A 115343-nucleotide genomic window follows, 5' to 3' on the forward strand; every position below is an offset into this window, starting at 1 on the left:
TCACCACATCTTCTGTTCGACTTAAAAGGTTTCGGCAACAGATCGAGCGTAGCTAATCATTTGCTGTCGCTCGTCCTCCGACTGCGTCCACCTGGCAGGCTTGTCCGCTAGCGGTTGATCTGACTCCAGAGAAACTGGCGTGGATCGACCGCTGTTCAGGCGTCAGACCGAGAAGCGGGCAACCAGGGTGTTCAGGCTGGTGGCCAGTTTCGATAGCTCCTGGCTGGCTGCGCTGGTCTGGTTTGCGCCGTCAGAGGTCTGCACGGCCAGGTCGCGAATGTTGACCAGGTTGCGGTCGACCTCACGGGCGACTTGCGCTTGTTCCTCGGAGGCGCTGGCGATAACAAGGTTTCGTTCGCTGATCTGGTTAATGGCATCGGTGATGCGGTCCAGCGCTCCACCAGCGTCCTGAGCGATTTCCAGCGTCTGGCGAGCCCGCTGCGTGCTGGTTTGCATGGCATCCATGGCACCGGCCGAGCCTTTCTGAATAGTCCCTACCATCTGCTCGATTTCCTGCGTCGATGTTTGCGTGCGATGTGCCAATGCACGCACTTCATCGGCCACCACCGCAAAACCTCTGCCGGCCTCACCCGCTCGCGCCGCTTCGATTGCCGCGTTCAGCGCCAGCAGATTGGTTTGCTCGGCAATGGCGCGAATCACGTCGAGCACCTTGCTGATGTTCGTCACACCATCGCCGAGGTTTTTGACTTCCTCGGAGGTGCGGATGACGTCATCAGAAAGAAGGCGGATGGACTCCACAGTTTTCGAAACCTGTTGCTGGCCATGCTTGGCGGTCTGAGTCGACTCCTTGGACGCTTCAAAGGTAGCGACGGCGTTGCGCGCCACTTCATCCACTGCAGCCGTCATTTCGTTAACCGCTGCGGCGGCTTGCTCGATCTCATGGTTCTGTTGATGCAGCCCGCGGGTTGAGTCTTCCGTAACGGCATTCAACTCCTCGGCGGCAGAGGCCAGCTGGTTCGAGGAATCGGCAATGTTAAGAATGGTGCTCTTCAAGTTCTGTTGCATAGTTTGCAGAGCGTTGAGCAATTGGGCCGGTTCATCTACACCCGCAGCGTCGAACGACTCGGTGAGGTCCCCTTTGGCGATGACTTGCGCCACTCGTACCGCCTGCGTCAGTGGCCGCGTGATGCTCCTGGTAAACAGCAAGGCCATGAGCCCGGTCGACACTGCGGCCACGATGATGAATGCGAATACCCCGGTTATAGCTTCCGCATAGGCTTGATCGGCCTGCTGATCAGAGTCGGTCGCGCCGTCCTGGTTGATCTTGGTAAGCGCGGCCATTTGCACGCTTAACTCATCAGACGCCTTCTTATACTTGCCACCCAGCAACGCGAGCATATCGCCGGGTTTGTCTGCGTTGGAAAGCTGGACCAGTTCACCACTGACCGCGTTGTACTCGCCGACCAGTTTTTTGAAGCTCTGGTACTGCGCTCGCTCCACGTCATCGTCGATGAGCTTTTCGTAGCGCGTCATCGCTTCGACGAGCTGTCCGTTCAGTTCCGCGATGCGAGCCATTGTGACGCGCACCTTGGCGTCCTCACGGTCAACAAAAAGGCGATAAGCCGTGATGCGCAAACGCAGCATGGACTCGTTAATAGCATTGAGGGCCGAGAGGCTTGGAATACCCTTGTCGGAAAGGTCTTCACCCTGCGTACGCACGCTCTTGAGCTGATACATGGCGAACAGACCCAGCAGAATGACCAGCGCACCAATAATGGAGAAACTGATCAGGGCTCTTGGGGCGATTTTAAGCTGGCGCATGGGTTGTTCCCGGCGTTAGGGGCGTATGCAATGTATCGCCTGAAACGGGGTAATCATGAGGAGCAAACGGGGAAAGTTCACTTCCCTGCTTTAACGGTCTGAATTTGACCGGTTGGTCCGGTCGACCGCGATCGCCAGCAAGCTAGCTCCCACGCATTGCGGCGCGCCTTGGCCCGTGGGAGGGAGCTTGCTCGCGACTGCAGTCTGGCTGAACCTGCATTTCAACTGGATGACCGCAATCGCCAGCAAGCTGCCTCCCACAGAAGCCGCGTCCTGCCGGCTCTTTCGAATCCGGCGCAGTCGAAGTGGAACGACTTCAGCCGCAAAAAGGCTGCGGGAATCGACCCATAGTTGCCGGTGGCTAATCGTAGAAAACCGTCGTTCAGAGTCGGAGCAACCGTGAAACCCAGACGGGGTCGGGATATCCTGCTGGTCCCGAACCGGACTTGCATTCATGGAGGAAAAATGCGGATTTATATTACAGGCGCTTCGTGCGCGGGCGTAACCACTTTGGGTCGTAACCTCGCAACGTTGCTCGGTGTGCAACACGCCGATGTTGATGATTCTTTCTGGATGCCCACGAACCCACCTTTTACAACCAGACGACCCGTCGATGAGCGCGTGCTATTGATACAGCAGAAACTCGGTAAGAGTGATTGGGTGCTGACCGGCTCTTGTATGGAATGGGGCGACGCGCTGATCGCAGGTGCCGACCTGATAGTTTTCGTCGTTACGGCAGCAGCTGTTCGGCTTGAGCGGCTGACTGCACGTGAAGAAGCACGCTTCGGAGATCGAATAGCTCCGGGTGGCGACATGCATGGAACCCATGTGGCTTTTCGGGAGTGGGCGTCGCAGTACGACAATCCGAATTTTTCAGGACGTAACCGAGCATGGCACGAGGCGTGGCTATCAAGGCAAACGTCACCGGTCGTGCGCATTGACGGCACGAACAATCCAGAAAATATGGCTGCGCAAGTCATCCGCGCGTTGTCAGCAGCATTGCAGCAACCCAAAAATGGGACGGCTGAGATATACCCGACAACAGGCTAGTGATGTCACCTTAAATCAAGAGCTGCCGGTCGCCGCCAGCAGACTTTCATTCGCGGCCAAATACACATAGCGGAATCTATGGTAAATCTGCGCAGCCCGGGATGATCCGGCCTCGTTTGTCCAGGAGATGTGGAATGCTGGAATCAGCCGACGTTCTGGCCTTCGCCGCTATCGCACTGGGCATGGTGCTCACCCCCGGCCCTAACATGGTGTACTTGATCTCTCGGTCAATTTGCCAAGGGAGAGCAGCTGGATTGATCTCGCTTGGCGGGGTTGCGCTCGGCTTTATCTTCTACATGCTGTGCGCTGCGTTCGGCATCACTGCGCTGGTGCTTGCGGTGCCATTCGCCTATGACACTATCCGTTTCGCCGGAGCCGTCTACTTGTTGTGGCTGGCTTGGCAAGCCGTACGCCCGGGCGGGCGTTCGCCCTTTGAAGTGAGGAGCCTTCCGAAAGACAGTCCTCGCAAGCTTTTCCTCATGGATTTTCTAACGAATCTGCTAAATCCTAAGGCCGCTGTCCTGTACCTGTCGCTGCTACCCCAATTTATCGAACCGGCAAACGGCAGCGTGCTGGGCCAGGCACTTGCCCTGGGTACAATCCAGATCAGTATCAGCGTGTTGGTCAATGCGCTGATCGCCATGTCCGCTGCTTCGGTAGCACTGTTCTTCATTCGCCGTCCGGGTTTTGCGTTGGTTCAACGCTGGATAATGGGAACGGTGCTCGCCAGTCTCGCAATCAAAATGGCAGTCGAGGCGCGGCGGTGATGAGCTGCGCCATCCCCTGACTTGCATCGATTCCCAACGCAATCGATCCGAAGTTAATCCACAACAAGCAACTATGGCTGCACTTTCTTCAGCGCCTTCATCTGCAGATTCGCCCTTTTAACGGCAGCCATTTTTTCCGGTCGCTTCATGCGTTTCCACTTCCTGATGTCTTCTTTACTTCGCCCGCAGCTCACGCACAGGTCACCACTCAACTGGCAAACCGAGATACAGGGATTTTCAATTTCTTTAGCCATGTCAGTCTCTGCTTACCGTGTCCGGGCCAGGCGCTTTTGCCAATTACCACCATGGGCGCGGGCGCATTCTTCCTCGGAGTCGAAGTGGACCTGGCGGTCTGAAAGATTCAGATCGATGTCAGCCTCCCTCAATGCGATGGCGATCAGTTCGAAAATACGGGCTTTGGCGTTGACCAGGGCAAGTTCTTTATCAGCCACGGTTTCGAACACCCAGACTACCCTCAGGGTTTCAGCCAGCGCGGCGAGGTCCGCGGTGTGGGTGAGCCAGGTAAAGCCGCCGATCTCGGTTTTTGCTGTTTCGCAGGCCTCGGTAAGCGTGGCGATCAACCGACGTTCGATCCGTGCGAGTTCGCGTTTCCCTTGGGGCATTGGGGTTTCCTTTGAAAGCGGTGGGCATCGAGTCAGGCGAGGCGAAACTCGACCGTCAGATGGCTGACTTCGTGGACTGGCTTGAGGCGTTCACGAATGCTGTCGGCGCTCGTGGTCGGCTCGCCCAGAACGCTGACGATGGCTGCATGGGCTTGCGGTCCGACCCGCCAGACATGCAAGTCGGTGATGGTGGCATCCCCCGGCTTCTCCACAAGCTCGCGGATTTCCTCGGCCACGTGCGTATCTGTCTGGTCCAGCAGTACGCTTGCGGTGACACCCATCAAGGTCCATGCCCAGCGCGCAATGACGACTGCGCCGACAAGGCCGATGACCGGGTCCAGCCAGACCCAGCCGAGATAGCGGCCGGCGAGCAGTGCGGCAATTGCCAGGACGGAAGTCAGCGCGTCCGCGACGACGTGGGCATACGCCGATTTCAGATTGTTGTCGTCCCCATGGTGGGCATGGCCGTGATCGTGATGGTCGTGCTCATGAGTGTGCCCATGATGGTGTCCATGACCCAGCAGCAGAGCGCTGATGATGTTGACTATAAGACCGGCAATCGCAATAAGCGTGGCGGTGCCGAACTGAACGTCCGTCGGTTGCAACAGACGTATGACCGATTCAATCGCGATCCCCAGTGAGACCATTCCGAGGATCAACGCCGAGGCGAAACCGCCCAGGTCTCCGACTTTCCCGGTACCGAAACTGTAGCGTTGGCTGGAAGCGTGGCGTTTTGCGTATCCGTAGGCCGCCGCTGCGATGCCCAGTGCGCCGGCATGTGTCGCCATATGAAAGCCGTCGGCCAGTAGTGCCATCGAGCCTGTGATGTACCCGGCAGCGATCTCGCCAATCATCATCAGAACCGTCAGAGCCACGACCCATAGCGTACGCCTGCATTTTCGTCGTGCGACGCGCCAAGGAAAACGTGGTCATGCGTATAGCGTGTGTTGATATTGCTCATGATTACTCGTCCCGTTCGGTCACTTCGAGTAACGGCGAATGGCTTGCAGAAGCTCTTCAACGCCCTTGCTGCGCTCGTCTTCGCTGAGCGCCGGGTTGACGACATGTGCGTACGCGTGCTCCTCGATAATTTCGTCCATCAAGCCATTGATGGCTCCCCGAGTGGCGGCAACAAGATGCAGTGTTTTCGCGCAATCGAGATCCGATTCCAATGCGCGTTCAACCGCCTGGATCTGTCCGGCGATACGCCTGACGCGGTTGAGAAGATCTGCTTTGTTGGTTGCGATGTGGCCCATGGGATACCCCGTACTCATATGCTGCGCATGATAGGCATACCCCCTATACCTATACAACGCCTGATCGGCTTTGACCTTTGGCCGCAATGGATGCACCTGCCCAAGCCACCCGCAGCCGAACGTTCGGCTTTCCTGATAAACTGTTGCCCCTCCGCGCAGGCCCCATCCGGGCACCTGCGGGTAAAGGTGACCCGATGTTTGCCATGGCCCCTGACCGTTTGCTGAATCCTGGCAACGAGCGAGAGGGCAGGTGGAAGGGAGTAAACAATAGTTAATGAGTGATTTGTAAATGCACGCGGAACAAGCAGAAAACCTCGCTTCCCCAATGAAACCGGTAGATAGGAGGTTTTCTGTTGCGCCGATGATGGACTGGACCGATCGCCACTGTCGGTTCTTCATGCGCCTGCTGTCGAAGAACGCGCTGCTCTACACCGAGATGGTAACGACCGGCGCGCTGTTGCATGGCGACCGGGAGCGGTTTTTGCGGCATGACGAAGCGGAGCATCCGCTGGCGTTGCAATTGGGTGGTAGCAATCCTGCGGACCTCGCGGCCTGCGCGGTCATGGCGCAGGAAACCGGCTATGACGAGGTCAACCTGAACGTCGGTTGCCCAAGCGACCGGGTGCAGAACAACATGATCGGCGCGTGCCTGATGGCGCATCCGGAGCTGGTGGCCGATTGTGTGAAGGCCATGCGTGATGCGGTGAGCATTCCGGTCACGGTCAAGCACCGGATCGGCATCAATGGTCGCGACAGCTACGCCGAGCTATGTGACTTCGTCGGCAAGGTGCATGAAGCCGGTTGCCAGAGTTTCACGGTGCATGCCCGGATCGCGATTCTGGAAGGCCTGTCGCCCAAGGAAAACCGCGATATTCCTCCGCTGCGTTATGACGTGGTGGCAAAGCTCAAGGCGGACTTCCCGGCGCTGGAAATCGTGCTCAACGGCGGTATCAAGACCCTGGAGCAGTGCGAAGCACATCTGCAGACGTTTGACGGCGTGATGCTCGGCCGCGAGGCTTACCACAACCCCTGGCTGCTGGCCGAGGTGGACCGCCGTCTGTTCGGTGAGACCACGCCGGTGCTCGGTCGCGCCGAAGCGCTGGAAGCGCTGCGACCTTACATCGCCGCGCATATCGAGAGCGGCGGTACCATGCACCACATCACCCGCCATGTGCTGGGCCTGGGGCTGGGTTTCCCCGGCGCGCGGCGGTTCCGGCAGCTGCTGTCGGTCGACATCCACAAGGCCGAAAACCCGCTGCAGTTGCTTGATCAGGCGCAGGCATTTCTCGCGGGGCACTGAATATTCATCGCGGGTTTGCCCTGGATCAATCCACCCGCAGTTAGCGATGGCAGCAGGCACACTTGAAGACTATGTTGAACACACACCCTTCAAGGAGAGCTGACATGCACAAGGTTCTGGTTCCATTCGATGGTTCGGAGCACTCCAGACGCGCGCTGGATTACGTGATCGGCCTGGCTGGCAAACTTGTCCAGCCGCCTGAAGTGCATATCTTCAACGTCCAGGCCAGCCCGATCGTGTACAGCGACTATCTGGCGCCGGACATGATCGAAGGGGTGAAAGCCGGTCTGTATAACGAAGCCAATCGTGTGCTGGGCGAGGGGATCAAGCGTCTGACAGCGGCCGGCATCAACTTCGAGTCTCACGTGGACCTCGGCAACGTGGCCGAGCAGGTCAAGGCGGAGGTCACCCAGCTGGGGTGCGACACTGTCGTCATGGGCACTCGCGGCCTGGGCAGTTTTGGCGGGCTGTTGCTCGGCTCGGTTGCCAACCGGATAGTCCACGAAGTGTCAGTGCCGGTGATCCTGATCAAATAGCCCGTCGCGCGGGGCTATTCCATCAAGCTTCAGCCACAAAAAATCCGGGACTCAGGCCCGGATTTTTTTTGCTGTCGAAACCTCTCGGGCTCAGTCGCGAGCGCCGCTGCTCTTGCGGCAATGGATCAGCGCATCGCGAATCATGAAGTTGACCAGAGTAGGGGAGACGCCGAGTTCCTTGGCAATGTCCTTCTGCGGAACACCGTGCAGGCGATACATCTCGAACGCGTAGCGGGTTCGCGCCGGCAGCTCGCCCAGCGCGTCGGCGATCTTTTCCAGGCTGGCGAAATTGATGTGTGAAGTTTCCGGCGAAGCGCCCTGGATGACCACGTTCAAGCCTTCGGCTTCCGGGCCGGTGTACTTTTGCTCCAGCGCCTGCTTGCGGTAATGGTCGATGGCCAGGTTACGCACGATCTGAAACAGATAGCTGAGCTGCGCCTTGAACGACAGTGTTACCTGCGGCGCGGAACGCAGTCGGAAGAAGGCGTCCTGCACCACATCCTCTGCCCGCGACCGGCAACCCACGATCCGCGCGGCGATCTTGACCAGCAGCAGATAGTTGTCGACGAAAGCCTGCAACAGGGGCGAGTCGCATTTTTTTGTGAATGCTTGATCCGTCATTGAATTCACCTTGCTGCTGAACCATTTATGAAGCCAGGTCATGTAGAAAGCCAGGCCATGCAAGAAGCGCCACGCGGTCGGCAGTGCGCTCTGATGGGTCGACAAATTAGTATTAATGATAATTATTGTCAAATGCGAAATTGAATCAGTGCGCTGCAAGGGTGCACTACGCCAGTGGCTGCACTCAGGGCGTGCACCGGTGCAGATGCGACTAATTATTTCGAGACTCCATCCGTTTTCATGGGTGACACGCCAGCCCTCGGCTGCAGGCATCACTTCAGGAGAACACCATGGGTTTCGACCGCGCGTATCGCCGCTTTGACTTGGGCTTGAGCCACAAGCGGAGCCTTTCATGAACTCGCCGACCAGTCTGAAACTGTTCTGTCTGCCTTACTCCGGCGCCAGCGCCATGTTCTACAGCCCGTGGCGGCGCAAGCTGCCGGAATGGCTGATAGTTCGCCCACTGGAGCTGCCGGGCCGTGGCATGCGCATGGACGAGCCGTTGCAGACCGATATCGCAGCGCTGGCCGCTCATCTGGCCGACGAAATCGCCGACGAACTGGACACCCCTTACGCGCTGTTCGGCCACAGCCTGGGTGGTCTGCTGGCATTCGAACTGGTTCATGCGCTGCGGGCCAGAGGTCTGCCCGCGCCACTGGCGCTGTTCGTGTCAGCGACTGCCGGGCCGGCGCGGCGTGATGTCAGTGACTACGCCGTTGAAAAGTCTGACGCCCAATTGCTCGACCGCCTGCGCGAACTGCAAGGCACCAGCGAAAGCGTGCTGGCCAACACCGAACTCATGCAACTGATGCTGCCCATCCTGCGCGCCGATTTTCTGCTGTGCGGCAGCTTCGCCTACGGCGAACGCGCGCCGCTCGATACGCCCATCCATGTCTTCGGGGGCAAGCAGGACAGCGTCAGCGTCGAGGAGCTGCTCGACTGGCAGGAAGAGACCCTTACCGGTTTCTCTCTGGACATGTTCGAGGGGCATCACTTCTATCTGGTCGAGCAGCAGGCAGCGCTGCTGCGTCAACTGCGGCGATACGCCGAGCAGCACCTGGCGCGCTGGCGCAACGGTTCGGCGCCCCGGCCCGCTCGCGCCGCTGGCTGACCCCGGCTCGCGCCCGTCCCACAGGGCGACATAGAAATCCAGACCCTTTTGGCAAGCCGAACACAGCAGGAACTTCATCATGGAAGCGTTTGAACTCCCTCAGACCCTGGCTGACGCGTTGCAGCGTCGTGCCGCGCAGACACCGGACCGACTGGCGCTGCGTTTTCTCACCGACGAGAACGATCAGGGTCTGGTGCTGACCTACCGTGATCTGGACCTGCGCGCGCGGACCATCGCCGCCGCGCTGCAACGCGATGCACGACCGGGCGACCGGGCCATTCTGCTGTTCCATAGCGGCCCGGATTACGTCGCGGCGTTCTTCGCCTGCCTGTATGCCGGGGTCATCGCAGTGCCGGCCTATCCGCCGGAATCCAACCGCCGCCATCACCAGGAGCGACTGCTGTCGATCATCGCCGATGCCGAGCCGCGCCTGCTGCTGACCGGCTCGGGGCTGCGTGAAGCGCTGCTGGAGATGGACGAACTGGCCGCCGCCGACGCGCCGGGCTTGCTCTGCGTCGACACGCTGGACGCCGAACTTGCCCAAGGCTGGCAAGGTCCGGCTTTGCACAGCGACGACATCGCGTTTCTGCAATACACCTCCGGTTCGACAGCGTTGCCCAAGGGCGTGCAGGTCAGCCACGGCAATCTGGTCGCCAACGAGCTGCTGATCCGTCACGGTTTCGGGATTGATCTCAACCCGGATGACGTCATCGTCAGCTGGCTGCCGCTTTACCATGACATGGGCCTGATTGGCGGGCTGTTGCAGCCGATCTTCAGCGGCGTGCCGTGCGTGCTGATGGCGCCGGCGTACTTTCTGACCCGGCCGCTGCGCTGGCTGGAAGCGATCAGCCGCTATCGGGGCACGATCAGCGGCGGTCCGGACTTCGCCTATCAGCTGTGCAGCGCCCGCGTCAGTGATTCCGCGCTGGAGCGTCTCGACCTGAGCCACTGGCGCGTGGCCTATTCCGGTTCCGAGCCGATCCGCCAGGACAGCCTCGACAGTTTCGCCGAAAAATTCGCCAGCTGCGGCTTTACCCCGGACAGCTTCTTCGCCTCCTACGGTCTGGCTGAAGCGACGCTGTTTGTCGCGGGTGGTCAGCGCGGCAAGGGCATCCCATCGTTGCGTCTGGACCAGCAGGCGCTGGCGCGCAATGTCGCGGAGTTGGGCGAGGGCAGCCCGGTGATGAGTTGCGGCACCGCTCAGCCCGAGCATGCCGTACTGATTGCCGATCCGCACAGCCTCGAAGTGCTGGAGGAGAATCGAATTGGCGAAGTCTGGGCCAGTGGGCCGAGCATTGCCCATGGCTACTGGCGCAATGCCGATGCGACAGCCAGGACTTTTGTCCGGTACGGCGGGCAGACCTGGTTGCGTACCGGCGACCTGGGTTTCCAGCGTCACGGCGAGCTGTACATCACCGGGCGCTTGAAGGACATGCTGATCGTGCGCGGCCAGAATCTGTACCCGCAGGACATCGAGAAGGTGGTAGAGCGGGAAGTGGACAGCGTTCGCAAGGGTCGCGTCGCGGCCTTCGCGGTGCTTGAAAATGGCAGCGAAGGCATCGGTGTCGCCGCCGAGATCAGTCGCAGCGTGCAGAAACTCATGCCTGCCGCCGCGCTGATCAATGCGATTCGCCAGGCCGTGGCCGACGCCTTTCAAGAGGCGCCAGGCGTTGTGGTACTGCTTGAGCCCGGCGCGTTGCCGAAGACCTCCAGCGGCAAACTGCAGCGCTCCGCCTGCCGGACGCGTCTGGCCGACGGCAGCCTGGACAGCTACGCAGTATTTCCCGAGAGCGCCTCAGGCACGGTCGCTTCCGGTCCGGTCCTGGGCGCAGATCTGCAAGCGCGCGTGGCCAGGGTCTGGTGCGAACACCTGAACGTCGACCATGTGGCAGCGGACGATCATTTCTTCCTGTTGGGCGGCAACTCCATTGTCGCCACCCAAGTGGTGGCGAGTCTGCGAGAAACGCTGGGTATCGAACTCAATGTGCGTCAGCTGTTCGAGGCGCCGACTCTGACCGCATTTAGCGCTCAGCTTCAAGGTCTGGTCGAGCGCGGGACAAAGACCGACGCCATCGCGCGCTTGCCGGGCAACGACGCCCTGCCGCAGTCGTTGGCGCAGAACCGTCTGTGGTTCCTGTGGCAGATGGACCGCAACAGCAGCGCTTACAACATTCCTGGTGGCCTGCACCTGCGGGGAGAGCTGGATCAGGCCGCGTTGCGGGCCAGCTTTCAGCAGTTGATCGAACGTCATGAATCGTTACGCACCCGTTTCCACGAACGCGACGCCGTGGCCTTGCAGAGCATCGAAGCGCCAGGCGAATTCCGTCTGGACGTTCAGGACCTTTCGAGCCTGCCTGTCGAGCAGCGTCAGGCTCAAGCGCGGCAGATTCGCGAAGCGCAGGCGCGGCAGCCGTTCGATCTGCAAGCCGGCCCGTTACTGCGCGTCACACTGGTGCGGCTCGACGAAGAGGAACATCAACTGCTGGTGACCGTGCATCACATCATCGCCGACGGCTGGTCGCTGAACATCCTGATCGAAGAATTCTCGCGCCTGTATGCCGCAGCCGTGCATGGCCAGCCGTTGGCGCTGGAGCCACTGCCGGTGCGCTATGCCGACTACGGTCAGTGGCAACGCGAATGGCTGGCGCGCGGCGAAGCGGCCCGGCAGCTGGAATACTGGAAACGGCAACTGGGCGACGAACAGCCGGTGCTGACTCTGGCCACCGATCATCCGCGTTGGGCGCGCCGCCAGCACAGCGCATCGCGTTACAGCCTGCGTCTGAGCCCTGAACTGAGTGGCGCATTGCGTACCACCGCTCAAGCCTGGCAATCGACACCGTTCATGCTGTTGCTGGCCGGGTTCCAGGCGTTGCTGCACCGCTACAGCGGGCAACGCGACATCCGCGTCGGCGTTCCCGGTGCCAACCGGCCACGCCACGAAACTCGCGGGCTGATCGGGTTTTTCATCAACACGCTGGTGATGCGCGCCGGGCTGGACCCGCGTCAGACCTTTACCGAGTTGCTGTCGCAGACCCGTCAGACCGCGCTGGAGGCCCAGGCTAATCAGGACTTGCCGTTCGACCAGTTGCTCGAAGCCTTTCCGCAGGCCCGCGAGCATGGCTTGTTCCAGGTCATGTTCAACCATCAGCAACGTGACTCCAGCGCACTGCGCCGTTTGCCGGGGCTGCTGGCCGATGAGCTGGAATGGCACAGCCGCGAAGCCAAGTTCGATCTGCAACTGCATAGCGAAGAAGATCGCAATGGCCGACTGACTTTATCGTTCGATTACGCCGACGAACTCTTCGAGCGCGACACCATCCTGCGCATGGCGCAGCATTTCGTCGCCATGCTGACTCAGATCAGCGAGACGCCGGACGTGGCACTCGGCGACCTGCAGCTGCTGAGCGCCGGTGAGCGGGCCGAACAAGACACGTGGGGCGCGGCACCTTGCGTGTCGGCGCGGCAGTGGTTGCCGGAGCTGCTGGATCACCAGGCGAGGCAGACGCCAGAGCGCACTGCGCTGGTCTGGGAAGCTCACAGCCTGAGCTATGCCAGCCTTCACGCCCAGGCCAACCGGCTAGCGCATTACCTGCGCGACAAAGGCGTCGGTCCTGACGTGCCGGTGGCGATTGCGGCAGAGCGTTCGCCGCAGCTGTTGATCGGCCTGCTGGCGATTCTCAAGGCCGGTGGCGCTTACGTGCCGCTGGACCCGGATTACCCGGCAGAGCGGCTGGCTTATATGCTCGCCGACAGCGGCGTCTCGTTGCTGCTGACCCAGAGCCAGCTGCTTGCCGGTCTGCCGGACGGCGAAGGCGTCAGCGTGATCGCCATGGACGCGCTGAACCTGGAGAGCTGGCCGGGCAGCGCGCCCGATTTGCGTCTGCATGGGGAAAACCTCGCCTATGTGATCTACACCTCGGGCTCGACCGGGCAACCCAAGGGCGTCGGCATTAGCCACGCCGCCATGGCCGAACGTCTGCAATGGATGCAGACCACCTATGCACTCGAAGCAAGCGACGTGCTGATGCAAAAGGCACCGGTCAGTTTCGATGTGTCGGTGTGGGAATGCTTCTGGCCGTTGATGACCGGCTGCCGCTTGCTGCTGGCGGCACCGGGCGAGCACCGCGATCCGCGCCGCATCGCGCAGCTGGTTCAAAAACACGGCGTGACGACCTTGCACTTCGTGCCGCCGTTGCTGCAACTGTTCATCGACGAGCCGCTGACCAAGGGCTGCACCAGCCTGCGGCGGATTTTCTCGGGTGGCGAAGCGCTCTCGGCGCAGCTGCGCAACCGCGTGCTGGAGCAGTTGCCCGAAGCGCAGCTGCACAACCGCTATGGCCCGACCGAAACCGCAATCAACGTCACGCATTGGCACTGCACCCTGGCCGACGGAGCGCGTTCGCCCATTGGTCGTCCGCTGGGCAATGTGCTGTGCCGGGTGCTGGACGCAGACCTGAACCCGCTGCCGCGCGGCGTCGCAGGCGAGCTGTGCATCGGTGGAAGCGGCCTGGCGCGGGGCTATCTGGGTCGCCCAGGCTTGAGCGCCGAGCGTTTTGTCGCGGATCCGCTGGGTGAGCCGGGCGCGCGGTTGTACCGCACCGGCGACTCGGTGCGCTGGTCTGCCGATGGTTCGCTGGAATACCTCGGGCGTCTGGATCAGCAGGTCAAGCTGCGAGGTTTTCGCGTCGAGCCGCAGGAGATCGAAGCGCGATTGCTGGCCGAACGCGGCGTTTCTCAGGCGGCGGTGCTGATTCGCGACACCGCCGCCGGGCCGCAATTGATCGGTTATTACACCGCGGCGCTGGATCAGGAAACGGAAGCCGAGCAGATCGAGCGCATCAGAACCGCGCTGGCGCGTGAGCTGCCGGACTACATGGTGCCGTCGCAACTGGTGCGGCTCGATAGCATGCCTCTTGGCCCCAGCGGCAAGCTGGACCGCCGCGCCTTGCCCGAACCGCAATGGCAGACCCGCGAGCATGTTGAGCCGCGCAGCCCGACGCAGCAACAGATTGCCGAAATCTGGCGCGAGGTACTGGGCGTGTCGCGCGTCGGTCTGCGGGACGATTTTTTTGATCTGGGCGGTCACTCGCTGCTGGCGACCCGGATCATCTCTCGCGTGCGCCAGGTCTGCGACATCGACCTGCCGCTGCGTACACTGTTCGAGGCCAGCGAGCTCGGCGCATTCGCCGCGCAGGTCGAAGCGATTCAGGCGCTGGGCAACGGCAGCAGTCAGCAGCCGATTGCGCGGGTCGACCGCAGTCAGCCGGTGCCGCTGTCCTATTCCCAGCAGCGCATGTGGTTTCTCTGGCAGATGGAACCCGACAGCCCGGCGTACAACGTCGGCGGCATGGCGCGCCTCAGAGGCGAGCTGAATACCGAATGCTTCGAGGCGGCCTTGCAGGCGCTGATCCAGCGTCACGAAACCCTGCGCACCACCTTTCCAGCCGTCGATGGCGTGGCCTGTCAGAAGGTCGACGAGCAAAGCGAATTGCGCCTGGCGCGGCACGACTTTTCCGCGCTGCCAGCCGATCTGCGCCAGCAGCGGCTGCAGGCGCTGGCCGACAGCGAGGCGCACTACGCCTTCGATCTGGAAACCGGCCCGTTGCTGCGCGCATGTCTGGTGCGTGCCGCCGAGCATGAGCATTACTTTGTGCTGACTCTGCACCACATCGTCACCGAAGGCTGGGCGATGGACATCTTTGCCCGCGAGCTGGGTCTGCTCTATGAAGCGTTTCTCGAAGGCAGGCCGTCGCCCCTTGAACCGCTCGCCGTGCAGTATCTGGATTACAGCGTCTGGCAACGTCAATGGATGGAGGCGGGCGAACGCCAGCGTCAACTGGACTACTGGACCGCGCAACTGGGCCACGAACATCCGCTGCTGGAATTGCCGAGCGACCGACCGCGCCCGCCAGTGCAGAGCCACAAGGGCGGGCTGTATCGCTTTGACCTGAGCGACGAACTGGCGGCAAAGGTCCGGGCCTTCAACGCGCGCAACGGCCTGACGCTTTTCATGACCATGACCGCCACGCTGGCGGCCTTGCTCTACCGCTACAGCGGGCAGACCGACCTGCGCATTGGCGCGCCGGTAGCCAACCGGATTCGCCCGGAAAGCGAAGGCCTGATCGGCGCGTTTCTCAATACCCAGGTGCTGCGCGTGCAGCTCGATGGCCAGATGAGCGTCGAGCAGCTGCTGGAGCAGGTACGGCATACGGTAATTGAAGGTCAGTCGCATCAGGATCTGCCCTTCGATCACTTGGTGGAAGCGCTGCAACCGCCACGCAGCGCCGCGTATAACCCGCTGTTTCAGGTGATGTGCAATGTGCAGCGCTGGGAGTTCCAGCAAAGCCGCGAGCTGGCCGGCATGACGGTCGACTATCTGGTCAACGACGCAAGGGCGACCAAGTTCGATCTCAACCTTGAAGTCACCGAGCTGGATCATCGCCTTGGCTGCTGCCTGACTTACAGCCGCGACCTGTTCGACGAACCGCGCATTGCGCGCATGGCCGGGCACTGGCTGAACCTGCTGGACGCGTTACTGAGCGACCCGGTGCAGCGCCTGAGCGAACTGCCGTTGCTGCATGCCGCCGAACGTCAGCAATTGCTGGACAGTCTCGCCCCGGAGGCGGGCAAGCAGCGTCTGGACCAGACCATCCACGGGCTGTTCGCCGAACAGGTCAGGGCCCGCGGCGACGCCCCGGCGCTGACCTTCGCCGGGCAGACGCTGAGCTATGCGCAACTGGACCGCCGCGCAAATCAGCTCGCCTGGATGCTGCGCGAGCGAGGTGTCGGGCCACAAGTGCGGGTCGGCCTGGCGCTGGAGCGTTCGCTGGACATGGTGGTCGGTCTGCTGGCGATTCTCAAAGCCGGTGGTGCTTACGTACCGCTGGACCCTGAATACCCGCTGGAACGTCTGCACTACATGATCGAAGACAGCGGCGTTGGCTTGTTGCTCAGCCATGCCGCGCTGCTCGACGCACTGGGCGAGCTGCCGGCAGGCGTTGCGCGCTGGTGTCTGGAGCAGGATGCACCGGCGTTGCAGCATTATCCGGCGCACGAGTTGCCGCTCGTCACGCTGGCGCAGCATCAGGCTTATCTGATCTACACCTCGGGCTCGACCGGCAAACCCAAGGGCGTGGTGGTCTGCCATGGTGAAATCGCCATGCATTGCCAGGCGGTGATCCGTCGCTTCGACATGCGCCCGGACGACTGCGAGCTGCATTTCTACTCGATCAACTTCGACGCCGCGACCGAACGCCTGCTGGTGCCGCTGCTGAGCGGCGCACGGGTTGTGCTGCGTGCTCAAGGCCAGTGGGACGCCGAAGAAATCTGCCACCTGATTCGCGAGCAGCAGGTCAATATCCTTGGCTTCACGCCCAGCTACGGCAGCCAGCTGGCGCAGTGGCTGGCGGCCCATCGCCAGACCTTGCCGGTGCGCATGTGCATCACCGGCGGCGAAGCCCTGACCGGCGAGCATTTGCAGCGTATTCGTGAAGCGTTCCAGCCGGAGCTGTTTTTCAACGCCTACGGCCCGACCGAAACGGTGGTCATGCCGCTGGCGAGCCTGGCGCCGCAGCAGCTGGAGGAGGGCGATGCCAGCGTGCCGATCGGCAGCATCGTCGGTGCCCGCGCGGCTTATGTGCTGGATGCCGATCTGGCGCTGGTTCCGCAGGGCGCAGGCGGTGAACTGCACGTCGGCGGCGCCGGGCTGGCGCAGGGTTATCACCAGCGTCCGGGCTTGACCGCCGAGCGTTTCGTGCCGGATCCCTTCGGCGCCCAAGGCGGCCGTCTGTACCGAACCGGCGACCTGGTCCGCCAACGCGCCGATGGACGGGTGGAATACCTGGGCCGTATCGACCACCAGGTGAAGATTCGTGGCTTCCGCATCGAACTTGGCGAGATCGAAGCGCGTCTGCAAGATCATCCGGCGGTTGCCGAGTCGGTAGTGCTGGCGCTGGATGGTCAACTGATCGCATACGTAACCCGTGGGCCCGGATCGGGTGCGAGCGGTCCGCTCCCGCAGGAACTCAAAACCCACCTCAAGGCCAGTCTTCCGGACTACATGGTCCCAACCCATGTGGTCGTGCTGGACGCCATGCCGTTGACCACCAACGGCAAACTCGACCGTCGCGCCTTGCCCGCGCCGGACCTGGAGCTCAATCGGGAGCAATTCGTGGCGCCAGGCAATGCGCTGGAGCGAACTCTGGCCGATATCTGGGGCGCGGTGCTCAACGTCGAGCAGCCTGGCATCGACGATAACTTCTTCGAGCTGGGCGGCGATTCGATTCTGTCGATCCAGGTCGTCAGCCGCGCACGACAGGCGGGCATCCATTTCACACCGCGTGATCTGTTCCAGCATCAGACCGTGCGCACGCTTGCGGCGGTCGCCACGCTCAACGCGCCTGCCCGCATTGAACAGGCTCGGGCCGAGCAAGGCTTGCTGCAAGGCGAGTCGGGCCTGACGCCGATCCAGCACTGGTTTCTGCAAACCCCGGTGCCGCAGCGCCAACACTGGAATCAGGCCGTACTGCTGGAGCCCACCGAGGTGCTGGATTCGGCTGCGCTGGAACGCGCGCTGGGCATCATCCTTGAACATCACGACGCGCTACGCCTGAGCTTTCACGAGCAGCAAGGCGTGTGGCGCGCCGAACACCGGGTGGTCGGCGATCACGCCTTGCTCCAGCGCGCGACCGTTTCCGACATGGATGAGTGCCCGGCCTTGTATGCCGCCACCCAGCGCAGCCTCGATCTGCAGAACGGCCCGCTGCTGCGTGCCCTCTACGTCGACGGGCCGCAGGGCGAACAGCGTCTGCTGATCGTCATCCACCACCTGGTGGTCGATGGCGTGTCGTGGCGCGTGCTGCTCGAAGACCTGCAGAACGTCTACCGCCAGCTCACCAACGGCGAAACCGTGCACTTACCGGCAAAGACCAGCGCTCTGCGTGACTGGGCAGCACGCCTGCTGGCCTATGCCGGCAGCGAATCGTTACGTGAGGAACTGAGCGCCTGGCAACACCTGCTCAGCGGCCCGGCGCTGGTGCTGCCGGGCGCGGCGGAGGGTGGCCAGCAGCATCGGCATGCGCAAACCATCAGCGTGCGCCTCGATGCGACCCACACCCGGCAACTCCTGCAACAGGCTCCGAGCGCTTATCGCACCCAGGTCAACGACTTGCTGCTCACCGCGCTGGCGCAGGTGGTCTGCCGCTGGACCGGGCAGGACTCGACCCTGATCCAGCTTGAAGGTCATGGCCGCGAAACCCTGTTCGACGACATCGACCTGACCCGCAGCGTCGGCTGGTTCACCAGCGCCTACCCGCTGCGTCTGACGCCGATGCACGGGCAGACCGGTCCGGGTGAATCGATCAAAGCCATCAAGGAGCAACTCCGCCGGGTGCCGCACAAGGGACTGGGCTATGGCGTGCTGCGCTATCTGGCCGACGCCCCCACGCGTGCCGTTATGCAGGCGTTGCCTGTCGCGCCGATCACCTTCAATTACCTGGGCCAGTTCGACCAGAGTTTCGGTGACGATGCGCTGTTCCGGCCTTTGGAAGAGTCCGCAGGCGCGGCCCATGACCCGCTCGCGCCGTTGCCTAACGAATTGAGCATCGACAGTCAGGTCTACGGCGGCGAACTGGTGCTGCGCTGGGCCTTCAGCGCCGAGCGTCACCGGCCGCAGGCGATACGTGAGCTGGCACAGGCGTATCTGGACCAGTTGCAGACGCTGATCGCCCACTGCCTGACAGACGGCAGCGGCGGCCTGACGCCATCCGACTTTGCGCTGGCAAGCCTGGATCAGACGCAGCTGGATGCTTTGCCGGTTGCGCTGGCGAACATCGAGGACGTCTATCCGCTGACGCCGATGCAGGAGGGCATGCTGTTGCATACCCTGCTGGAGCCGGGCACCGGCCTGTATTACATGCAGGATCGCTACCGCATCGACAGCGCCCTTGATCCGCAGCGTTTCGCGCAGGCCTGGCAAGCGGTGATCGCTCGTCATGAAGCCCTGCGGGCGTCGTTCTGCTGGGACATCGGCGAAACCATGCTGCAGATCATCCACAAGCCGGGCACCACGCCATTCGACTATCTGGACTGGCGCGACGTAGCGGCGCATGAGCAGGAACCTCGTTTGCAGGCGTTGCTCAAGGCCGAACGTGAGGCCGGTTTCGATCTGCTTGCCCGACCTCCGTTTCACCTGCGCCTGATCCGCGTCGACGAAGCGCGCTACTGGTTCATGATGAGCAACCACCACATCCTGATTGATGCCTGGTGCCGCTCGTTGCTGATGAACGACTTCTTCGACATCTACTCCGCCCTCGGTGAAGGCCGCGATGCGCAACTGGCTGCCGCGCCGCGCTACCGCGATTACATTGCCTGGCTGCAACACCGTGGCCTGGCCCAGGCCCGTGACTGGTGGCGCCAGAACCTGCAGGGCTTCGAGCGCCCGACGCCGATCCCCAGCGATCGACCGTTTCTGCGCGAACACGCCGGTGAGAGCGGCGGGATGGTCGTCGGCGATTGCTATACCCGACTGGAGATCGCCGATGGTGCACGGCTGCGCGAGCTGGCGCAGCAGCATCAACTGACCGTCAACACCTTTGCCCAGGCGGCCTGGGCCTTGACCCTGCGTCGACTGAGCGGTGATCGCGACGTGGTCTTCGGTGTCACGGTGGCCGGACGGCCGGTGGAACTGCCGCAAATGCAGCGCACCGTCGGCCTGTTCATCAACACCATCGCCTTGCGCATCGGCATGCCTGGCGACGATCAGCGCTGCACGGTTCGCCAGTGGCTGAGCCGGTTGCTGGAAAGCAATATGGAGCTGCGTGAGTACGAATACCTGCCGCTGGTGAGTATTCAAGAGGTCAGCGAACTGCCCAAGGGCCAGCCTTTGTTCGACAGCCTGTTCGTGTTCGAGAACGCACCGGTCGAAGTCTCGGTGCTGGATCGCGCGCAAAGCCTCAACGCTACCTCGGACTCCGGCCGTACGCACACCAACTATCCGCTGACGGCGGTGTGCTACCCCGGTGATGACCTCGGTCTGCACCTGTCCTACGACCAGCGTTATTTCGATGAAGCCACGGTGCAAGGCATGCTTGGCGAGTTCAAGCGCCTGCTGCTGGCGCTGATGGACAGCTTCCACGGCGACATGGCCAGCCTGCCGCTGTTGAGCGAACCGGAACGCCGCTTCCTGATCGAAGACTGCAATCGCAGCGAGCGCGCTTACCCGCTGGAGCGCAGCTATGTCGAACTGTTCGAGGCGCAAGTTCAGGCGCATCCCCAGCGCGTGGCCGTGAGTTACCTGGACCGCCGCTGCGATTACGCCAGGCTCAATGCTGCCGCCAATCGTCTGGGCCATGCGCTGATCGCCTCCGGCGTCGGCTTCGATCAGCCGGTGGCGCTGCTGGCCGAGCGCGGGCCGGACCTGCTGGGTATGATCGTCGGCAGCTTCAAGGCAGGCGCGGGCTATCTGCCGCTTGATCCGGCACTGCCCGAATCGCGCCTGAGCGGCGTGATTATCCAGAGCCGCGCGCCGGTGCTGGTGTGCAGCGCCGAATGTCAGGTCCGCGCAAGCGAACTGCTGGAGGCGATTGCCGAAACCGAGCGCCCACGGCTGCTGGTCTGGGATCAGGTTCAGCGGGGCCAATACAGCGACCTCAACCCGCGCCGCTACAGCTCGCCGGACAACCTGGCGTACGTGATCTTCACCTCCGGCTCGACCGGCCAGCCCAAAGGCGTGATGGTCGAGCAACGCGGCATGCTCAACAACCAGTTGAGCAAGGTGCCGTATCTGGGCCTCGGCGAACGCGATGTGATCGCGCAGACCGCCTCGCAAAGCTTCGATATTTCGGTCTGGCAGTTCCTCGCCGCGCCACTGTTCGGCGCACGCGTCGACATCGTGCCCAATGACATCGCCCGCGACCCGCGCGCCTTGCTCGCACATGTGCGGGCGCAAGGCATCAGCGTGCTGGAAAGCGTACCGTCGCTGATTACCGGGTTACTGGCCGAGCAGGCGGCAAACCTCGAAGGCCTGCGCTGGATGCTGCCGACCGGTGAAGCCATGCCGCCGGAGCTGGCCAGCCAGTGGCTGCAACGCTATCCGCATGTCGGGCTGGTCAATGCATACGGTCCGGCGGAGTGCTCGGACGACGTGGCCTTCTTCCGGGTAGACGCCGCGTCCACGCGCGGCACCTATCTGCCGATCGGCACGCCAACCGATAACAACCGCCTTTACCTGCTCGACGATGCGCTGGAGCCGGTGCCGTTGGGTGCGGTGGGCGAATTGTGCGTGGCAGGGACCGGTGTCGGTCGCGGTTATGTCCGCGACCCGCGGCGCACGGTGCCGGTGTTCGTGCCCAATCCGTTTGGCGCAGCCGGTGAGCGCCTGTATCGCACCGGCGACCTGGCGCGGCGGCGCGCCGACGGAGTGCTGGAATACGTCGGTCGTGTCGACTTCCAGGTGAAGATTCGCGGCTACCGCATCGAACTCGGCGAGATCGAAGCGCGCCTGCAGGAGCATCCGGCGGTTGCCGAAACCGTGGTGGTGGCCCTCGATGGTCAGCTCGTCGCGTACATCTCCAGGAGCGCGCTCCTACAGGGAGATAGCGTCGACCCGCAGGACCTGCGTGATCAACTCAAAACGCACCTGAAACAGTCGCTCCCCGACTACATGGTCCCGACCCATCTGGTGGTACTGGACGCCATGCCGCTGACCCCCAACGGCAAGCTGGACCGCAAGGCCTTGCCCAGGCCGGACACCAGCCAGTCGCAGCACGCGTACGTCGCGCCGCAGACCGAACTGGAACACCAGCTGGCCTGCATCTGGGCCGAGGTGCTGAAGGTCGAGCGGGTCGGGATCACCGACAACTTCTTCGAACTGGGCGGGCATTCATTGCTGGCTACTCAGGTGGTTACCCGCGCGCAGCAGGTGCTGCAACGCAGCGTGCCGCTGCGGGTGATGTTCGAGTTCAACACCGTGCAAGGCCTGGCACAGCATCTGGAAAGTCTGGGTGGGAATAAGGTCGACGAGCAGAAAATCGACCGTCTTGAGGATCTCATGGCGGAACTGGAAGGGTTGTAAACCGGCCTGCGGTCAGCGCGCTGGCGGTGCGGATAAAAAGCCATCGGAAGGTGTAAATCCGCACCGCGCTGGCGCGTTTGCTTTTGAAGGACGAAAGGACACATGCCCGGCCCCGTGCGCGAAAGCGCATGCGGTCGGCCACATTCAACAGATCCGCTGATGCACAGCGTATTGAGGGTTGCACAGATGTCAGTCGCTACCAGGTTTAACGACGATCAACTGGCCCGGGTTGCGGCGGCGCCGGTCGAGACGCTGTATCAGTTCGAAGAATCACCATTGCTGGCGCGACAGAGCCGCCAGGAATCCAACGCGCGCAGTTACCCGCGTCGCATTCCACTGGCACTCAAGCGCGCTCGCGGGATTCATGTCGAAGACGTCGAAGGACGGCGCTTCATAGACTGCCTCGCCGGTGCCGGCACCCTGGCGCTCGGTCATAACCACCCGGTGGTGATTCAGGCGATCCAGCAGGTGATCAGCGACGAGCTACCGCTGCATACGCTGGACCTGACCACGCCGGTCAAGGACCAGTTCGTTCAGGACCTGTTCGGGCTGCTGCCTGAAACATTGGCCCGCGAAGCGAAGATCCAGTTCTGCGGGCCGACCGGCACCGACGCGGTGGAAGCTGCGCTCAAGCTGGTGCGCACGGCGACCGGACGCAGCACGGTGTTGTCCTTTCAGGGCGGCTACCACGGCATGAGCCAGGGCGCCTTGAGCCTGATGGGCAGTCTTGGGCCGAAAAAACCGCTGGGCGCGCTGCTCAGCGCCGGTGTGCAATTTCTGCCGTTTCCCTACGAATACCGCTGCCCGTTCGGGCTGGGCGGCGAGCAGGGCATCAAGGCCAACCTGCATTATCTGGAGAATCTGCTCAACGACCCTGAAGCCGGCGTGCAACTGCCAGCAGCGGTGATCGTTGAAGTGGTGCAAGGCGAGGGCGGCGTGATTCCGGCGGATCTGGATTGGCTGCGCGGTGTACGCCGTATTACCCAGGATGCCGGCGTCGCGCTGATCGTCGACGAGATCCAGAGCGGCTTCGCCCGTACCGGCAGGATGTTCGCCTTCGAGCATGCCGGGATTGTCCCTGACGTGGTGGTGTTGTCCAAGGCCATCGGCGGCAGCCTGCCACTGGCGGTTGTGGTCTATCGCGACTGGCTCGACACCTGGCAGCCCGGCGCCCACGCGGGCACCTTCCGTGGCAATCAGATGGCGATGGCCGCGGGTTCTGCCGTGATGCGTTATCTGACCGAACACGACATCTGCGCCCATGCATCGGCCATGGGCGCGCGGCTGACAACCCACCTGCGTCATCTGCAGCGGGATTTCCCGCAACTGGGCGACATTCGCGGGCGCGGCCTGATGCTCGGCGTCGAACTGGTCGACCCCAGCGGCGCGCCGGACGCGCAGGGCCACCCACCGGTTTTCGCCCGGCTAGCGCCGCTGGTACAGCGCGAATGCCTCAAGCGCGGACTAATCCTCGAACTGGGCGGGCGGCACGGCAGCGTGGTGCGTTTCCTGCCACCGCTGATCATCACCGCCGAACAGATCGACGAAGTGGCCGGCATCTTCGGCCGGGCGCTCAAAGCCGCTGTCGCCCAGGCTTAATTTTTCCGCCTGGCGATACGTTCAATCCCTATAGCCGCTGCGAATCGGCGCAGCGCACTGATCAACCACGGAGAGCAGCAATGACTTCAGTATTCGACCGGGACGACATCGTCTTCCAAGTTGTGGTCAACCACGAAGAACAGTACTCGATCTGGCCCGACTACAAAGCCATCCCCAACGGCTGGCGCGCCGTGGGCAAGAGCGGCTTCAAAAAGGACTGCCTGGCCTACATCGAAGAAGTCTGGACCGACATGCGCCCGCTGAGCCTGCGCCAGAAGATGCAAGCGCAGGCAGTCTGACACCCGGGACTTGCAGGAGCGGACTTGTCCGCGAGGTCAATATTGCAGGCTGTGCATCTGCTGCGGATGCACCGGCCTCTTCGCGGACAAGTCCGCTCCCACCCACCACACCCCCACAGTCACATCATGAACTAATCCTGTTGGCCTGCATTTTTCCTAAGCCGCTAGATTCACAACTGACTGAATCCAGAGGGCAAGGGAATGCCTGCACGTGCTGCTTCAAAACGTCTCCGCACAGGTCGCTACTCGGAAATCGGCCGGATCTATCTGGTGACTTCCGTGGCCGGAGGACGGGAGCCGGTCTTTACCGATTTGCGCATCGGACGGCTGCTGGTGCAGGAACTGATGCGGTGTGAGCGACAGGGTTTGACCCGGTCCCTGGCCTGGGTGGTCATGCCTGACCACTTTCATTGGCTTTTTGAGCTGCAGTCGATGAGCCTGAGCACAGTAATGAAGCAGGTTAAAGCCCGCAGCTCGATATCGGTGGGCCGGCTCAGTCCCAAGAACACGCCGCTGTGGCAGCCCGGCTACCACGACACGGCTGTGCGCAAGGAACAGGACCTGCTCGCCGTGGCCCGGTACGTCGTCGCCAACCCGCTACGTGCCGGGCTGGTGAAAAAGATTGGCGATTATCCGTTGTGGGATGCGATCTGGCTGTAGGAGCGGACCGGGCTACGCTCGGCTTGTCCGCAGAGCCGCGTACATCCACAGCAGATGCACAGCCCGCACCCTTGTTTTCGCGGACAAACGGAGCGCCGTCCGGTCCGCTTCTACTGCCGCAAGGCGCTCAGGCGACCTGCGCGTTTTTGTGGGAGCGGACTTGTCCGCGAAGAGGCCAGTGCATCCCCAGCAGATGCCCTGCCTGTACCATTTTTCCACGGCGAAACGGAGCGCCACCCGGTCCGTCCCCGCAAAACGCGTTCCTACTTCAATGCCTTGACGATCTGACCGATATCCGCCTCCAGCTCCGCTACCGGATCGGCGCCATCAATCCCCAGCACCAGCAACTTGCTGCCCGCCGCTTCGATAGCGGCCTTGACCGGTTCGGGTGGCTGGCGATGGTCGAGGACGAGGGCAACGTCGTTGTCCTTGAGCGTCGCGGCGAGCTTTTGCACCGCCTCCGGCGTCCACTGCTCATCGGTCAGCGCCTGGGTGTCGATCAGTTCCAGATTCAGGCCACCGATCAGATAACCGAAGCGATCGGACAAGCTCACCACGCTCAGGTTATCGGCGCTGGCCAGGCTGGCTTCGCTGGCAGCGCTGAGCTTGAGCAGCTGCTGCTTGAGCCTGGCCAGATTGACCTCGATGCTCGGCTTGGCCGCAGGCGCCAGGCGTACCAGGTCGGCGGCAATAACGTCAGCCATGCGGCCCATGTTGTTGCTGGCCAGCCACGGCTGGCTGTTCAAACCGTCGATACCCTGGCCCGGCTGCACGGCGATACCCGGCAGACTGCCGTCGACCGGGCGCGCCGCGTCGATCTCGACGATGCGGATGTTGCTGCGCCGGGCGTTGGGGTAGAGCGGATCGTCCGGCCACAGCGAACGCAAGCCGATCACCGCATCTGCCTTGACCGACAGGTCACGCAGCGCTTCAGCGCCGCGCCCGGTGAAGTACGCGGTCTGGCGCGAGCCGGGCAGGTTGGCGGCAGCGGCGCGCTCCAGTACCACGCCGCTGTCCTTGAGCAGAATCTGTCCCAGACCGTAAGTGATCGGCAGGCTGGCGAGGACGCGCACCTGCTCGCTGCCAGCGGGCGCCGGCTCGGCGGCCTGCAGGGTGTTGCTCAGGGCGCCGGTCAACGCCAGCGCCAATGTCAGTGTCCGTAAAGTCAGCATTAACCGATATTCCCCTTGAGGCTTGGCACAGTGCCGCGCGCAATCGCCGCCAGGGCAAAAGCCACGCCTGCCACCAGAATGATCGCGGCACCGGACGGTACCGGCAGGTCGAACACGATGGGCATCAGAATGCCGCACAGCGTGCTGACCGTGGCGATGCCCACCGAGATCCAGAAAAAGCCCTTGAGCGACTGGCTCAGCAGGCGTGCCGCAGCGGCGGGAATCACCAGCAGGGCGCCGACCAGGATGGCGCCGATCACTTTCACGGCAGCCACGGTGATCAGCGTCACCAGGATCACGAACAGATAATCTAGCGCCTTCACCGCGACGCCACGCACCGCCGCCAGCTGCGGGTTGAAGCTGGCCAGCATGATGCGGTTGTAAAGCGGCAGGCTCAGGCCCATGACCAGCGCGCCGACCACCAGCAGCACCAGCAAGTCGTTACCGTTGACCGTAAGGACCGAGCCGAACAGCACGTTTTCCAGAATATGCACGTTGATCTTGCCAGCCAGCACCAGCAGCAGGCTTGCGCCCAGTGCCAGGGAAACCGACAGGAACACGCCGATCAGGGTGTCCGGTGCCAGCCCGGTGCGGTTGCGCAGGTAATTGAGCACGATGCCGAACAGCAGGCAGTAGCCGAAGAGGCTGCCATACGGGCCGGTATAGGGTTCGCCGAGCAGAATGCCGATGGCCACGCCGGTCAGCGCGGCATGGCCTACCGCCTCGGAGAAGAACGCGAAACGCTTGACCACCACCAGCGTGCCCAGACCGCCCAGTACCGGGCCGATCAGCAGGCCGGCGAGCAACGCATTGACCACAAAACCGTAGGCCAGGGCTTCAGGCAGGTAGCCGGAAGACGCCAGGCCCTGGATGAACAGGCGAAAGCTTTCATAGTCCATCAGGCGGCGCTCCCGGAATCGATTTGCGCGGCGCGCGGATGGGCGGAAAACAAGGTCAGCAGACGTTCGGGCGTCAGCGCGGTGGCTGCCGGCTCGTCGAACAGCACGCGGCGGCTCAGACCGGTGACGTTGTCCGCCAGACGCTTGACCGCTTCCAGATCGTGCTCGATCCACAGCACGGTAATGCCCGACTGGCGCCAGACTCCCAGCAGCCGCTCGAACACCTGGATACCGGCTTCGTCCAGCGCCGACATCGGCTCATCGAGCACCAGCAATTGCGGTGCCGGAATCAGACCCTGAGCGAGCAATACGCGCTGACGCTCGCCACCGGACAGCGCACCCATGCGGCGCTTGCGCTTGTCCTGCATGCCGACTCGCTCCAGCGCGTCGCCGATGGCCCCGGCGTAGTGGCGGGACAGGCCGAGGAACGCCGGTCGGCGCTGGCACATGGCGGCCATGAAATCGTCGACGGTCATCGGCAGGCCACGGTCGAATTCCAGCGCCTGCGGCACGTAACCGATCACGCCCGGCGCGCCGGACCATTCGAGGCTGAGCTGGCCCTGATGTGGCATCTGACCGAGCAGTGTCTTGATCAGCGAACTCTTGCCGCCGCCGTTCGGGCCGACCAGCGCGTGCACGCTGCCGGGCCTGACCTTGAAGGTTACGTGGTCGAGAATCGTCGTGCGGCCGAGCGTGAGGCTGACGTCGGCGAAGTCGACGCCCGGCCCCTGGCCCGCGACGGAAATGTGCTGTGCCACGGTCATGCGCCTGCCTCCTGAATCGCGCGCACCACGGTGTCGAGGTTGCCGGCCATTTCCTTTTCGTACTTCTCGGCGCTGTACTCGCCGTAGGAAATGTGCGACAGCGGGTACAGCTTGACGCCGGATTCGCGCTGGATGGTTTCGACGTAAGTGGAAGGAAAGTCCATCTCCGAGAAGATCACCTTGACGTCCAGTTCACGCAGCTGGTCAATGGTCTTTTTCAACTGGCTGGGGCTTGGCTCGATACCGTGGGCCGGTTCGACCACGGCGGTCACTTCCAGCCCGAATTCACGCAGCAGATAATCGTAGGCGGCGTGCACCGTCGCCACCCGCAGGTCGGCGTTGGGCGCTTTGGTCAGCTTGGCCAGCGCATCGGCGCGCATCTGCCGCAGGCGCTTGCCGTACGCACGGGCGTTGGCGGTGTAGGTTTTGGCGTTGTCCGGGTCCAGCTTGCCCAGCTCGCGGGCGATGTTGTTGACCTGGGCGATGGAGGCGCTGATCGACAGGAAGGTATGCGGGTTGACCACCTTGCCCGCACCACGCGCCGCGATGCCGGTGGCGGCGAGCAGCGGCACGTCGGCGTTCGCTTCGATGGTCTTGATGTCCGGTTTCTCGCTGGCTTCGATCATGCGGTCGGCGAAATCGTCATGGCCTACGCCGTTGAGCACCACCACGTCCAGCGAGCCAATGCGCTTGATGTCTTCGGCGCGCGGCTCGTAAGCATGCGGGTTGAAGCCTGCCGGAATCAGCGGCACCACTTCGGCCTTGTCGCCGACGATATTGCTCACATAGCTGTAGTAGGGGTGCAGCGTGATACCGATGCGCAGGCGCTTGGCCGGGTCGGCCGTGACCTGGGGCGTGAGCAGGGCCGCGAACAGACCGGCCAGCACGACGCGCAGCAGAGGACGGCGTTTCAACGAAATGGGCATGGATAGGCTCTTTCAGGTTGATGCATGAATTCGGTGGGCAAGATCAATGACGATGCTGGCGGGTGACGCCGGCGTCGAACTGCGCGACAACCTGCTGCCAGCCGGCATCGATCAGGGCTGTGTCGCTCAGGTCGACAGGTGCTTTTGTCGCAGTGCGGCCGATCCAGATATCCGGGTCGCCATCGTTGCCGGCGCCGCGGCGCAACAGGAACGAACCGGCCACGTCGGGTGCCTGGCTCAGGCCCAGGTACGACGAGCCGATCATCTGCCAGGCATGGGCGCCGCGGCTGACCGAACTGGCGTCCTGCGCGAACGGCGCGAAGCCTTCGTCGGCAAGCTGTGCAGGCGTGACCGGCGTCGTCTGCTCCTGGGCCAGCAAGCGGATCTCATCCAGCGTGACGCGCAGGTCGGCGTAGATGCCCTGTTCGGCGGGCGTCAGGTCGCGGCGGGCGTCCAGCTGATGACTGGCGACGCTTTCTGCTTCATGGCTTTCGCCATGCAGGCTGACGATGCCGCCTGCGACCGCCAGGATCAGCAGGCACAGCAGCAGGACGTAAAGGGTTTCGTGCCCGGCACCGGCCGGGCGAACGGTCTGTCGAGTAGGCTTGCTCATGCCAGGTGCACTCATGGTGCCTGGATATCCGCTTGGTCGATTTCCACCACGTGGCCAGGGCCTGCGTCGAACAGCACATAGAACTCCGACGCCGGACGCTTGAAGGTCACGGTCGAGTCTTCGCCCATCTTGCCAGGCACCAGAATGGTTTCGTCATAGCCGATCACGTCCAGCGTCACGCCGGGCGCGCCGCTGCCGTCGGAGAACCCGCCGGTGCAGCGGATCTGCTCGTTATCGATCTGCTTGCACTCGCACATCGGGTTATGCGCCAGCGCGTTGCCGCTCAGGCCCAGGCCCAGCAGGCAGGCGGCACCGGCACTCAGCCAGCGCAGGGGGAAACGGATACTCATGGTTTGCCTCCTTGTTTTTTCAGCCATGCAACGGTGGCCGGCGAGGCCTGTTGCAGAGGAATCGAGGTCTGGTGCACGGAGCCGTCCCAGCCCTCCATGGTGATCCAGAGATCAAGATCGGGGTTGGTGTCCTGCGGAATCTGCATGAAGGCGCTCATGCGATAACCGCCGCCAAAGAAGATTACTCCGGCGGTGCGCAGGCTGCGCGGCTTGCCGATGCGCAGGTAAGTGGCCTTGACCCGGTCGATGCACTCGGCGCACAGCGCGGCATTGAAACTTTTGGTGTAGCCGGATGGACCGGAGCGCTGCGGTGCTTCGTCACGTTCCTCGGCCATGCGCATGCTCCACGGGCCGACCTGAATGGTGCCGACCTCGCGCTGCCCCAGACCCTGGTCGCCGCGATCCAGTGCCACATCGGCAAAGTACTTGGGCATGAAACCCAGCGGGATCAGCACCAGCAGCACGTTGATATGGAAGCGCCACTTGTGCCACAGGCGGCTGAGTGGTGAAACCGGTTGGGCGATGGCGGCCTTGTTCACAGAGTGTTCTCCGGGGTACGGGTCGCCAGCGGCGGCCGCGACGATTGCTGAACGGCCGGTTGCCGGTTGCGGTTGTCACGCTTGAAGGCATTCAGGGTCGCCAGCGCCGTGCGTTTGCTCCAGACCAGCAGACCACTGAGCACCATCATGCTCAGCAGCAGGCCGAAGAATGCCCAGATCAGCTTGATCCAGATTCCGCCGAAATCCCCGGTGTGTAGCGGACGCATCGATTCGGTCACGAACTCCAGCTTGTTGCGGTCTTCAAGCAAATGCGAAGACACCAGCTCGCCGCTGTAGGGGTTGATCTCGGCCGTCTGATACATCAGCGGATACCAGCTGCGCCCGCCGACCTGCATGTTGCTGTAGGCGTTGAATGGCGGGGTGATGAAGCTGGCGTCCAGCCCGGGAATGCGCTGACGAGCGACTTCTATGGCCTTGTCGAGGCTGATGGTTGGCGCCGGGCTGCCATCGGCGGTCAGCGGCACGGCGCTGTGCGGGATGATCGCGCTGGCGGCGGAGCGGCTGGAAATGCTGATCTGGTTATCGCCCAGAATCGCCTGGATCAGGAACCAGGTGCCGGTGATGGAAATGACCGCGATGAACCAGATCGACCAGACGCCGCTCAGGCGGTGTATATCGCCCCAGTAAACCCGCGGACCCTGGCTGAAACGCACCGGCTTGAAGAAGCCTTTCCAGAATTTCTTGTACACCACCAGACCGGTGACCAGCGACGCGAGTAACGGCAGGCCGAGGAACGACACCAGATACCAGCCCCAGGAATAGCCATTGGTGAACGGCACCAGCCACCAGCCATGCAGGGCGCGCGTGAAGCGGCGGAAGTCGAACGATGGCGTGACGCCCTGGATGACCCCGGTGTAGGGGTTGACGTAAGCAGGCACCGAGCGGCCGTCGGGGTAGGTGATGAAGACGCTCAGCGCGAAATAGTCACCGTCGGGCTGCATGATGGTGCCGACGATCAGATCGGGCTCGTTGCGCTCGATGGTCGCTCGGATCTGTTCGAAGCTCATGCGCTGGGCGTCCTCGGACGGCTTGTTCTGGCGCATCTCGGGGTTGGCCAGCCACATGATCTCCTTGCTGACAACCGCAAGCATGCCGGTCACGCAGACGATCAGGACGAAAAACCAGATCGGCAGGGCCAGCCAGCTGTGGACGAGAAACCATATTTTTGAACGGGACTTTCTGGACATGGGTAAACGGTCTCGATTCACGATGCGGAGCAGCCGCAGGGCAGGGCGCTCGGTTGTTTTGCTGGTCCGTGCCTTCGCGTGGCAGAACGCCATTCTCAAAGCGCCCTAGCGTAACCGATGCACCTACCTAAAGACGAATGAGAACGAAACACTCGCACGAATATTTTGCATTTAGAGGCTGGAAAATGTTTCAGAATGTGTTTCCAGAGTGAACTGTAGGTGCTCTTGCTTAATTTTCCCGCCAGGCGCTACGTCCAGACAGAACGTCGGTGTTGCGTCCGGCCGTTGGGGTCGCGGCGCTTTTGCCATGGGAGAAGCATCATGAGTCACGCGTTGAGTTTGGATATCCGGCCGCTGCTGGCGGGGGCGGGCACCTTGCCCATGCTGGTACAGGCGCCTGAGCCCGGTCTGGACTTGATGGAAGCGCTTGGCGAGCTCAGACCGCTGGTCGCCGAACACCTGTATCGCAGCGGCGGCATTCTGTTTCGCGGCTTCGAGGTCGCCGGCGCAGAGGCGTTCCGCGAATTTGCCGCAGGCTTCGGCGATCCGCTGCTTACCTACGAATTCGGCTCGACTCCGCGCAGCAACGTGACGCAAGGCGTTTACACCTCTACCGAGTACCCGGCTCACCAGAGTATTCCGCTGCATAACGAACAGGCCTATACGCTCGAATGGCCGATGAAAATCTGGTTCTACAGCATGATCGCCGCGCAGACCGGTGGCGAGACGCCGATTGCCGACAGTCGGGAAATCTATCGCCGCATACCGGCGCGCATCCGTGACCGCTTCATCGACAAGAAACTGATGTACGTGCGCAACTTCGGCAACGGGCTGGACGTGGACTGGAGCCAGGTGTTCAACACCGAGGACGAAAGCGTCGTCGAGGCGTATTGCCGTGCCCATGCGATCGAATGCGAATGGAAGGAGGACGGCGAACTGCGTACCCGTCAGATCTGCCAGGCCGTGGCACGCCATCCGGTGACGCAGGACACCGTGTGGTTCAATCAGGCGCACCTGTTCCATATTTCCAATCTGCAACCTGAAGTGCGCGAAACGCTGCTCGACGTGGTGGACGAAGAAGACCTGCCGCGCAACGTGTATTACGGCGACGGCTCGCCGATCGAAGAAACCCTGCTCGACGAAATCCGCGGCGTGCTCGACGACTGCACCGTAAGCTTTCCCTGGCTGGAAAACGACGTGCTGATGCTCGATAACATGCTCACCGCCCACTCCCGCGCGCCGTTCACCGGCCAGCGCAAAGTGGTCGTGGCCATGGCGCAGGGGTATTCGGAAAAAGCTTGATCTGCTGTAAATGTGGAGGCAGCTGCAACTCTGCGGGAGCGGACTTGTCCGCGAAAAGGCCGGTACATTCACTGAATATGTACCGTCTGCAAGTAAGTCTTCGCGGACAAGTCCGCTCCCACATGACGTCCCGTACCCCCAAACCTCGCTAAATATTTCACGCCCGATTCGTTCTTGTTGATACGACCCAGCCTCATGGTCAGGCTTATCAGCAAGGACTCCACATGAATCCCGAACACGCCCAGAAACTCGCTCGTCGTTTCGTCGAGTTGCCTCTTGAGAAACGTCGCCTGTTCCTCGACGGCCTGCGCCGGGAGGACATGGACTTTTCACTGTTTCCGATTCCTTCCTGCGAAGGACTGGCGGCGCGTGACGGCCTTTCCCATGCCCAGCTGCGCATGTGGTTTCTCTGGCAGCTGGAGCCGCAAAGTCCGGCCTATAACCTGCCGATGTCGGTAGCACTGAACGGCCCGCTGCAACTGCCCGTGCTGGAGCGCGCCTTCAGCGCCCTGGTGGCTCGCCACGAAAGCCTGCGCACCACTTTCGGTCAGGAAGGCGACCGGGTTTTCCAGAAAGTGGCTGACGCCGCGCCTGTCACCATCGAACTGACCGATCTCAGTGCGCTGCCCGCGCAGGCGCGTTGGGACCAGACGCGCTCGGCGATGAGCGAGCAATCGGCGCAGGCCTTCGACTTGCAGCGTGGGCCACTGTTTACCCTGCGCATACTGCGGCTCGCCGAACAGGAACACCTGTTGCTGCTCAACCTGCATCACATGATCACCGACGGCTGGTCGATGAACGTACTGATCGACGAATGGCTGCGGGCTTACGATGCGCTGATCGCGGGCCAGCTGCTGCCTTTCTCGCCGCTGGCCGTGCAGTACCGCGACTACGCGCTATGGCAGCGCAGCTGGCTCGAAGCAGGCGAGCAGCAGCGCCAGCTCGACTACTGGCGCGCGCATCTGGGTGACGATCATCCAGTGCTAGAACTGCCTTCCGACCGAGCGCGTCCGGCGCTGCCGAGCCACGAGGGCGCGCGGCTGGAAATCGACGTCGAACCCCAATTGCTGCATGACCTGAAAAACCTCGCCCAACGCCAGGGCGTGACCTTGTTCGTAGTACTGCTGGCGGCTTTCAAATGCCTGCTGCATCGCTACACCGGGCAGCGCGATATCCGCGTCGGAGGGCTGATTGCCAATCGTACCCGTCACGAAACCGAAGGCCTGATCGGCTGTTTTATCAATACCCAGGTACTGCGCAGCGAAGTCAGCGCCCGGACGCGCTTCGTCGACCTGCTGCAAAGCGTGCGGCGGGCATCCACTGAGGCTCAGGCACACCAGGAGTTGCCCTTCGATGCGGTGATCGACGCCCTGCAGCCCGAGCGCAGTCAAAGCCACAACCCGCTGTTTCAGGTGATGTTCAATCATCAGCCGGTGGTCGCCGACTTGCTCGACAAACGCCTGGCCTGCGGCTTGCAGGTCGCCAATCTTCCGGCCGAACATCAGGTGGCCGGACGCTCCCACGCAGCCGCCAGCGATCTGATGCTGGCGACCAGCGGTGAGGGTGATCGACTGCACGCTGCTTTCACCTATGCGACCGATCTGTTCGATGCCGCCACCATCGCGCGCATGGCCGGGCACTGGCGCAATCTGCTGGCGGCAGTCTGTGCCCACCCGCAACAGGCGGTCGGCGATCTGTCGATGCTGTCGGTCGAGGAGCGTGGGCGCTTGCAGGATGTCGACGCCGCCGACAAGGCGACTTTCTCCACGCCCGCGCATCGGCTGTTCGAAGCCCAGGCCCGCAAGACCCCGGACGACACGGCACTGATTCTCGCGGGCGAGCGCCAGACGCCAAGTCTGACTTACGCCGAACTGAACCAGCGCAGCAACCGGCTCGCCCGGCGCTTGCGCCGTGAGGGTGTCGGCCCGGACGTGCTGGTGGGCGTGGCCCTCGGGCGCTCGCTGGACATGGCCGTGGCGCTGCTGGCTGTGCTAAAGGCGGGCGGCGCTTACGTGCCGCTGGATCTGAACATGCCTGCCGCGCGCCTGCATCAGGTGCTGCAAGACAGCGGCCTGCAGCGGCTGCTGACTCACAGTCAGGCTGGGCTGGATTTGCCGGATGTCGAAGGCATACAGCGCGTGTACCTCGAACAAACGGGCGACTTGCAGGACGACGCGTCTGACCTTGACGTATCGCTCGACCCTGCCAACCTGGCCTACGTGATCTACACCTCCGGCTCCACCGGAAAGCCCAAGGGCGTGGCGATCAGTCATGGCGCGCTGGCTGAATTCGTCGAGCTCGGCGCGCGCTACAGCGATCTGCGGGACGGCGACCGCGTGTTGCAGTTCGCCACCCAGGGCTTCGATGGCTTTGTCGAACAGTTCTATCCGCCGCTCTGTCGCGGCGCCTGCGTGGTGATGCGAGATGATCGGGTGTGGGACAGCGCGACTTTTCACCAGGCGCTGATCGAGCACGGCATCACCCTTGCCGACCTGCCGGCCGCCTACTGGCTGACCCTGGTGCAGGATTTCGCGGCGCAGCGACCTCGCCATTTCGGCGCGCTGCGGCAGATTCATGTCGGCGGCGAAGCCATGGCCGTTGAAGGCCTGCGCTTGTCGCAAAAGGCCGGGCTTGGGCATGTGCGCTTGCTCAACACCTATGGCCCCACCGAAGTGACCGTGGTGTCGAGCATACATGAGTGCAGCGGGCTGGTGCCCGATGCGGTGTCGTGGCGCGGCGTACCGATTGGCCGCGCGCTGGCAGGACGACGTCTGTACGTACTCGACGATCAGCTTCAGCTGTTGCCGCAGGGCGCGATTGGTGAGCTGTACATCGGCGGCCCGGGTCTGGCGCGGGGGTATCACGGCCAGCCCGCACTGACCGCCCAACGGTTCATCGCCGATCCGTTCGTGCCGGGTGAGCGCTTGTACCGCACCGGCGACCGGGTGCGCCTCGGCACCGACGGCGCGCTGGAGTACATCGGCCGGGTCGATCACCAGGTCAAGATTCGCGGTTTCCGTATCGAACTCGGCGAAATCGAAGCCCGCCTGAAAAGCCATCCGGCGGTCCGCGACGCTGTGGTCCTGGCGCTGGATGGCCGGCTGGTCGCGTACCTCATCTCTTCTGGCAGCGGCGATCGATCTTCATTGCATGACCCCATCAAGACTCATCTGAAACTGACGCTGCCGGACTACATGGTCCCAAGCCATCTGATCCTGCTGGATGAGCTGCCCCTGACCCCCAGTGGCAAACTCGACCGCAAGGCGTTGCCGGCCCCCGATCCGGCGCAGTTGCAGGCCAGTTATCGCGCGCCGCAAAGCGCGGAGCAAATCCAGCTCGCCGAGATCTGGAGCGAAGTGCTGCACGTGCCGCGTGTCGGGCTTGATGACCACTTTTTCGAACTCGGCGGCCACTCGCTGCTGGCCGCACAGGTCATCGCACGGCTCAAGAGTCGCCTGGGCGTCAGCTTGCCGCTGCGCCTGGTGTTCGAGAAGCCGCTGCTGAGTGAGCTGGCCGCCGAAGTGGCGCTGCTGACCGACAACACTACCGACGACTGGGACGACATGGACCAGTTCATGGATTCACTGGAGGAATCTGGCGCATGACCGGGACTACCGCTGCACGCATCGCGAAACGTTTCGTCGGGCTGCCCCTTGAACAGCGTCGTCAGTTTCTCGACCGACTGCGTCAGGACGGCAAGGACTTCAGCCTGTTACCGGTGCCCGTCAGCCGTCACGACGTCGAGACGATTCCGTTGTCCTTCGCGCAACAGCGCCTGTTGTTTCTCTGGCAGCTGGACCCGACCAGCGACGCTTACAAGATGACCGCCGGCCTGCGCCTGCACGGTGAGCTGAACGAGGCCGCGCTGCTGCGTTCGTTCGATTGCCTGATCCAGCGCCATGAGGTGCTGCGCACCGTGTTCCGTACCGACGGCGAGCAGCCTGCGCAAGTTGTCCTCGATGAGCAGACGATTGCCCTTGAGAAAGCCGACCTGTCGGGGCTGCCCGCCGACGAGCGCGAAACCCGCCTCGCCGCCCAGGTCGCGCATGCTACCGCGCAACCGTTCGATCTGCGCGAGGGGCCGCTGCTGCGCGCGCATCTGTTTCGCCTGGCCGATGATGGGCATGTGCTGGTGGTGTGCATGCATCACATCGTCTCGGACGGTTGGTCCATGGACGTGATGATTCAAGAGTTCGTCCAGTGTTATCAGGCTTTCTGCGAAGACCGCGCGCCGAACCTGCCGGAGTTGCCGCTGCAGTACGCCGACTACGCCATCTGGCAACGCGCCTGGCTCGAAGCCGGGGAGGGCGAGCGTCAGCTTGACTACTGGCGAGCGCAACTGGGTGATGAACAGCCGCTACTCGATGCCGCTCAGGATTTTCCACGACCGGTCACCCAGAGCTTTCAGGGCGAGCATGTGCGGTTCGATTTCGGGGCAGGGCTGTCAGCCCGGCTCAACGCTTTTGGCCGCGCCCAAGGCATGAGCCTGTTCATGCTGGTGCTGGCCGGTTTCTCGCTATTCCTGTCGCGCAAGGCCGGGCAACGGGACATTCGCATCGGCGTGCCCAACGCCAACCGTGGCCGGGCCGAAACCGAAGGGCTGATCGGCTTCTTCATCAACACGCAAGTGCTGCGCTGCCAGGTGGACGAAAGCGGCAGCTACCTCGACCTGCTGGCATGCGTTCGTGAAGCTTCGTTTGGCGCGCAGGCCCACCAGGACGTGCCGTTCGAGCAACTGGTGGATGTGCTGGCGCCGGAACGCAGCCTGGGCCACAACCCGCTGTTTCAGGCCAAGTTCAACCAGAACGTCGTGCTCAAATCCAGATTCGCGCTCCAGCTGCCTGGGCTTGCCGTCAGCGAATACGAGTTCCACAAGGACGGCGCGCATTTCGACCTTGCGCTGGATATCACCGACGACGGCACGCTGATTCATGGCGACCTGAGTTTTGCCAGCGACCTTTACCTGCGTTCGACTGTCGAAGGCTTCGTGCCGCAGCTGCTGGACCTGTTCAGCGCCTTGCTTGATGCGCCGCAAGCGCCTCTGCTTAGCATCGGCGCACTGGCCACAGAACGTATACCCGAGCCGCGTGAGCCTGCAGCGCAGGTCCTCCAGTCATGGAATCGCCACGTCGCCAGCCAGCCGAATGCGCTGGCGGCCCGCTATCTCGACCGGGCCCTGAGCTTCAGCACGCTGGACCAGGACGCCAACCGACTGGCCCATCACCTGATCGCAGCGGGCGTCGGCGTGGGCGAACCGGTGGCGGTGCTGCTGGAGCGCTCGCTGGAGTGGCTGACTGCCGTACTGGCGATCTTCAAGGCCGGCGCGGTGTACATGCCGCTGGACGTCAAGGCACCCGATGCGCGTCTGGGCCAGATGCTAGGCAATGCCGGTGCCCGAGTGCTCCTGGCCGCACCGGAAGACAGGCGACTGGATACGCTGGCGGTCGGCAATTGCCAGGCGCTGGCGTACGACGCCACCCGCTGGCAGAACCAGCCGGACAGTCAACCCGACATCGAGCTCGCCGTCGACGCGCCCGCCTATTTGATCCATACCTCCGGCTCAACCGGTCAGCCCAAGGGTGTGCTGGTCAGCCACGGTGCACTGGGCAGCTATGTTCGCGGCCTGCTGGAGCGTCTGGATCTGGCGCCCGACGCCAGCATGGCGCTGGTTTCGACCATCGCTGCCGACCTGGGGCATACCGTGCTGTTTGGCGCGCTGTGCTCTGGCCGCACGCTGCATGTACTGCCAGAAGCCCTGGGTTTCGATCCGGATGGCTTCGCCGATTACATGGCGCGGCATCAGATCGGCGTATTGAAAATCGTGCCCGGTCATCTGGCGGCGCTGCTGCAAGCCGCCCGGCCTGCCGACGTGTTACCGCGGCATGCGCTCATCGTCGGCGGTGAAGCCTGCTCGCCGGCGCTGGTGCAACAGCTCCGGCAGCTCAAGCCGGGCTGCCGGATCATCAACCATTACGGTCCGAGCGAAACCACCGTCGGCGTGCTGAGCCACGAAGTGCAGGCCATCGAGGAAGGTCGCCCGGTGCCGGTAGGCTCGCCGTTGCCCGGCGCGCACGCCTATGTACTGGACGACGTGCTTAACCTCGTCGATCAGCAAGTGGCGGGCGAGCTCTACATCGGCGGGGACAGCGTGGCGCTGGGTTACCTCGGCCAGCCCGCGCTGACCGCCGAGCGCTTCGTGCCAGACCCGTTTGCCGGCGCTGGTGCGCGTGTCTATCGCAGTGGCGACCGGATGCGCCGCACCCGTCAGGGGCAGTTCGAATTCATCGGCCGTGCGGACGATCAGGTGAAAGTGCGCGGTTATCGGGTGGAGCCTGCCGAGGTCGCGCGGCTGTTGCTGGGTCTGGACGGCGTCGCCGAAGCCGCGGTGCTGGCGCAGCCGCTGGACAGCGATGAATCGCGTCTTCAATTGGTGGCTTACTGCGTCCCGCTGGCGGGCGAGACGCTCAACGTCGACAGCCTGCGCGAACAGCTCGCTGCGCGCTTGCCCGAGTATCTGGTGCCGGCGCAGATCCTGCTGCTCGAACGCCTGCCGCTCACCGCGAACGGCAAGCTCGACAAACGCGCCTTGCCAAAACCGGGCGCGGTCACCCAGCGCTACACCCCGCCAGCGGGCGAAATCGAGGAAATCCTCGCCAGCGTCTGGGCCGATGTGCTCAAGCTAGAGCGGGTCGGCACCACCGACAACTTTTTTGAGCTGGGCGGCGACTCGATCCTCAGCTTGCAGATCATCGCCCGCGCCAAGCGTCAGGGCCTGAAACTCAGCCCCAAGCAACTGTTCGAGAAGCAGACCATTGCCCAACTGGCCACCGTTGCCAAACTGATCCAGAAGAAGCCCGCTGCGGCGATTGAACAGGTCAGCGGTTCACTGCCGCTGCTGCCGATTCAGGCGCGCTTTTTCGAGCTGCAGATTGCCGAGCGCCAGCACTGGAACCAGTCGGTGATGCTTAAACCAAGCACACTGCTGCAGGCCGCGCCGCTGCACGCGGCGCTCAACGCACTCATCGAGCAGCACGACGCGCTGCGCCTGGGTTTCAGCCAGCATGACGGCCAATGGCAGGCCACTTTCAATCCGGTCAGAACCCAGGAGGTGCTCTGGACCCACGAGCTGGACGACAGCGCGCGACTGACCGAGCTGGCCGATGAAGCGCAGCGCAGCCTCGATCTGAAAAACGGCCCGTTGCTGCGCGCGGTGTTGATCAACCTTCCGCAAGGCGAGCAGCGGCTGCTGCTGGTGATTCACCATCTGGTGGTGGACGGCGTGTCGTGGCGTGTACTGCTTGAAGACCTGCAACAGGCCTACGCCGCAGCGGTGGCCGGCACTGCGCTGACACTGCCGGCCAAGACCAGCTCGCTCAAGGCCTGGGCCGAACGCTTGCAGGTTTATGCCGGCAGTGAAGCGCTGGCAGCCGAGCGCGACTATTGGCTACAGGTGGCGCAAGACGCCGCGCAACCGTTGCCGCGCGACAATCCGCAAGGCACCCAGCGCAACCGCGACGCCGGGCATGCGGCGTCCTGGCTCAGCAAGGACCTGACGCAAAAGCTGCTCAAGGTCGCGCCCGCCGCCTACCGCACCCAGGTCAACGACCTGCTGCTGACCGCGCTCGCCGAAGTCTTGTGCCAGTGGAGCGGGCAGCCGTCCGTGCTGATTCAGCTCGAAGGCCATGGTCGCGAAGACCTGTTCGACGATCTGGACCTGAGCCGCACCGTCGGCTGGTTCAGCAGCCTGTTTCCGGTGCGCCTGACTCCGAGCTCCGAACCCGGCGCGAGCCTGTGCCAGATCAAGGAACAACTGCGCGCGGTGCCCAATAAAGGTATCTGCTATGGCGTGCTGCGTTATCTGGGCGAGCCGGCCTTTGCCCGGGAGCTGGCGGCGCTGCCGCAAGCGCGGGTCACCTTCAACTATCTGGGCCAGTTCGACGGCAGCTTTGGCGGCCATGACACGGCGCTGCTGACGCCGAGCGCCGACAGCGCAGGGGCTGCACTGGATGAAGACGGGCCGCTGGGCAACTGGCTGAGCCTCAACGGCCAGGTTTTCGACGGTCAGCTGCAACTGAACTGGACCTACAGCCGCGAGGTGTATCGGGCCGACACGGTTAAGACTCTGGCCAGTCGCTACGAGCAGGCATTGACGAGGTTGATCGAGCACTGTCTGGCAGGTCCGCAAGGCGCCACACCGTCGGACTTCCCCCTGGCGGCGCTGAACCAGCGGCAGCTTGACCGGCTGCCGATTCCGGCGAGCGCTGTGGATGACATTTATCCACTCGCGCCAATGCAGCAGGGCATGCTGTTTCACAGTCTGTTCGAGCAGCAGGGCGGCAACTACGTTAACCAGTTGCGGGTCGACGTGAGCGGGCTGGATGTCCCGCGTTTTCGCGCGGCCTGGCAGGCCGCTGTGGATGCCCATGAAGTGCTGCGCAGCGCCTTCGTCGCCCATGGCGAACAGTCGCTTCAAGTGGTGCTGCGCAACGCAGAACTGATCTTCTTGGAAATCGACGCCCGCGAGCACCCTTCGAGCTGGCTGGATGACTGGGCGCGGACCGACCGCGAGCAGGGGTTCGACCTGACTGCCGCTCCGCTGCTGCGTCTGGCGTTGCTGCGTGTCGATGACCGTACCCACCACTTGATTTACACCAGCCATCACATCCTCATGGACGGCTGGAGCAGCTCGCGATTGCTGGGCGAAGTGCTGCAACGCTACAGCGGCCATGCGCCGGCGCAACAGACCGGGCGCTATCGGGATTACATCCAGTGGCTGCAGGGGCAGGACGCCGCCGTCAGCGAACGCTTCTGGAACGCGCAACTGGCGCAGCTCGATGAGCCAACGCGGCTGGCGCAGGCGTTAGGTGCCGTTCCGGGCAGCCCAGGAACGAACGGCACAGGTTACGGCGATTACCTCCAATTGATAGGCAGCGAGGCGACCCGACGCCTCAATGAGTTCGCCCGCGAACAGCGTGTCACGCTCAATACGCTGGTGCAGTCGGCGTGGCTGCTGGTGCTGCAACGCTATACCGGCCAGTCCCGCGTGACATTCGGCGCCACGGTGGCGGGGCGGCCGGCAGATCTGCCGGGCGTCGAAGAGCAGCTTGGTCTGTTCATCAATACCTTGCCGGTTATCACAAGCCCTCGTCCCGAGCAGGCGGTGCGTGACTGGGTGCAGCAGGTGCAGGCGAAAAACCTCGCGCTGCGCGAGCATGAGCACACGCCGCTGTATGAGATTCAGCGCTGGGCAGGCCGCAGTGGCGAGGCGCTGTTCGACAACATCCTGGTGTTCGAGAACTATCCGGTGTCCGAAGCCTTGCAACAGGCGCCAGCCGGGCTGAGTTTCAGCGGGCTGCGCAATCAGGAGCAGGCGCATTATCCGCTGACCCTGGTGGTCGAGGCCGGGCAGGTGCTGTCGGTGCGCTTCAGCTACGACCGTCGGCACTTTAATGCTGAAAGCGTCGCGCAACTGGCCTGCCATTTCGACCACCTGTTACAGACCATGAGCGCCGCGCCGTCGATAGCGCTGGGTGAGCTGGCGCTGCCATCCGCCTCGTTCCAGAGGTGCGATGCGTTTGCGACCGAGCGTTGCGCCCATCAAGTCATCGAGGCGCAAGCCGCGCGCAGGCCACAGGCGGTTGCCCTGAGTTTCGAGGGCGAATCGCTGAGCTATGAACAGCTGAACCAGCGCGCCAACCAACTGGCCCGTCAGCTGCGTGAACTGGGCGTCGGGCCCGAAGTGCGGGTCGGGCTGGCGGTGGCGCGCGGTTTCGACATGATCGTCGGTCTGCTGGCGATCCTGAAAGCCGGCGGCGCGTACGTGCCGCTCGATCCGGATTCGCCCGCCGAACGCCTGAACTACCTGCTCGAAGACAGCGGCATCGGCTTGCTGCTGACCCAACCCGAGGTCCAGGCACGGCTGATGATTCCGGCACGCAACCAGTGCCTGGACCTGAGCGCCGACCGCAGCGGCTACGGCGTCGACAACCTGACGAATGTCAGCACGGCGGACAATCTCGCTTACGTGATCTACACCTCCGGCTCGACCGGCAGACCCAAAGGCACGCTGCTGACCCAGCACAACCTGATGCGCCTGTTTGCCGCCACCGAGGACTGGTTCCGCTTCGACGAGCGGGACGTGTGGACGCTGTTCCATTCCTACGCCTTCGACTTTTCGGTCTGGGAGATCTTCGGCGCGCTGTTGCATGGCGGCCGACTGATGATCGTGCCGCGTGACGTGACCCGCACGCCGGAAGACTTTCATGCCTTGCTGGCGCAGGAAAAGGTCACTGTGCTGAACCAGACGCCGTCGGCGTTCAAGCAGTTGATGCACGTGGCCTGCGCGTCGGAAACCGCGCTGGCGTTGCGTACCGTGATCTTCGGCGGCGAGGCGCTGGACGTGCCCGGCCTGCGCCCGTGGTTCGAACGCTTTGGCGATCAGCAGCCGCAACTGATCAACATGTACGGCATCACCGAAACCACGGTACATGTCAGCTACCGGCCAATCAGCCTGGCCGACACTTCTCACGTGGCCAGCCCGATTGGCGCGGCGATTGCGGACCTGTCGTGGTACGTGCTGGATGCCGACTTCAACCCGGTGGCCCAGGGCTGCAACGGCGAGCTGCACATCGGCCACGCCGGTCTGGCGCGGGGGTACCACAACCGCGCGGCGCTGACGGCCGAACGTTTCGTGCCCGATCCGTTTTCAGCGGATGGCGGACGCCTGTACCGGACCGGCGACCTGGCACGCTATCGCGGCGACGGCCTGATCGATTACGCCGGGCGCATCGACCATCAGGTCAAGATCCGCGGTTTCCGCATTGAACTGGGCGAGATCGAAGCACGCCTCAAAACGCACCCGGACGTGCGCGAAGCCGTGGTGCTGGCCGTTGATGGCCAGCTGGCGGCCTACATCGTCCCTTGTGGGAGCGGACTTGTCCGCGAAGGGGCCGGTACATCCACAACCATTGCGTCGCCGGAAAGTTATTCGCGGACAAGCGGATCGCCGCCCGGTCCGCTCCCACAGGCGCAACTGAAAACCTATCTGAAACAGTCGCTCCCCGATTACATGGTCCCCGCGCACCTGATCCTGCTCGACGAGCTGCCGCTGACCGGCAACGGCAAGCTGGACCGCAAGGCACTGCCGGCTCCGGATGCCAGCCAGTCGCAGGCCCGCTACGTCGCGCCGCAGACTGAGCTGCAACGGCAGCTGGCGTCGATCTGGGCCGAGGTGCTGAAAGTCGAGCAAGTTGGTCTGGGCGACAATTTCTTCGAACTGGGCGGGCATTCGCTGCTGGCGGTGCAGATGCTGGCCCGGGTGCGCGAGCAGTTGCAGCATGAGGTCAGCCTGAAAGATCTGTTCGAGCGGCCCTCGCTGGCAGCCTTCAGCGAAACGGTCGAGCAGAAAACCGGCGAAAGTGGCCTCGCGCAGGACGAATTGACTAAATCACTGGAGGCACTCAAACGTTTATCAGCGGAGGAAATTGATAATTTGATCGCTTAGCAGGAGATACCCAAAGTGCAAGAGTTGCTTGACTCCGTAAAATCGCTGTCCGCCCGTGAACGCAAGGCGCTGGCGGTCCTGCTGAAACGTCAGGGAGTGAATCTTTACGGGGTCACGCCAATCTTTCCAAGGGACTCGCAGGAGCCATCCGCGCTCTCTTTCGCCCAGCAGCGGCAATGGATTCTCTGGCAGCTGGAGCCTCACAGCGCCGCTTACAACATCCCGTTGGCGCTGCGCCTGCACGGTGCGCTGAACAGAGAAGCGTTGCGCCTGAGCCTGGAAGCGCTGATCGTCCGCCACGAAAGCCTGCGCACCACGTTTCGCCAGGATGGCGATCAGGCGGTGCAAGTCGTTCATCCACCTGCCGCCTTTGCGCTGAACGTGGACCGCCTGCCAGTTGGCGAGACGGTGGAACAGTACGTCGATCGCACAGTGCAGCAACCCTTCGATCTTGAACAGGGCCCGCTGTTGCGCGTCAGGCTGCTGCAGCTGAGTGATCAGGAACATGTGCTGGTGCTGACCCAGCACCATATCGTCTCCGACGGCTGGTCGATGCCGATCATGGTCGATGAGTTGATACAGGGTTATCAGACTGCCAATCAGGGCGATGTGATCGAGCGCGAACCGTTGCCCATTCAGTACGCTGACTATGCAATCTGGCAGCGCAACTGGCTGGAAATGGGCGAGCGCACGCGCCAGCTCGATTACTGGAAAGCCGTGTTGGGCGAACGCCAGCCGATTCTGGAACTGCCCACCGACCGGCCGCGCCCGGCGCAACTCAGCCACCACGGCGCGCGCTTCGACGTGCAGCTGGACGGTGCGCTGCTGGCGGGTCTCAAGACGCTGGCCCGCGAGCAGGGCGTGACCCTGTTCATGCTGCTGCTGGCTTCGTTTCAGACCCTGTTGCATCGCTATAGCGCACAGAACGACATTCGCGTCGGCGTGCCGATTGCCAACCGCAACCGTCCGGAAACCGAAGGCCTGATCGGCTTCTTCGTCAACACTCAGGTGCTCAAGGCCGAGTTCGATGACCAACTGACCGTCGCCGCTTTGCTGCAACAGGTCAAACATACCGCGCTGCAAGCCCAGGCCCATCAGGACCTGCCATTCGAACAACTGGTGGAAGCCTTGCAGCCGGAACGCGACGCCAGTCGCAGCCCGCTTTTTCAGGTGGTCTACAACCATCAGACGCAGAGCCGTACCGAGCCTGTGCAACTGCCAGGTCTCCGTCTGGAGCATCAGCTTTCGGACAAGCAAACCGCGCAGTTCGACCTGACCCTCGACACCTGTGAAAGGGCGGACGGGCTGGCCGCAACGCTGATCTATGCCACCGCGCTGTTCGACGCCTCGACCATCCAGCGCATGGCCGGTCACTGGAGCAATATCCTGCGCGCAATGAGCCGCGATGCCAGCCAGCGCATCGCCGATCTGCCGATGCTCGATGCTGACGAACATCGGCGCACCTTGCGCGACTGGAACCCCGATGTCGCGGTTTTACCGACCGGACAATGCGCCCATCAAGTCATCGAGGCACAGGCTGCGCGCAGGCCACAGGCGGTTGCCCTGAGTTTCGAGGGCGAATCGCTGAGCTATGAACAGCTGAACCAGCGCACCAACCAGCTTGCCCATCAGCTGCGTGAACTGGGCGTCGGGCCCGAAGTGCGGGTCGGGCTGGCGGTGGCGCGCGGTTTCGAAATGATTATTGGCCTGCTGGCGATTCTGAAAGCCGGCGGCGCCTACGTGCCGCTCGATCCGGATTCGCCCGCCGAACGCCTGAGCTACCTGCTCGAAGACAGCGGCATCGGCTTGCTGCTGTCCCGGCCCGAGGTTCAGGCACGGCTGATGATTCCGGCACACATCCAGTGCCTGGACCTGAGCGCCGACCGCAGCGGCTACAGCGTCGACAACCTGACAAATGTCAGCACGGCGGACAATCTCGCTTACGTGATCTACACCTCCGGCTCGACCGGCAGACCCAAAGGCACGCTGCTGACCCAGCACAACCTTATGCGCCTGTTTGCCGCCACCGAGGACTGGTTCCGCTTCGACGAGCGGGACGTGTGGACGCTGTTCCATTCCTACGCCTTCGACTTTTCGGTCTGGGAGATCTTCGGCGCGCTGTTGCATGGCGGCCGACTGATGATCGTGCCGCGCGACGTGACCCGTTCGCCGGAGGACTTTCACGCCCTGCTGGCTCAGGAAAAAGTCACGGTGCTGAACCAGACGCCGTCGGCGTTCAAGCAGCTGATGCACGTGGCCTGCGCGTCGGAAACCGCGCTGGCGTTGCGTACCGTGATCTTCGGCGGCGAGGCGCTGGACGTACCCGGCCTGCGGCCGTGGTTCGAACGCTTTGGCGATCAGCAGCCGCAACTGATCAACATGTACGGCATCACCGAAACCACGGTGCATGTCAGCTACCGGCCGATCAGTCTGGCCGACACCTCTCACGTGGCCAGCCCGATTGGCGCGGCGATTGCGGACCTGTCGTGGTACGTGCTGGATGCAGACTTCAACCCGGTGGCCCAGGGCTGCAACGGCGAACTGCACATCGGCCACGCCGGTCTGGCGCGGGGGTACCACAACCGCGCGGCGCTGACGGCCGAACGTTTCGTGCCCGATCCGTTTTCAGCGGATGGCGGACGTTTGTACCGGACTGGCGACCTGGCACGCTATCGCGGCGATGGCCTGATCGATTACGCCGGGCGCATCGACCATCAGGTCAAGATTCGCGGTTTCCGCATTGAACTGGGCGAGATCGAAGCACGCCTCAAAACGCACCCGGACGTGCGCGAAGCCGTGGTGCTGGCCGCCGAGGGTCAATTGATCGCTTACGTCTGTAGGAGCGCGCTTGCCCGCGACGGAGATCTGCCAGGCAACGATGCGCTCGCTGACACCACGCTGTCGCGGGCAAGCGCGCTCCTACAGGGAGATAGCGTCGACCCGCAGGACCTGCGCGATCAACTCAAGACCTACCTGAAACAGTCGCTACCCGACTACATGGTCCCCGCGCACCTGATCCTGCTCGACGAGCTGCCGCTGACCGGCAACGGCAAGCTGGACCGCAAGGCGCTGCCGGCGCCGGATGCCAGCCAGTCTCAGGCTCGATACGTCGCGCCGCAGACCGAGCTGCAACGGCAGTTGGCGGCGATCTGGGCCGAGGTGCTGAAAGTCGAGCAGGTCGGGCTGGACGACAATTTCTTCGAACTGGGCGGGCATTCGCTGCTGGCTACCCAGGTGATTTCGCGAATCCGTCAGCAACTGGACGTCGAGCTGACCCTGCGCCATCTGTTTGAAGCGCGCGACCTGGCGGGTTTCGCTGAAATGGCCGGGCAGGGCCTCGCCACTGGCGCGCCGGCGCTCATCCGTGCCGACCGCAGCCAGCCGCTGGCGCTGTCCTATGCGCAGCAGCGGCAGTGGTTCCTCTGGCAGCTGGACCCGCAAAGCTCCGCCTACAACATGCCGGTCGCCTTGCGCCTGACTGGTGCGCTGGATATCGAAGCCTTGCGACGGAGCTTCACGGCGCTGATCGCCCGGCATGAAACCCTGCGCACCTCTTTCCGTCAGGCGGGTGAGCAGGCCGTGCAGATCGTGCACCCGGCCAGCCCCTTCAGCCTGACGGTCGAGCAACTGCCAGCCGGAGAGCCACTGCAAGCCTGGGCGCGGCGCGAAATCCAGCGCGGTTTCGATCTGGAGCAAGGGCCGCTGTTGCGGGTCCGGCTGCTGAATCTCGCCGCCGACCAGCATGTGCTGGTCATCACCCAGCACCACATCGTCTCCGACGGTTGGTCGATGCCGATCATGGTCGACGAACTGGTGCGTCTCTACGAAGGTTTCAGCCAGGGCCGTGAAGTCGAGTTGGGGCAACTGCCGATTCAGTACGCGGATTACGCGCTCTGGCAGCGCAACTGGATGGACGCCGGCGAGCAGGCGCGTCAGCTGGCTTACTGGACCGAGCAACTGGGCGACGCGCAACCGGTGCTCGAACTTCCCGCAGACCGCCCACGGCCCGCAGTGCAGAACCCGGCCGGGGCACGGCTGGCCATCGACCTGGATGCGGCGCTGATCGCCGAACTGAAACAGGTCGCGCGTCAGCAGGGCGTGACCTTGTTCATGCTGTTGCTGGCCTCGTTCCAGAGCCTGCTGCATCGGCATTCCGGTCAGCAGGACATTCGCGTCGGGGTGCCCATCGCCAACCGCACGCGTGCCGAAACCGAGCGCTTGATCGGCTTTTTCGTCAACACCCAGGTGCTGCGCGCCAGGTTCGATCTGCACACGACCTTCGAAGAGCTGTTGCAACAGGTTCGCGACACCGCCTTGCAGGCGCAGGCGCACCAGGAGCTGCCGTTCGAGCAACTGGTGGAAGCCCTGCAACCGCAGCGCAGCCTGAGCCACAGTCCGCTGTTCCAGGTGATGTTCAATCACCAGACCCAACGAGCCGCCGAGCTGCGCACCGTCGCCGGCCTCAGCGTAGAGCCGCTGGAGCCGGACACCCATGTCGCTCAGTTCGACCTGACGTTGAACACCCTGGAATACGAGGGTGGCCTGAGCGCGGCCATGACTTACGCCACCGCACTGTTTGACGCCTGCACCATCGAACGCATGGCCAGACACTGGCAGGCGCTGCTGCAAGCGGTCTGCGCCGATGCTCGCCAGCGCATCGCCGAGCTGCCGCTGCTGGACGTTGCCGAGCGCGAGCAGATGCGTGAATGGAACGCCAGCGAGACTCAATGGCCGCAGCGTCAGTGCCTGGCGCAACTGATCGAAGCCCAGGTTCAGGCAACGCCCGAGGCGGTGGCGCTCAGGCTAGGCACACAGCTCATCACCTACCGCGAGCTCAACAGCCGCGCCAACCGTCTGGCCCGCAGGCTACGCGAACTGGGCGTGGCGGCGGACGTGCTGGTGGGCGTCGCGGTGCCGCGCAGTCTGGCGATGGTCGTCGGCCTGTTGGCGATTCTCAAGGCGGGCGGTGCCTACGTGCCGCTCGACCCCGATTTCCCTCGGGATCGTCTGGCCCACATGATTCAGGACAGCGGCCTGCAATTGCTGCTGACCCGCACCGACCTGCTGGCGCAGCTGCCGATTCCGGCATCGGTCCAGCCGCTGTGCGTCGATTGCGCCGATGACTGGCTGCACGACTACAGTGCCGAAAATCCGTCCGTTGAATCCGGGCCGGAACATCTCGCCTACGTCATCTACACCTCCGGTTCCACCGGCCAGCCCAAGGGCGTGAGCGTGGGTCAGGATGCGCTGGTCAACTTCCTCTTCAGCATGGCCGAGCAACCCGGCCTCGTTGCGAAGGACCGTGTGCTGTCGCTGACCTCGTTGTCGTTCGACATTGCCGGGCTGGAGCTGTATCTGCCGCTGCTGCGCGGCGCCTCGGTGGTGCTGTTGCAGGCGGACGAAAACATGGACCCGCGCGCGCTGCTTGAAGTGATCGAACAGCAGGCGGTGAGCCTGATTCAGGCCACGCCTTCCACCTGGCGCATGCTGCTGGACGTTGCCGCGCCACAGGCCTTGCGTGGCAAGAAGGTGCTGTGCGGCGGCGAGGCGTTGAGCGTGGAACTGGCACAGCGATTGATCGAGCAGGCGGGGCACGTCTGGAACCTGTATGGCCCGACCGAAACCACCGTCTGGTCGGCGCGGCATTACCTGACCCGCGGCGACGACGTGCGGCTCGGGCGACCGATTGCCAACACCCGGCTGCATATTGTCAGCGATGCTCTGCAACCCATGCCTGTCGGTGCCCGCGGCGAGCTGCTGATCGGTGGCGAAGGACTTGCGCGTGGTTATCACCAGCGCGCCGCGCTGACCGCCGAACGCTTCGTGCCCGATCCATTCGCGGCGAATGGCAGCCGCCTGTACCGCACCGGTGACCTGACCCGTTATCACGCGGATGGCAACATCGAGTACGTCGGACGTCTGGACCATCAGGTGAAGATTCGCGGGTTCCGGATCGAGCTGGGCGAAATCGAAGCGCGCCTGCGGGAACACCCCGATGTCGGGGACGCAGTAGTGCTGGCCAATGATGACCTGCTGATCGCATACCTCACCTGTGCGAACGGAGCGCCGCCCGGCTTGCTTCAAAAAGCTGAGCTGAAGACCCACCTGAAACAGTCGCTCCCCGACTACATGGTCCCGGCGCATCTGATTCTGCTCGATGAATTCCCGCTCACCCCCAACGGCAAGCTCGACCGCAAGGCGCTGCCCGCGCCCGATGCCAGCCAGTTGCAACGCCATTACGTAGCGCCGGTCAGCGAGCAGGAACGGCAACTGGCGGCGATCTGGGGCGACGTGCTCAAGGTCGGGCGGGTCGGGCTCACCGATGACTTCTTCGAGCTGGGCGGCCATTCGTTGCTGGCGGCGCAGCTCGTTTCCAGAATCCAGGCAGGCATGGGCATCGACGTGCCGTTGCGACTGGTGTTCGAGAAACCGCAATTGAACGACTTTGTTCAGGCGCTGGCGGGCTCCGGCCTGTCGCTCACCGAGGACGGCTTGTCCGATATCGAAAAAATGATGAATGAACTGGCGGGAATCTGACATGGACACGTCTGCAGCTGAACGCATCGCCAAACGCTTCGTCGGCCTGCCCGTCGAGCAGCGCCGGCAGATCCTCGACAAGATGCGCGAGACCGGCCAGAGCTTCCGGCTGTTGCCGATCGCCCGCATGCGCCACGAACAGGCGCACATTCCGCTGTCCTACGCACAGCAGCGGATGTTGTTTCTCTGGCAGCTGGAGCCGGGCAACATCGCCTACAACGTGCCGCTGGCGGTGCGTTTGAACGGCCCTCTGAACCGCGCGGCGCTCGGGCAGGCTCTCGACCTGCTGGTGCAGCGCCACGAAACCCTGCGCACCCGCTTCGTGTCGGTGGATGGCGAGTTTCATCAGGAGATTCTTCAGCACGCGCAGGCGACGCTTGAAGTCACCCGCGCTGAACCGGCGGACGTCGAGGCGCTGGTTCGCGCCGAGCTGCAGACCCCGTTCGATCTGTTGAACGGCGAACCGCTGCGGGTCAGGCTTTTTCAGCTCGGCGAGACCGAGCACGTACTGACCGTATGCATGCACCATGTGGTCTCGGACGGCTGGTCCGGCGAGTTGCTGATTCGCGAGTTCGTGCAGCTGTATCAAGCGCAAGTGACCGGGCGCGACGCACAACTGCCGACCTTGGCGATTCAGTACGCGGACTATGCGACCTGGCAGCGCGCCTGGCTGGAAGCCGGGGAGGGCGAGCGCCAGCTGGAGTACTGGAAGCGACAGCTGGGCGACGAGCATCCGCTACTCGAACTGCCGCTGGACCATGAGCGTCCGCAGCAGCCGAGCCATCGCGGCGCAACGGTGCGCTTCGAGGTGCCCGAAGCACTCAGTGCGCAACTCAAAAGCCTGGCGCGACACAACGGCCAGACCGTGTTCATGCTGACCCTGGCGGCGCTGGCGGTGGTGCTGTCGCGCTTCAGCGGGCAGGCCGATATTCGCATTGGCGCGCCGAATGCCGGGCGAACACGCAGCGAACTGGAGGGCCTGATCGGTTTCTTCGTCAACACCCAGGTGCTGCGCGTGCAGGTTGACGAGCGCCAGACCTTTGCTGGCTTGCTGGAGCAGGTCAAGGACGTGGTGAGCGGCGCGCAGTCCCATCAGGAGCTGCCGTTCGAGCATCTGGTGGATGCTCTGGCGCCCGAGCGTAACCTGGGCCACAACCCGCTGTTTCAGTTCAAGATCAACCAACATGTGTATTCCGCGGAACAGACCGATGCGTCCCGAGAGCACCTTGCGGGGCTGAGCGTCAGCGGTTTCTCCACGGCAACGGCGGACGCGCGGTTCGATCTGGCCTTCGACTTCAGCGACACACCCGGCGGGCTGCGCGGCTATTTCACCTATGCCACCGATTTGTTCGAGGCCGCGACGGTCGAGCGTGTTGCGGCGTCGTTGCATCAGGTCCTGGCGGCCATGGCCGCGCACACCGACGAGCGTATCGCGGATCATCCGCTGCGCTCGCCAACCGTAATCGAGCAACAGACAAGCTTTGCCGGCCAGAACTTTCTCGATCTGTGGCAGCAAGGCCTGGTGGCCGGGCGCGGCAAGGTTGCCGTGCGCGCCGGGCAGCGAACCCTGGACTTTGAACAACTGGAGCGACGTTCCAACCAGCTCGCCCGCTACTTGCATGTGCAGGGTGTTTCCCCAGCGATGACGGTCGCACTGTGCCAGGACCGCACGCTGGAATGGGTGGTCAGCCTGCTCGCGGTGCTCAAGCTGGGCGCGGTGTACCTGCCGCTGGATACGCGTCAGCCGGGCGAACGGCTGCGCCAGCTGGCAAAGGACAGCGCCGCGGTGCTGGTGATCCATGCACCGGGCGATCAGCAGGCCGCCAGCCTGGGCGTGTGCCCGGTGCTGGCGTACGACGACAGCCTGTGGGAAGAAATCGACGACAGCCCATTGAGCGTCGAAGTCGCCACCGGGCAGCCGGCCTACATCATCTACACCTCCGGTTCCACCGGGCAGCCCAAAGGCGTGGTGATCAGCCACGGCGCGCTGGCCAACTACCTGCAAGGAGTGCTGCAGCGACTGGCGCTCGACGCCGATGCAAGCATGGCGATGGTGTCCACGGTGGCTGCGGACCTCGGCCATACGCTGCTGTTCGGCGCGCTGGCCAGCGGTCGCACCCTGCATCTGCTAAGCCATGAACAGGCCTTCGACCCCGATGGTTTCGCCGCCTACATGGCCGAGCATCAGGTGCAAGTGCTGAAGATCGTGCCGAGTCATCTGCAAGGCTTGCTACAGGCTGCCGCGCCTGCGGACGTGCTGCCGGGCCAGCTGCTGATTCTTGGCGGCGAGGCCAGTTCCTGGGCGCTGATCGATCAGCTCCGCGCGCTAAAGCCGGGTTGCCGGATTCTCAACCACTACGGCCCCACTGAATCCACCGTCGGCATCCTGACTCACGAGGTTGGCGAGAAACTGGCGGCCTGCCGCAGCGTGCCCGTCGGTCAACCCTTGGCGAACGCCAGGGCGCGAGTGCTGGACGCCTGGCTGAACCCGATGGCCGAAGGCGTGGTGGGCGAGCTGTATCTGGGCGGTCGCGGGCTGGCGCAGGGTTATCTGAACCGCGCGGCGATGACCGCCGAACGCTTTGTGCCCGATCCCCAGGCCGATGGGGAACGCTTGTATCGGACCGGCGACCGCGCCCGAGTGGTGGGCGCGGTGGTGGAATACCTCGGCCGGGCAGACGACCAGGTGAAGATTCGCGGTTATCGGGTCGAGCCGGGTGAAGTCGGCCAGGCGTTGCAGGCGTTGGACGGCGTGGCGGAGGCGGTGGTGCTGGCACAGCCGCTGGACAGCGATGAAGCGCGCCTTCAATTGGTGGCTTACTGCGTCGCTGCGGCGGGCAAGACGCTCAACGTCGACAGCCTGCGCGAACAGCTCGCCTCGCGCTTGCCCGAATATCTGGTGCCGGCGCAGATTCTGCTGCTCGAACGCCTGCCGCTCACTGCCAACGGCAAACTCGACAAGCGCGCCTTGCCAAAGCCGGGCGCGGTCACCCAGCGTTACATCGCGCCAGCGGGCGAAATCGAGGAAATCCTCGCCAGTGTCTGGGCCGATGTGCTCAAGCTGGAGCGAGTCGGCAGCACGGACAACTTTTTTGAGCTGGGCGGCGACTCGATCCTCAGCTTGCAGATCATCGCCCGCGCCAAGCGTCAGGGCCTGAAACTCAGCCCCAAGCAACTGTTCGAAAAGCAGACCATCGGCCAACTCGCCACCGTTGCCAAACTGATCCAGAAGAAATCCGCTGCGCCGATTGAACAGGTCAGCGGTTCACTGCCGCTGCTGCCAATTCAGGCGCGCTTTTTCGAGCTGCAGATTCCCGAGCGTCACCACTGGAACCAGTCGGTGATGCTTAAACCAAGCATACTGCTACAGGCCGCGCCGCTGCACGCGGCGCTCAACGCACTCATCGAGCAGCACGACGCACTGCGCCTGGGTTTCAGCCAGCATGACGGCCAATGGCAGGCCACTTTCAATCCGGTCAAAACCCAGGACGTCCTTTGGACCCACGAGCTGGAAGACCGCGCGCGCCTGACCGAGCTGGCCGATGAAGCCCAGCGCAGCCTCGATCTGAAAAACGGCCCGTTGCTGCGCGCGGTGTTGATCAACCTTCCGGAAGGCGAGCAGCGGCTGCTGCTGGTGATTCACCATCTGGTGGTAGACGGCGTGTCGTGGCGTGTACTGCTTGAAGACCTGCAACAGGCCTACGCCGCAGCGGTGGCAGGCACTGCGCTGACGCTGCCGGCCAAGTCCAGCTCACTTAAAGCCTGGGCTGAGCGTTTGCAGGCCTACGCCGGCACCCCGGGGCTGGCGCAGGAATTGAGCTATTGGCAAACGCAGTTGCAGGACGCCACCGATGCATTGCCTTTCGATCACCCGCAGGGCGACCAGCTGCAAAAGCATGCGCTATCCGTCACCACGCGCCTGGACCGTGAGCTGACCCGCCAACTGCTACAGGAAGCACCTTCGGCCTATCGCACTCAGGTCAACGATTTGCTGTTGACCGCTTTGGCGCGAGTCATCGGGCCATGGACCGGCCAGCCGCATACATTGATCCGCCTCGAAGGCCATGGCCGCGAGGACCTGTTCGACGAGCTCGACATCACTCGCACGGTGGGCTGGTTCAGCAATCTCTATCCGGTACGGTTGACGCCTCAGGCGACCCTGGCTGACTCGATCATGGCGATCAAGGAACAGCTGCGCGCAATTCCCGACAAAGGTCTGGGCTACGGCGTGTTGCGTTATCTGGGCAATGAGTCGACGCGCCGGGCGCTGAGCGAACTGCCGCAGGGCAGTATCGTGTTCAACTACCTGGGCCAGTTCGATGGCAGCTTCGCCAGCGACGATGCGCTGTTCGCGCCTTCCGGTGAAAGCAGTGGCTCGGCGCAGAGTGCCGATGCGCCGCTCGCCGCGCCGATCAGCATCAACGGTCAGGTGTACGGCGGCGAGCTGAGCCTGAGCTGGACGTTCAGCGGCACGGTGTTCGAGCGCGAGACCCTGCAGCGCCTGGCCGACGAATACCAGAAAGAACTGCGCGAATTGGTCGCGCACTGCACCCGGCCGGACGTGGCCGGGGTCACGCCGTCGGACTTCCCGCTGGCAAATGTGAGCCAGGCACAGTTGGGCCGCTTGCCAACGGCCGCGCGTGACATCGAGGACATCTATCCGCTGTCGCCGATGCAGCAGGGCATGCTGTTCCACACGCTGTTCGAGCAGCAGGCCGGGCATTACATCAACCAGTTGCGCATTGAATTAACCGGCCTGGACGTGGCGCGTTTTCAGGCAGCCTGGCAGGCAACACTGGATGCCCATGAGGTGCTGCGCAGCGGGTTCGTCAGTGATCTGCAACCGCCGCTGCAAGTGGTGCACCGTCAGGTACGACTGCCGTTTGTCGAGATCGACGCGCGTCAGCAGCCGGCGAGCTGGCTGGACGAGTGGGCCCGTGCCGACCGGGAGCGAGGATTCGATCTGACCAGCGCGCCGCTGCTGCGTCTGGCAGTCCTGCGTAGCGGTGAACGAACTTATCAACTGGTTTACACCAGCCATCATATTTTGCTCGACGGCTGGAGCAGTTCGCGGCTGCTCGGCGAAGTGCTGCAGCGTTACAGCGGTCAGGTCCTGCCGCCGCGCACCAGTCGTTATCGCGATTACATCCAGTGGCTGCAACGTCAGGACGCCACCGCCAGCCAGGCGTTCTGGACCCGGCAGTTGGCAACGCTCGAAGAGCCGACTCGGCTGGCACAGGCGTTCCGGCCTGCAGCAGGTGAAGCAGGCCACGAGGATTGGCTGCAATCCCTGAACGCCGATGCGACGCGTCAGCTCGCTGACTTCGCTCGCGAACAACGGGTCACGCTTAATACGCTGGTGCAGGCGGCCTGGTTGCTGGTGCTGCAACGTTGCACCGGTCAGTCCAGCGTGACGTTCGGCGCCACGGTGGCGGGGCGTCCGGCGGAGCTGCCGGGCGTGGAGGAACAGCTCGGGCTGTTCATCAACACCTTGCCGGTTGTCGCCAGCCCGAAACCGCAACAGTTGGTGACGGACTGGGTACAAAAGGTGCAGGCGCTCAACGTGGCGCTGCGCGAGCATGAACACACGCCGCTGTATGACATCCAGCGCTGGGCCGGGCGCAGCGGCGAAGCGTTGTTCGACAATATTCTGGTGTTTGAGAACTACCCGGTTTCCGATGCGTTGCGACAGGACGCCCCGGACGGGCTGACGTTCGGCGGTTTACACAATCAGGAACAGACGCACTACCCGTTAACGCTGGTGGTGAATCTGGGCGAAGCGCTGGCGCTGCGTTTCAGCTATGACCGCCGGTTCTACAACGAACAGACTATCGCGCAATTGGCTGGTTATTTCCTGCATCTGCTACACGGGATGGTGCGCAATCCGTCGGTGGCCATCGGTGAACTGGCGCTGCTCGACGACGCGCAGCAGCAACGGGTCGTGCGGGAATGGAACGACACCGCTGCTTCGTTTCCAAGCGAGCAGTGCCTGCAAGCCCTGATCGAAGCCCAGGTGCGCACGACCCCCGATGCGCCGGCCCTGGTGTTCGACTCCGAGTCGCTGAGCTACAGCCAGCTCAACGCCCGCGCCAACCGGCTTGCCCACCGCCTGCGCGAGTCGGGCGTCGGCCCGGACACGCTGGTCGGCATCTGCGCGCAACGCAGTCTGCAACTGGTGGTCGGCTTGCTGGCCATCGTCAAGGCGGGCGGTGCCTATGTGCCGCTTGACCCGGATTATCCCGACGACCGTCTGGCGTACATGATGCAGGACAGCGGCATCGGCCTGCTGCTGACTGAAAGCCAGTTGCTGCAGCGCTTGCCTGTACCGGCGCAGGTGCAGAGTCTGTGTCTGGACCAGGGCGACAGCTGGCTCGCGGAGTACAGCAGCGCCAACCCGGTCAACTTGAATCATCCGCTGCATCTTGCTTATGTGATTTACACCTCGGGCTCCACCGGCAAGCCGAAAGGCGCGGGTAACAGCCATCGGGCGCTGGTCAACCGCTTGCACTGGATGCAGGACGCTTACCGGCTGGATGCGAACGACACGGTGTTGCAGAAAACCCCGTTCAGTTTCGACGTGTCGGTTTGGGAGTTTTTCTGGCCGCTGATGACCGGCGCGCGCCTTGCCATTGCTTTGCCAGGCGAGCATCGCGACCCGCAGAGGCTGGTGCAGACCATCCAGCAGCATCAGGTCACCACGCTGCATTTCGTGCCGTCCATGCTGCAAGCGTTCATGGGCTACGGCGAGGCTGACCGGTGCGACAGCCTGCGGCGAGTGATCTGCAGCGGCGAAGCCTTGCCCGCCGAGCTGGCCGCGCAAGTGCTCAACCGCGTGCCCAAGGCGCAACTGTTCAACTTGTATGGTCCGACCGAAGCGGCCATCGATGTGACGCACTGGACCTGCACCGCCCAGGACTCGCTCAGCGTGCCGATCGGTCGGCCCATCGCCAACCTCAAGACCCACATTCTCGATGACGGTCTGCTCACGGCAGCGCCGGGTACGGCGGCCGAACTCTATCTGGGCGGCGTAGGTCTGGCCCAGGGGTATCACAACCGCGCCGCGCTCACCGCCGAGCGCTTCGTGCCCGATCCGTTCGATCCGCAGGGCGGAGGGCGGCTGTACCGCACCGGCGACCTGGCGCGTTATCGCCCCGACGGAGTGATCGACTACGCGGGCCGCATCGACCATCAGGTCAAGATCCGCGGCCTGCGCATAGAACTGGGCGAGATCGAGGCACGTCTGCATGAACATATCGCGGTGCGCGAGGCCAATGTGATCGATATTGACGGCCCGCTTGGCAAGCAGCTGGTGGCGTATGTGGTGCCGGGCGAAGCGGGTATCGACCCACAAACGCTTAGAGACCATCTCAAGATTCAGCTGCCGGACTACATGGTGCCGAGCCACTTCGTGATGCTCGATGCCATGCCATTGACCGCCAATGGCAAGCTGGATCGCCGTGCACTGCCGAAACCCGATCTCAGCCAGTCTCAGCGCGGCCGTGTTGCACCGCGTACGGAACTGGAACAGCGCCTGGCGGTGCTGTGGGCTGAGGTGCTGCAGGTCGAAAGCGTCGGGCTGACCGACAACTTCTTTGCCCTGGGCGGGCACTCGCTACTGGCGGTGGCACTGGCCGGAAGGATTCGTGAAGAGTTCGGTGTATCCATCAAGCTGCATGACTTCCTGCTGATGCAGACCCTTGGCGAACTGGCCGACTTCATGCGCGCCGGGGAAGCGAGGGTCAAGTCAGCGGTGATCCGCATGAATGCCTCTCAATCGGACAAAACGCCGCTGTTCTGCCTGCCGCCGGGTGGTGGCGGCACCTACTCCTATTACCCGCTTGCCGGAACACTGAACGCGGATCGGCCGGTCTACGGGTTGGTCAACAAGGCGTATGTCGTGCCGGGCTGGTTCGATACCTCCTGGCAGGAAATGGTCGACTACTACGTCGAGCAGATCAGACACACCCAGCCGAGCGGGCCTTACAACCTGCTGGGGTGGTCATTGGGTGGGGCACTGGCCGTGGAGGTCGCGCACCTGCTGGAGCGTGACGGCGAGACAGTGAGTTTTCTCGGTCTGGTGGACTCGATGCTACCGGCGTCCGCAGGGGTCAAATGGGTCGAGGAAGACCCACAGGTGAGGGAGCAGAACCAGGGCGAAAACTTCCACCGCAGCCTGATCAAGAGCCTTCAGGCGTTCGTGCCGGGCTTGCAGGAGGACGCACTGGTGGCGCTGATCGCCAGCGCTCGCCTGCAACTGACGGACGAGCAGCAGATTGCCGACCGAGTCATCGACCAGGTCGCACTGGATGCCGGCATGAACGCCGACAGCCTGCGCGGCATGTTCCAGGACATCGCCGTGCAGGATGAGATCGAAACCGGCTACAAACTGCTGCACGCCAACGCCGAACTGAGCCAGGCGTTCGCGCTGAAGCCGCTTGATGTGAAGGCGAATTGCTGGTGGGCTGGCGAAAGCCGCGAGCCCTCAGAAATCGCCCGAGCCGAAGCGGTGCTGCGCGAGCAGTGCTCGGTGAACGGGCTTCGCTGTTCCATAACCTTCGGCGTCCGCCACGACAACATCGTCTTGGACGATGGGTTTCTGGAGAGCGTGCGCGAGAAGCTGATGCAGGAGTGATCGCTGTTCGCGAACAAGCGGATCGCCGCCTGGTCGCACAAGACAGCCGCGATCTCGCAGGCGACGCAGAACGCGACTTGTGCAGGCCGAGCGGAGGCGTTGCGCAGGGGGAAACGAGCCATGGATGGCGAGTTAGCGCCGTAGGGCCAGGGACGGCCCATCGGTGCGGCCCCCGGAGCAGCGCCGGAGCAATGGTTTTTCCCCCCTTTTTGCCGCAACAAAAAGGGGGGCGCCGGAAAGGCGAAACCGTTGGTGGCCGTGATGGAAAATTTGGATCTGTCCACTGACCTCGACCGCGCTGCTGCTAGCTTAGGAGCCCGGTTTGCGATCGCTTTGCGCCTTTACGCGCCACTTGGGTTTCGCAACACCTAAAACTCTCCACGCAACGTGAACACGAAATTGCGCGGGTCGCCGTAGTAATTGCCCCGATCGATGTCGCCGGTTGCCTTGTAGTATTTGCGATCCAGCAGGTTGTTGCCGTTGAGCGCAACCGACCAGTGTTCGTCCAGCTGCCAGCCCACACGCGCGTCCCAGATCGTGCGGCCGGGGTTGTGGATTTCCTGCGTGGTCTCTTTCCCCGAGTAACCGCTCTGGGCCGAAACGCCGCCGCCGACGCTCAGACGATGCCATGCATCCGGCAGCGTGTAGTTGCTCGTCAGGCGCAGCAGGTGGCGGGGCGTTTCGGCGGAGATGGGCTGGCCGTCGCTGCCGCGCGTGACGTTGAAGGTGTAGCCCGCCATGGTCTGCAGGCCTGGCAGCACCTCGCCGCTGGCCTCCAGCTCGAAACCCTTGCTGCGCCGCACGTCGCCATTGATATAGCAGGTTCCGTAACTGTCGCTGCCCGGGCACTGGCCGCTGTTGGCAGCGTCTTCCACCGCCACGTCCTTCTGCTTCACGTAGAACATTGCGAAAGAGAGGTTCAGGCGCTTGTCGAACAGCTCGCCTTTGATACCTGCTTCGTGAGCCGCACCCATGGCCGGGTCAAGGAACTGGCCGTTGACATCCCGGTAGCCGCCCTGCGGGAGAAAAATGGTGGTGTGGCTGGCGTATAGCGACCAGTCGGCGTTCAAATCGTAGATCAGACCGACAAAAGGCGTCAGCTCGTGCTCCTGTTTCGACTGCGCGTCTACAAAGGCTGATTGCGCTTGATAGTCGTACCAGCTGACGCGCCCGCCCATGACCAGCTTCAGCCTGTCGCTCAGCGCCAGACGCAGGTTGCTGTACGCGCCATAACGCTTGTCGCTGAAATCGGTGATGCTGCTCCAGGCCGGACGTGCCGGCTCGGCGATCAGATGATGATCGGGGTTGAACACATCGAGCCGCAGCCCGCCAGCGACGGTGCCCAGCCGCGAGCGACGTTGCTGCTCGGACCAGTTGCCGCCAACGGTCAGTTCATGGGTCAGACCAAACGCTTCGAAACTGCCGTCCACATGGGCATCAAAACCATGGCTCTGCAGATCGTCGGAGCGGAACAGGGTTCTGGGCAGCCGTGTGCCGGTGCCGCTGCGCGGGTTGATCGGCCCCTGGGCGTAAGCCACTTTCTGTTCGAACGAGCCATCGGAATGGGTGACCGACAGCTTGCCGCTCCAGTCATCGGCAAAGCGCTGCTCCAGCTCGCCGAATACCTCGTCAGTTTCGGTCTGGTGGCGGTTCCAGTCCTGGGCCAGGGAGGTGGAGCGAGGCAGGTCGATCGCATGACCGTTGCTGTAGCGCGGCAGGCCGAAGATGGAAAAGCCGCGTACGTCCGCGCTCTGGTGGCGCAGCCCAAGGGTCAGGGTGGTGACATCGCTCAGGTCGATTTCCGTAATGCCGTAGAGCAGCGGCGCGGTCCTTTTCAGATGATCGATGAAGTAGCCTCGGTCTTCGTAGGACGTGACAAAACGCCCGCGCACGCTGCCCGAGTCGTTGAGTTTGCTGCTGCCGTCCAGGTCGACCCGATAATTGTCCCAACTGCCAGCGCGGGTGGTGACCGAGAAGCGGGGCTGGGCGGTGGGCCGTTTGCGGACCAGATTTACCGCGCCGCCGGGGTTGCCGGCGCCGATCAGCAACCCGGCGGCACCGCGCAGCACTTCGACGCGGTCGTAGATTTCCATGTCCGGCGGCATCCAGCCGGTGATGCTGTAGCCCTGGCCGGACACGCCGTCGATGGTGTAGCTCTCGTCTTCCAGAGCAAAGCCCCGCGAGGTGAACACATGGGAACCGAAGTTGCGCTGCGAGAACGTGATCCCCGGCGTCTGCGCCATCACATCGCCCAGACTCGTGAGGTTCTTGTCGTCCATCAACTTGCGGGTGACGACGGTCACCGACTGTGGAGTTTCGCGCAGGGAGCGGGTCGACTTGTTGATGCTGATCGCCGTGGTCGCGTACGAACCGCTGCCTTCGGTGGTTGCCCCGAACTGCTGGCCGCGGATGGCGGTCGGCTCAAGATTCATGGCGGTGGCGTCGAGTGTTTCCGCGACTGGCGCAGCGCCGAGCGTCAGCGTGTCGGTCTCCAGGGTGTGCGGTACGCCGGCCCGTTTCAGCAAACCTTCGATGGCTTGTTCAAGGGTGAGCCGGCCGCGCACCGGGCTGCTGGTCTTGCCTTGCACATCGTCGGGGTTGAACAGCACTTGCAGGTCGCCCTGGCGGCCCAGTTCCTGCAAGGCGCTGCTCAAGGGCTGGGCCGGGATGTCGAATTCCAGCTCTTGTGCCCGTGCCTCGCCCTGCATAACCAGCGCCAACGCCAGCCCCACGCCCCGCAGCGTCGGCCCTGATATCAGGGCGCGGCAGAGCGTATTCGCGCGTCCCTTGGTCAGGAGGGCGGAGGGCGTTGGCATGGGAAGATGGCTCTTTGTAATCGGTGACGCAGGATAATGCATTCGGGCTCATTACGGCTCGGGTTCTTGAACAAGCAGCGCGCCGCAGCGCTGTGGGAGGGAGCTTGCTCGCGACCAGCGATTAGGCGGAGTGCCCGTGGTACCGCGTCGCCTTCGTCGCGGGCAAGCCCCCTCCCACAACAGCTTCGAGCCAGCCGGGCAGCCCGGAAACGAAGAAAGCCAAGGGTTACCCCTTGGCTTTCGGTTTGCAGCGATGGTCAGGCTACTGGAACCGGGATCAGAAATCTCCCCGCAGGGTCAGGACGTAGCTGCGTGGTTCGCCGTATACGTTGGAGCGGTCGTTGGTAATCGAGGTCACGTAGTACTTGCGGTCGAACAGGTTCTCGGCATTGAGCGATACGCGCCAGTGCTCGTCCAGTTTCCAGGATGCGCGGGCGTCCCAGATGGCCCGGCCCGATACACCCACCTGATCGTTCCCCGGCACGTCATAGCCCGAGTCGGCCGACACACCGGCGCCCAGGGTCAGACGGTTCCAGTTGCCGGGCAGGTTGTAGCTGCTGCTCAGGCGCAGCATGTGCTTAGGCGTTTCGTAGGCGACGTCCTGTTCGCCGCCGTTACGCAACATGTTAAAGGTGTAGCCTCCGAAAACCTGCAATCCCGGGAGCACTTCGCCGCTGGCTTCAACTTCGAAGCCCTTGCTGCGTTTTACGCCATTCTGCACGTAACACGAGAGATCGAAACTTCCTGAGCAGGTAGCGGTAGTGGTTTGATCGGCGACGGCGACGTCTTTTTGCTTGATGTAGAACATCGCCAGCGACAGGTTCAGGCGCTTGTCGAACAGCTCACCTTTAAAGCCGGTTTCATAGTTGGTGCCGGTCGCCGGATCGATGGGTGATCCGGCTTCTGTCCGATACTCAGCCTGCGGGGTGAAGATGTCGGCGTAACTGGCGTACCACGACCAGTTTTCGTTGATGTCATAGATAAGGCCCGCGAAAGGCGTGAACTCCTGAGTTTCCTGCGATTCGTACGACTTGGCTGTGCCGCGCTTCACGTCGTACTGATAGTCATACCAGCTCAGACGCGCGCCTAGTACCAAGCTCAACGGCTCACTCAGGTGAAGCCGGGTGTTGGCGTAAAGACCCGCGCGCTCTTCCGTCATGTCGATATCGTTCTGCCAGGCGGGACGTGCCGGTTTGGGGAACGGGTTGTGGTTCACGTTGAAAATATTGATCGGCGAGCGCGTCGCCACCTGGGCTTGCTTGGTATTGGAATCTTGTCTGGACCAGTCGGCACCAAATGTCACCTGATGCGAGAGGCCGAAGGCGTCGAAGTTGCCTTCCAGCTGGCTATTGAAACCGGTGCTCTGCACCTCGTCGCGGCGGAACAAAGTGTTCTGGAATGTAGAGCCAGCCAGCGTGACCGGATTGACCGCACCACGGGCATAGGCGATCTGTTGGTCAAACCCGCCTTCGGAATACGTCAGCGACGTACGACTGGTCCAGTCGTCATTGAACCTGTGCGCAACCTCGGTAAACACCTCGGTCATATCGCTTGTCAGCTGGTTCCATTTCGGCGCCAGGTTGGTAGAGCGTGACAAATGCAGATCCTGGCCGTTGCTGTAACGCGGCAGGCCGTAAATGGAGTAGCCATTGATCTCCTGCTCCTGGCGACGCAGGCTCATGGTCAGTGTGGTCGCGTCGTTCAGGTCCGCTTCGACAATGCCGTACAGCAGAGGCGTGCGGCTGTCGCGGCCATCGAGATACGAGCCGCTGTCGTCATAGGCGGCGACCATGCGCCCGCGTACGCTGCCGGACTCGTTCAGCTTGCCACTGCCGTCCAGATCAACCCGGTACTGATCCCATGAACCCGCGCGCGTTGTGATCGAAAACTTGTTCTCGGCGGTCGGGCGCTTGCGCACCAGGTTCACCGCGCCACCGGGCTGACCGGCGCCGACCAGCAGGCCGGACGCGCCGCGCAGTACTTCGACGCGGTCGTAGATAGCCATGTCCGGCTGCATCCAGCCGGTGATCTGGTAACCCTGACCGCCGATGCCGTCGACCAGAAAACTTTCCGCCAACAGCGAGAAACCACGGGAGGTGTACACATGGCCGCCGAAGTTGCGGTACTGGAAGGTCATGCCCGGCGTGTCTTCCAGCACTTCGCTCAGGGACGTGAGGTTACGGTCGTCCATCAGCTGACGGGTGACGACCGTCACCGATTGAGGCGTTTCGCGCAACGACTGTGGCGCGCCCTTGCCGATGCTCACCGCGCCGGTCGTGTAGGAACCGGTACCGTCGGTGTTCACACCCAGCGATCGTGAATCGATGGAAGTCGGCGCCAGGTTGATGGCCGCCGCTGCGTCCTGTTGGCTCAGCGCACTCCCCAGAGGCTGAGCCGGAACGTCGGCGTTGGTTTCCTGTGCCTGCCCGGTCAGCGGCATGCAACAGGCGAGTCCTATCGCCGCCATGGTCGGTCGCGGGCGGAACATCGTGCGGAGCAACAGTGCCTTGCTCAAGGGCGTGAGTCGTGACGGTGTGTGCATGGAGTGGCTCTTTCTAGTTGGTATTGGCAAGGAGACAGCCTTCGCCAAGCCGCAGGCTCGGTCAGAGCAGCGGGGGGCGGTGTACATTCTGGTCAGCGAACCCGGGCGAAAAACGGACGTGCGCGCGGTGTCGTAAGGAAGAACGAAACCGCTGAGGCAGGATTTAATGAAATTTTCACAAGTTTTTTAACGCGCGGATCTGCTGCAACCGTCGTACGACGATCTGCCGCTCCCTGTGCGGCGGCAGCGAAGGAGGTCCACTGGACAGGACAAGCTATCCAGCGCTGAATATCAGTCCAGCGTCCAGTAAAAGCACTGATTGCTGCCGCTTCGCGCCAGATCGTCAGCAAGCTAACTCCCACAGGCGACTGCAACATCGCCCATTTCAGCCTCTCTCACAGGCAACCGCGGCATCTGCCACAGTCAACTGCAGCATCTCCCGCAGGCGATCCTGCGGCTGTCAGGCCGGCATGCGTTGCGCCTGCATCTGTTCAACCTGAATGCGACCTGCGTCCATGCGTACCAACTGATCGGCGATGTCGAAGTAACGGTCGTCGTGCGAAATGACGATGATGGTCTTGCCCTGGGCTTTGAGTTCCGGCAGCAGCTCGGTATAGAACACCCGCCGGAAGGCAGGGTCCTGGTCGGCGGCCCATTCATCGAAGACCAGCACCGGACGCTCGTCCAGCCAGGCGTTGATCAGCGCCAGACGCTTGCGCTGGCCGGTGGACAGGTCGGTGGTGGTGAACTGGCCGTCGCGGATGCTGACCTTGTGAGCGATATCCAGACGTTCCAGATACTTTGCGGCGTCATCCGGCAGTTTTTCCTGGCCTGGCAGCGGTTCGTCGAACAGGTAATAGTCGGCAAAGATTGTGGTGAACAGCTGGCGATAGTCGTCCAGCGCCTGGGGTGTGACGGTTTTGCCGTTCAGGCGGATTTCACCCTGTTGCGGCGCGTACAGGCCCAGCAGCAGTTTGATCAGCGTGGTCTTGCCGCAGCCGTTTTCGCCAACGATGAAGACGATGTCGCCCTGCCTGATGCTCAGGTTGACCGGGCCGAGGTGAAAGGATTCGCTGCCGGCCACCGGCGGATAGTCATAGCGCAATTGATGCAGCTCCAGCGTCTGCATCGGCGCGGGCGGGACAGGACGGTCGCTGACCAGCAGGTGAGGCTCGGGGCTGGAAAAAGCCCGCGACATTTCGGCGATGCGGCGCATGGCGATCTGCGCGCGACTGATCGCCGGCAACGAGGTAATCAGCCGCTCCAGCGGGCCTTTCATGTACAGCATCACCAGGACGAAGCCGCCCAGTACGGTGCGTTCGGTGGTCGGCCACATCGCCTGAAAGGCAATGGCGATGCCGATCACCGCGAAGAACAGGGTCGAACCAAAGGTCTCGGCGGTGACGAAAATGGTCGCCGCGCGAATGTTGGATTGGCAGATCCTTTCCGTGGCGCCGTGGATCTGCCGATCATTCATGTGCTGGCGTCGCTTGCGCTGGATGCGCAGTTCCTTGGCACCGTCCGAGATGGCCTGGTAATGCTTCTGCAGTTCGTCATCGGCGTCGCGCGCGTTTTGGATATTGCGCAGGCCGACAGCATGGGCCAGATACTGCGCGCCGGTTCCCAGCACAACGGTCAAGACCGTCAGCGTCAGGATCTGCCACGACAACAGCGCCAGGTACGTCAGGCAACCCAGGGTCACGGTGAGCGCAATGATCATCGGCGCGACCGACAGCGCGAAGGCGCTGATGGTGTTGACGTCGTTCACCAGCACCGGAATCAGTCGGTGCGAGCGAAAGCGTTCGAGCTGTTCGATGGGCGCCACCAGAACCTTGGCGGTCAGCTCGCGGCGCAGATTGGCAACCACATGCTGCCCGACATGATTGGTCGCCAGACTCGACAGCGTCGAGCAGGCCAGTGTCAGCACGCACAGCCCGGCAAACAGCCAGGCGGTCTGCGCGGTCGGGCCGTCGGGCAGATTCATCGCGTGGTTGATGGTGGCCAGCAGCGCAGTGACGCTCAGCCCGCTGACAATGCCCAGCACGGTCGAAAGGGCCACCAGCCAGCGGAAGGGTTTGAGAATCCTCAGGGTTTCCCGGGCCAGGCTTTCTGATTTGAAAATCATTGCTGTCGTCTCGTGTGGGTCACTGCCGTAAAGATTGTCCGCCGTGAAACGGTTGCGGATCAGAGGTCGCGGGCCACGCGAAAGCCCAGCCAGTCACCACGAACGTCGGGCTTGCGGCTGTTGCGGTTGCCCGAGCGCGAGAAGATCGGTGCTTCGGTCCAGTCGTTGCCGCGGATCATCTTCCAGCTGCAATCTCCAGCCAGCCATGCGCTGCCATCGGCGGGTGCGCCGTTGTAGTTGCTGGTTTCGCAATCGGCGGTCCATTCGTAGACGTTGCCATGGGCGTCATAAATGCCGAACGCGTTGGGGCTGAAACTGCCCGCCGGCGCGGTGTAGCTGAAGCCGTCTTCCGGCCCGTAAGTGTTGGCATGCCTGGCGATGCCGTACTGTTTGCCTTCGTCCATGGGGAAGGGGAACGGCCCGCTGCTGCCGCCGCGTGCCGCGTATTCGCGGGCGGCTTCGCTGACCATGCGATATTTTTTGCCCGTTTTCGTCGATAGCCATGCGACGTAGGCATTGGCCTCGTTCCAGTCCATGCACACCGCCGGTTGACGCGCGCTGATCGGGTAACGCGGTTTGCCAGCCAGGCACTCGCGCCCCGGTCGGGTATCGCCGTCGGGCATCTTGTAGCCGCTGCTTTTGAGGTACGCGTCCCACTCCCCGCTGAGCACTTGAAAGCGGCTGATCGCGAAGGGTCTGGCAAAGGTCACTTCATGCAGCGGGCCTTCGTCCGGCTGACGGCCCAGTTCGCTTTCCGGCGCGCCCATCGTAAAAGTGCCGGCCGGCAGCACGACCATTTCCGGGCAGTCCTTGCAGTCCCTGAAAACCTTGCCCGGTTCGGTGCCAGCGGCCAGCGCGTTCGCTGGCAGGCCCAGGTTCAGACCCAGGCCCAGCAGCGAGGTCAGCGACAGGGTGTACAAAGCGTGTTTCATAAAGGCCTCGACGCAGAAGAATTCGGTGTAACAGGCGGACCTGCGCAATCAGACACGTTGATCGAGCAGGCTCGTTAAACGAGCAGTTTCATGAAACGCTCGATCTCGGCTTCGGTATTCAGCAGGCCGGGCGCGGTTCGCACCACCGGCCCGATGTCACGGTTGACCGCGTCGACCACCACGCGCTGTTTCATCAGCCGCGCCGCGAGCTGATCGCTGTCCTGACCCCTGACGCGGAAGAAACTGAAGCCGGCCGACAGGGCAGGGTCCACGGGCGTCACCAGCTCGATGCCACGGTGATCCTGGAGGCGTTGTTTGAGCTGAGTGTTGAGCTGATGGATGCGCTGCTGCACCTGGGCCTTGCCCAGCTGCAAATGCAGTTCGAAAGCCTTGTCCAGTGCCCAGCGATGTTCGAAGGAGTGATAGCCGCCCGGTGTCATGATGGTGCCGAAGCTGGTGGCTTCCGAGAACGTCGGGATCAGTGGGCTGACGTCCTTGAGCTGTTCGGAACGCGCGCAGACAATCCCGGTGCCGCGCGGGCCGAACATCCACTTGTGAGTGCCAGCGATGAAGAAGTCGCACTTCATGTCGGGGAAATCCAGATTCTCCACCCCGAAACCGTGAACGCCGTCGATCACATAAAGAATGCGGTCTTTCTCGTCGCGCTCTCGGTTGTGATCTTCGACCAGTGCACCGATTTCACCGATCGGCAGTTTCACGCCGCTGCCCGACTGCACCCAGGTCATGCCCAGCACGCGGGTCTGTGGGCGAATGCTGCGGGCGATATTGCCCAGAATCTCGTCGCTCGATACCGTGGCCGAGTCCTTGAACAGACGAATCCTGCGCACCTGTGTGCCGTCGCGCTGATGACGGAACTCGAGAATGGCGCGGGCGCAGGAATGCTCGTGCTCGGTCGTGAGAATTTCCTGATCCGGGCGCACGTGAATGCCGCCATAGATGATCGCCAGACCTTCGGTCGTGCTGCCCGTCAGCGCGATCTGGCCGGGCCGTGCATTGAGGTATCGCCCGGCCCAACTGCGCACCTGCGCCTCACGGCGTTCGGTTTCCTGAAAGTCCCAATCCATCGCCAGACCGGGGTTGCGGTCGATGAAGGCGCGATGCGCTTCGATGGCTTCGCGCACCGGTCTGGGGTGCGACGTCACCAGAAAGTTGGAAAAGTGGATGTAGCTCGGGTCCTGATCGAACTGCTGGCGCAGGCCGGCCCATTTGTCGCTGGAGGTCTGCGCGGTGGCGGCCATGGCTGCGTTCGTCAGGCCCGAGCCCAGCGGCAGCGCGGCGGCCAGCAACCCGGCCTGTTTGAGGAAGCTTCTACGGTTGGTCATTGGAAATCAGCACCTGAAAAGCCGAAGGAGACGTGGAACGCAGTCATTGGCTGATTCCTGATCGGTCACTGACTCGCTGACCGGCCGCCGCCTGTACCTGTGCCCAGACCCGCAGGAAATTGCCGCCCCACAGCTTGGCGATGTCGGCCTCGGCGTAACCACGCTCGATCAGTTCGGCCGTCACGTTGCGGATCTCACCGACGTTGTTGAAGCCGTCGACGCCGCCGCCATCGTTGAAGTCCGAGCTGATGCCGACGTGGTCGATGCCGATCTTCTTCACCGCGTAATCGATGGCATTGACGAAATCCTTGACTGTGGCCTTGGGCTCTTCCTCCAGAATCGCGTACAGCTTGCCGGCGTAAGCCCCGAAACGTTGCTCCGGCCACACGGTGATGATCGGGTCGCCGGGCATCAATGCCATCTCCAGGTTGTGCAGCGGCGGCAGGTCGAAATCCTTGCGCAGGTCGTTGAGCTTGCCCAGGGTGCGCTGGCTCAACGGGCGCAGATACGCCGGGAACGCCACGATCTGCACGACGCCGCCGCTGCGCTTGATCAGTTGCATCTCCTCATCACTGAGGTTGCGCGGAATATCGACCAGTGCGCGCGGAGCCGAGTGTGAAGCCACCATGGGCGTGCGGCTCAACTGGCTGACCTGTTCCAGAGCCTTGGCCGACATCTGCGAGACGTCAATGATCACGCCCAGATCGTTGAGTCGATGCACGGCCTGCTTGCCGATCTCCGACAGGCCGCCCAGGGCATCGGGCGCGTCATTGAAGAAGGGCAGCGGTCGCGACGAATCGGCCCACCGGTTGTTGCCGACATAACTGAAGCCGAACATGCGCATGCCGCGCGCGGCCCAGCGATCCAGTGCGTCGAGGTCGTCGCCCAGCGGGTAGGCGTTGAGCATGCTGATGAAGATCGCGAACTTGCCTTCGCCGTGCAGACGCCGCATGTCGTCCGGGGTGTAGGCAATGCCGACCTGATTGGGAAAGTCGCGCACCAGACCAGTGATGATCTTGTAGCGGACTTCCTGTTGCATCCGCGCTTCCTCGACAAAGCCTGCGGTCGGTCGGTGCGGCGCGTTGGGGCCATTCCAGATTTCCGGCCAGCCGAACACCGTCAGCGCGGCACCGGACAATCGCCCGCGCGCAGCTTTTACCAGGTCGAACTGACCGGAGCCGTCCTTGTCCGCTTCATTGCCTTGGCTACCGAATTTCATTGGTACCGTGATGTGGCTGTCGAACGAGATGATCCGCTCCTGAAGCGCTTCGGCCTGCTTCACGACCTTCACCGGATAGCCCGCTGGCGACCAGTAATTCCAGGCCAGAAAACCCGCCCCGGCACTGATGGCCAGGGCCAGGGGCAGTCCGATGAAGAGGGTTTTTTTCCAACGCGGTTTCGTCATTGCCGTCTCGTTCAGATTGACCGTTTCATGAGCAGGCACACGGCCTTTGCTATCTGGGGTGAACGAGCGGATGGCGGAAAAATTTAGCGCTTGTACGCCGTGCGCCGCGGCGGCCTAAATTTTCGCGGCGAGGCTACGTTCTAGCTGGAGGACGGCTGTCTCGGGGCTGGAACAGGTAGGGCAATGACAATTTCACGACGAGGGTTTGTGGCAGGCCTGGCGCTGACAGGCGCTGCGGTTCCCGCTGCCTGGTACGCGCAGCGGGAAGCCAGGCGCATCTATGAGGCGATTGACCCGCAAGACCCCGAAACCCCCGGCGAAGCCACGGCCGGTCCCGCCGACAACGCCACCCAGCGCCTTGCCGACAAACTGCGCGGCGTCTGGGATATCCGCTTTGAGGGCCGTGACGCCGGCCTGAGTGGCGCGCCGCTGGAGATGCAGATGCTGCTCGACATCGCGCCGCGTGGTCGCGGCGTGCGCGGTTTCATAGACACCCCGCAACGCCTGCGCAGCGAAGCAGTCCCGCGATTCAGGGTCATCGGCGACCTGCAGGCGAGTGCCGGGCCGACGCTGTACCTGCGGATCATGAACGGGCAGGCGGATGATGACCCGCATAGCGACGCGCCGGATTACGAATTGAGCATGCTGCTCGACGAAGTCTGGGGCGCGTTCGGCAACGCCGGCAGCGGCAGCCTCAGCGGTCGGGTACAGCGTCTGGATCGGCCACTGATGCTGCCCGAGCTGGACAACAGTTTCATCGCGGTCAAACAGGTCTTCCCTGAAGCGCGCGAGCGCATCCCCATGAGTCCGCCGTTTCTGGCCTGGCTCATCTCCCACGAGCACCGGCTTTTTCACCAGCTCTGGCATGCCTCGCGAGACAAGTGGCACAAACTGCCCGACGACAAGCGCGATGCGTTGCGCGGCGTTGGCTGGCAGCCCGGCCCGCGCGATCAAGAGCGGGACGCCCGTGGGCCGCGCAAGGATCGCAACGGTTCAGGCGTGGATTTTCTGTTTATGCACCGGCACATGCTGATCCAGGCGCGCAGGATCCAGCCGCTTCCTTCGTGGCCGCGCTTTCCCTTGCCGCAACCGGAACTGGAGCGTGATCGCCTGGGTTTCATCCGTTATTTCGATAATCAGGATGGCTGCTCGCTGCCGCCCAACTGGCTGGCGCCGGGCGATGACGAATACACCCGGCTGGTCAGCGACATCAAGAGCACCGAGACCTGGCATACCCATTTCGAGGTCTGGGAGTCGCGTTATCGCGACCCGCGTTATCTGTCGACGCTGACCCTCGGTCAATTTGGTTCGCAGGTGGAGCTAGAGCTGCACGACTGGTTGCACATGCGTTGGGCATCGGTGGCGCGGGATCCGGCCAATGGTCAGCCGGTGCCGATGGCGCGCCGTTCCGATGACTTCGCCGAACGCTGGTTCGGGCCGGAGAACGACTTTCTCGCCGATCCGTTTTCGTCGCATGTGAATCCGGTGTTCTGGATGTTCCATGGCTGGATCGACGACCGTATCGACGATTGGTTTCGCGCCCATGAGCGTTTCCACCCGGGGGAGGTGGCACGGCTCGAACTCAACGGCGTTCCCTGGTACAGCTCGTCGCGCTGGGTGGATATCAGCGACCCCTGGCTGGGGCCGGAAACCCATGGATGCAGCACCACGCCCGGGCTCAACGCCGGAACCACCATGGAAATGGACCCGGAAGTCATGAAGCTGGCGCTGCGCATCACCTTCGCCGCCGAGGAAAAACTCGGTGACCTGCTGCGCCGCGTACCGCGCCGGCCATGGTATGTGCGCAATATCCTGTCTGCGACGGCGTAGATTCCAGACACACATGGATCGCGATACCTGGAGCGGACTTGTCCGCGAGGGGCCGGTGCAGGCGCAGCAGAGGTATCGCTTGTAAGTACGTCTTCGCGGACAAGTCCGCTCCCACGGTACGGCGCAATCCTTGTGGTAGTGAACTTGTCCGCGAAGGGCGGCGGATGGTCAGCCCGCCTGCCAGCCGCCGCCCAGCGCTTTATACAAAGCAATGCTCGCCTGTAACCGTGCCAGGCGCAGTTGCACGCTGACGTCCTGGGCCAGGTACAGCGTCCGCTGGCTTTCCAGCACCGTCAGCAGGTCTTCGGCGCCGGCTTCGTAGCGGCTCTGGGCGATCCGGAAGGCGGTCTGCGCCTGACGCAGTTCTTCTTCGTGCCAGTAGCGCTGCTGATCCAGCCCGTTGATGGCGTTCAGCGCCTTTTCCACGTCGGCGAAGCCGTTGACGATGGCGCCGCGATAGGTTTCCAGCAGTTCCTGCTGGCGAGCGGTTGCCCGATCCTTTTCCGCGCTCAGCCGACCATTATTGAAGATCGGTCCGGCCAGCCCGGCGGCGAGGCTGGAAAACGGTGCGCGCAGCCAGTCCTCCGCTCGCACTGACTCGGTACCGAGGCGAGCGGTCAATGTCAGTTTGGGAAACATGGCCGCCCGCGCGACGGTAATGTCGGCCTGGGCCGCGGCCAGCTCGGCTTCGGCCTTGGCCAGATCCGGGCGACGAGTCAGCAGGTCGCTGGGCACGCCGCTGGCGATTTGCGGCCAGTTCAGGCTGTCGAACGCTTGCTCCAGGCGCAGATTCTGCACTGGCTGGCCAAGCAAAGCGGCGAGGGTGATCAGTTGCTCGTTGGCCAGTTGATGAATGCGCGGCAATTCGCGCTGTTGTGTCGCGACCAGATTTTTCTGCTGGGCCAGCTCCAGCGCCGTGGCCGAGCCGGAGTCGTAGCGGGTCTGAACGAGTTTCAGCACGTCCTGGGCGTTGGCCAGGTTCAGCTCGGCAATCCGCAACTGCTCGCGGGCCGACAGCGTCTGCGCGTACCGATCCGCCACGTTGCCCAGCAGCGTCAGCTCCACCGTCGCCTGGTCGAATTCGCTGGCCTTGAGCAGCTGTCCTGCGCTGTCCCGCGCGGCCGCGACGCCACCCCAGAAATCCACTTCATAGCTGGCGGTCAGGTCGCTGGTAAAGGTGTCCTGGTTGTTGTCATCGAAGCGGTTGGCCTTGCGGTCCTCGCGGCGGATGAATTTGTTGCGCTCGCCGCCCAGGCCATAGCTCACTTCAGGCAACAGCGGCGCACCGCCAATGACCGCCGCGGCCTGTGCCTGGCGTACGCGCGCCATCGCCGCGCCGATCTCGTGGCTGTCGCGCTGCGCCTGTTCGATGAGGCGATTGAGTTCCGGGCTGGCGAAGCTCTGCCACCACTGTGCGTCGGTGCGTTGTGCCGCTGCCTCTGCGGCGAACGCCCAGCTGGCAGGCGGCTGGACGCCGCTTTCGATGCGCGGAGCGGGCGAGTGACAGGCCCCTAGCAGCAGGCAGGTGGTCAGCAGGGTCAGGCGTGGCTTCATCAAGAAATCATTCACTGGTAAGGGCCGTGACCGGGTCGAGGCGGGCGGCTTTGCGGGCGGGCATGAAACCGAAGATGACGCCGGTCACCAGTGCGCAGCCCAGCGCACCGAGCACGGCGGAAAGCGAAAACGCCACCGCCACCTCGCCGAGCAGCAATGCGCCTCCCATGCCCAGCGCCAGAGCCACGCCGGCCAGGCCGCCCACGACTGAAAGCAGCACCGCCTCGGTGAGGAACTGGCGCAGAATGTCCCGCTGTCGAGCGCCGGTCGCCATGCGGATGCCGATTTCTCGGGTTCGCTCGCGGACGGTCATCAGCATGATATTCATCACCCCGATGCCGCCGACCAGCAAAGATATGGCGGCAATCGAGCCGAGCATCAGTGATAGCGTGTTCTGGGTTCGGGCCTCGGCCTGGATCATCGCGGCGTTGTTGGTCAGTTCGTAGTCGGCTTTGCCATGGTGAAGGCGTTGCAACAGTTCGTGAATGGCGTCTTCGGCCTGCTTGACGTTGTCGGCGTCCTGGGTGGCGACGGTGATGTACTCCGGATTCTGTGTGCCGAACAGGCGGATGCTCGCTGCCGAATAAGGAATGGCGATGCGGTTGTCGCTGTCCGGGTCGCCGGAACTGGCGCCTTTTTCCTGAAGAACGCCCACCACCTGAAACGGCACGTTTTCGATCAGGATGTATTGACCGATGGGATCGATGCCGTCATTGAACAGCGTCTGCCGCACCTTGTGGCCGATCACGGCGACGGCCGCCGCGCTGCGCTCATCGGCGTCGGTGAAATAGCTGCCCTCGACCACCGGCCAGTTGAAGATCGCTGGAAAATGGGTGTCGTTGCCACCCACGTAGCTGGAATGGTCAACATTGCCGAAGCGCACTCCAGCCTGCCCGCCGTTGACCGGCATGATCATTTTCACGTCGGGCAGCGCGCCCAGCGCCGCGACTTCCGCGAGGGTAATGATGCCCTTGGGTGCGCGTGGATTGGGCGACTTGCCGTTGAGGTAAATGATGTTGGAACCGAACGACGACATCTGCGCCATGACCTGACGCTTGCTGCCTTCGCCCACCGCCAGCATCACCACCACCGAAGCGACGCCGATGACGATGCCCAGCAGCGTCAGCGCGGTGCGGAACCGGTTGATCCACATGACCCGCCATGCGGCCTGAAGGGCATCGAGCAGTTCGCCTTTCCAGGCACCGCTGTGGACGCTGCCTTCGTCGAGGCGCTTGCGCAGGTCCACAGCCTGCAACGCGCCTGAACCCGTTGTCGCTGACGGCGACGCGCGCCTGCCGGTGTCGCTGACGATCACACCATCGCTGATTTCGATGACGCGCTGCGCTCGGGCCGCCACCGCCCGGTCGTGGGTGATGAGGATCACCACATGACCATGTCCGGCCAGTTCGTCGAGCAGCGCCATGACCTGCGCACCGCTATGGCTGTCCAGTGCGCCGGTGGGTTCGTCGGCCAGGATGATATGGCCGCCATTCATCAGCGCGCGGGCAATCGAAACGCGTTGCTGTTGGCCGCCGGACAGTTGATGCGGGCGGTTACCGGTGCGCGAACCCAGGCCCAGCCGGGTCAGCAGTGCCGCGGCACGGGCATGGCGCTGTGCGGCGGGCGTGCCGGCGTAGATCGCCGGCATCTCGACGTTTTCCTGCGCCGAGCCAGAAGGAATCAGGTGATAGCCCTGGAACACGAAACCGAATGCCTCGCGCCGCAACCAGGCGAGTTCATCGCTGTCGAGCCCGGCCACGTCCTGGCCGGCGAAAAGGTACTGGCCACTGCTCGGGCGATCCAGACAGCCGAGGATGTTCATCAGAGTCGACTTGCCCGACCCGGACGCGCCGACCACGGCGACGAATTCGCCGGGATGTATGGTCAGATCGACGCCGCGCAAAACATCGACGCGCGGGCTGTCACCGCCGCCGTAGGATTTGCGAATGTCGCGCAGGTCGATCAGCGGCGTCGACATTCAGCCTCCACTGCCGGTGGAAGGCTTGAGCAGCAGCCGGTCGCCTTCACTCAGGCCATCCAGCACCTGAACCCGCAAACGGTCGCTGATACCGGTGCGCACGGTGCGTTGCTCTACCTCGCCATTGCCGGTCATGACCTGTGCCAGTTGGAGGTCGGCCTGCGGCCCGGTACGCAACGCCGCGACCGGAGCAGTCAAGGCATTACGCGCGCTGCCGGCCACGAAGAAAATCTGTGCGGTCATCTCCGCCATCAGTGCCTGGTCGGCGTTGTCGACATCCAGCAGCACGGTATAGAGGACCACGCGGCCACCGCCGTTCTTGCCCGAATTGCTCGGGCTGCCGCCGCCCTGATTGGCCTGGTCCAGCGGTTTGGGCGGCAGCGGAAGAATCTGCCGGACCGTGCTGCTCCAGCGCCGGCCGCCACCGCTGAGCGTGGTGAAGTAGGCGTTCATGCCTGGCTTCACGTGACCGATGTCGGCTTCCGAGACTTCGGCCCAGACCGTCATGGGCGACAGCCGCGCGATGCGCAGGATCAGCGGCGTCTGTTGCTGGGCGTTGAGGGTCTGGCCTTCGCGCGCGTCCAGCGCAACCACGGTCCCGGACATCGGCGCATAAATACGTGTGTAGCCCAGTGCGGCTTCGTCGCTGCGCAGCGCGGCCTGAGCCTGGAGAATCTGCGCCTTGAACATGTCGACCCGCGCCTGCGTGGCGCGAAACTCCGATTCGGCGGCCTGCACGTCCTCGGCGCGCGTGGCGCCGCCAGCGGCCAGGCTTTTCTGGCGCTGATGCTTTTGCCCGGCCAGTTGATGCAGAGCGCGCTGTTCTTCCAGCTGCGCCTTGAGGTTTTCGATGGCGTAGCGCGCGGCATCGAGCCTGGCTTTTTGTGTGGATGGGTCGATCTCCACCAGCAACTGGCCTTCCTGGACCTGATCGCCGACCTGGGCATGGATTTTCATGATCTGCCCGGTGGCCTGGGAACCGACATCCACGTAACTGCGCGGCTGCAAAGTGCCCAGCGCGGTGACGCTGCTTTCTATATCAGCGCGGGTCACCGCCACGGTCGTCGCGTGGTTCTGCTCGCCGGGCAGGATCTGCCATGCGCACAGCGCGATCACCGGGAACAGACAGAGCGCCAGAAGGACAGTGCGGCGAGGGTGTCGGGGGCGTGTCATGCAGGGTGCCTGCTCCGTCGGGAAGTCGGTCGGCCGAAAAACGCCGGCCAGGGAAACTGTCCATTAGACGAGAGCGGTGGGCGGCAATTTAGCAGGGCAGGTGGGCAGGTGGGCAAGTGGACAAGAGTGCCTAAATTTCCGGCAGGGTTTTCGTTCAGTGAGGGGCCGCTTCCAAACGCTGGCCTGCGCTCCAGTGAGAGCGCCACCCGCCGCGCCCACAAAATTCTTTCGTTTCGCCGTCCCTTCACCACATTGGAGTCCGCGTGATCATTTCCAGAGTCTTTCTAGTCGGCATCTCCGGCCTGCTGGCCTTTCCGGCCCTGGCGGCGGATCAGGGCGTATCCGCGCAGATCCGCCGGACCGGCTACGGCGTGCCGCACATTCTCGCCAGGGATGAACGCGGTCTGGGTTATGGCATCGGCTACGCCTACGCCCAGGACAACCTGTGCCTGCTGGCCAACGAAGTTGTCACGGTCAGTGGCGAGCGATCGCGGTACTTCGGACCGGAACAGACGACGCTGGAGCAACGCAACAACATGGCCAGCGACCTGTTCTTCAAATGGCTGAACAGCCCTGAATTGGTGGCCGGATTCTGGCGCGCGCAACCGGCGGAGATTCAGCACCTGATGCAAGGCTACGCCGAGGGTTACAACCGTTCGTTGAAGGAACAAAAGGCATCGGGATTGCCCGAAGCCTGCCAGGGCGAGTGGGTGCGCGCCATCGACGCCGACGATCTGGTGCGCCTCGGTCGTCGTCTGCTGGTGGAAGGCGGAGTAGGGCAATTCGCCGAAGCATTGGCCGGCGCCCAACCGCCGCAAAGCGGGCCGGATAGCTTGCCCAAAGCCGCGTACACCGGCCAGTCGCAAGCGGACCGGTTACTGGCTCTGGAGCAGGCGGCGGAGCGCAATCAGCGTTTCGCTCTGGAACGCGGCAGCAATGCGGTAGCGGTCGGCCGCGACCTGTCGTTCAACGGGCGCGGCATGCTGCTGGCCAACCCGCACTTTCCGTGGAGCGGCGGCATGCGCTTCTACGAGATGCACCTGACCATCCCCGGCAAGCTGGACGTGATGGGCGCTTCGTTGCCGGGCCTGCCGATGATCAACATCGGCTTCAACCAACATCTGGCGTGGACCCACACCGTCGACACCTCGAAACACTTCACCTTGCACCGCTTGCAGCTCGATCCGCGTGATCCGACGCGCTACATGCTGGATGGCCAGTCGATAGCGATGAGCAAAAAGCAGGTTCAGGTAGATGTCAGACAGCCCGACGGCGGCGTTCAATCGGTAACGCGCACGGTCTGGTCGTCGGAATTCGGTCCGGTGGTGCAATGGCCGGGCAAGCTGGACTGGAATCGGCAAGTGGCCTTCAGCCTGCGCGATGCAAATCTGGGCAACGACCGCGTGTTGCAACAGTGGTACGCCATGGATCAGGCGACCAGCTTGCAGGCGTTGCAGGATTCGGTGCACCGGTTGCAAGGCATTCCGTGGGTCAACACCCTGGCCGTGGATGCCGAAGGTCAGGCGCTGTACATGAATCTGTCCGTGGTGCCCAACGTGGACGCCGCCAGGCTGGCGGACTGCAGCGATCCGCGCGCCGGCACCGCGATGATCGTCCTCGACGGCTCGCGTCGGGCCTGTAACTGGGAGGTGAGCGCGGATGCGGCGCAGCCAGGCATTTATCCTTCGTCCCGACAGCCACAACTGCTGCGCACGGATTTTGTGCAGCATTCCAACGACTCGGCGTGGCTGGTCAACCCGGCTGCGCCGCTGAAGGGCTTTTCGCCGCTGATCAGCCAGGACGGCCAGGCACTTGGTCAACGCACGCGTTTCGCCCTGGACCGGCTCGCCAGCCTGCGCCGCTCCGGGACCATCAGCGTGTCGGGGTTGCAGGCCATGGTCATGGACAACGAGGTGTATCAGGCGGGCCAGGTGATGCCTGACCTGCTGCAATTCTGCGCCAAAGGATTGGGCGCGGACGCCGAACGGCTGGCCGCCGTATGTGCGGGATTGAAGGACTGGGACCGCCGCGCCGAGCTCCATAGCGGCATCGGGTTTGTGTACTTCCAGAAAATCATGGCTGCGTTGCAAAGCGCTCCTTCGCGCTGGCGGGTGCCGTTCGACCCTCGCGAACCGGTGCATACGCCACGCGGCCTGGCCATCGAGAACCCGCAGGTCGCGGACGCGTTGCGCACCGCGATGCGGACCGTCGCCGACGAAGCGCAGAAAGCGCAGTGGCCTGCGGATCTGCGCTGGGGTGACGTGCAGGTTTCAACTTCTGGTGGCGCGCCGATTCCCATTCATGGCGGGCCGGCGAACCTCGGCGTCTATAACGCAATGCAGACTGTGGCGGGCAAGGACGGGCGGCGTGAGGTGGTCAGTGGCACCAGCTACCTGCAGGTGGTGAGCTTCGACGAAACAGGACCGAAAGCCCAGGGGCTGCTGGCGTTTTCGCTGTCGGGCAATCCCGGGTCGGCGCACTCCAGCGACCAGACCCGGGCGTTTTCCAGCAAGCAGTGGAGCGTATTGCCGTTTACCGAACAGCAGATCAAGGCGGACCCCGGATATTCGGTGCAGGTGGTCAAGGCTTCGGATCTGCACTAGGCATGTGGGAGATTCTATGTTTGAGGGGTAGCCCTAAAACATAGAAATCTCATGGAGCCCGCGAGGCCGCTTTTGATTCTGCCCGGACGGCGTGGGAGCGAGCTTGCTCGCGATCTGGCGCGTAGCGGCAGTAAACCGGGCGACCGCATTTTGTCAGTTACACCGCGCGAACCATTCTGCTGCCGCTTCGCGCCAGATCGTCGGATTGCCGCCCAGGGCAAGCCCACCCCTACAGTTCGTGCAGCGCTGCGGTTCTCGTGGGAGCCAGCTTGCCGGCGATGGCGTTTGATCAGCCAGTGAGATGTGTGGGTTTGAATTGACGCAGTCGCCAGCAAGCTGCCTCCCACTGTCTTGGGCCTGACTTGAGGCCGAAGACAGTTGGGTCTCACTGCGGTGCGCGAACGATCAGCCAGTCCCGGTATCAATATCGGCATCGTGGCCCTTGGTGGGTTGCAGGTTGCGCTGGGTCTCGGGTTTTTCCTGAGGCTCATAGTCCGGCACGTAGGCGCTGCCGTTGGATTTTTGAGTCTGCTGGCCTGGGGTCTGCTCGCCCGAGGTCTGAGACTGAGACTGCGACGAATTGCCGGCGGAAGCGGGATCAGACGCTGGCTGCTCGGTGGCCGGATCGTGACGGTCAACGGGGCTGGACGGTTGGCCGGGCGCTTGTTCTTTGTGTTTTTGCGGATCGATGGACATGTGCACCTCGTTGGCTTCTAGTGAAAAGCTTACGAAGTTTTGAGGCCGCTGAGGCCCAGTGGTTCGAAGAAACTGAACCGGCGCGAAAAGAAAGCGCAAAAAAGGGAAGCCAGACCTGCGTCTGCTTCCCTTTTTCGTTGCTGCTACGGGCCGCGTGATCAGAGCACTTGCTTGATCGCGTCGCACACCACGTCGATGTTCTTGTTGTTCAGCGCCGCGACGCAGATGCGCCCGGTGTCCAGCGCGTAAATGCCAAACTCGCTGCGCAGGCGCTGGGCCTGGGCGGCTGTCAGGCCGGAGTAGGAGAACATGCCGCACTGGCGGGCCACGAAGCTGAAGTCCTGGCCGGCCGGGTTGTCGGCCAGACGCTCGACCATCGCCTTGCGCATGCCGTGGATGCGCGTACGCATCTGGCCCAGTTCTTCTTCCCACATCGCACGCAGCGCCGCGTCGTTGAGCACGGCCGCGGAGATGATTGCGCCATGGGTCGGCGGGTTGGAGTAGTTGGTGCGGATCACGCGCTTGACCTGGGACAGGACGCGCGCGGTTTCCTCGGCAGACTCGGTGACGATCGACAGCGCGCCGACGCGCTCACCGTAGAGCGACAGCGACTTGGAAAACGAAGTCGAGGCGAAGAAGGTCAGCCCGGATTCCGCGAACAGCCGCACGGCCACGGCGTCTTGCTGCAGGCCCTGGCCGAAGCCCTGATAGGCCATGTCCAGAAACGGCACGTGACCTTTGGCCTTGACCACTTCCAGCACGTTCTTCCAGTCGTCGGCGCTCAGGTCGACGCCGGTCGGGTTGTGGCAGCAGGCGTGCAGCACGACGATCGAGTTGTCCGGCAGGTTGCGCAGGTCTTCGAGCATGCCGGCGCGGTTCACGTCATGCGTCGCGGCGTCGTAATAGCGGTAGTCCTGAACCGGGAAGCCGGCGGCCTCGAACAGCGCGCGGTGGTTTTCCCAGCTCGGATCACTGATCGCGACCACGGCACCCGGCAGCAGGCGCTTGAGGAAGTCGGCGCCGATCTTCAGCGCGCCGGTGCCGCCCACCGACTGAGTAGTCAGTACGCGGCCGGAGGCGATCAGCGGGGAGTCGGCGCCCAGCAGCAGTTTCTGCACGGCCAGGTCGTAAGCGCCGATACCGTCGATCGGCAGGTAACCGCGCGGAGCGTGCTGGGCTACGCGAATCTTCTCGGCTTCGGCCACTGCGCGCAGCAATGGAATGCGCCCGTCTTCGTCACAGTAGACGCCCACACCCAGATTGACCTTGGTGGTGCGAGTGTCGGCATTGAATGCTTCGTTGATACCCAGGATCGGATCGCGGGGCGCCATTTCGACAGCGGAGAAGAGGCTCATTTTTGCGGCAGCTCTTAATGGAGAGGGAAGGGAAGCCGCTCCGACCGAATGCGCCAGAGCGGTGCACAAACGGGGACCTAGTATAGAGAGCAACGAGTGGCCGAGCGACAGGCAGAGCCGGTTTTTTGCCAGGTTTTTGCGCAGTTTGCCGAACGTTCGTCAGCTGGCGCCCTCAATCTTTTAACCGCTGGTGCAATCCGGGGCTTGAAAGGCGAGGATATGGCTCCATGTACAGGTGTATCTCACTCGACTCGCTACGTCTTTCCCTGACGGGATACGGCGTCGGCGTCTGTTTGCTTCGAGCGGGCCAGTTGGCGCGCAAGCTCGTGCGTGCCCGAACAAAGAGGTAGGTTATGTCCGAGTTCCAGCTCGTCACCCGTTTCAAGCCAGCCGGCGATCAACCTGAAGCCATCCGCCAGATGGTAGAAGGTATCGAAGCGGGGCTGGCGCATCAGACCTTGCTCGGCGTAACCGGTTCGGGCAAGACCTTCAGTATCGCCAACGTGATTTCGCAGGTGAAGCGCCCCACACTGGTGCTGGCGCCGAACAAGACCCTGGCCGCCCAGTTGTACGGTGAATTCAAAGCGTTCTTCCCCAATAACGCGGTCGAATATTTCGTTTCGTACTACGACTACTACCAGCCCGAAGCCTACGTGCCGTCGTCGGACACCTTCATCGAGAAGGATGCGTCGATCAACGACCACATCGAGCAGATGCGGCTTTCGGCGACCAAGGCGCTGCTGGAGCGCAAGGACGCCATCATCGTCACCACGGTGTCGTGCATCTACGGTCTGGGCAGCCCGGAAACCTATCTGCGGATGGTTCTGCACATCGACCGCGGCGACAAGCTCGATCAGCGGGCGCTGTTGCGACGGCTGGCGGATCTGCAGTACACCCGCAACGACATGGATTTCGCCCGCGCTACCTTCCGCGTGCGCGGTGATGTGATCGACGTGTACCCGGCTGAATCGGATCTGGAAGCCATCCGCATCGAGCTGTTCGACGATGAGGTGGAGAGCCTTTCGGCCTTCGATCCGCTGACTGGCGAGGTGATCCGCAAGCTACCGCGCTTTACCTTCTACCCCAAGACCCACTACGTGACGCCCCGCGAAACGCTGGTGGAGGCGATGGAAGGCATCAAGGCCGAGCTGGCGGAGCGGCTTGAATACCTGCGCAGCCAGAACAAGCTGGTCGAAGCCCAGCGCCTGGAACAGCGCACCCGGTTCGATCTGGAAATGATGCTGGAGCTGGGTTATTGCAACGGCATCGAAAACTATTCGCGCTACCTGTCGGGACGCCCGTCCGGTGCGCCGCCGCCCACGCTGTTCGATTACCTGCCGGCCGACGCGCTGCTGGTGATCGACGAATCCCACGTCAGCGTCTCGCAGGTCGGGGCAATGTACAAAGGCGACCGCTCACGCAAGGAAACGCTGGTCGAGTACGGCTTCCGTCTGCCGTCGGCGCTGGACAACCGGCCGATGCGCTTCGACGAGTGGGAAGCTATCAGCCCGCAGACCATTTTTGTGTCAGCGACGCCGGGCAATTACGAAGCCGAGCACGCTGGACGGGTCATCGAACAGGTGGTTCGGCCGACCGGTCTGGTAGACCCTCTGGTTGAAATTCGCCCTGCGCTGACGCAGGTCGACGACTTGCTCTCGGAGATCAACAAGTGCGTGGCAATTGACGAGCGGGTGCTGGTCACGACGCTGACCAAGCGCATGGCCGAGGATCTGACCGATTATCTGGCCGACCACGGCGTGCGGGTGCGTTACCTGCACTCGGACATCGACACGGTGGAGCGGGTCGAGATCATTCGCGACTTGCGTCTCGGGACCTTTGATGTGCTGGTCGGGATCAACCTGCTGCGTGAAGGTCTGGACATGCCGGAAGTCGCGCTGGTAGCGATTCTCGACGCCGACAAGGAAGGCTTCCTGCGCTCGGATCGTTCGCTGATCCAGACCATCGGTCGAGCTGCGCGTAACCTCAAGGGCCGGGCGATCCTGTATGCGGACCGGATGACCGGTTCCATGGAACGCGCGATCAACGAGACCGAGCGGCGTCGCGAGAAGCAGATCGCGTTCAACGAGGCCAATGGCATCACGCCGGTGGGCGTGTCCAGGGACGTGGCGGATATCCTCGAAGGCGCGACGGTGCCGGGCTCGCGCAGCAAAAAGCGCAAGGGCATGGCCAAGGCTGCCGAGGAAAACGCGAAATACGAGAACGAGCTGCGCTCGCCGAGCGAGATCAACAAGCGCATCCGTCAGCTGGAAGAGAAGATGTACCAGCTGGCCCGCGACCTGGAGTTCGAAGCCGCCGCGCAGATGCGCGACGAAATCGGAAAGTTGCGCGAGCGGTTGCTGGCCGTGTAAGAGCGGACTTGTCCGCGACTGACTATGCACCAGTCGCGGCTGTACCGCAGCTCACGGTTCTGTGGGAGTCAGCTTGCTGGCGAAGAGGCCGGTGGGGTCGCGTACATTTTTGCGGTCACAGCTCCGCATCTGCTCGCCATATCGGATCGCGGGTAAGCGCGCCTACAATCCGTCTCTCGCGCCTGTTAAGATTCCGCGCTTGATCGACCTATTCGGGATTTTCCATGACCACCGTTCGTACCCGCATCGCGCCATCGCCCACCGGCGACCCCCACGTTGGCACGGCCTATATCGCGCTCTTCAACTATTGCTTTGCCAGGCAGCATGGTGGCGAGTTCATCCTGCGCATCGAAGACACCGATCAGCTGCGCTCGACCCGCGAGTCCGAGCAACAGATCTTCGACGCGCTGCGCTGGCTGGGTATCGAATGGAGTGAAGGCCCGGATGTGGGCGGCCCGCATGGTCCATACCGGCAGAGTGAGCGGGGCGACATTTACCAGAAATACGCCCAGCAACTGGTCGACATGGGCCACGCGTTCCCGTGCTTCTGCACTGCCGAAGAGCTGGATCAGATGCGTGCCGAGCAGATGGCACGTGGCGAGACCCCACGCTATGACGGCCGCGCTCTGCTGCTTTCCAAGGAAGAAGTGGCGCGTCGCCTGGCTGCCGGCGAGCCCCATGTGATCCGTATGAAGGTGCCGACCGAAGGCGTCTGCGTCGTGCCTGACCTGCTGCGTGGCGAGGTCGAGATCCCTTGGGATCGCATGGACATGCAGGTGCTGATGAAGGCCGATGGCCTGCCGACCTATTTCCTCGCCAACGTGGTCGATGATCATCTAATGGGCATCACCCACGTATTACGTGGCGAGGAGTGGCTGCCGTCGGCACCCAAGCTGATTCTGCTGTACGAGTACTTCGGCTGGGACAAGCCACAGCTGTGCTACATGCCGCTGCTGCGTAACCCGGACAAGAGCAAGCTGTCCAAGCGCAAGAACCCGACTTCGGTTACGTTCTACGAGCGCATGGGCTTCATGCCCGAGGCGATGCTCAACTATCTGGGGCGCATGGGCTGGTCAATGCCGGACGAGCGCGAGAAGTTCTCGTTGCAGGAAATGGTCGACAACTTCGATCTGTCGCGCGTTTCCCTGGGCGGGCCGATCTTCGATATCGAGAAACTGTCCTGGCTCAACGGCCAGTGGCTGCGTGAACTGCCGGTCGAGGAGTTCGCCGCGCGGGTGCAGACCTGGGCGTTGAACCCCGAGTATCTGATGAAGATCGCGCCGCACGTGCAGGGCCGCGTTGAAACCTTCAGCCAGATCGCGCCTTTGGCGAGCTTCTTCTTTGCGGGTGGCGTCACGCCGGACGCCAGGCTGTTCGAGCACAAGAAGCTGTCGCCCGAGCAGGTCCGCCAGTTGATGCAGCTGATTCTGTGGAAGCTGGAATCCCTGCGCCAGTGGGAGAAGGACGCGATTACCGGCGTCATTCAGGCGGTGGTCGAACACCTCGGCCTCAAGCTGCGCGATGCAATGCCGCTGATGTTCGCCTCGATCACCGGGCAGGCCAGTTCCGTATCGGTGCTCGACGCCATGGAAATCCTCGGCCCGGACTTGACCCGTTTCCGCCTGCGTCAGGCCATCGATCTGCTGGGTGGCGTTTCGAAGAAGGAAAACAAGGAGTGGGAAAAACTGCTGGGCGCTATCGCCTGACAGGGGAGGCGCATGGATCGACCATCGCCCGCGCCCGGGCAGTGGTCGACGTGAGCCCCGAATCGGGGCGTCACGGGTAAGTGTTTGTTATGCCGACGAAAAATTTTCAAAAAAGTTGAAAATAAGTTTGACAGGTTCGTGACTCACGCTTAACATGCGCCCCGTCCACTGATGTGGGGCTATAGCTCAGCTGGGAGAGCGCCTGCATGGCATGCAGGAGGTCAGCGGTTCGATCCCGCTTAGCTCCACCAAATTTCAGGTTCAAGGCCAGGTAACACGGGGGTCTTGAACAGATCGGAATCCAGCATCCGATCAGAAAGAAGGTTTGTCCCCTTCGTCTAGTGGCCTAGGACACCGCCCTTTCACGGCGGTAACAGGGGTTCGAGTCCCCTAGGGGACGCCAGTTTCACCGAGTGATGCCGCAAGGTTGATCTCCGCCGCAGGGCGTTAAATTCGGGGCTATAGCTCAGCTGGGAGAGCGCCTGCATGGCATGCAGGAGGTCAGCGGTTCGATCCCGCTTAGCTCCACCAATTTGCCAGGGTTCGCCAACAGGCGGATCTGACAGAAGGTTTTGCGTCCCCTTCGTCTAGTGGCCTAGGACACCGCCCTTTCACGGCGGTAACAGGGGTTCGAGTCCCCTAGGGGACGCCACGATTTCTCGCTCTGCGAGACCAAGGGTCATTCGATTATTGAATGGCCCTTTTGTTTTTCCGGGGTTTTATTTCCTTCCTTTTTTACAACCTGATCGCGGGCAAGCGCGCTCCTACGACGCGTCTGAGCCTGCGCCACGCTACACTCCCGCCACGTGAATCCATTAAACAGGAGCGAGCATGGTCTGGGATCTGGCAACGCCTTTCGTCATTGACCTGGTGGTCGGCGCAGAGGACATCGACGGGCTGGGGCACGCTAATAATGCGGTCTATGTCACGTGGCTCGAACGCTGCGCCTGGCGGCATTCTCAACAGTTGGGCCTTGATCTGACCGAGTATCGTCGTCTGGATCGTGCCATGGCCGTGGTCCGGCACGAGATCGATTACCTCGCCAGCGCCTATGAAAACGACGAGCTGGAGTTGGCGACCTGGATCGTCGACTGGGACCGAAAGCTGAAAATGAGCCGGCGCTTCCAGTTACGACGACCAGCCGATGGCGCAACGCTGCTGCGCGCGCAAACCACTTTTGTCTGCATCGAACTTTCCACCGGTCGCCCCAAGCGCATGCCTGCCGAGTTCATCGACGGCTATGGTTGCGCGATGACAGACGGCAGCGTTTCCAATATGGCCTCGGCCCAGTAAACTGCCGGACTTTTTTCGAGTGTGTCCCCATGCAAATTGCTCTGGCGCCCATGGAGGGGTTGGTCGACGACATCCTGCGTAATGTGCTGACCCGCGTCGGCGGCATCGACTGGTGTGTGACGGAATTCATCCGGGTGACCGAGCGGGTCATGCCTGCCGCGTACTTCTACAAGCTGGCGTCGGAGCTGCACACTGATGCAAGGACGGCGGCCGGCGTGCCGTTGCACCTTCAGCTGCTGGGTTCGGATCCGGTATGCCTGGCGGAAAACGCGGCGTTTGCCTGTGAGCTGGGCGCGCCGGTCATGGATCTCAATTTCGGTTGCCCGGCCAAGACCGTCAACCGTTCCCGTGGCGGCGCCGTCCTGCTCAAGGAGCCGGAGTTGCTGAACTCCATCGTCGAGCATGTGCGCCGCGCCGTGCCCCAGGCGATCCCGGTCACCGCCAAGATGCGCCTGGGTTTCGACAGCACCGATCTTGCGCTCGACTGCGCGCGGGCGCTGGCCGATGGCGGGGCGGAGCGAATTGTCGTGCACGCTCGCACCAAGGTGGATGGTTACAAGCCGCCCGCGCACTGGGAATGGATTGCGCGTATCCAGGACGTGGTCAAGATCCCTGTTGTCGCCAACGGCGAGATCTGGACGGTGGACGACTGGCGCCGCTGCCGGGAAATCTGCGGCGCGCGCGATATCATGATAGGCCGCGGGCTGGTGGCGCGCCCCGATCTGGCACGGCAGATCGCCGCGGCGCAGGCGGGCGATGACATTGTCGAGATGACCTGGGCAGAGCTGCAACCAATGTTGCGCACTTTCTGGCGTGACTGTCTGGCGAAGATGACCCTGGTCCAGGCACCGGGCCGGCTCAAGCAATGGCTGGTCCTGCTGACCAAGAGCTATCCCCAGGCCACAGCCTTGTTCGATGTTCTGCGGCGCGAAACCGACTGCGACCGTATCAGTGCGCTGTTGGGTTATTCACCCGACGAACGGTCGCTTGAAGCCTGAAAAAATCCTCTTGAAAAGCGAATGACCGTCCCTATCTTCGGGATTAAGCGATGCCGCTAGCGGGTCGCTTGAACTACTCGCTGATTACAGGAGAATTATCATGACGACTGCATTTTCTCTGGCTCCACTGTTTCGTCACTCAGTGGGCTTCGATCGCTTCAACGACCTGTTCGAAACCGCAGGCCGTAGCGACTCTACCAGTGGCTACCCTCCTTACAATGTGGAGCGGCATGCCGATGATCAATACCGCATCGTGATCGCCGCCGCCGGTATGCAGGAGGAAGACCTGGACTTGCAGGTCGAGAAGGGTGTGCTGACCGTGACTGGCAGCAAGCGTGAACGCGAAGCGGACAACGTGACTTATCTGCACCAGGGCATTGCTCGCCGTGAGTTCAAGCTGGCATTCCGGCTGGCGGACAATATCGAAGTGAAAGGTGCCGATCTGGCGCATGGCCTGCTGAGCATCGATCTGGTGCGTAACGTACCGGAAGAGGCCAAGCCAAAGCGTATCCCGCTCAACACCCAGAAAGTCCTGTCGCAAAACGCAGGCTGATCATCGTTAAACAGAAAGGGCGCCATTCGGCGCCCTTTCTGTTTGACGCGCGGCATCAATCGACTTGCATGTGCTCGTTCAGCCGCAGCAGGGCTTCGAAGTCGGCCAGGACCAGCGGTTCGCTGAACAGGTAGCCCTGATAGCAGTGGCAACCCAGTCGCTGCAGAAATTCCAGCTGTTCCGCGGTCTCAACCCCTTCGGCAACCGCGGTCAGGTTCAGGCTTTGGGCCATGGCGACGATCGTGCGAATGATCCCCGCGTCGTTGGGGTCGGTCGCCGCATCATGGATGAACGACTGATCGATCTTCAGCGTATCCACCGGCAGTCGTTTGAGATAGGTCAGCGAGGAGTAGCCGGTGCCGAAATCGTCCATGGCAAAACTCACTCCCAGCGCTTTCAGGCGACGCATCTTGGCGATGGTGTCGTCCAGGTTGCGGATCACGATACCCTCGGTGATTTCGAGCTTGAGCATGTCCGCCGGTAGCCCATGGGCCTGCAGGCTGCGCTGAACGCGTTCGACAAACTCGCTCTGACGAAATTGCCGCGGGCTGATATTGACTCCCATCAGGAAACTTCCGGTCCGTATGAGGCCGCTGTGCAGCAACCGGCCTGCGGTGCGGCACGCCTCGTCCAGCACCCATCCGCCCACTTCCAGGATCATGCCGCTTTCTTCCAGAATCTGCACAAATTCGCCGGGTGTCAGCAAGCCGTGCTCCGGGTGCTGCCAGCGCAGCAGGGCTTCCGCGCCGTTGATCTGTGTGGTGCGCGCGTCTACTTGCGCCTGGTAGACCAGCCTGAGTTCATTACGGGCAAGCGCCATACGTAGGTCGTTTTCCATGCGCAGGCGCTGGCTGACGACCTTTTGCATCGAGGCCTGGAAGAACTGCGTAGTGTTGCGTCCGGTGTCCTTGGCTCGATAGAGCGCGATGTCGGCACGCTTGAGCAGGTCGGCGGGCGTCGCCCCATGATCGGGGATCAACGCGACGCCGATGCTCGGCGTGACTTGCAGGCGGTGGCCGTCGAGAAACATGGGCTCGGCGAGCAGCTCGCGCAGCATGTCGGACTGCTCGCGAACCTGCTGCTCGACTTTCTCTCTTGAGCCTTCCAGGCCGCAGATCAGCACAACGAATTCGTCACCGCCCAGCCGCGCGACGGTGTCTTCGACACGAACGCTCGCTTCCAGACGGGCTGTGACTACCTTAAGCACGCTATCGCCCAACGGGTGACCGAGCGAGTCGTTGATGTGCTTGAAGTGATCCAGATCCATGAACAGCAGCGCGCCACGCAAATTGTGGTGCTTGAGCAGCGACAGCTGTTGGCTGAGACGGTCCATCAGCAGGGCGCGGTTGGGCAGGTTGGTCAGCGAGTCGTGATAAGCCAGGTGACGGATCTGCGCCTGCGCGTTTTTCAACTGGCCGATGTCCCTTGCAATCATCAGCAGGCAGGCGGTTCCGTCCAGAGTGATGGTTTCCACCGAGACGTCGAGGATCAGCGGCGCGCCGCTCTTGTTGCGGCCGGTCATCTCGCGGTGATGCACCGCTCCGGACTGCCGCAACTGTTCGATCATCTGCCGTCGCTGATCCGCGTCGCTCCAGATGCCGATATCGAACGCGGTGCGCCCCAGCACCTCCTGAGCGCTGAACCCGGTCAGGCGGTAGAAACCCTCGTTGACCTCCAGGTAGCGGCCCGATTCCAGTTCGGTGATGGTGATCGAGTCAGGGCTTGAGTGGAACGCCTTGGCGAACTTCTGTTCACTGGCCTCCAGTGCCGCCTGCGCCTGTTGCTGGGTGATATCGAGCAGCGTGCCGGCCAGCCGCAGCGGCGCGCCGTGCTGGTCGTGATACAGGCGGGCGCGGATTTCCAGCAGGCGCCAGGTTCCGGCGCCCGGCTGGAAGCGATAGGTGAGCTGGAAATGGTCATCCCGGCCACTGAGCAGCGTTCGCCAGGCGCGGCGCATGCGGTCGCGCTCCTGCGCTGGAACACTCGCGAAGAACGTGCCGAAAAAGTCATGAAACGGCTCCGCTGCCATGCCGTGCAGTTGCGCGGCGCGGGCTGAGGCATGGAGCATGCCGCTTGGGATGTGCCAGTCCCAGATGCCCATCTGCGCGGAACTCAGGGCCAGGTCCAGGCGATCTCGGGTTTCCCTGAGCGCCTGCTCGGCACTGGTGGGTTCGCCGTGGCCGGCCGTCCGGATGCTGAAACTGTCCACTGGGTCAGGCATGTGATCACGAGCCTTCAGGCAATAAAGCCGGTAATACGATCGTCTACACCTCACGCAGCGCTTGCATCAGGAAGTCTGCGGCTGTGCGTCCAATAATTTCATGAATGCCTTCGCGGCATTCGAAAGTGTGCGTTCCGTGTGCAGAATGTAGCCTAGCTGGCGTTTGAGCTGTACGCCCGGCAATGGGATGCGCGCGACCTGCTCGTCGAGCATCGTGCGCGGCAGGACACTCCAGGCCAGACCGATGGAAACCATCATTTTGATGGTCTCCATATAGTTGGTGCTCATGGCGATGTTGGGCTTGAGCCCCTGCGCGTCGCACAGCGCACTGACGATGTGGTGAGTGAACGTGTTGCCGCCGGGAAACACTGCGGGATAACCGACGATGTCCTCCAGCCGCATCGGCCCGCTGTTGGTCAGCGGATGTTCTGGCGCCGCGACGAAGTCCAGCGGATCGTCCCAGACCGGCACTGCGCGCACCAGAGCATGGGGGTCGGGCGCCAGGGTAATGACGGCAAGCTCCGCCCGGCCGTGGAGGATTTCTTCGTAGGCCACTTCCGAATCGAGGAACTGGATGTCCAGCGCCACGCCGGGATAGGCGCGGGTGAACTCGCGCAATACCGGCGGCAGGCGGTGCAGACCGATGTGATGACTGGTGGCCAGCGTGAGACGACCGCTGACTTCGCCGGTCAGATTGGTCAGCGCGCGACGCGTGTCGTCCAGCACGTTGAGGATCTGATAGGCCCTGGGCAACAGCGCGCGTCCTGCCTCGGTAAGGCTGACTTCACGGCCGAGCCGGTCGAACAATCGCACGTTCAGTTGCTGCTCCAGGCCGGCGATTCGCTTGCTGATCGCCGGCTGGGTCAGATGCAGGCGCTCGCCGGCACCGGAAAAACTGCCTGTTTCGGCGATGGCAATGAAAGCATTGAGGTTGGCCAAGTCCATGGTGGGATTCCAGTTGGTTATCCAAACTATGAAAATTATGAATTTGAGTTATTTAAGCATATTCCATAGCATGACCGCACAAGCCAAAGGGTCATCGCATGATTGCCCAAGGCATAGAAAAAGCTGATGAGGAAGTCATCCAATGGCCGGCAAAACGCTTTACGACAAGCTCTGGGATTCGCATTTGGTCAAACAGCGCGACGACGGTTCGGCGCTGATCTACATCGACCGCCACATCATTCACGAAGTGACGTCGCCGCAGGCGTTCGAAGGCCTGCGTCTGGCCGGCCGCAAGCCTTGGCGCATCGACTCGATCGTCGCCACGCCGGATCACAACGTGCCGACCACCGCCGAGCGCAAGGGCGGTATCGCTGCCATTGAAGACCAGGTATCGCGTTTGCAGGTCCAGACGCTCGACGATAATTGCGACGAGTACGGCATCACCGAATTCAAGATGAACGACCCGCGTCAGGGCATCGTCCACGTGGTCGGTCCGGAGCAGGGCGCTACCTTGCCGGGTATGAGCGTGGTATGCGGCGACTCGCACACCTCGACCCACGGCGCTTTTGGCGCGCTGGCCCACGGCATCGGCACTTCGGAAGTCGAGCACGTGCTCGCTACCCAGTGCCTGGTCGCCAAGAAAATGAAAAACATGCGGGTATCGGTTGAAGGCCGCTTGCCGTTCGGCGTGACCGCGAAAGACATCGTGCTCGCGGTGATCGGCAAGATCGGCACCGCCGGTGGCAACGGTTACGCCATCGAGTTCGCCGGCAGCGCGATACGCGACCTGTCCATCGAAGGCCGCATGACCATCTGCAACATGTCCATCGAGGCGGGCGCACGGGTCGGCATGGTAGCCACCGATGAGAAAACCATCGAGTACGTCAAGGGCCGTCCGTTTTCGCCCAAGGGCGCGGAATGGGACATGGCGGTCGAGGTCTGGAAGGATCTGGTGTCCGACCCGGACGCAGTGTTCGACGCCGAGGTTGTGCTCGACGCGGCGCAGATCAAGCCGCAGGTGAGCTGGGGCACGTCGCCGGAAATGGTGCTGGCCGTGGATCAGAACGTCCCGGACCCGGCCGCCGAGCCGGATCTGGTCAAGCGTGGCTCCATCGAGCGCGCGCTCAAGTACATGGGTCTCAAGGCCAACCAGCCGATTACCGATATCCAGCTGGATCGGGTATTCATTGGCTCCTGCACCAATTCGCGGATCGAAGATCTGCGCGCCGCAGCCGCGATCGCCAAGGGTCGCAAAGTGGCGGCAACCATCAAGCAGGCGCTGGTGGTACCGGGTTCGGGGCTGATCAAGGAACAGGCCGAGAAGGAAGGGCTGGACCGAATCTTCATCGAAGCGGGCTTCGAATGGCGCGAGCCGGGTTGCTCCATGTGCCTCGCCATGAACCCCGATCGCCTGGGTTCCGGCGAGCATTGCGCGTCGACCTCCAACCGTAACTTCGAAGGGCGCCAGGGCGCCGGTGGCCGCACTCACCTGGTGAGTCCTGCGATGGCCGCTGCCGCCGCGGTGCAAGGCCACTTCATTGATGTTCGCGATCTGATCCAGCCACAAGGAGCCCAAGCATGAAAGCCTTTACTCAGCACAGCGGCCTTGTCGCACCTCTGGATCGTGCCAACGTCGATACCGACCAGATCATTCCCAAGCAGTTTCTCAAGTCGATCAAGCGCAGCGGCTTTGGCCCGAACCTGTTCGACGAGTGGCGCTATCTGGATGTCGGCCAGCCTTATCAGGACAACTCCAAGCGTCCGCTGAATCACGACTTCGTGCTCAACCATGAGCGTTATCAGGGCGCCAGTGTGTTGTTGGCGCGCGAGAACTTCGGTTGCGGCTCCAGTCGTGAACACGCTCCCTGGGCGCTGGAAGAATACGGTTTCTGCGCGATCATCGCTCCCAGCTATGCCGATATCTTTTTCAACAACAGCTTCAAGAACGGCCTGCTGCCGATCATCCTCGACGAAGATGAGGTCGATCAGCTGTTCAAGCAGGTGGAGGCCACGCCCGGTTATCAGCTGGCCATCGATCTGCAGGCGCAGACCGTGACCCGGCCCGACGGCAAGGTGCTGAGTTTCGAGATCGATGCGTTCCGCAAGCATTGCCTGCTCAACGGTCTGGATGACATCGGCCTGACGCTGGTGGACGCCGATGCCATCGCCACCTTCGAGAGCAAACACCGCGCCAGCCAGCCGTGGTTGTTCCGCGACTGATTCCACACGCATCCTCGTCTCTGTGGGAGCGGACTTGTCCGCGAAGAGGTCAGTCCAGCCGCTGCATGTGTATGGGCTGGCAATATGTCTTCGCGGACAAGTCCGCTCCTACAAAAGGTAGGCCGTATTTTCAGGGAGATACAGCATGACCAGCTCCGCTCACGCCCAAGTGGTACAACGTCAATTCGGAGAGCAGGCTTCGGCCTATCTGAGCAGCGCCGTGCACGCGCAAGGTGCCGAGTTCGCGCTGCTACAGGCCAAAGTGGCGGGGCGTGGCGAGGCTCGGGTGCTGGATCTGGGGTGTGGCGCCGGGCATGTGAGTTTCCATGTCGCGCCGGCGGTCGGTGAAGTGGTAGCGTACGACCTCTCGCAGCAGATGCTCGACGTGGTCAGCGCCGCCGCTGCCGACCGGGGCCTGAGCAACGTTCGGACCGTCAATGGCGCAGCGGAGCGTTTGCCCTTTGGCGAGGGCGAGTTCGACTTCGTGTTCAGCCGCTACTCGGCTCACCACTGGAGCGATCTGGGTCTGGCTCTACGGGAAGTGCGCCACGTGCTCAAACCGGGCGGCGTGGCGGCGTTCATCGATGTGATGTCGCCGGGCAGCCCGCTGCTGGACACCTATCTGCAGAGCGTCGAAGTGCTGCGCGATACCAGCCACGTACGGAATTACTCCGCCGGCGAATGGCTGCATCAGGTCAGCGACGCCGGCCTGTTCCCGCGCAGCCACGCTCGTCAGCGTCTGCATCTGGAATTCGGATCATGGGTGGAGCGCATGCGCACGCCTGAAGTCATGCGGCTGGCGATTCGCGCGCTGCAAAAGGCCATGGGCGCCGAAGTGCGCCAGTATTTCGAGATAGCCGAAGATGGCTCGTTCAGCACCGATGTCCTGGTGCTCTGGGCCGAACGGTAGATCGCTCGGCTGGACCTATTGAATATGACGGGCGTCGCAAGCGGCGCCGATGCACAACATCGAGGAAGTTATGAGCAAGCAGATTCTGATTCTCCCAGGCGACGGTATCGGTCCGGAAATCATGACCGAGGCGGTCAAGGTTTTGGAGCTGGCGAACGAGAAATACCAGCTGGGTTTCGAACTGAGTCACGACGTGATCGGCGGCGCGGCCATCGACAAGCACGGCGTGCCGCTGGCCGATGAAACCCTGGACCGCGCCCGCGCAGCCGATGCCGTGCTGCTGGGCGCGGTCGGCGGCCCCAAGTGGGACGCCATCGAGCGCGATATCCGTCCTGAGCGCGGTCTGCTGAAAATCCGTTCGCAGCTGGGCCTGTTCGGCAACCTGCGCCCAGCCATTCTGTATCCGCAACTGGCGGATGCATCGAGCCTGAAGCCGGAAATCGTCGCCGGCCTGGATATCCTGATTGTCCGCGAGCTGACCGGCGGCATCTATTTCGGCGCGCCGCGCGGCACCCGGGAGCTGGAAAACGGCGAGCGTCAGTCGTACGACACCCTGCCATACAGCGAAAGCGAAATCCGCCGAATCGCCCGGGTCGGCTTCGACATGGCCATGGTTCGTGGCAAGAAGCTATGTTCGGTGGACAAGGCCAACGTCCTGGCGTCCAGCCAGCTGTGGCGTGAAGTCGTGGAGCAGGTCGCCAAGGACTATCCTGAAGTCGAGCTGAGCCACATGTATGTCGACAACGCCGCCATGCAACTGGTACGTGCGCCCAAGCAGTTCGATGTGATCGTGACCGACAACATGTTCGGCGACATTCTGTCGGATGAAGCTTCGATGCTGACCGGCTCCATCGGTATGCTGCCGTCTGCTTCGCTGGATGCCAATAACAAAGGCATGTACGAGCCTTGCCATGGTTCGGCGCCGGACATCGCCGGGCAGGGCATTGCCAACCCGTTGGCGACCATTCTGTCAGTCTCGATGATGCTGCGTTACAGCTTCAACCTCAGCGAAGCCGCCGATGCGATCGAGAAGGCCGTCAGCCTGGTTCTGGACCAGGGGCTGCGCACCGGCGACATCTGGTCGACCGGTACTGTGAAGGTCGGAACGCAGGAAATGGGCGACGCAGTAGTCGCCGCGCTAAGGAATCTGTAATCTCTCTGGCCCGCCGGCTGCTGTATATGACGCAGGCGGTGGTCCCACTTTTATTTAAGGTGTTGTTGCGATGAAACGTGTAGGTCTGATCGGTTGGCGTGGCATGGTCGGTTCCGTGCTCATGCAGCGGATGCGGGAAGAGCAGGACTTCGACCTCATTGAGCCAGTGTTCTTTACCACTTCGAATGTCGGTGGCCAAGCCCCGTCGGTGGGCAAGGACGTTGCGCCTCTGAAGGATGCGTACAGCATCGACGAACTGAAAACCCTCGACGTGGTACTGACCTGTCAGGGCGGCGACTACACCAACGAGGTGTTCCCCAAGCTGCGCGAAGCCGGCTGGCAGGGTTACTGGATCGATGCCGCATCCAGCCTGCGCATGCAGGATGACGCCGTGATCGTGCTGGACCCGGTCAACCGCAAGGTCATCGACCAGCAGCTGGACGCCGGCACCAAAAACTACATCGGTGGCAACTGCACCGTCAGCCTCATGCTGATGGGCCTGGGCGGTCTGTTCGAGGCTGGCCTGGTGGAGTGGATGACCGCCATGACTTATCAGGCCGCGTCCGGTGCCGGTGCGCAGAACATGCGCGAGCTGATTCGCCAGATGGGCGCGGTGAACGGCTCGGTGGCCGATGACCTGGCCAACCCGGCCAGCGCCATCCTTGATATCGATCGCAAAGTGGCGGAAGCCATGCGCGGCGACGCGTTCCCGACCGAGAACTTCGGCGCACCGCTGGCCGGCAGCCTGATCCCGTGGATCGACAAGGAACTGCCTAACGGTCAGAGCCGCGAAGAGTGGAAGGCCCAGGCTGAAACCAACAAGATCCTCGGTCGTTTCAAGAGTCCGATCCCGGTCGACGGCATCTGCGTGCGCATCGGCGCCATGCGTTGCCACAGCCAGGCGCTGACCATCAAGCTCAACAAGGATGTGCCCATCGCGGACATCGAAGGCCTGATCAGCCAGCACAACCCGTGGGTCAAGCTGGTGCCAAACCACCGCGAAGCCAGCATCCAGGAGCTCAGCCCGACTGCGGTCACCGGCACCATGAGCATTCCGGTCGGGCGTCTGCGCAAACTGAACATGGGTTCGCAATACCTGGGCGCCTTCACCGTAGGCGACCAGCTGTTGTGGGGCGCGGCCGAGCCGCTGCGCCGCATGCTGCGGATCCTGCTGGAGCGTTGATCCTTCTGCTGTAACGCTGCACGTAAAAACGCCCCTTTCGAGGGGCGTTTTTTTATGGGCGTCTTTCAGCTGTGGACGCCCTGGACCCGTAGTTGACATCCCTATATGTGGGATCACAAATTACATATTGAGATTTGTTTGAGAATGAGCTTATAGTCGGCGCGCACTCACTTTCAAAAAAACAACAGGTGAAGCAATGCAGGCGCAATTGATCGCGCTCGATTGGGGGACGACCTCACTTCGGGCTTATCGACTTGGCGAGCGAGGCCAGGTTTTGCAACAACGCGCCCTCGGCGCGGGCATCATGCAGTTGCCCACCGCGCCCCGGCAGATTGCCGGGAAACAGTGCGACGACGGTTTTGAACTGGCGTTCGACGAAGCGTGTGGTGACTGGCTCGACGCGCAGCCCGATTTGCCGGTGATTGCCTGCGGCATGGTCGGCAGCGCCCAGGGCTGGCGCGAGGCCGTCTATCGCGAAACGCCAGCCAGCGTCGACGAACTGAGCGCCGCATTACAGACAGTCCGCAGCACGCGCGGCGTGACGGTGCACATCATCCCCGGCGTCCTGCAGCGTTCGGCCTTACCTAACGTGATGCGTGGCGAAGAAACTCAGGTGCTCGGCGTTCTTGCCTCGCTGCCTGACGATCAGGCCAATCGTCCGCTGCTGATCGGGCTGCCCGGCAGTCATTCCAAGTGGGTCGAGGTCGTCGAAGGCCGCATTGTGCACTTTGATACCTTCATGACCGGCGAGGTCTATGCCGCCTTGTGCGCGCACACCATTCTGGGTCGCACCATGCAGCGCAGCGACAGTCTGGATACCGTGGCCTTTGATCGCGGACTGGCGGTTGCGCTGTCCGCAGACGGCGCGGCCGGCCCGCTTTCGACCATCTTCAGCACTCGAACCCTTGGGCTGACCAGCCAGCTGGAAGCCAGCGCCCAGCCGGACTACCTGTCCGGGCTGCTGATCGGCCATGAGCTGTCGGCGCTGGCAACCCTCCAACAACAACGTCGACAACCCTTGCCGGCGGTCATTCTGATCGGCAGCGAGCCACTTTGCGCCCGGTATTCACGGGCTCTGGCCGCTGCCGGCTTTCCCGAAGTGACACTTGCCGAACAGGCTACCGAGCGTGGCCTGTGGCAGGTGGCGGTGCAGGCCGGGCTGATCCCGGGTGTCCGGACAACTACTCCAAGCGAGGCGTGAAATGCTTAAACAAGCACTGAAAGAAAACGGCCTGGTCGCCATCCTGCGCGGGCTGCGCCCCGAAGAAGCACCAGCCGTCGGCGATACGCTGTACCAGGCGGGTTTCCGCGTCATCGAGGTGCCGCTCAACTCACCGCAACCACTGGACAGCATCGGCCTGCTGCGCCAGCGGCTGCCGGCTGACTGCCTGATCGGTGCCGGCACTGTGCTGACGCCCGAGCAGGTGACGCAGGTCAGGGACGCAGGCGGGCAGGTGATCGTCATGCCGCACAGCGATGCCAAGGTGCTACGCGCGGCCAAGGCTGCCGGGCTGTTCCTGTCGCCAGGCGTGGCCACGCCGACCGAGGCGTTCGCCGCACTGGCCGAAGGTGCCGATGTACTCAAGCTGTTCCCCGCCGAGCAGATGTCACCCGCCGTGGTCAAGGCGTGGCTGGCCGTGCTGCCCGCTGGAACTGTATTGCTTCCGGTCGGCGGTATCACGCCGGACAACATGCGCGCGTTCGTCGAGGCAGGCGTCAAGGGTTTCGGTCTGGGCTCCGGCCTGTACAAGCCTGGCATGACGGCCGCTGACGTGCAGGACCGGGCCACTGCCTACGTCCGCGCATGGCGCGAGCTGACCGGCTCTGCAAACTGACATTTCCCCAAGATCAATAAGAGAACTGTTCCCATGAAAATCACTCGCCTGACAACGTTCATCGTTCCTCCCCGCTGGTGCTTCCTGAAAGTCGAGACCGACGAAGGTGTCGTCGGCTGGGGCGAGCCGGTGGTCGAGGGTCGTGCCCACACCGTGGCGGCCGCCGTTGATGAGTTATCCGACTACCTGATCGGCAAGGACCCACGCAATATCGAGGACATCTGGACGGTCTTGTATCGCGGCGGTTTCTACCGTGGTGGTGCAGTGCACATGAGTGCGCTGGCCGGCATCGACCAGGCCTTGTGGGACATCAAGGGCAAGGCGCTGGGCGTGTCGGTCAGCGACCTGCTCGGCGGTCAGGTGCGCGACAAGATCCGCGTCTATTCATGGATCGGTGGCGACCGTCCGGCGGACACTGCGCGCGCGGCGCGTGAAGCGGTGGATCGCGGCTTTACCGCCGTGAAGATGAACGGCACCGCCGAGCTGCAGTTCCTCGATACCTTCGACAAGGTCGATCTGGCGCTGGCGAGCGTGGCGGCCGTGCGCGATGCGGTCGGCCCGAACGTCGGTATCGGTGTGGATTTCCATGGTCGCGTTCACAAGCCGATGGCCAAGGTTCTGATGAAGGAGCTGGACCCCTTCAAGCTGATGTTCATCGAAGAGCCGGTCCTCAGCGAAAACTACGAAGCCCTCAAGGAGCTGGCGCCGCTGACCAGCACCCCGATCGCGCTGGGCGAGCGCCTGTTCTCGCGCTGGGACTTCAAGCGCGTGTTGAGCGAAGGCTATGTGGACATCATCCAGCCCGACGCCTCTCACGCCGGTGGCATCACCGAAACCCGCAAGATTGCCAACATGGCCGAAGCCTATGACGTGGCGCTGGCCCTGCATTGCCCGTTGGGGCCGATTGCGCTGGCGGCATGTCTGCAGCTCGACGCGGCCTGCTACAACGCCTTCATCCAGGAGCAGAGCCTGGGCATTCACTACAACGAGAGCAACGATCTGCTCGATTACGTGAAGCATCCGGAAGTCTTCGACTACGACAAAGGCATGGTGAAGATTCCGAACGGTCCGGGCCTTGGCATAGAGATCAACGAGGAATACGTGAAGGAGCGCGCGGCCATCGGCCATCGCTGGCGCAACCCGATCTGGCGCCACGCCGACGGCAGCTTCGCCGAGTGGTGACAGCACGCTGACGGGGGCGTCGCGCCGCAACGCCTTGCTTCAAAGGGGCGGCGCGGCGCGAAGTTCCGATATGCAGCCCCGTCGACATGCAGCCCTCGAATAAATCCAATAAGAGGCACACCTCATGCACACACGAACCCTGGAAGGCGCCGCATCTCTGGTGACCCCCACCCGCAAACGTTACTTCATCATGGTGCTGTTGTTCATCACCGTGGTGATCAACTATCTGGACCGCAGCAACCTGTCGATTGCCGCGCCCGCGCTGACCAGCGACCTGGGCCTGGACACCGTGCACGTTGGCTTGATCTTTTCCGCGTTCGGCTGGACCTATGCCGCCATGCAGCTGCCGGGAGGCTGGCTGGTCGACCGGGTGCCACCGCGCATTCTTTACACAGTGGCACTGGCGCTATGGTCGGTGGCGACCATCATGCTCGGCTTCGCGGCGAGCTTCATCGCGTTGTTCGTGCTGCGGATGGCGGTTGGCGCGCTGGAAGCGCCGGCGTACCCGATCAACAGCCGGGTCGTTACGTCGTGGTTCCCGGAACGTGAGCGGGCCACGGCCATCGCGTTCTACACCTCGGGTCAATTCGTCGGCCTGGCGTTTCTGACGCCGGTGCTTGCCTGGTTGCAGGCGGCGTATGGCTGGCACATGGTGTTCGTAGTGACGGGCGGCGTCGGCGTATTGTGGGCGGTGATCTGGTATGCGGTGTACCGCGAGCCCCGCGATTTCAAAGGCGTCAACCAGCAAGAGATCGACCTGATCCGTGAAGGCGGCGGGCTGGTGGACATCCAGTCCGAGACCGACAAGCAGAAGAAGCGCGGCTTCGATGCCGCGGGCCTGCGTATCGTATTGACCCAGCGCAAATTGTGGGGCATCTACCTCGGGCAGTTCTGTCTCAACTCGACGCTGTGGTTCTTCCTGACCTGGTTTCCGACTTATCTGGTCAAGTACCGCGGCATGGACTTCATCAAGTCCGGCCTGCTGGCTTCGTTACCTTTTCTGGCAGCGTTTGTCGGCGTGCTGTGTTCCGGGTTCTTCTCGGACTGGCTGATTCGTCGCGGATATTCGGTTGGCTTCGCCCGTAAGCTGCCGATCATTTCCGGTCTGTTGATCTCCACCTCGATCATCGGCGCCAATTATGTTGACTCCACGGCGCTGGTCATCGCGTTCCTCGCGCTGGCGTTCTTCGGCAACGGGCTGGCGTCGATCACTTGGTCGCTGGTGTCCACCCTGGCACCGGCGCGCCTGTTGGGGCTGACCGGCGGCACCTTCAACTTCATCGGCAACCTGGCGGCCATTGCCACGCCGATCGTCATCGGTTTTCTGGCAACCGGCGACTCCTTCGCCCCGGCGATCACCTACATCGCCGGTCTGGCCCTGATCGGTGCGCTGTCGTACATCCTGCTGGTGGGCAAGGTCGAGCGTATCGAGCTCTGACGCTGTGGTTCTGGCATTGCCCCAAGGCTGGCGACGATAATGTTGCCAGCTTCCCGACTGGATACGTCCGATATGCAAAACGATTCATTGATCGCCCGGCCCGCCGCCGGCAAGGATGGCCCGCGGGAAACTGCGCCGACCGGGACGCAAACCCTGCTACGCGGCTTGGGCGTCGTCCAGGCCGTGGCCAGCGGCGCGCGGGATCTCAAGGAAATTGCCCGGCTGATCGGTACGACGCGCAGCACGACTCATCGTCTGGTCAGTTGCCTGGTGGAGGAGCGTTACCTGCGTGTGCTGCCGCAGGTGGGTTACCTGCTCGGCCCCAAGCTGATCGAGCTGGGTTTCCAGGCGCGCGAGGAAGTGCCGCTGGCCATTCTGGCGCGGCCCTGGCTGGACCAGCTGTCGCAGGCGACCGGCGATACCGTGCATCTGGCGGTTCGCGAAGGAGACGAGGTGCTGTATCTGCACAAGAACCCGGGCCGCAACGGGCCGGAAATGCGCTCGCGGGTCGGACACCGCATGCCACTGGTACGAACCGGTATCGGCAAGGCGTTGTTGCTGGACGCCGCGGAACAGGAGTGGCGCAGGCTTTACGATGTCAGCCTGCCGGTCGCCGAGAAACCCGCCTTATGGCCGGCGCACGAGCAGCAGACCTGGGAGCAGCTGCGCGAACGTCGCAAGGAATATGTGCAGGGCGGTTACGCGTTCGATCTGGAAGACAACGAACCGTCTATCCGCTGCGTGGCGGCACCGGTACGTGACGCCAGCAAGCAGATCGTCGCTGGCATCAGTATCGCCAGCACCGTGCCGTACATGCCCCTGGAGAAAATGGCCGAGCTGGTCCCGCTGATCAAGGAGATCGCTGCGGGACTGTCGGCCGAGCTGGGGGCGGCGTGAAGCGGATCAGGCCTTGAGCGTGGCCATGTCGATGACGAAGCGGTACTTCACGTCACCGGCCAGCATGCGCTCGTAGGCTTCGTTGATGTTGCGGATGTCGAGCATTTCGATGTCGCAGGTGATGCCTTTCTCGGCACAGAAATCCAGCACTTCCTGGGTTTCCGCGATGCCGCCGATCAGCGAACCGGCTAGCACCCGACGGCTCATGACGAGGTTGGCGGCATGCACCGGTGGCTCGACCGGTTCGATCAGGCCGACCAGAATATGCACGCCATCGAAGCGCAGGGTCTGCAGGTAGGGGTTGAGGTCGTGCTGCACCGGGATGGTGTCGAGCAAGAAGTCGAAGCGGCCCGCGGCGGCTTTCATCTGTTCGGCGTCGGTGGACACGATCACGTGGTCGGCGCCCTGGCGGCGCGCTTCCGCGGCTTTGGCGGCGGAGCGGGTAAACAGGGTCACTTCGGCGCCCATCGCCTTGGCAAACTTGATGCCCATGTGGCCCAGGCCACCCATGCCCAGGATACCGACCTTGTCGCCGGCCTTCACGCCGTAGTGCTTGAGCGGCGAGTAGGTGGTGATACCGGCGCAGAGAATCGGCGCGGCGGCGGCGGGGTCGAGTTTTTCCGGGATGCGCACGACGAAGTGCTCGGCCACCACGATGCTGTTGGAATAGCCGCCCATGGTGTTGCTGCCGTCGACACGGTCAGGCGTGGCGTACGTCATGGTCGGGCCTTCCAGGCAATATTGCTCCAGATCCGACTTGCAGGCCGAACACTGGCGGCAGGAGTCGACCATGCAACCGACACCCACCAGATCGCCGACCTTGTAGCGAGTGGCCTCGCCACCCGTGGCGGTGACGCGACCGACGATTTCGTGGCCCGGCATCAGCGGGTAAACCGCGATGCCCCACTCGTTGCGAGCCTGGTGGATGTCGGAGTGGCAGACGCCGCAGTACAGAATCTCGATGGCAACGTCGTCCGCGCGCAGGTTGCGGCGCTCGAAAGTCATCGGGGCGAGGGGAGCGGTCGGGGATTGAGCGGCGTAACCGATGGCGGTGTACATATGTATTACCTCGCTAAGATTCAAATGGGTTTGAGGTGTTCGACCTCAGACGATCATTGTCCGGTCGCAACGCTTTGGTCGCTATGGCGAATCCTACGTCATTCATGCCTATTCCTCCGGAGGGGCTTCGTCGGCACCGCTCTGGCTCGCAAATCTGCGATGATGCAGCTGTCTATTTCTCTACCTGTGCCTGCCCCATGTCTTTCGAATCGCCCCTGAACGCTACAGCCAGTCTGGTTTCTTTGATCAAGCCTCTCGCCGTGCGCCCGGGCTTTGTGCCGACTCATTTGCCTGAAGTGCAGGTGCTGTCGGCGTTCAGCTACGTCGCGAGCAGTCCGCAGATATACGACCCCAGCCTGATGATCGTGGTTCAGGGCCGGAAGGTTGCGTGTCTGGGGCCGCGAACTTTCGAATATGGCGCCGGGCATTATCTGATTCAGGCGCTGTCGGTGCCGTTTCAGTGTGAAACCTTCGCCACGCCCGACAGGCCGCTGTACGGGGTGGCGGTGGCTATCGACCGAACGTTGCTGGGCGAGCTGGTGCAGTTGATGGGCAGCCAGGACAGTGAGCAATGCGAGTTGCAGACACCCGAATCAATGTCATCGGTGCAGATTGATGAAAGCATGCGCGCCAGTGTCGAGCGTCTGTTGCGCTGCCTTCAGGACCCGCTGGAGTGTCAGGTGATGGGCGCGGCTCGTGTTCGCGACGTGGTATTCAGCGCTTTACGCGGACCGCAGGCCGGTGTGTTGCGGGCGCTGGTCGAACACCACGGGCAATTCGCGCGTATCGCAGCATCCGTGAGCTATCTGCACGAGCATTACGCGCAGGCGCTTAATGTCGAGACACTGGCCCGTTGCGCCAATATGAGTCCGTCGACCTTTCATGAACATTTCAAGCGCAGCACGTTGCTGTCGCCAGTTCAGTACCTCAAGCGGCTGCGCCTGCTCAAGGCTCAGCAATTGCTGGCGGCCGAGGGGCTGGGCGTCGCGCAGGTGGCGCTCAAGGTCGGCTATCAGAGCGCTTCGCAGTTCAGTCGCGAGTACAAACGCTACTTCGAACGCAATCCGGTGCAGGAAGGCGTGCATCTGCGTGCGTCTTGATGGATTTGATGTTGTGGCAGGTAGCTTGTTGGCGATGTGGTCAATCTGATCGACCGCGTTGTCTGATTCTGCTGCCGCTGCGCGCCAGATCGCAGGCAAGCCAGCTCTTACAAGGTTGTGTGTGTTACTGAACCAGAACAATAAAAAAGGCTCCCGAAGGAGCCTTTTTCATGGGTTACATATTCGGGTAAGTCGGCCCGCCCGCGCCTTCCGGTGCGACCCAGGTAATGTTCTGCGCCGGGTCCTTTATGTCGCAGGTCTTGCAGTGCACGCAGTTCTGCGCGTTGATCTGGAAGCGCTTTTCGCCGTCTTCTTTGGTGATCACTTCGTACACACCCGCCGGGCAATAGCGCTGTGCCGGTTCGTCATACAGCGGCAGGTTCTTGGAGATCGGAATGCTCGGATCGGTCAGTTTCAAGTGGCAAGGCTGTTCTTCTTCATGGTTGGTGCTGGAGAGAAACACTGAGCTGAGCTTGTCGAAGCTGAGCTTGCCGTCCGGCTTGGGGTACTCGATCTTTTTCGAATCGGCCGCCAGCTTGAGGCAGGCGTAGTCCGGCTTCTTGTCATGCAGGGTGAACGGCAGCTTGCCACGGAAGATGTTCTGGTCGATGAAGTTGAACGCGCCGCCCTTGATCGCGCCGAACTTGTGGATCGCCGCGCCGAAGTTACGGCTGGTAAACAGTTCTTCATGGATCCAGCTGGCCTTGAAGGCTTCGACGTAGGAAGTCAGCACATCGCCACCTTCCTTACCGGCCAGCAGCGCATCGGCGACTGAATCGGCGGCGAGCATGCCGGACTTCATCGCTGTGTGGCTGCCCTTGATCTTGGCGAAGTTCAAGGTGCCCAGGTCGCAACCGATCAGCGCGCCGCCAGCGAACACCATCTTAGGCAGCGAATTGAGCCCGCCCTTGGCAATGGCGCGAGCGCCGTAGCTGATACGCTTGCCGCCTTCCAGATACTGTTTGATCACCGGGTGATGCTTGTAACGCTGGAACTCGTCGAATGGCGACAGGTACGGGTTGGAGTAGGACAGGTCGACGATCAGTCCGACGACTACCTGATTGTTTTCCAGGTGATACAGGAACGAGCCGCCCGGGTTGGCGTCGTCCAGCGGCCAGCCTGCGGTGTGTACCACCAGGCCTTGTTCATGTCTGGCCGGGTCGACTTCCCAGATTTCCTTGAGACCGATGGCGTAGTGCTGGACATCGGCTTCGCTGTCGAGGTTGAACCGCTTGATCAGTTGTTTGCCGATATGGCCGCGGCAGCCCTCCGCGAACAGTGTGTACTTGGCGCGCAACTCCATGCCCGGCGTGTAGAGGCCTTCCTTGGGATTGCCTTCGCGGTCGACACCCAGATCACCGGTAACGATGCCGCGCACCACGCCGTTCTCGTCAAACAAGGCTTCCTGTGCAGCAAAGCCCGGATAGATCTCGACGCCAAGGTTTTCGGCCTGCTGCGCCAGCCAGCGGCAAAGGTTGCCCAGGGAAATAATGTAGTTGCCATGGTTGTGCATGGTCTTGGGAACGAAGAAGTCCGGGATCTTGGATGCCCGCTCGGCGTCGCGCAACACGTAGATGTCGTCGCGTTTGACTTCGGTATTGAGCGGGGCGCCCAGCGCTTGCCAGTCCGGGAACAGTTCATTCAGGGCGCGGGGTTCGAACACCGCGCCGGACAGAATGTGTGCGCCGACTTCGGAGCCTTTTTCCACCACGCAGACGCTGATTTCCTGTCCGGCTTCGGCGGCGCGCTGTTTCAGGCGGCAAGCCGCGGAAAGCCCGGAAGGGCCGGCTCCGACGATGACGACGTCGAATTCCATGTATTCGCGTTCCACAGGCTATCTCCTACTCTCAAGGCTCACGGTAGCTTTTATGTACAGCTGTATCTGACCAGCGCAGACGCTGACGTCGACTGGTCTTTATTAATGGCGCGCATTATATCTACACCACTTGGCAGGTCCAATACAAACGTTCGTTTGAATCGGCCGCAGGCCAGAGAAATCAAAGATGTCAGACTCATCACTGGCCGATTTGGCGTATTGACCGGAAAAGGCGTTGCGGTCAAGATACGGGCGGTTTTGCGTTCGCCGTAGGCTGAAACGTGGTTCGATGAACTCGTTCAAAAGGCATCAGGCGAATGCGGTGCAGGCTTTCATGCCGCGTCTTGCAGGGCATTTTACACACCCTGAGCGTCCCGGCCCCCCGTGTTTGCCTTTATATGGGTTTTCGCCGTCTTGCCTGCACCCGAACGATTGCTTGTTGAGGACACATATCGATCGCCTGGTATTACCGGGCGACTTTCTTTTCACCGGAGAGTAACGAGGAATCCATGAAGGTTCTTGTAGCTGTCAAACGAGTGGTCGACTACAACGTCAAGGTTCGCGTCAAGGCGGACAACTCCGGCGTCGATCTCGCCAACGTCAAAATGTCCATGAACCCCTTCTGCGAAATCGCCGTGGAAGAAGCGGTGCGCCTGAAGGAAAAAGGCGTGGCCAGCGAAATCGTGGTCGTGACCATCGGCCCGACTACCGCTCAGGAACAACTGCGCACCGCGCTGGCGCTGGGCGCCGATCGCGCCGTGCTGGTGGAGTCCGCCGAAGAACTGACTTCCCTGGCCGTGGCCAAGCTGCTCAAGGCTGTGGTCGACAAGGAGCAGCCACAGCTGGTGATCCTCGGCAAGCAGGCCATCGACAGCGACAACAACCAGACCGGCCAGATGCTGGCGGCGCTGAGCGGTTACGCGCAGGGCACCTTCGCCTCTAAGGTCGAAGTGTCCGGCGACAAGGTTGCCGTGACCCGCGAAATCGATGGCGGTCTGCAGACCGTCTCGCTGAGCCTGCCGGCCATCGTGACCACCGACCTGCGCCTCAACGAGCCGCGCTATGCATCGCTGCCCAATATCATGAAGGCCAAGAAGAAGCCGCTTGAAACGCTGACGCCCGAGGCGCTGGGCGTTTCCGTGGCTTCGACCAACAAGACCACCAAGGTCGAAGCGCCGGCCGCGCGCAGCGCGGGCGTGAAGGTCAAGTCGGTGGCCGAACTGGTCGAAAAACTGAAAACCGAAGCGAAGGTGATCTGATGACTATCCTGGTTCTCGCTGAACATGACACCGCCAGCCTGGCCCCGGCCACGCTGAACACCGTGGCTGCCGCGCAGCAGATCGGTGGCGATATCCACCTGCTGGTCAGCGGCGCCGGCATTGCGGCCGTGGCAGAAGCCGCGGCCAAGGTCGCGGGCGTTTCCAAGGTGCTGGTTGCCGACAACGCCGCATACGCACATCAGTTGCCGGAAAACGTCGCGCCGCTGCTGGTCGAGCTGGCCGGCAGCTACAGCCACGTACTGGCCGCCGCTACTTCCAACGGCAAGAACATCCTGCCGCGCGTCGCCGCAAAGCTGGACGTCGACCAGATCTCCGAGATCATCTCGGTTCAGTCGCCGGACACCTTCACTCGCCCGATCTACGCCGGTAACGCCATTGCCACCGTGCAATCGACTGCTGCGGTGAAAGTCATCACCGTGCGCGCCACCGGTTTCGACGCCGTGTCGGCCGAAGGCGGCTCGGCATCCGTGGAAGCGGTCTCGGCTGCCCACGACGCCGGCATTTCCAGCTTTGTTGGCGAAGAGCTCGCCAAGTCCGACCGTCCGGAACTGACCGCCGCCAAGATCGTCGTCTCCGGCGGCCGTGGCATGCAGAACGGTGACAACTTCAAGCACCTGTACGCACTGGCTGACAAACTGGGCGCAGCCGTAGGCGCTTCGCGTGCCGCCGTCGATGCCGGTTTCGTGCCCAACGACATGCAGGTCGGCCAGACCGGCAAGATCGTCGCGCCACAGCTGTACATCGCGGTCGGTATCTCCGGCGCGATCCAGCACCTGGCGGGCATGAAGGACTCCAAGGTGATCGTTGCGATCAACAAGGACGAGGAAGCGCCGATCTTCCAGGTAGCCGATTACGGCCTGGTAGCGGACTTGTTCGAAGCGATTCCGGAGCTGGAGAAGCTGGTCTAAGCCAGGCACTTGCTCTATAAAGAGAACCCGCTCTTTCAGTCACGCGCCCTGCGTATCGCAGGTGTGCAGGGCCGGAGGGCGGGTTTTTTATTGGCTCGAAAAAGGAAGATTCATGGGCAGGCCATTGCTGCTGTCCCTGGTCGTCGCCGCGCTGGGGACCGCCGCGCCGCTGGCGACCGCTGCCGGGAAATGCGAGCGGCTGATCGCCACCGGTAGCCCGGACGCACCGCCCTATCTGTGGCGGGACCCGCAGGATCCGAAACACCTCATGGGCGCCAATGCCGACCTGTTGCGGCAGGCGGCCAGCGAACTGGGTGTGACGGTCGAATTTCTGTACGCGGGCAAGCGCAGTCAGGCGCTGGAAGAGGTGCGCAGCGGTCGCATGGACTTGCTGGTGGACGCGCCTTTAAGCGAGGCCCAGCTTGATGCGCTGGATTTCATCCATCCTCCCATTGCACGCAACGACATCCTAGTCTGGACCCGCCACGATCCGGCGCTGTCGTTCACCGGCATTGCGGATTTGCATGGTCGTCCCGGTGCGATATCCGTCAGGACCCGGCTGACGCCGTCATTCGAGGCGGTGGTCGCAGCGCAGCTCGATGTCGAGCGCTCACCCGGTCTGACCCAGGCCTTTCAAAAGCTGGCGCTCGGCCAGGTCGATTATGTGCTGGCCGGCCGCTATGCCGGAATGGTCATGACCCAGACACTTGGACTGTCCGCCGACATGGTCGCCCAGGCGGCTGCGGTCGATACGCCGGGCCTTCATCTGGCGCTGTCGTTCAATTCCGCCTGTAACGGACCCTGGTTGCGCGGACAGCTGGCGAAAAAGATGACAGAATCCGCCGTTTCCGGTCGGTCGGATGACCTCATCGCGCGCAATCTGGAAATATGGAAAGCCCAGTTGCTGCAACCGGCCGAAGCCAGCGCCTCAAACAAGTAGGAATGTGTTGTGAATATTCGCCTGTCTATTGCCCTGATGGCACTCGCCACTCTGGCCGGCTGCGCCAGCGACCCGGCCCCGATCGAACAATTCAAGCTGACCGAGCAGGCGCTCGAGCAGGCCAAGGCCGTGGGCGCCACTGACGAGCAGCCCGAGCTCAAGACCGCTGAAGCAAAATTCACTCACGCTCGCGCTGACATGGCGGACGAATCCTTCAAGGACGCCCGCATGAAAGCCGAGCAGGCGGAGCTGGATGCGCGGCTCGCCGAGGCGCGCGTGTTGACGCTCAAGAGTCAGGAGCAGGTGGACCAGTTGAACAGCCGGCTGAACCGTCTGCGCAAGCAGTTGGGGGAGGGCCAATGAACCGTTTCCAGCGTGTCTTGAGTCTCTCGCTGTTGATCGCTTCGGCCGGGCTTTACGGTTGTGCCGGGCAGCACCGCAGCGAGCAGGATCTGCAGCGCGCCAGCGCCGACTTTCAAAAGGTAAAGGAAGACCCGGACGTACTGCGCAGTGCGCCCAAGGATGTTATCCGCGCCGGCGAATCGCTGGCGCGTGCCGAGCGTCTGTCGAGCTATCTGGGCAGCGGGTCCGACGTCGAGCATTACGCGTATCTGAGCAGCCGCTATAGCGAGATCGCCCGCGAGCACAGCAATCTGATGCTGACCCGGGAGCGGCTGGCCAGGATGGAGCTGGACCGTCAGCGTCTGCAACTGGCCCTGCGCGAGGCGAAGCTGACCAGCGCTCAGCAGCAGGGCAAGTGGCTGGAAGATCAGATTCTTAGCCTGGTTACGACTCAGACCGAGCGGGGGCTGGTGATGACCTTGGGTGATGTGTTGTTCGATGCCGGTCACGCGGAACTGAAAAGCTCTGCCAACCGCACCGTGCTCAAGGTGGTGCAGTTCCTGCAGCTCAATCCGCGCCGAGTCGTGCGCATTGAAGGCTATACGGACAGCACTGGAGATCGTCAGGAAAACCTCAAGCTTTCCCGTGATCGGGCTCAGGCTGTAGCGGACGTGCTGACCGATCTCGGGGTGGACGAGAAGCGGATCCAGGTCGAGGGGTATGGTCAGGAATTCCCGGTGGACGTGAATGCGACAGAGCGCGGTCGGGCGCAGAATCGACGCGTCGAAATCGTCTTTTCCGACGACAAGGGTCAGTTGGGCGCAGCTCGCTAGCCAATGCCTGCACCCCCAGGGCCCGGGATCTGCCCAGATTCCGGGCCTTTTTTTGCCCAGGATACCCCGCCGACTCACTTCAATACGTAACAACGCTAGCCTCAAGTTGAACTGTCCCAGTACACTTCCTGACTGTTCCGGTCCGAATTGCCGTGCATTAGCCCGCCGGTCATCCTGAGGCATGTGATATGACGAATCTTCTGCTCTATCAACGAATCGCTCAGCAACTGGCTGAAGATATCCGTCGTGGCGTGTACCAGCCGGGAGAGCGGGTGCCGTCAGTGCGCAAGATGAGCTCTCAGCTCAATGTCAGTCACGCGACGGTGCTTCAGGCCTATGCGAATCTGGAAGATCAGGGGTTGATTCGGGCGCGTCCGCAGTCGGGATATTACGTACACCAGACCCCGGCGCTGACCGCGTCGACACCAGATATCGCGCGCGTCGAGCGTCCAAGTCTGGTCACGCGCAGCAGCATCATCCAGCAGGTCCTCGAAGAGTCCAGGCGCGAAGGCGTGTTTGCCCTGGGCGCGGCAGTGCCGCATGTGGATTATCTGCCGGTCCGCGCCTTGCATCAGCAGTTGGCCAAAGTGACGCGTTTCCACAGTCCGCGGGCTTTCAGCTACATGTTCAGCCCCGGTTTCGAGCCGTTGCGCAGACAGGTGGCGATACGGATGCGAGACGCCGGTGTCGTGGTCGATCCATCCGAAGTGGTGATCACTCACGGCTGTGTCGATGCTCTGCAGATGATCCTGCGGGTGCTGACGCGGCCTGGCGATCTGATCGCCGCCGAGTCTCCGGCCTACTACGGTCTGTTACAGCTGGCTGATCTGCTCGGGCTCAAGGTGATCGAGATTCCCAGTGATCCTGTTACCGGTATCAGTCTGGAAGCGCTGCAGCTGGCCGCCAACCAATGGACGATCAAAGCGCTGGTGCTCACGGCCAGGTTGAGCAATCCGTTGGGCGGCACGATTCCGGAAGATCGCCAGAAGCATCTGCTGCGGCTGGCATCTGATTTCGATATTCAGATCGTAGAAGACGATATCTACGGCGAGCTGATGTTCGAAGTGGGTCGCACCAAGGCATTGAAAGCGTTTGACCGTCTTGGGCGCGTTGTCTACTGCTCCAGCTTTTCCAAGACGCTATCGCCCGGGGTGCGGATCGGCTGGATGATCGCCGGCAAGTATCAGGCGGAAATTCAGCGCCTGCAGACCTTCAGCACTCACTCGGCATGCAGCGTCACGCAGATGGCCATTGCCGCTTATCTGGAAAACGGCGGTTATGATCGCCATCTGCGTTTCATTCGACACGAATACCGGAAGAATCTGAGCGCTTATCAGCTGGCCGTTCAGCAGCACTTTCCGGAAGGCACGCAGATGAGCCGTCCGGCCGGCGGCTTCATTCTCTGGGTGAGCCTGCCGGGACGGGTGAATACACAGGTGCTGCACGTGCGTGCGCTTGAGCAGGGAATCAGCATTGCCCCGGGGCTCATCTTCAGTAACACCGAGCAATTCAACCACTGCATCCGGCTCAACTGCGGCATGCCGTGGAACCGCGAAGCGGAGCGGGCCCTGATGACGCTGGGGATGCTGGCCAGACAGCTATGTCAGGAAACCGCAGTGAATTATTGAGCCGTACAGGTTTTTCTCGGATTGCCGGAACTCTTGTCTTGTTATGCAGGACTCAAGAGAACAGCATGTATTCCATCTGCTTTGGTCGCCTTGCCATTTATGAATCTGCTTCGCTGTTCAGGACTGCTGATCGTCGTGTTACTGGGCGCTTGCGATGCCCGGGAAACGCCGGTTCCCAAGCCCAAGACCGAATCTTCCGTCGAGGCGCCGGCGCCTGCGTCACCGGCGGTGCGCTCGACGGTCGACGCGCCTTCGGAATCGGTAGTGTCGCCTGACCCGGTAAAGCAGAGCGGAACGCCCAGCCACGACATGGCGCCCAATGTTCCAGTGGTTCCGGTCGTCGCCGGCAAGAATCCTGCCTCGCAGGAACAGACCGCTCGGTCGGGCCAGGCTCAACAGACGAAAACCGCCGAGCCCAAGGCTGCGCAAGGCAAGACTGGCGGCAAGCGTGATTCGGTCGCCGACAATCGCAAGGCGAAGAAGGCGGGCAAGGACACGCCGGCCAAAGACGTGCGTCTCAGTCCGCCCAAGCTGGATCTGAGTTTGCCGCCTGAGCTGGTCAAAGAACTCGAGCCACCCGCAAAGGTCATTCCTGCCAGGCGCAAGCCCATCCTGCCACCGATGTTCGACACTAACAGCACGCCCTCCGACGCCGGGCCTTTCGAGCTTAATGGGCGGCTATTGAGTAACGAAATGCAGTTGCAGATGCGTAACGACAATCGACGCGACGTCGAAGGCGCGGCGCTGGATTTCAAATTCAAGCAGTAAGGCCCTGCCCATCGTCCGAAACGGCATTTTCAAACGTTCGTTTCGACGGTTACTATCCCTCCGTCTTTCCAATTATCAACAGGGTGTCGAGTCATGGACTGTCGCTCCGGTTGCGGTGCTTGTTGCATCGCACCCTCCATCAGCTCGCCCATGCCGGGAATGCCGAATGGCAAGCCGGCAGGGCAGCGTTGTCTGCATTTGACCGTGGAACTGCTTTGCGGCCTGTTCGGCAGGCCGGAGCGGCCGGCCGTGTGTGGTCAGTTTCAGGCTGCCGAGGATGTATGCGGGGTTGATCAGGCGGATGCAATCAGGCTGATTGGCTGGTGGGAACAGGCCACGGCAGTCGCGTGAATCGACACCAGGCAAAGCGGCGGGCTTGAGTGCCCATCAGAACTTCAACAATAAGGAACATACAATGAGTTCGCTGTATCGCATGGCTGTGGTGTGTGGTTTGTCCGTCCTGCTGGCCGCAGAGGCATATGCCGAGGACTGGCAGGTTGCGCGCGACGAGGAGGGCATCAAGGTTTCGCTGAGTGACGTGGCCGGGTCGAAGTATAAGGCCTATCGTGGCACCACCGTGATTAATGCCAGCGTGGCCAAAGTCCGGGCGCTTCAGGAGGACGTGGCAGGCGCCTGCGCCTGGGTGCACGAATGTCAGTCGCAGAAACTGCTCAAGCACGAAGGCAACAAGGCCTGGACCTACACGCGTTTCAATACGCCATGGCCGGTGACGCCGCGGGATTCGGTGTTATTGATAACCACCTCGGAAGGCGCTGATGGCGGCCTGACGCGAACGCTGGAAGAGCAGCCTGCCTACATTCCCGAAGAAAAAGGCTATGTCCGCGTTACCAAGGTTGAAGGTTTCTGGAAGCTGCTACCCAAGGGGCCCAACCAGACTGAAGTGACTTATCAGGTGCACACCGAGCCCGGCGGCAGTGTTCCGTCGATGCTGGCCAACAAATTCGTGGTGGATGCGCCTTTCAACACCCTCAAGGCGCTGCGCGAGCGGGCGCAGAAGTAACAATTTTGCGTTGAATCTGTGGAGGGTCAGCGATTTGTCTATGGCTGGGTGACTGGTCCCAGGCCTGTGGGAGCCAGCTCGCTGGCGAGAGCGGGGGCGCAGTTGCCTGACGTACCTGGTAAACCGGTTTTACTGCCGTTTTGCCACGGTTCAGCATGTGCCCGGATCCTCGTAGGAGCGCGCTTGCCCGCGACGACGGCACTACGGGCGATAGGGCTGCTGCGGATGTACCAGCCTCTTCGCGACCTAGGTCGCTCCCACAAGGTCGCGGCGTTTGGTGGGCTGTGGGAGCCACCTTGCTGGCGAAGGGGCCATTCCGGGCCCACAAAAAAGGCTGCCAGTGGCAGCCTTTTTCATTTCCGTGTTGCTTACTTGCGTTCGGCCAGAGGGACGATGTCCCGCTGTACTTCGCCAGTGTAGAGCTGGCGTGGGCGACCGATCTTGTACGGGCTGGAGAGCATTTCCTTCCAGTGCGAAATCCAGCCGACGGTCCGCGCCAGGGCGAAGATCACGGTGAACATGCTGGTCGGAATGCCGATGGCCTTGAGAATGATGCCCGAATAGAAATCGACGTTCGGATACAGCGAGCGCTCGATGAAGTACGGGTCGGTCAGGGCGATCTCTTCCAGGCGCATGGCCAGTTCGAGTTGCGGATCGTTGTTGATGCCCAGTTCGCGCAGCACTTCGTCGCAGGTCTGCTTCATGACGGTGGCGCGCGGGTCGCGGTTCTTGTAGACGCGGTGACCGAAGCCCATCAGCTTGAACGGATCGTTCTTGTCCTTGGCCTTGGCGATGAACTTGTCGATGTTGGACACATCGCCGATTTCGTCGAGCATGGTCAGCACGGCTTCGTTCGCGCCGCCGTGCGCCGGGCCCCAGAGCGCGGCGATGCCGGCTGCGATACAGGCGAACGGGTTGGCGCCCGACGAGCCGGCCATCCGGACGGTGGAGGTCGAGGCGTTCTGCTCATGGTCGGCGTGGAGGATGAAGATCCGATCCATTGCCTTGGCCAGCACCGGACTGATCGGTTTGATCTCGCACGGGGTGTTGAACATCATGTGCAGGAAGTTTTCCGCGTAGCTCAGGTCGTTGCGCGGATACATCATGGGCTGGCCCATGGAGTATTTGTAGACCATCGCCGCCAGGGTCGGCATCTTCGCGACCAGGCGCACAGCGGAAATCTCGCGGTGCTGCGGGTTATTGATGTCCAGCGAGTCGTGGTAGAACGCGGAGAGCGCGCCGACCACGCCGCACATCACGGCCATCGGGTGG

The 115343-nt window shown here is 62.6% G+C and carries 70 protein-coding genes, 4 tRNA genes and 3 pseudogenes (1 of these 77 running past the window's edge); 46 read left to right on the forward strand and 31 right to left on the reverse strand.

Annotated features, from left to right (window positions below):
• Nucleotides 1–162: 162 nt before the first annotated feature.
• Nucleotides 163–1782 (reverse strand): methyl-accepting chemotaxis protein, encoded by a 1620-nt coding sequence (locus J3P77_RS08275; RefSeq protein WP_434681011.1) that lies wholly within the window; start codon nt 1780–1782, stop codon nt 163–165.
• A gap of 465 nt (nt 1783–2247) precedes the next feature.
• On the opposite strand from J3P77_RS08275, the gene J3P77_RS08280 reads away from it, so the two are divergent.
• Complete coding sequence (locus tag J3P77_RS08280; protein WP_434681012.1) at nt 2248–2832, forward strand: adenylate kinase; 585 nt, start codon at nt 2248–2250, stop codon at nt 2830–2832.
• Between the two features lie 134 nt (nt 2833–2966).
• Nucleotides 2967–3599, forward strand: a complete 633-nt coding sequence (locus tag J3P77_RS08285; protein ID WP_434681013.1) for a LysE family translocator — start codon at nt 2967–2969, stop codon at nt 3597–3599.
• A 71-nt stretch (nt 3600–3670) separates the two neighbouring features.
• On the opposite strand, the gene J3P77_RS08290 is transcribed toward J3P77_RS08285, so the two are convergent.
• From J3P77_RS08290 to J3P77_RS08305, 4 genes and pseudogenes are all read right to left on the reverse strand, one after another.
• Nucleotides 3671–3853: a DUF1289 domain-containing protein gene (locus tag J3P77_RS08290; RefSeq protein ID WP_434681014.1), complete on the reverse strand. Its 183-nt coding sequence runs from the start codon at nt 3851–3853 to the stop codon at nt 3671–3673.
• Between the two features lie 12 nt (nt 3854–3865).
• A complete protein-coding gene (locus J3P77_RS08295; protein WP_434681015.1) occupies nt 3866–4222 on the reverse strand; it encodes a hypothetical protein in 357 nt (118 codons plus the stop codon).
• Between the two features lie 32 nt (nt 4223–4254).
• A pseudogene (gene dmeF, locus J3P77_RS08300) lies at nt 4255–5183 on the reverse strand (CDF family Co(II)/Ni(II) efflux transporter DmeF).
• Nucleotides 5184–5202: 19 nt separating this feature from the next.
• Nucleotides 5203–5478 carry a metal/formaldehyde-sensitive transcriptional repressor gene (locus tag J3P77_RS08305; protein ID WP_434681017.1) on the reverse strand — a complete coding sequence of 92 codons (276 nt, stop codon included), beginning with the start codon at nt 5476–5478 and terminating at the stop codon, nt 5203–5205.
• Nucleotides 5479–5803: 325 nt separating this feature from the next.
• Between J3P77_RS08305 and dusA the strand changes: the two genes are divergently transcribed.
• Both dusA and J3P77_RS08315 read left to right on the forward strand, forming a co-directional pair.
• Nucleotides 5804–6778, forward strand: coding sequence for a tRNA dihydrouridine(20/20a) synthase DusA (gene dusA / locus J3P77_RS08310; RefSeq protein WP_434681018.1), 975 nt, complete (start codon nt 5804–5806; stop codon nt 6776–6778).
• A gap of 104 nt (nt 6779–6882) precedes the next feature.
• On the forward strand, nt 6883–7314 hold the full coding sequence (locus J3P77_RS08315) for a universal stress protein (RefSeq protein ID WP_434681019.1): 432 nt from the start codon (nt 6883–6885) through the stop codon (nt 7312–7314).
• A 90-nt stretch (nt 7315–7404) separates the two neighbouring features.
• Here J3P77_RS08315 and J3P77_RS08320 read toward each other — a convergent pair whose 3' ends face one another.
• Nucleotides 7405–7935, reverse strand: a complete 531-nt coding sequence (locus J3P77_RS08320) for an RNA polymerase factor sigma-70 (protein WP_434681021.1) — start codon at nt 7933–7935, stop codon at nt 7405–7407.
• A gap of 352 nt (nt 7936–8287) precedes the next feature.
• On the opposite strand from J3P77_RS08320, the gene J3P77_RS08325 reads away from it, so the two are divergent.
• The 5 genes from J3P77_RS08325 to J3P77_RS08345 all read left to right on the forward strand — a co-directional run bounded on the left by J3P77_RS08325 (nt 8288) and on the right by J3P77_RS08345 (nt 24676).
• Nucleotides 8288–9046 carry a thioesterase II family protein gene (locus J3P77_RS08325; RefSeq protein ID WP_434681022.1) on the forward strand — a complete coding sequence of 253 codons (759 nt, stop codon included), beginning with the start codon at nt 8288–8290 and terminating at the stop codon, nt 9044–9046.
• Nucleotides 9047–9125: 79 nt separating this feature from the next.
• Nucleotides 9126–22118, forward strand: coding sequence for a non-ribosomal peptide synthetase (locus tag J3P77_RS08330; protein ID WP_434681023.1), 12993 nt, complete (start codon nt 9126–9128; stop codon nt 22116–22118).
• A gap of 186 nt (nt 22119–22304) precedes the next feature.
• The gene (locus J3P77_RS08335) at nt 22305–23717 is read left to right on the forward strand and encodes an aspartate aminotransferase family protein (RefSeq protein WP_434681024.1); all 1413 of its coding nucleotides are present in this window, start codon (nt 22305–22307) and stop codon (nt 23715–23717) included.
• An 80-nt stretch (nt 23718–23797) separates the two neighbouring features.
• Entirely contained in the window at nt 23798–24016 is a 219-nt protein-coding gene (locus J3P77_RS08340; protein WP_434681025.1) for an MbtH family protein, read from the forward strand.
• Between the two features lie 201 nt (nt 24017–24217).
• The gene (locus J3P77_RS08345; RefSeq protein WP_434681026.1) at nt 24218–24676 is read left to right on the forward strand and encodes an REP-associated tyrosine transposase; all 459 of its coding nucleotides are present in this window, start codon (nt 24218–24220) and stop codon (nt 24674–24676) included.
• A 263-nt stretch (nt 24677–24939) separates the two neighbouring features.
• On the opposite strand, the gene J3P77_RS08350 is transcribed toward J3P77_RS08345, so the two are convergent.
• Genes J3P77_RS08350 through J3P77_RS08385 form a run of 8 tightly spaced genes read right to left on the reverse strand, consistent with a single transcriptional unit; the run spans nt 24940 to nt 31147 of the window.
• A complete protein-coding gene (locus J3P77_RS08350) occupies nt 24940–25848 on the reverse strand; it encodes a metal ABC transporter solute-binding protein, Zn/Mn family (RefSeq protein WP_434681028.1) in 909 nt (302 codons plus the stop codon).
• The gene (locus J3P77_RS08355; RefSeq protein WP_434681029.1) at nt 25848–26747 is read right to left on the reverse strand and encodes a metal ABC transporter permease; all 900 of its coding nucleotides are present in this window, start codon (nt 26745–26747) and stop codon (nt 25848–25850) included. Before J3P77_RS08355 ends, J3P77_RS08350 begins: the two co-directional genes overlap by 1 nt.
• The gene (locus J3P77_RS08360; protein ID WP_434681031.1) at nt 26747–27511 is read right to left on the reverse strand and encodes a metal ABC transporter ATP-binding protein; all 765 of its coding nucleotides are present in this window, start codon (nt 27509–27511) and stop codon (nt 26747–26749) included. Before J3P77_RS08360 ends, J3P77_RS08355 begins: the two co-directional genes overlap by 1 nt.
• Nucleotides 27508–28437, reverse strand: coding sequence for a metal ABC transporter substrate-binding protein (locus tag J3P77_RS08365; RefSeq protein ID WP_434681032.1), 930 nt, complete (start codon nt 28435–28437; stop codon nt 27508–27510). Before J3P77_RS08365 ends, J3P77_RS08360 begins: the two co-directional genes overlap by 4 nt.
• Nucleotides 28438–28480: 43 nt before the next feature.
• A complete protein-coding gene (locus tag J3P77_RS08370; RefSeq protein WP_434681033.1) occupies nt 28481–29050 on the reverse strand; it encodes a DUF6162 family protein in 570 nt (189 codons plus the stop codon).
• 11 nt (nt 29051–29061) lie between these two features.
• Complete coding sequence (locus J3P77_RS08375; RefSeq protein ID WP_434681035.1) at nt 29062–29400, reverse strand: hypothetical protein; 339 nt, start codon at nt 29398–29400, stop codon at nt 29062–29064.
• Nucleotides 29397–29939: a thiamine pyrophosphate-binding protein gene (locus J3P77_RS08380; protein WP_434681036.1), complete on the reverse strand. Its 543-nt coding sequence runs from the start codon at nt 29937–29939 to the stop codon at nt 29397–29399. Before J3P77_RS08380 ends, J3P77_RS08375 begins: the two co-directional genes overlap by 4 nt.
• On the reverse strand, nt 29936–31147 hold the full coding sequence (locus J3P77_RS08385; protein WP_434681037.1) for a PepSY-associated TM helix domain-containing protein: 1212 nt from the start codon (nt 31145–31147) through the stop codon (nt 29936–29938). Before J3P77_RS08385 ends, J3P77_RS08380 begins: the two co-directional genes overlap by 4 nt.
• 321 nt (nt 31148–31468) lie before the next feature.
• On the opposite strand from J3P77_RS08385, the gene J3P77_RS08390 reads away from it, so the two are divergent.
• From J3P77_RS08390 to J3P77_RS08415, 6 genes and pseudogenes are all read left to right on the forward strand, one after another.
• Nucleotides 31469–32449, forward strand: a complete 981-nt coding sequence (locus J3P77_RS08390) for a TauD/TfdA family dioxygenase (protein ID WP_434681038.1) — start codon at nt 31469–31471, stop codon at nt 32447–32449.
• A gap of 224 nt (nt 32450–32673) precedes the next feature.
• A complete protein-coding gene (locus J3P77_RS08395; protein ID WP_434681039.1) occupies nt 32674–36054 on the forward strand; it encodes an amino acid adenylation domain-containing protein in 3381 nt (1126 codons plus the stop codon).
• On the forward strand, nt 36051–43952 hold the full coding sequence (locus J3P77_RS08400) for an amino acid adenylation domain-containing protein (RefSeq protein ID WP_434681041.1): 7902 nt from the start codon (nt 36051–36053) through the stop codon (nt 43950–43952). The genes J3P77_RS08395 and J3P77_RS08400 overlap by 4 nt, the downstream gene beginning before the upstream one ends.
• Before the next feature lie 96 nt (nt 43953–44048).
• Nucleotides 44049–48593, forward strand: a pseudogene (locus J3P77_RS08405) (amino acid adenylation domain-containing protein); the annotation flags it as partial.
• A gap of 171 nt (nt 48594–48764) precedes the next feature.
• Nucleotides 48765–50489, forward strand: a pseudogene (locus tag J3P77_RS08410) (amino acid adenylation domain-containing protein); the annotation flags it as partial.
• A 1-nt stretch (nt 50490) separates the two neighbouring features.
• Nucleotides 50491–59121, forward strand: coding sequence for an amino acid adenylation domain-containing protein (locus J3P77_RS08415; RefSeq protein ID WP_434681043.1), 8631 nt, complete (start codon nt 50491–50493; stop codon nt 59119–59121).
• Between the two features lie 368 nt (nt 59122–59489).
• Here J3P77_RS08415 and J3P77_RS08420 read toward each other — a convergent pair whose 3' ends face one another.
• The 7 genes from J3P77_RS08420 to pvdM all read right to left on the reverse strand — a co-directional run bounded on the left by J3P77_RS08420 (nt 59490) and on the right by pvdM (nt 70284).
• Entirely contained in the window at nt 59490–61937 is a 2448-nt protein-coding gene (locus J3P77_RS08420) for a TonB-dependent siderophore receptor (RefSeq protein ID WP_434681045.1), read from the reverse strand.
• 277 nt (nt 61938–62214) lie between these two features.
• Complete coding sequence (locus J3P77_RS08425; RefSeq protein WP_434681046.1) at nt 62215–64479, reverse strand: TonB-dependent siderophore receptor; 2265 nt, start codon at nt 64477–64479, stop codon at nt 62215–62217.
• 92 nt (nt 64480–64571) lie between these two features.
• On the reverse strand, nt 64572–64829 hold the full coding sequence (locus J3P77_RS08430; RefSeq protein WP_434681048.1) for a hypothetical protein: 258 nt from the start codon (nt 64827–64829) through the stop codon (nt 64572–64574).
• A gap of 110 nt (nt 64830–64939) precedes the next feature.
• Nucleotides 64940–66604: a cyclic peptide export ABC transporter gene (locus tag J3P77_RS08435; protein WP_434681049.1), complete on the reverse strand. Its 1665-nt coding sequence runs from the start codon at nt 66602–66604 to the stop codon at nt 64940–64942.
• A gap of 59 nt (nt 66605–66663) precedes the next feature.
• Nucleotides 66664–67536 carry a dihydropyoverdine dehydrogenase gene (gene pvdO / locus J3P77_RS08440; protein ID WP_434681050.1) on the reverse strand — a complete coding sequence of 291 codons (873 nt, stop codon included), beginning with the start codon at nt 67534–67536 and terminating at the stop codon, nt 66664–66666.
• 74 nt (nt 67537–67610) lie between these two features.
• Nucleotides 67611–68879 (reverse strand): pyoverdine-tailoring periplasmic protein PvdN, encoded by a 1269-nt coding sequence (pvdN, locus tag J3P77_RS08445; RefSeq protein ID WP_434681052.1) that lies wholly within the window; start codon nt 68877–68879, stop codon nt 67611–67613.
• Nucleotides 68880–68922: 43 nt separating this feature from the next.
• The gene (pvdM, locus tag J3P77_RS08450) at nt 68923–70284 is read right to left on the reverse strand and encodes a pyoverdine-tailoring dipeptidase-like protein PvdM (RefSeq protein WP_434681053.1); all 1362 of its coding nucleotides are present in this window, start codon (nt 70282–70284) and stop codon (nt 68923–68925) included.
• Between the two features lie 183 nt (nt 70285–70467).
• Between pvdM and pvdP the strand changes: the two genes are divergently transcribed.
• Entirely contained in the window at nt 70468–72114 is a 1647-nt protein-coding gene (pvdP, locus tag J3P77_RS08455) for a pyoverdine maturation tyrosinase PvdP (protein ID WP_434681055.1), read from the forward strand.
• 168 nt (nt 72115–72282) lie between these two features.
• Here the strand turns inward: pvdP and J3P77_RS08460 are convergent, their stop codons facing one another.
• From J3P77_RS08460 to J3P77_RS08470, 3 genes are read right to left on the reverse strand one after another with little or no spacing between them, the layout of a single operon-like run.
• On the reverse strand, nt 72283–73668 hold the full coding sequence (locus tag J3P77_RS08460) for an efflux transporter outer membrane subunit (RefSeq protein WP_434681057.1): 1386 nt from the start codon (nt 73666–73668) through the stop codon (nt 72283–72285).
• A 7-nt stretch (nt 73669–73675) separates the two neighbouring features.
• Nucleotides 73676–75646, reverse strand: a complete 1971-nt coding sequence (locus tag J3P77_RS08465) for a MacB family efflux pump subunit (RefSeq protein ID WP_434681058.1) — start codon at nt 75644–75646, stop codon at nt 73676–73678.
• Nucleotides 75647–76819 carry an efflux RND transporter periplasmic adaptor subunit gene (locus J3P77_RS08470; protein WP_434681059.1) on the reverse strand — a complete coding sequence of 391 codons (1173 nt, stop codon included), beginning with the start codon at nt 76817–76819 and terminating at the stop codon, nt 75647–75649.
• A gap of 293 nt (nt 76820–77112) precedes the next feature.
• On the opposite strand from J3P77_RS08470, the gene pvdQ reads away from it, so the two are divergent.
• On the forward strand, nt 77113–79422 hold the full coding sequence (pvdQ, locus tag J3P77_RS08475; protein ID WP_434681927.1) for a bifunctional acylase PvdQ: 2310 nt from the start codon (nt 77113–77115) through the stop codon (nt 79420–79422).
• Between the two features lie 405 nt (nt 79423–79827).
• Here pvdQ and J3P77_RS08480 read toward each other — a convergent pair whose 3' ends face one another.
• Nucleotides 79828–80118, reverse strand: coding sequence for a hypothetical protein (locus tag J3P77_RS08480; protein WP_434681060.1), 291 nt, complete (start codon nt 80116–80118; stop codon nt 79828–79830).
• Nucleotides 80119–80276: 158 nt separating this feature from the next.
• Nucleotides 80277–81473, reverse strand: a complete 1197-nt coding sequence (locus J3P77_RS08485; protein ID WP_434681061.1) for an amino acid aminotransferase — start codon at nt 81471–81473, stop codon at nt 80277–80279.
• A 353-nt stretch (nt 81474–81826) separates the two neighbouring features.
• On the opposite strand from J3P77_RS08485, the gene uvrB reads away from it, so the two are divergent.
• The 9 genes from uvrB to J3P77_RS08530 all read left to right on the forward strand — a co-directional run bounded on the left by uvrB (nt 81827) and on the right by J3P77_RS08530 (nt 88392).
• Nucleotides 81827–83842 (forward strand): excinuclease ABC subunit UvrB, encoded by a 2016-nt coding sequence (gene uvrB, locus J3P77_RS08490; protein ID WP_434681063.1) that lies wholly within the window; start codon nt 81827–81829, stop codon nt 83840–83842.
• A gap of 224 nt (nt 83843–84066) precedes the next feature.
• The gene (gene gltX, locus J3P77_RS08495) at nt 84067–85548 is read left to right on the forward strand and encodes a glutamate--tRNA ligase (RefSeq protein WP_434681064.1); all 1482 of its coding nucleotides are present in this window, start codon (nt 84067–84069) and stop codon (nt 85546–85548) included.
• A 175-nt stretch (nt 85549–85723) separates the two neighbouring features.
• Nucleotides 85724–85799: transfer RNA gene (locus tag J3P77_RS08500), tRNA-Ala, on the forward strand.
• A 76-nt stretch (nt 85800–85875) separates the two neighbouring features.
• Nucleotides 85876–85951 (forward strand) — tRNA-Glu (locus J3P77_RS08505).
• 52 nt (nt 85952–86003) lie between these two features.
• Nucleotides 86004–86079: transfer RNA gene (locus tag J3P77_RS08510), tRNA-Ala, on the forward strand.
• Between the two features lie 45 nt (nt 86080–86124).
• Nucleotides 86125–86200, forward strand: a tRNA-Glu gene (locus J3P77_RS08515).
• Between the two features lie 179 nt (nt 86201–86379).
• Entirely contained in the window at nt 86380–86841 is a 462-nt protein-coding gene (locus J3P77_RS08520) for an acyl-CoA thioesterase (protein WP_434681065.1), read from the forward strand.
• 29 nt (nt 86842–86870) lie between these two features.
• Complete coding sequence (locus J3P77_RS08525) at nt 86871–87839, forward strand: tRNA dihydrouridine synthase (RefSeq protein ID WP_434681066.1); 969 nt, start codon at nt 86871–86873, stop codon at nt 87837–87839.
• Between the two features lie 100 nt (nt 87840–87939).
• The gene (locus tag J3P77_RS08530) at nt 87940–88392 is read left to right on the forward strand and encodes an Hsp20 family protein (RefSeq protein WP_434681067.1); all 453 of its coding nucleotides are present in this window, start codon (nt 87940–87942) and stop codon (nt 88390–88392) included.
• A gap of 55 nt (nt 88393–88447) precedes the next feature.
• Here J3P77_RS08530 and J3P77_RS08535 read toward each other — a convergent pair whose 3' ends face one another.
• Both J3P77_RS08535 and J3P77_RS08540 read right to left on the reverse strand, forming a co-directional pair.
• Nucleotides 88448–90613, reverse strand: coding sequence for a putative bifunctional diguanylate cyclase/phosphodiesterase (locus tag J3P77_RS08535; protein WP_434681068.1), 2166 nt, complete (start codon nt 90611–90613; stop codon nt 88448–88450).
• Nucleotides 90614–90679: 66 nt separating this feature from the next.
• Nucleotides 90680–91558: a LysR family transcriptional regulator gene (locus tag J3P77_RS08540; RefSeq protein WP_434681069.1), complete on the reverse strand. Its 879-nt coding sequence runs from the start codon at nt 91556–91558 to the stop codon at nt 90680–90682.
• Between the two features lie 142 nt (nt 91559–91700).
• Here J3P77_RS08540 and leuC point away from each other — a divergent pair, with 142 nt between their 5' ends.
• The 10 genes from leuC to J3P77_RS08590 all read left to right on the forward strand — a co-directional run bounded on the left by leuC (nt 91701) and on the right by J3P77_RS08590 (nt 102376).
• On the forward strand, nt 91701–93140 hold the full coding sequence (gene leuC / locus J3P77_RS08545; RefSeq protein WP_434681070.1) for a 3-isopropylmalate dehydratase large subunit: 1440 nt from the start codon (nt 91701–91703) through the stop codon (nt 93138–93140).
• Nucleotides 93137–93778, forward strand: a complete 642-nt coding sequence (gene leuD, locus J3P77_RS08550) for a 3-isopropylmalate dehydratase small subunit (protein ID WP_434681071.1) — start codon at nt 93137–93139, stop codon at nt 93776–93778. The genes leuC and leuD overlap by 4 nt, the downstream gene beginning before the upstream one ends.
• Before the next feature lie 145 nt (nt 93779–93923).
• Nucleotides 93924–94688, forward strand: a complete 765-nt coding sequence (locus J3P77_RS08555; protein ID WP_434681072.1) for a class I SAM-dependent methyltransferase — start codon at nt 93924–93926, stop codon at nt 94686–94688.
• Nucleotides 94689–94758: 70 nt separating this feature from the next.
• On the forward strand, nt 94759–95841 hold the full coding sequence (gene leuB / locus J3P77_RS08560; protein WP_434681073.1) for a 3-isopropylmalate dehydrogenase: 1083 nt from the start codon (nt 94759–94761) through the stop codon (nt 95839–95841).
• Between the two features lie 70 nt (nt 95842–95911).
• Nucleotides 95912–97024, forward strand: coding sequence for an aspartate-semialdehyde dehydrogenase (gene asd / locus J3P77_RS08565; RefSeq protein ID WP_434681074.1), 1113 nt, complete (start codon nt 95912–95914; stop codon nt 97022–97024).
• Between the two features lie 196 nt (nt 97025–97220).
• On the forward strand, nt 97221–98225 hold the full coding sequence (locus J3P77_RS08570; protein ID WP_434681076.1) for a 2-dehydro-3-deoxygalactonokinase: 1005 nt from the start codon (nt 97221–97223) through the stop codon (nt 98223–98225).
• Between the two features lies 1 nt (nt 98226).
• Nucleotides 98227–98859, forward strand: a complete 633-nt coding sequence (locus J3P77_RS08575) for a 2-dehydro-3-deoxy-6-phosphogalactonate aldolase (protein WP_434681077.1) — start codon at nt 98227–98229, stop codon at nt 98857–98859.
• A 33-nt stretch (nt 98860–98892) separates the two neighbouring features.
• Nucleotides 98893–100041 carry a galactonate dehydratase gene (gene dgoD / locus J3P77_RS08580; RefSeq protein WP_434681079.1) on the forward strand — a complete coding sequence of 383 codons (1149 nt, stop codon included), beginning with the start codon at nt 98893–98895 and terminating at the stop codon, nt 100039–100041.
• A 124-nt stretch (nt 100042–100165) separates the two neighbouring features.
• A complete protein-coding gene (locus tag J3P77_RS08585; protein ID WP_434681080.1) occupies nt 100166–101479 on the forward strand; it encodes an MFS transporter in 1314 nt (437 codons plus the stop codon).
• A 72-nt stretch (nt 101480–101551) separates the two neighbouring features.
• A complete protein-coding gene (locus J3P77_RS08590) occupies nt 101552–102376 on the forward strand; it encodes an IclR family transcriptional regulator (RefSeq protein ID WP_434681081.1) in 825 nt (274 codons plus the stop codon).
• Nucleotides 102377–102382: 6 nt separating this feature from the next.
• Here J3P77_RS08590 and J3P77_RS08595 read toward each other — a convergent pair whose 3' ends face one another.
• Nucleotides 102383–103435, reverse strand: coding sequence for an NAD(P)-dependent alcohol dehydrogenase (locus J3P77_RS08595; RefSeq protein ID WP_434681082.1), 1053 nt, complete (start codon nt 103433–103435; stop codon nt 102383–102385).
• A 197-nt stretch (nt 103436–103632) separates the two neighbouring features.
• Between J3P77_RS08595 and J3P77_RS08600 the strand changes: the two genes are divergently transcribed.
• On the forward strand, nt 103633–104535 hold the full coding sequence (locus J3P77_RS08600) for an AraC family transcriptional regulator N-terminal domain-containing protein (RefSeq protein ID WP_434681084.1): 903 nt from the start codon (nt 103633–103635) through the stop codon (nt 104533–104535).
• Nucleotides 104536–104710: 175 nt separating this feature from the next.
• Here J3P77_RS08600 and J3P77_RS08605 read toward each other — a convergent pair whose 3' ends face one another.
• Nucleotides 104711–106366: an electron transfer flavoprotein-ubiquinone oxidoreductase gene (locus J3P77_RS08605; RefSeq protein WP_434681086.1), complete on the reverse strand. Its 1656-nt coding sequence runs from the start codon at nt 106364–106366 to the stop codon at nt 104711–104713.
• Nucleotides 106367–106860: 494 nt separating this feature from the next.
• Here J3P77_RS08605 and J3P77_RS08610 point away from each other — a divergent pair, with 494 nt between their 5' ends.
• The 9 genes from J3P77_RS08610 (at nt 106861) to J3P77_RS08650 (ending at nt 114071) form a co-directional block, all read left to right on the forward strand.
• Nucleotides 106861–107610 carry an electron transfer flavoprotein subunit beta/FixA family protein gene (locus J3P77_RS08610; protein WP_434681088.1) on the forward strand — a complete coding sequence of 250 codons (750 nt, stop codon included), beginning with the start codon at nt 106861–106863 and terminating at the stop codon, nt 107608–107610.
• Entirely contained in the window at nt 107610–108539 is a 930-nt protein-coding gene (locus J3P77_RS08615; protein ID WP_434681089.1) for an electron transfer flavoprotein subunit alpha/FixB family protein, read from the forward strand. The genes J3P77_RS08610 and J3P77_RS08615 overlap by 1 nt, the downstream gene beginning before the upstream one ends.
• A gap of 112 nt (nt 108540–108651) precedes the next feature.
• Nucleotides 108652–109479, forward strand: a complete 828-nt coding sequence (locus tag J3P77_RS08620; protein WP_434681090.1) for a substrate-binding periplasmic protein — start codon at nt 108652–108654, stop codon at nt 109477–109479.
• Between the two features lie 9 nt (nt 109480–109488).
• Nucleotides 109489–109842: a DUF4398 domain-containing protein gene (locus tag J3P77_RS08625; protein WP_434681092.1), complete on the forward strand. Its 354-nt coding sequence runs from the start codon at nt 109489–109491 to the stop codon at nt 109840–109842.
• Nucleotides 109839–110654, forward strand: coding sequence for an OmpA family protein (locus J3P77_RS08630; protein WP_434681094.1), 816 nt, complete (start codon nt 109839–109841; stop codon nt 110652–110654). Before J3P77_RS08625 ends, J3P77_RS08630 begins: the two co-directional genes overlap by 4 nt.
• A 188-nt stretch (nt 110655–110842) precedes the next feature.
• Nucleotides 110843–112282, forward strand: coding sequence for a PLP-dependent aminotransferase family protein (locus J3P77_RS08635; protein ID WP_434681096.1), 1440 nt, complete (start codon nt 110843–110845; stop codon nt 112280–112282).
• 99 nt (nt 112283–112381) lie between these two features.
• On the forward strand, nt 112382–113050 hold the full coding sequence (locus tag J3P77_RS08640) for a translation initiation factor 2 (RefSeq protein WP_434681098.1): 669 nt from the start codon (nt 112382–112384) through the stop codon (nt 113048–113050).
• Nucleotides 113051–113143: 93 nt separating this feature from the next.
• On the forward strand, nt 113144–113401 hold the full coding sequence (locus J3P77_RS08645) for a YkgJ family cysteine cluster protein (protein WP_434681099.1): 258 nt from the start codon (nt 113144–113146) through the stop codon (nt 113399–113401).
• Nucleotides 113402–113465: 64 nt separating this feature from the next.
• The gene (locus J3P77_RS08650) at nt 113466–114071 is read left to right on the forward strand and encodes an START domain-containing protein (protein ID WP_434681102.1); all 606 of its coding nucleotides are present in this window, start codon (nt 113466–113468) and stop codon (nt 114069–114071) included.
• Between the two features lie 368 nt (nt 114072–114439).
• Here the strand turns inward: J3P77_RS08650 and gltA are convergent, their stop codons facing one another.
• A protein-coding gene (gltA, locus tag J3P77_RS08655) for a citrate synthase (RefSeq protein WP_434681103.1) crosses the window boundary here: on the reverse strand, nt 114440–115343 show its 3' portion. 386 nt of this gene lie beyond the right edge of the window; only the last 904 of its 1290 coding nucleotides appear in the window; the start codon falls outside the window, past its right edge; its stop codon occupies nt 114440–114442.

This window comes from Pseudomonas sp. R1-18 (assembly GCF_051132095.1).
Lineage (GTDB): Bacteria > Pseudomonadota > Gammaproteobacteria > Pseudomonadales > Pseudomonadaceae > Aquipseudomonas.

Bases quoted from the DNA above. Each gene is read 5' to 3' on its own strand.
- J3P77_RS08275 (WP_434681011.1), bottom strand. From the start codon at position 1,782: ATGCGCCAGCTTAAAATCGCCCCAAGAGCCCTGATCAGTTTCTCCATT.
- J3P77_RS08280 (WP_434681012.1), top strand. From the start codon at position 2,248: ATGCGGATTTATATTACAGGCGCTTCGTGCGCGGGCGTAACCACTTTG.
- J3P77_RS08285 (WP_434681013.1), top strand. From the start codon at position 2,967: ATGCTGGAATCAGCCGACGTTCTGGCCTTCGCCGCTATCGCACTGGGC.
- J3P77_RS08290 (WP_434681014.1), bottom strand. From the start codon at position 3,853: ATGGCTAAAGAAATTGAAAATCCCTGTATCTCGGTTTGCCAGTTGAGT.
- J3P77_RS08295 (WP_434681015.1), bottom strand. From the start codon at position 4,222: ATGCCCCAAGGGAAACGCGAACTCGCACGGATCGAACGTCGGTTGATC.
- J3P77_RS08305 (WP_434681017.1), bottom strand. From the start codon at position 5,478: ATGGGCCACATCGCAACCAACAAAGCAGATCTTCTCAACCGCGTCAGG.
- dusA (WP_434681018.1), top strand. From the start codon at position 5,804: ATGAAACCGGTAGATAGGAGGTTTTCTGTTGCGCCGATGATGGACTGG.
- J3P77_RS08315 (WP_434681019.1), top strand. From the start codon at position 6,883: ATGCACAAGGTTCTGGTTCCATTCGATGGTTCGGAGCACTCCAGACGC.
- J3P77_RS08320 (WP_434681021.1), bottom strand. From the start codon at position 7,935: ATGACGGATCAAGCATTCACAAAAAAATGCGACTCGCCCCTGTTGCAG.
- J3P77_RS08325 (WP_434681022.1), top strand. From the start codon at position 8,288: ATGAACTCGCCGACCAGTCTGAAACTGTTCTGTCTGCCTTACTCCGGC.
- J3P77_RS08330 (WP_434681023.1), top strand. From the start codon at position 9,126: ATGGAAGCGTTTGAACTCCCTCAGACCCTGGCTGACGCGTTGCAGCGT.
- J3P77_RS08335 (WP_434681024.1), top strand. From the start codon at position 22,305: ATGTCAGTCGCTACCAGGTTTAACGACGATCAACTGGCCCGGGTTGCG.
- J3P77_RS08340 (WP_434681025.1), top strand. From the start codon at position 23,798: ATGACTTCAGTATTCGACCGGGACGACATCGTCTTCCAAGTTGTGGTC.
- J3P77_RS08345 (WP_434681026.1), top strand. From the start codon at position 24,218: ATGCCTGCACGTGCTGCTTCAAAACGTCTCCGCACAGGTCGCTACTCG.
- J3P77_RS08350 (WP_434681028.1), bottom strand. From the start codon at position 25,848: ATGCTGACTTTACGGACACTGACATTGGCGCTGGCGTTGACCGGCGCC.
- J3P77_RS08355 (WP_434681029.1), bottom strand. From the start codon at position 26,747: ATGGACTATGAAAGCTTTCGCCTGTTCATCCAGGGCCTGGCGTCTTCC.
- J3P77_RS08360 (WP_434681031.1), bottom strand. From the start codon at position 27,511: ATGACCGTGGCACAGCACATTTCCGTCGCGGGCCAGGGGCCGGGCGTC.
- J3P77_RS08365 (WP_434681032.1), bottom strand. From the start codon at position 28,437: ATGCCCATTTCGTTGAAACGCCGTCCTCTGCTGCGCGTCGTGCTGGCC.
- J3P77_RS08370 (WP_434681033.1), bottom strand. From the start codon at position 29,050: ATGAGCAAGCCTACTCGACAGACCGTTCGCCCGGCCGGTGCCGGGCAC.
- J3P77_RS08375 (WP_434681035.1), bottom strand. From the start codon at position 29,400: ATGAGTATCCGTTTCCCCCTGCGCTGGCTGAGTGCCGGTGCCGCCTGC.
- J3P77_RS08385 (WP_434681037.1), bottom strand. From the start codon at position 31,147: ATGTCCAGAAAGTCCCGTTCAAAAATATGGTTTCTCGTCCACAGCTGG.
- J3P77_RS08390 (WP_434681038.1), top strand. From the start codon at position 31,469: ATGAGTCACGCGTTGAGTTTGGATATCCGGCCGCTGCTGGCGGGGGCG.
- J3P77_RS08395 (WP_434681039.1), top strand. From the start codon at position 32,674: ATGAATCCCGAACACGCCCAGAAACTCGCTCGTCGTTTCGTCGAGTTG.
- J3P77_RS08400 (WP_434681041.1), top strand. From the start codon at position 36,051: ATGACCGGGACTACCGCTGCACGCATCGCGAAACGTTTCGTCGGGCTG.
- J3P77_RS08415 (WP_434681043.1), top strand. From the start codon at position 50,491: ATGGACACGTCTGCAGCTGAACGCATCGCCAAACGCTTCGTCGGCCTG.
- J3P77_RS08420 (WP_434681045.1), bottom strand. From the start codon at position 61,937: ATGCCAACGCCCTCCGCCCTCCTGACCAAGGGACGCGCGAATACGCTC.
- J3P77_RS08425 (WP_434681046.1), bottom strand. From the start codon at position 64,479: ATGCACACACCGTCACGACTCACGCCCTTGAGCAAGGCACTGTTGCTC.
- J3P77_RS08435 (WP_434681049.1), bottom strand. From the start codon at position 66,604: ATGATTTTCAAATCAGAAAGCCTGGCCCGGGAAACCCTGAGGATTCTC.
- pvdO (WP_434681050.1), bottom strand. From the start codon at position 67,536: ATGAAACACGCTTTGTACACCCTGTCGCTGACCTCGCTGCTGGGCCTG.
- pvdN (WP_434681052.1), bottom strand. From the start codon at position 68,879: ATGACCAACCGTAGAAGCTTCCTCAAACAGGCCGGGTTGCTGGCCGCC.
- pvdM (WP_434681053.1), bottom strand. From the start codon at position 70,284: ATGACGAAACCGCGTTGGAAAAAAACCCTCTTCATCGGACTGCCCCTG.
- pvdP (WP_434681055.1), top strand. From the start codon at position 70,468: ATGACAATTTCACGACGAGGGTTTGTGGCAGGCCTGGCGCTGACAGGC.
- J3P77_RS08460 (WP_434681057.1), bottom strand. From the start codon at position 73,668: ATGAAGCCACGCCTGACCCTGCTGACCACCTGCCTGCTGCTAGGGGCC.
- J3P77_RS08465 (WP_434681058.1), bottom strand. From the start codon at position 75,646: ATGTCGACGCCGCTGATCGACCTGCGCGACATTCGCAAATCCTACGGC.
- J3P77_RS08470 (WP_434681059.1), bottom strand. From the start codon at position 76,819: ATGACACGCCCCCGACACCCTCGCCGCACTGTCCTTCTGGCGCTCTGT.
- J3P77_RS08480 (WP_434681060.1), bottom strand. From the start codon at position 80,118: ATGTCCATCGATCCGCAAAAACACAAAGAACAAGCGCCCGGCCAACCG.
- J3P77_RS08485 (WP_434681061.1), bottom strand. From the start codon at position 81,473: ATGAGCCTCTTCTCCGCTGTCGAAATGGCGCCCCGCGATCCGATCCTG.
- uvrB (WP_434681063.1), top strand. From the start codon at position 81,827: ATGTCCGAGTTCCAGCTCGTCACCCGTTTCAAGCCAGCCGGCGATCAA.
- gltX (WP_434681064.1), top strand. From the start codon at position 84,067: ATGACCACCGTTCGTACCCGCATCGCGCCATCGCCCACCGGCGACCCC.
- J3P77_RS08520 (WP_434681065.1), top strand. From the start codon at position 86,380: ATGGTCTGGGATCTGGCAACGCCTTTCGTCATTGACCTGGTGGTCGGC.
- J3P77_RS08525 (WP_434681066.1), top strand. From the start codon at position 86,871: ATGCAAATTGCTCTGGCGCCCATGGAGGGGTTGGTCGACGACATCCTG.
- J3P77_RS08530 (WP_434681067.1), top strand. From the start codon at position 87,940: ATGACGACTGCATTTTCTCTGGCTCCACTGTTTCGTCACTCAGTGGGC.
- J3P77_RS08535 (WP_434681068.1), bottom strand. From the start codon at position 90,613: ATGCCTGACCCAGTGGACAGTTTCAGCATCCGGACGGCCGGCCACGGC.
- J3P77_RS08540 (WP_434681069.1), bottom strand. From the start codon at position 91,558: ATGGACTTGGCCAACCTCAATGCTTTCATTGCCATCGCCGAAACAGGC.
- leuC (WP_434681070.1), top strand. From the start codon at position 91,701: ATGGCCGGCAAAACGCTTTACGACAAGCTCTGGGATTCGCATTTGGTC.
- leuD (WP_434681071.1), top strand. From the start codon at position 93,137: ATGAAAGCCTTTACTCAGCACAGCGGCCTTGTCGCACCTCTGGATCGT.
- J3P77_RS08555 (WP_434681072.1), top strand. From the start codon at position 93,924: ATGACCAGCTCCGCTCACGCCCAAGTGGTACAACGTCAATTCGGAGAG.
- leuB (WP_434681073.1), top strand. From the start codon at position 94,759: ATGAGCAAGCAGATTCTGATTCTCCCAGGCGACGGTATCGGTCCGGAA.
- asd (WP_434681074.1), top strand. From the start codon at position 95,912: ATGAAACGTGTAGGTCTGATCGGTTGGCGTGGCATGGTCGGTTCCGTG.
- J3P77_RS08570 (WP_434681076.1), top strand. From the start codon at position 97,221: ATGCAGGCGCAATTGATCGCGCTCGATTGGGGGACGACCTCACTTCGG.
- J3P77_RS08575 (WP_434681077.1), top strand. From the start codon at position 98,227: ATGCTTAAACAAGCACTGAAAGAAAACGGCCTGGTCGCCATCCTGCGC.
- dgoD (WP_434681079.1), top strand. From the start codon at position 98,893: ATGAAAATCACTCGCCTGACAACGTTCATCGTTCCTCCCCGCTGGTGC.
- J3P77_RS08585 (WP_434681080.1), top strand. From the start codon at position 100,166: ATGCACACACGAACCCTGGAAGGCGCCGCATCTCTGGTGACCCCCACC.
- J3P77_RS08590 (WP_434681081.1), top strand. From the start codon at position 101,552: ATGCAAAACGATTCATTGATCGCCCGGCCCGCCGCCGGCAAGGATGGC.
- J3P77_RS08595 (WP_434681082.1), bottom strand. From the start codon at position 103,435: ATGTACACCGCCATCGGTTACGCCGCTCAATCCCCGACCGCTCCCCTC.
- J3P77_RS08600 (WP_434681084.1), top strand. From the start codon at position 103,633: ATGTCTTTCGAATCGCCCCTGAACGCTACAGCCAGTCTGGTTTCTTTG.
- J3P77_RS08610 (WP_434681088.1), top strand. From the start codon at position 106,861: ATGAAGGTTCTTGTAGCTGTCAAACGAGTGGTCGACTACAACGTCAAG.
- J3P77_RS08615 (WP_434681089.1), top strand. From the start codon at position 107,610: ATGACTATCCTGGTTCTCGCTGAACATGACACCGCCAGCCTGGCCCCG.
- J3P77_RS08620 (WP_434681090.1), top strand. From the start codon at position 108,652: ATGGGCAGGCCATTGCTGCTGTCCCTGGTCGTCGCCGCGCTGGGGACC.
- J3P77_RS08630 (WP_434681094.1), top strand. From the start codon at position 109,839: ATGAACCGTTTCCAGCGTGTCTTGAGTCTCTCGCTGTTGATCGCTTCG.
- J3P77_RS08635 (WP_434681096.1), top strand. From the start codon at position 110,843: ATGACGAATCTTCTGCTCTATCAACGAATCGCTCAGCAACTGGCTGAA.
- J3P77_RS08640 (WP_434681098.1), top strand. From the start codon at position 112,382: ATGAATCTGCTTCGCTGTTCAGGACTGCTGATCGTCGTGTTACTGGGC.
- J3P77_RS08645 (WP_434681099.1), top strand. From the start codon at position 113,144: ATGGACTGTCGCTCCGGTTGCGGTGCTTGTTGCATCGCACCCTCCATC.
- J3P77_RS08650 (WP_434681102.1), top strand. From the start codon at position 113,466: ATGAGTTCGCTGTATCGCATGGCTGTGGTGTGTGGTTTGTCCGTCCTG.